Annotated in this window: 86 protein-coding genes and 1 pseudogene (1 of these 87 running past the window's edge); 24 read left to right on the top strand and 63 right to left on the bottom strand. The window is 47.4% G+C overall.

Going from position 1 to position 115,343, the window contains the following annotated elements:
- Both FT643_RS17780 and FT643_RS17775 read left to right on the top strand, forming a co-directional pair.
- A protein-coding gene (locus FT643_RS17780) for an MHYT domain-containing protein (RefSeq protein ID WP_156872771.1) crosses the window boundary here: on the top strand, positions 1-1,901 show its 3' portion. 1,417 nt of this gene lie to the left of the window's left edge; only the last 1,901 of its 3,318 coding nucleotides appear in the window; its start codon lies off the left edge, out of view; its stop codon occupies positions 1,899-1,901.
- A gap of 5 nt (positions 1,902-1,906) precedes the next feature.
- Positions 1,907-2,923, top strand: coding sequence for an HD domain-containing phosphohydrolase (locus FT643_RS17775; RefSeq protein ID WP_317622056.1), 1,017 nt, complete (start codon positions 1,907-1,909; stop codon positions 2,921-2,923).
- A gap of 15 nt (positions 2,924-2,938) precedes the next feature.
- On the opposite strand, the gene FT643_RS17770 is transcribed toward FT643_RS17775, so the two are convergent.
- From FT643_RS17770 to FT643_RS17745, 6 genes are all read right to left on the bottom strand, one after another.
- Positions 2,939-3,292 carry a cupredoxin domain-containing protein gene (locus FT643_RS17770; RefSeq protein WP_156872770.1) on the bottom strand — a complete coding sequence of 118 codons (354 nt, stop codon included), beginning with the start codon at positions 3,290-3,292 and terminating at the stop codon, positions 2,939-2,941.
- A 26-nt stretch (positions 3,293-3,318) separates the two neighbouring features.
- Entirely contained in the window at positions 3,319-5,574 is a 2,256-nt protein-coding gene (locus FT643_RS17765) for a heavy metal translocating P-type ATPase (protein WP_156872769.1), read from the bottom strand.
- Positions 5,575-5,589: 15 nt separating this feature from the next.
- The gene (locus tag FT643_RS17760; RefSeq protein ID WP_156872768.1) at positions 5,590-6,111 is read right to left on the bottom strand and encodes a DUF411 domain-containing protein; all 522 of its coding nucleotides are present in this window, start codon (positions 6,109-6,111) and stop codon (positions 5,590-5,592) included.
- Between the two features lie 32 nt (positions 6,112-6,143).
- Entirely contained in the window at positions 6,144-6,839 is a 696-nt protein-coding gene (locus FT643_RS17755) for a copper resistance protein B (RefSeq protein WP_156872767.1), read from the bottom strand.
- Between the two features lie 12 nt (positions 6,840-6,851).
- Complete coding sequence (locus FT643_RS17750; RefSeq protein WP_232340297.1) at positions 6,852-8,621, bottom strand: copper resistance system multicopper oxidase; 1,770 nt, start codon at positions 8,619-8,621, stop codon at positions 6,852-6,854.
- Positions 8,622-8,713: 92 nt separating this feature from the next.
- Positions 8,714-9,130, bottom strand: coding sequence for a hypothetical protein (locus FT643_RS17745; protein WP_156872766.1), 417 nt, complete (start codon positions 9,128-9,130; stop codon positions 8,714-8,716).
- Positions 9,131-9,342: 212 nt separating this feature from the next.
- Here FT643_RS17745 and FT643_RS17740 point away from each other — a divergent pair, with 212 nt between their 5' ends.
- Positions 9,343-11,064 carry a potassium/proton antiporter gene (locus tag FT643_RS17740; protein WP_156872765.1) on the top strand — a complete coding sequence of 574 codons (1,722 nt, stop codon included), beginning with the start codon at positions 9,343-9,345 and terminating at the stop codon, positions 11,062-11,064.
- A gap of 9 nt (positions 11,065-11,073) precedes the next feature.
- Here the strand turns inward: FT643_RS17740 and FT643_RS17735 are convergent, their stop codons facing one another.
- Complete coding sequence (locus tag FT643_RS17735; RefSeq protein WP_198043655.1) at positions 11,074-13,671, bottom strand: CRTAC1 family protein; 2,598 nt, start codon at positions 13,669-13,671, stop codon at positions 11,074-11,076.
- 404 nt (positions 13,672-14,075) lie between these two features.
- Between FT643_RS17735 and FT643_RS17730 the strand changes: the two genes are divergently transcribed.
- On the top strand, positions 14,076-15,299 hold the full coding sequence (locus FT643_RS17730; RefSeq protein WP_156872763.1) for an outer membrane beta-barrel protein: 1,224 nt from the start codon (positions 14,076-14,078) through the stop codon (positions 15,297-15,299).
- On the opposite strand, the gene FT643_RS17725 is transcribed toward FT643_RS17730, so the two are convergent.
- Together FT643_RS17725 and FT643_RS17720 are read right to left on the bottom strand one after the other, a co-directional pair.
- Positions 15,283-15,846 (bottom strand): hypothetical protein, encoded by a 564-nt coding sequence (locus FT643_RS17725; RefSeq protein WP_156872762.1) that lies wholly within the window; start codon positions 15,844-15,846, stop codon positions 15,283-15,285. The two genes, FT643_RS17730 and FT643_RS17725, sit on opposite strands and share 17 nt — an antisense overlap.
- A 197-nt stretch (positions 15,847-16,043) precedes the next feature.
- Complete coding sequence (locus tag FT643_RS17720; RefSeq protein ID WP_156872761.1) at positions 16,044-19,256, bottom strand: sulfatase-like hydrolase/transferase; 3,213 nt, start codon at positions 19,254-19,256, stop codon at positions 16,044-16,046.
- Between the two features lie 716 nt (positions 19,257-19,972).
- On the opposite strand from FT643_RS17720, the gene FT643_RS17715 reads away from it, so the two are divergent.
- Positions 19,973-23,116 (top strand): CRTAC1 family protein, encoded by a 3,144-nt coding sequence (locus tag FT643_RS17715; RefSeq protein WP_156872760.1) that lies wholly within the window; start codon positions 19,973-19,975, stop codon positions 23,114-23,116.
- Positions 23,117-23,222: 106 nt separating this feature from the next.
- Here FT643_RS17715 and FT643_RS17710 read toward each other — a convergent pair whose 3' ends face one another.
- The 11 genes from FT643_RS17710 to FT643_RS17660 form a co-directional block, all read right to left on the bottom strand.
- Positions 23,223-24,467 carry a glycosyltransferase family 4 protein gene (locus FT643_RS17710; protein ID WP_156872759.1) on the bottom strand — a complete coding sequence of 415 codons (1,245 nt, stop codon included), beginning with the start codon at positions 24,465-24,467 and terminating at the stop codon, positions 23,223-23,225.
- Between the two features lie 17 nt (positions 24,468-24,484).
- Entirely contained in the window at positions 24,485-25,981 is a 1,497-nt protein-coding gene (locus FT643_RS17705) for a hypothetical protein (RefSeq protein ID WP_156872758.1), read from the bottom strand.
- 31 nt (positions 25,982-26,012) lie between these two features.
- Positions 26,013-26,855, bottom strand: a complete 843-nt coding sequence (locus FT643_RS17700; protein ID WP_156872757.1) for a sulfotransferase domain-containing protein — start codon at positions 26,853-26,855, stop codon at positions 26,013-26,015.
- A gap of 91 nt (positions 26,856-26,946) precedes the next feature.
- The gene (locus FT643_RS17695) at positions 26,947-28,089 is read right to left on the bottom strand and encodes a DUF1972 domain-containing protein (RefSeq protein ID WP_156872756.1); all 1,143 of its coding nucleotides are present in this window, start codon (positions 28,087-28,089) and stop codon (positions 26,947-26,949) included.
- A 36-nt stretch (positions 28,090-28,125) separates the two neighbouring features.
- On the bottom strand, positions 28,126-29,118 hold the full coding sequence (locus tag FT643_RS17690) for a sulfotransferase family protein (protein WP_156872755.1): 993 nt from the start codon (positions 29,116-29,118) through the stop codon (positions 28,126-28,128).
- On the bottom strand, positions 29,115-30,395 hold the full coding sequence (locus FT643_RS17685; protein ID WP_156872754.1) for a glycosyltransferase family 4 protein: 1,281 nt from the start codon (positions 30,393-30,395) through the stop codon (positions 29,115-29,117). Before FT643_RS17685 ends, FT643_RS17690 begins: the two co-directional genes overlap by 4 nt.
- Positions 30,388-31,389: a sulfotransferase family protein gene (locus FT643_RS17680; RefSeq protein WP_255473960.1), complete on the bottom strand. Its 1,002-nt coding sequence runs from the start codon at positions 31,387-31,389 to the stop codon at positions 30,388-30,390. Before FT643_RS17680 ends, FT643_RS17685 begins: the two co-directional genes overlap by 8 nt.
- A 132-nt stretch (positions 31,390-31,521) precedes the next feature.
- Positions 31,522-33,096: a hypothetical protein gene (locus tag FT643_RS17675; RefSeq protein WP_156872752.1), complete on the bottom strand. Its 1,575-nt coding sequence runs from the start codon at positions 33,094-33,096 to the stop codon at positions 31,522-31,524.
- 20 nt (positions 33,097-33,116) lie between these two features.
- The gene (locus tag FT643_RS17670) at positions 33,117-34,640 is read right to left on the bottom strand and encodes a lipopolysaccharide biosynthesis protein (RefSeq protein WP_156872751.1); all 1,524 of its coding nucleotides are present in this window, start codon (positions 34,638-34,640) and stop codon (positions 33,117-33,119) included.
- Between the two features lie 96 nt (positions 34,641-34,736).
- The gene (locus tag FT643_RS17665; RefSeq protein WP_156872750.1) at positions 34,737-39,434 is read right to left on the bottom strand and encodes a Calx-beta domain-containing protein; all 4,698 of its coding nucleotides are present in this window, start codon (positions 39,432-39,434) and stop codon (positions 34,737-34,739) included.
- A gap of 498 nt (positions 39,435-39,932) precedes the next feature.
- The gene (locus FT643_RS17660; RefSeq protein ID WP_156872749.1) at positions 39,933-42,206 is read right to left on the bottom strand and encodes an Ig-like domain-containing protein; all 2,274 of its coding nucleotides are present in this window, start codon (positions 42,204-42,206) and stop codon (positions 39,933-39,935) included.
- Positions 42,207-43,020: 814 nt separating this feature from the next.
- On the opposite strand from FT643_RS17660, the gene FT643_RS17655 reads away from it, so the two are divergent.
- Genes FT643_RS17655 through epsG form a run of 3 tightly spaced genes read left to right on the top strand, consistent with a single transcriptional unit; the run spans position 43,021 to position 45,993 of the window.
- Positions 43,021-43,770, top strand: a complete 750-nt coding sequence (locus FT643_RS17655; RefSeq protein WP_198043653.1) for a polysaccharide biosynthesis/export family protein — start codon at positions 43,021-43,023, stop codon at positions 43,768-43,770.
- A gap of 43 nt (positions 43,771-43,813) precedes the next feature.
- A complete protein-coding gene (locus FT643_RS17650; RefSeq protein ID WP_156872747.1) occupies positions 43,814-45,040 on the top strand; it encodes a GNVR domain-containing protein in 1,227 nt (408 codons plus the stop codon).
- A 44-nt stretch (positions 45,041-45,084) separates the two neighbouring features.
- On the top strand, positions 45,085-45,993 hold the full coding sequence (gene epsG, locus FT643_RS17645) for a chain length determinant protein tyrosine kinase EpsG (RefSeq protein WP_156872746.1): 909 nt from the start codon (positions 45,085-45,087) through the stop codon (positions 45,991-45,993).
- Between the two features lie 21 nt (positions 45,994-46,014).
- On the opposite strand, the gene FT643_RS17640 is transcribed toward epsG, so the two are convergent.
- Both FT643_RS17640 and FT643_RS17635 read right to left on the bottom strand, forming a co-directional pair.
- Complete coding sequence (locus tag FT643_RS17640) at positions 46,015-46,977, bottom strand: sulfotransferase family protein (protein WP_156872745.1); 963 nt, start codon at positions 46,975-46,977, stop codon at positions 46,015-46,017.
- Positions 46,978-47,136: 159 nt separating this feature from the next.
- Positions 47,137-49,659 (bottom strand): putative glycoside hydrolase, encoded by a 2,523-nt coding sequence (locus FT643_RS17635; RefSeq protein ID WP_156872744.1) that lies wholly within the window; start codon positions 49,657-49,659, stop codon positions 47,137-47,139.
- Positions 49,660-49,963: 304 nt separating this feature from the next.
- Here FT643_RS17635 and FT643_RS17630 point away from each other — a divergent pair, with 304 nt between their 5' ends.
- Entirely contained in the window at positions 49,964-50,110 is a 147-nt protein-coding gene (locus FT643_RS17630) for a hypothetical protein (protein WP_156872743.1), read from the top strand.
- Positions 50,111-50,450: 340 nt separating this feature from the next.
- On the opposite strand, the gene glmS is transcribed toward FT643_RS17630, so the two are convergent.
- From glmS to mnmG, 15 genes are all read right to left on the bottom strand, one after another.
- On the bottom strand, positions 50,451-52,277 hold the full coding sequence (gene glmS / locus FT643_RS17625; protein WP_156872742.1) for a glutamine--fructose-6-phosphate transaminase (isomerizing): 1,827 nt from the start codon (positions 52,275-52,277) through the stop codon (positions 50,451-50,453).
- Between the two features lie 15 nt (positions 52,278-52,292).
- Positions 52,293-53,675, bottom strand: coding sequence for a bifunctional UDP-N-acetylglucosamine diphosphorylase/glucosamine-1-phosphate N-acetyltransferase GlmU (gene glmU, locus FT643_RS17620; RefSeq protein WP_317622060.1), 1,383 nt, complete (start codon positions 53,673-53,675; stop codon positions 52,293-52,295).
- An 87-nt stretch (positions 53,676-53,762) separates the two neighbouring features.
- The gene (locus tag FT643_RS17615) at positions 53,763-54,188 is read right to left on the bottom strand and encodes a F0F1 ATP synthase subunit epsilon (RefSeq protein WP_156872740.1); all 426 of its coding nucleotides are present in this window, start codon (positions 54,186-54,188) and stop codon (positions 53,763-53,765) included.
- A gap of 24 nt (positions 54,189-54,212) precedes the next feature.
- Entirely contained in the window at positions 54,213-55,610 is a 1,398-nt protein-coding gene (gene atpD, locus FT643_RS17610; RefSeq protein ID WP_156872739.1) for a F0F1 ATP synthase subunit beta, read from the bottom strand.
- Positions 55,611-55,653: 43 nt separating this feature from the next.
- Positions 55,654-56,514: a F0F1 ATP synthase subunit gamma gene (gene atpG, locus FT643_RS17605; RefSeq protein WP_156872738.1), complete on the bottom strand. Its 861-nt coding sequence runs from the start codon at positions 56,512-56,514 to the stop codon at positions 55,654-55,656.
- A 52-nt stretch (positions 56,515-56,566) separates the two neighbouring features.
- Positions 56,567-58,111: a F0F1 ATP synthase subunit alpha gene (gene atpA / locus FT643_RS17600; RefSeq protein WP_156872737.1), complete on the bottom strand. Its 1,545-nt coding sequence runs from the start codon at positions 58,109-58,111 to the stop codon at positions 56,567-56,569.
- A gap of 16 nt (positions 58,112-58,127) precedes the next feature.
- Positions 58,128-58,664: a F0F1 ATP synthase subunit delta gene (locus tag FT643_RS17595; protein WP_156872736.1), complete on the bottom strand. Its 537-nt coding sequence runs from the start codon at positions 58,662-58,664 to the stop codon at positions 58,128-58,130.
- Between the two features lie 12 nt (positions 58,665-58,676).
- Complete coding sequence (locus FT643_RS17590; protein WP_156872735.1) at positions 58,677-59,147, bottom strand: F0F1 ATP synthase subunit B; 471 nt, start codon at positions 59,145-59,147, stop codon at positions 58,677-58,679.
- 60 nt (positions 59,148-59,207) lie between these two features.
- Positions 59,208-59,438 carry a F0F1 ATP synthase subunit C gene (gene atpE, locus FT643_RS17585; protein WP_156872734.1) on the bottom strand — a complete coding sequence of 77 codons (231 nt, stop codon included), beginning with the start codon at positions 59,436-59,438 and terminating at the stop codon, positions 59,208-59,210.
- Positions 59,439-59,497: 59 nt separating this feature from the next.
- Entirely contained in the window at positions 59,498-60,349 is an 852-nt protein-coding gene (gene atpB / locus FT643_RS17580; RefSeq protein ID WP_156872733.1) for a F0F1 ATP synthase subunit A, read from the bottom strand.
- A gap of 55 nt (positions 60,350-60,404) precedes the next feature.
- On the bottom strand, positions 60,405-60,794 hold the full coding sequence (locus tag FT643_RS17575) for an ATP synthase subunit I (protein ID WP_198043652.1): 390 nt from the start codon (positions 60,792-60,794) through the stop codon (positions 60,405-60,407).
- Positions 60,795-60,972: 178 nt separating this feature from the next.
- The gene (locus FT643_RS17570) at positions 60,973-61,869 is read right to left on the bottom strand and encodes a ParB/RepB/Spo0J family partition protein (RefSeq protein WP_156872731.1); all 897 of its coding nucleotides are present in this window, start codon (positions 61,867-61,869) and stop codon (positions 60,973-60,975) included.
- Between the two features lie 62 nt (positions 61,870-61,931).
- Positions 61,932-62,732 carry a ParA family protein gene (locus FT643_RS17565; protein WP_317622055.1) on the bottom strand — a complete coding sequence of 267 codons (801 nt, stop codon included), beginning with the start codon at positions 62,730-62,732 and terminating at the stop codon, positions 61,932-61,934.
- Between the two features lie 21 nt (positions 62,733-62,753).
- Positions 62,754-63,398 carry a 16S rRNA (guanine(527)-N(7))-methyltransferase RsmG gene (rsmG, locus tag FT643_RS17560; protein ID WP_156872729.1) on the bottom strand — a complete coding sequence of 215 codons (645 nt, stop codon included), beginning with the start codon at positions 63,396-63,398 and terminating at the stop codon, positions 62,754-62,756.
- Positions 63,399-63,401: 3 nt separating this feature from the next.
- Positions 63,402-65,372, bottom strand: coding sequence for a tRNA uridine-5-carboxymethylaminomethyl(34) synthesis enzyme MnmG (mnmG, locus tag FT643_RS17555; protein ID WP_156872728.1), 1,971 nt, complete (start codon positions 65,370-65,372; stop codon positions 63,402-63,404).
- A gap of 511 nt (positions 65,373-65,883) precedes the next feature.
- Between mnmG and FT643_RS17550 the strand changes: the two genes are divergently transcribed.
- Positions 65,884-67,284, top strand: a complete 1,401-nt coding sequence (locus tag FT643_RS17550) for an undecaprenyl-phosphate glucose phosphotransferase (RefSeq protein ID WP_156872727.1) — start codon at positions 65,884-65,886, stop codon at positions 67,282-67,284.
- A 212-nt stretch (positions 67,285-67,496) separates the two neighbouring features.
- Positions 67,497-68,786 carry a hypothetical protein gene (locus tag FT643_RS17545; RefSeq protein WP_156872726.1) on the top strand — a complete coding sequence of 430 codons (1,290 nt, stop codon included), beginning with the start codon at positions 67,497-67,499 and terminating at the stop codon, positions 68,784-68,786.
- A 53-nt stretch (positions 68,787-68,839) separates the two neighbouring features.
- On the opposite strand, the gene FT643_RS17540 is transcribed toward FT643_RS17545, so the two are convergent.
- Positions 68,840-69,277 (bottom strand): low molecular weight protein-tyrosine-phosphatase, encoded by a 438-nt coding sequence (locus tag FT643_RS17540; protein ID WP_156872725.1) that lies wholly within the window; start codon positions 69,275-69,277, stop codon positions 68,840-68,842.
- Between the two features lie 161 nt (positions 69,278-69,438).
- On the opposite strand from FT643_RS17540, the gene FT643_RS17535 reads away from it, so the two are divergent.
- A complete protein-coding gene (locus tag FT643_RS17535; RefSeq protein WP_156872724.1) occupies positions 69,439-69,615 on the top strand; it encodes a hypothetical protein in 177 nt (58 codons plus the stop codon).
- 766 nt (positions 69,616-70,381) lie between these two features.
- On the opposite strand, the gene FT643_RS17530 is transcribed toward FT643_RS17535, so the two are convergent.
- The 17 genes from FT643_RS17530 to FT643_RS17450 all read right to left on the bottom strand — a co-directional run bounded on the left by FT643_RS17530 (position 70,382) and on the right by FT643_RS17450 (position 89,768).
- Positions 70,382-71,251 (bottom strand): hypothetical protein, encoded by an 870-nt coding sequence (locus FT643_RS17530; RefSeq protein WP_156872723.1) that lies wholly within the window; start codon positions 71,249-71,251, stop codon positions 70,382-70,384.
- Between the two features lie 21 nt (positions 71,252-71,272).
- Positions 71,273-72,427 (bottom strand): hypothetical protein, encoded by a 1,155-nt coding sequence (locus tag FT643_RS17525; protein ID WP_156872722.1) that lies wholly within the window; start codon positions 72,425-72,427, stop codon positions 71,273-71,275.
- 35 nt (positions 72,428-72,462) lie between these two features.
- Positions 72,463-73,194 carry a hypothetical protein gene (locus tag FT643_RS17520; RefSeq protein WP_156872721.1) on the bottom strand — a complete coding sequence of 244 codons (732 nt, stop codon included), beginning with the start codon at positions 73,192-73,194 and terminating at the stop codon, positions 72,463-72,465.
- On the bottom strand, positions 73,169-74,533 hold the full coding sequence (locus FT643_RS17515) for a hypothetical protein (protein WP_156872720.1): 1,365 nt from the start codon (positions 74,531-74,533) through the stop codon (positions 73,169-73,171). Before FT643_RS17515 ends, FT643_RS17520 begins: the two co-directional genes overlap by 26 nt.
- Positions 74,534-74,559: 26 nt before the next feature.
- The gene (locus FT643_RS17510) at positions 74,560-75,351 is read right to left on the bottom strand and encodes a sulfotransferase domain-containing protein (protein WP_156872719.1); all 792 of its coding nucleotides are present in this window, start codon (positions 75,349-75,351) and stop codon (positions 74,560-74,562) included.
- Between the two features lie 103 nt (positions 75,352-75,454).
- Complete coding sequence (locus FT643_RS17505) at positions 75,455-76,354, bottom strand: ISAs1 family transposase (protein WP_156872718.1); 900 nt, start codon at positions 76,352-76,354, stop codon at positions 75,455-75,457.
- A 65-nt stretch (positions 76,355-76,419) separates the two neighbouring features.
- On the bottom strand, positions 76,420-77,763 hold the full coding sequence (locus FT643_RS17500) for an oligosaccharide flippase family protein (RefSeq protein ID WP_198043651.1): 1,344 nt from the start codon (positions 77,761-77,763) through the stop codon (positions 76,420-76,422).
- Positions 77,764-77,821: 58 nt separating this feature from the next.
- Positions 77,822-77,995, bottom strand: a complete 174-nt coding sequence (locus tag FT643_RS24090; RefSeq protein WP_156872804.1) for an integrase core domain-containing protein — start codon at positions 77,993-77,995, stop codon at positions 77,822-77,824.
- Positions 77,996-78,095: 100 nt separating this feature from the next.
- Complete coding sequence (locus tag FT643_RS17490) at positions 78,096-78,986, bottom strand: ISAs1 family transposase (RefSeq protein ID WP_317622058.1); 891 nt, start codon at positions 78,984-78,986, stop codon at positions 78,096-78,098.
- Between the two features lie 3 nt (positions 78,987-78,989).
- On the bottom strand, positions 78,990-79,241 hold the full coding sequence (locus FT643_RS17485; protein ID WP_156872715.1) for a transposase family protein: 252 nt from the start codon (positions 79,239-79,241) through the stop codon (positions 78,990-78,992).
- Between the two features lie 481 nt (positions 79,242-79,722).
- Positions 79,723-79,902, bottom strand: coding sequence for a transposase family protein (locus FT643_RS24085; RefSeq protein ID WP_156872714.1), 180 nt, complete (start codon positions 79,900-79,902; stop codon positions 79,723-79,725).
- A gap of 83 nt (positions 79,903-79,985) precedes the next feature.
- Positions 79,986-82,220, bottom strand: coding sequence for a polysaccharide biosynthesis tyrosine autokinase (locus FT643_RS17475; RefSeq protein ID WP_156872713.1), 2,235 nt, complete (start codon positions 82,218-82,220; stop codon positions 79,986-79,988).
- A gap of 1,353 nt (positions 82,221-83,573) precedes the next feature.
- Positions 83,574-83,759, bottom strand: coding sequence for a transposase (locus FT643_RS17470; RefSeq protein WP_156872712.1), 186 nt, complete (start codon positions 83,757-83,759; stop codon positions 83,574-83,576).
- Between the two features lie 371 nt (positions 83,760-84,130).
- A complete protein-coding gene (locus FT643_RS17465) occupies positions 84,131-85,291 on the bottom strand; it encodes a polysaccharide export protein (RefSeq protein ID WP_198043649.1) in 1,161 nt (386 codons plus the stop codon).
- Positions 85,292-85,971: 680 nt separating this feature from the next.
- Positions 85,972-87,984 (bottom strand): YjbH domain-containing protein, encoded by a 2,013-nt coding sequence (locus FT643_RS17460; protein ID WP_198043648.1) that lies wholly within the window; start codon positions 87,982-87,984, stop codon positions 85,972-85,974.
- A 45-nt stretch (positions 87,985-88,029) separates the two neighbouring features.
- On the bottom strand, positions 88,030-88,383 hold the full coding sequence (locus FT643_RS17455; RefSeq protein ID WP_156872709.1) for a hypothetical protein: 354 nt from the start codon (positions 88,381-88,383) through the stop codon (positions 88,030-88,032).
- 86 nt (positions 88,384-88,469) lie between these two features.
- Positions 88,470-89,768, bottom strand: a complete 1,299-nt coding sequence (locus FT643_RS17450; protein ID WP_156872708.1) for a WcaI family glycosyltransferase — start codon at positions 89,766-89,768, stop codon at positions 88,470-88,472.
- 1,608 nt (positions 89,769-91,376) lie between these two features.
- Between FT643_RS17450 and gmd the strand changes: the two genes are divergently transcribed.
- Both gmd and fcl read left to right on the top strand, forming a co-directional pair.
- Entirely contained in the window at positions 91,377-92,501 is a 1,125-nt protein-coding gene (gene gmd / locus FT643_RS17445; protein WP_156872707.1) for a GDP-mannose 4,6-dehydratase, read from the top strand.
- Position 92,502: 1 nt separating this feature from the next.
- A complete protein-coding gene (fcl, locus tag FT643_RS17440; RefSeq protein ID WP_156872706.1) occupies positions 92,503-93,462 on the top strand; it encodes a GDP-L-fucose synthase in 960 nt (319 codons plus the stop codon).
- 11 nt (positions 93,463-93,473) lie between these two features.
- On the opposite strand, the gene FT643_RS17435 is transcribed toward fcl, so the two are convergent.
- On the bottom strand, positions 93,474-94,751 hold the full coding sequence (locus tag FT643_RS17435) for a hypothetical protein (protein ID WP_156872705.1): 1,278 nt from the start codon (positions 94,749-94,751) through the stop codon (positions 93,474-93,476).
- A 336-nt stretch (positions 94,752-95,087) separates the two neighbouring features.
- Here FT643_RS17435 and rfbA point away from each other — a divergent pair, with 336 nt between their 5' ends.
- Genes rfbA through rfbB form a run of 4 tightly spaced genes read left to right on the top strand, consistent with a single transcriptional unit; the run spans position 95,088 to position 98,483 of the window.
- A complete protein-coding gene (gene rfbA, locus FT643_RS17430) occupies positions 95,088-95,984 on the top strand; it encodes a glucose-1-phosphate thymidylyltransferase RfbA (RefSeq protein WP_156872704.1) in 897 nt (298 codons plus the stop codon).
- Positions 95,985-96,545: a dTDP-4-dehydrorhamnose 3,5-epimerase gene (gene rfbC, locus FT643_RS17425; RefSeq protein ID WP_156872703.1), complete on the top strand. Its 561-nt coding sequence runs from the start codon at positions 95,985-95,987 to the stop codon at positions 96,543-96,545.
- Positions 96,542-97,423: a dTDP-4-dehydrorhamnose reductase gene (gene rfbD / locus FT643_RS17420; RefSeq protein ID WP_156872702.1), complete on the top strand. Its 882-nt coding sequence runs from the start codon at positions 96,542-96,544 to the stop codon at positions 97,421-97,423. The genes rfbC and rfbD overlap by 4 nt, the downstream gene beginning before the upstream one ends.
- Complete coding sequence (rfbB, locus tag FT643_RS17415; RefSeq protein ID WP_156872701.1) at positions 97,416-98,483, top strand: dTDP-glucose 4,6-dehydratase; 1,068 nt, start codon at positions 97,416-97,418, stop codon at positions 98,481-98,483. The genes rfbD and rfbB overlap by 8 nt, the downstream gene beginning before the upstream one ends.
- Before the next feature lie 3 nt (positions 98,484-98,486).
- Here rfbB and FT643_RS17410 read toward each other — a convergent pair whose 3' ends face one another.
- The 6 genes from FT643_RS17410 to rpmH are packed head-to-tail and all read right to left on the bottom strand — an operon-like array spanning position 98,487 to position 103,796.
- Entirely contained in the window at positions 98,487-99,818 is a 1,332-nt protein-coding gene (locus tag FT643_RS17410; protein ID WP_198043647.1) for an arylsulfotransferase family protein, read from the bottom strand.
- A gap of 50 nt (positions 99,819-99,868) precedes the next feature.
- The gene (gene mnmE / locus FT643_RS17405; protein WP_156872699.1) at positions 99,869-101,254 is read right to left on the bottom strand and encodes a tRNA uridine-5-carboxymethylaminomethyl(34) synthesis GTPase MnmE; all 1,386 of its coding nucleotides are present in this window, start codon (positions 101,252-101,254) and stop codon (positions 99,869-99,871) included.
- Positions 101,255-101,279: 25 nt separating this feature from the next.
- Entirely contained in the window at positions 101,280-102,989 is a 1,710-nt protein-coding gene (gene yidC, locus FT643_RS17400) for a membrane protein insertase YidC (RefSeq protein WP_156872698.1), read from the bottom strand.
- Between the two features lie 2 nt (positions 102,990-102,991).
- Positions 102,992-103,246 (bottom strand): membrane protein insertion efficiency factor YidD, encoded by a 255-nt coding sequence (gene yidD, locus FT643_RS17395; protein WP_156872697.1) that lies wholly within the window; start codon positions 103,244-103,246, stop codon positions 102,992-102,994.
- Positions 103,243-103,647, bottom strand: coding sequence for a ribonuclease P protein component (rnpA, locus tag FT643_RS17390; RefSeq protein WP_198043646.1), 405 nt, complete (start codon positions 103,645-103,647; stop codon positions 103,243-103,245). Before rnpA ends, yidD begins: the two co-directional genes overlap by 4 nt.
- A 14-nt stretch (positions 103,648-103,661) precedes the next feature.
- Positions 103,662-103,796: a 50S ribosomal protein L34 gene (rpmH, locus tag FT643_RS17385; protein WP_156872696.1), complete on the bottom strand. Its 135-nt coding sequence runs from the start codon at positions 103,794-103,796 to the stop codon at positions 103,662-103,664.
- Between the two features lie 601 nt (positions 103,797-104,397).
- Between rpmH and dnaA the strand changes: the two genes are divergently transcribed.
- The 4 genes from dnaA to gyrB are packed head-to-tail and all read left to right on the top strand — an operon-like array spanning position 104,398 to position 110,496.
- Positions 104,398-105,777: a chromosomal replication initiator protein DnaA gene (gene dnaA / locus FT643_RS17380; RefSeq protein ID WP_411267817.1), complete on the top strand. Its 1,380-nt coding sequence runs from the start codon at positions 104,398-104,400 to the stop codon at positions 105,775-105,777.
- Positions 105,778-105,808: 31 nt separating this feature from the next.
- Entirely contained in the window at positions 105,809-106,912 is a 1,104-nt protein-coding gene (gene dnaN, locus FT643_RS17375) for a DNA polymerase III subunit beta (RefSeq protein WP_156872694.1), read from the top strand.
- A gap of 5 nt (positions 106,913-106,917) precedes the next feature.
- On the top strand, positions 106,918-108,027 hold the full coding sequence (gene recF / locus FT643_RS17370; protein WP_156872693.1) for a DNA replication/repair protein RecF: 1,110 nt from the start codon (positions 106,918-106,920) through the stop codon (positions 108,025-108,027).
- 45 nt (positions 108,028-108,072) lie between these two features.
- Positions 108,073-110,496: a DNA topoisomerase (ATP-hydrolyzing) subunit B gene (gene gyrB / locus FT643_RS17365; protein WP_156872692.1), complete on the top strand. Its 2,424-nt coding sequence runs from the start codon at positions 108,073-108,075 to the stop codon at positions 110,494-110,496.
- Between the two features lie 146 nt (positions 110,497-110,642).
- On the opposite strand, the gene FT643_RS17360 is transcribed toward gyrB, so the two are convergent.
- On the bottom strand, positions 110,643-114,293 hold the full coding sequence (locus FT643_RS17360) for a tetratricopeptide repeat protein (protein ID WP_198043645.1): 3,651 nt from the start codon (positions 114,291-114,293) through the stop codon (positions 110,643-110,645).
- 77 nt (positions 114,294-114,370) lie between these two features.
- Here FT643_RS17360 and FT643_RS17355 point away from each other — a divergent pair, with 77 nt between their 5' ends.
- Both FT643_RS17355 and FT643_RS17350 read left to right on the top strand, forming a co-directional pair.
- Positions 114,371-114,871 (top strand): transposase, encoded by a 501-nt coding sequence (locus FT643_RS17355; RefSeq protein WP_156872691.1) that lies wholly within the window; start codon positions 114,371-114,373, stop codon positions 114,869-114,871.
- Positions 114,868-115,343, top strand: a pseudogene (locus tag FT643_RS17350) (helix-turn-helix domain-containing protein); the annotation flags it as partial. The gene FT643_RS17355 and the pseudogene FT643_RS17350, both read left to right, overlap by 4 nt.

Genomic DNA, 115,343 nt, shown 5'->3' with positions numbered 1-115,343 from the left:
TCAATCTGGAATACCGCATTATTCACCGCGATGGCACTGTACGCTGGGTGCAGGACAATGGCGGCAACGTATTAAATGAAGACGGCGGCATTGCCTGGCTGGATGGCTTCATTATGGATATCACCGCAAGGAAAGAACTCGACATAGAGTTGATCAACGCCAAAGTGAAAGCGGAACAGGCTGCCTTGGCTCGCAGTGCATTTCTTGCCAATATGAGCCACGAAATCCGCACACCCATGAATGCAATTATCGGTTTCAGCGATATTTTAATGACCACCAAACTGGACGCCGATCAGAACAAATATCTATCAACCTTGCGCGGTTCAGCCCGCTCGCTACTGCATCTACTGGATGACATTCTGGATAGCGCCAAATTAGAGAAAGGAAAAATGACGCTGGAGTTGCGTGATTTTTCCCTCTCCGGTCTGATCGATTCGGTGGTGTCAACGCTCTGGATTCAGGCCCGCAATAAGGGCCTGACACTGGAAATGCATATTGACGAAACGCTGGATGAATTCTATCAAGGTGCACCGGACCGGATTCGTCAGGTGCTTATGAACCTGATCGGTAATGCCGTTAAATTCACGGAGCAAGGTACAGTCAGTGTCGACGTTACGCCCCTGCGTGATCAGTGGGTTGAATTTCGTGTTACCGATACCGGCATCGGTATTGATGCAGAAAGAATTGAAGCGATCTTTGATCCTTTCACCCAAGCAGATTCCTCCATGGACCGACGCTTCGGTGGCACCGGGCTGGGCACCACAATCAGCAAACAGCTGGTCGAATTGATGGGCGGCAGGATTTCAGCACAAAGTAAACCAGGTGAAGGCAGCTGTTTCAGTTTTACTCTGCCGCTCCAAAAAGGCGAAAACCCGATACCCGAGCATTTTATTCAGCAGACCGAGTTGCCACCGCTGCACATACTGGTGGTGGACGATGTTCCGCAGAATATCACGCTATTAAAACTCATTCTGGAGTCAGCCAAACACCGGGTCACCTGCGCAAGCGATGGCGAACAAGCTTTACAGCAGGTAAAAACCACTGAATTCGATTTGATTCTGATGGACGTACAGATGCCAAAAATGGATGGACTTACGGCCTGTCAGCGTATTCGTAAGCTACCCAGACACAACAACATGCCTATTATTGCCATGACAGCAAGCGTGTTGGATGAAGATAAAAAAGCAGCCCGGGACGCCGGTATGAATGGCTTTTGTAGTAAACCGGTTGACGTTGACTATCTGCAGGTGGAAATCGCACGGGTGATGAATCTCAGTTACGCCAGTCTCCCGGAAACGCAACCGGCCAATGGGTCAACTGCACAGATATTCGATCGCGATAAAGGTATTGCCCTATGGGGTAATTTAAGTACTTATACAAAAGAGCTTTTTGTATTTGTAAATCAGTTCGATGCCGACGTTCACGAATTTCATCAACTGCTTGAACGCGCAGACTATGGCACTTTGAAGCAGCACGCTCACCGGCTCAACGGCCTGAGTGGTAACCTGGCACTGGTCAGCTTTCTGCCGCTGCTGTCGCGCCTCGAAGAAGGCTGTAAGACAGCAAGCTTCAACACAGTAAGTAACAGTATTGCATCGCTGAAAGACCTGATCAAACGGCTCAAACCCGAGCTGGAAAACCTTTGCAAAGAAATTTCACCGGTCACCGAAAATGCAGACGCCGGGGTAGATAAGGGTTCACTGATCGATGCAGTGAACAGACTACTGCAGGCAGCCCGCCTCAATCAGTGCGATGACCAGGCGCTAGCTATCATCACTCACAGTGCGTCCTTGATACCGGGTGAACAGGTAAAAGCACTGGAAGCAGCGCTGAACGATTTTGACTTCGAGGTTGCCATCGACCGATTAAATCAACTCCATATCCAACTCACAGAGGTTTAATAGCTGTGGAAAGTCTACTTAACCATCGCCCCAAGATTCTGGTCGTTGACGACGAACCCACTAATCTTCGGGTATTGAAGTTAATGCTACAGGACTCCTATCAGCTGGCCTTTGCCAAAAGTGGCGAAGAGGCCATTGTGCTGGCGGCCAAAGAAAACCCGAATCTCATCCTGCTGGATGTTATGATGCCGCACCTGAATGGGTTTGAAACCTGCACCCGGTTAAAAGCCAATACTGCAACCAATCGCATTCCGGTTATTTTTGTCACGGCATTAAAAGATGAAGTGGATGAAACCACCGGCTTTGATGCGGGGGGAGTGGACTATATTACCAAACCTTTAAGTCCCGCCATTGTGAAAGCGCGGGTGAAAACTCATTTATCCTTGGTTCATGCCGAAGAGTTGAAGTCGACCCGTTTGCAGATCATACAGAAATTAGGGCGCGCCGCTGAATACAAAGATAATGAGACCGGTCTGCACGTAATGCGCATGAGTCACTACTCTTACGTACTGGCGAAGGCATTCGGTTTTACTCAAGAGCAGGCAGAGAATTTACTGAATGCCGCTCCCATGCATGATATTGGCAAAATCGGTATTTCCGATGCCATTATGCTCAAACCAGGCAAGCTTACTAACCAAGAATTCGAAATCATGAAGCGGCATCCCGTTATTGGTGCGGAGATTCTGGGGGGAAGTGATTTTCCGCTTTTACAAATGGCTCGTACAGTGGCATTGCGTCACCACGAAAAATGGGACGGCAGCGGATACCCCGATGGGCTGTATGGAGAAAACATTCCAATAGAAGCGCGTATAGTCGCTCTGGCGGATGTCTTCGATGCCTTGACCAGTAAACGCCCTTACAAAGAAGCCTGGACCGTGGAAGCGGCTCTGGACTACATACGGGAACAGAGCGGAAAGCACTTTGATCCTGCCCTGGTATTACTATTGGAACAGGAAATAGAATCTATCCTCGATATCAAAACCCGTTGGGCTGAAAACACGCAGGAATCGGCGGGTGGCTAACGACTCAGGCCCCTATCATACGACTTCGAGCCGGCCACGATACATCTGCATCTGACAATGGAAATGGTATTCTCCCTTTTCCATTGCCGGTAACTGTATCGTTTTTTCTTTTCCCACCGGTAACGATGCGCTGAAATCCAGCTCGGGTATAACAATCATTTCCGCACAGGGTGAGGTGTCTTTTCGCAAAAAGGTCAGTGTCACAGGCTGGTTTGATCGCAATTTTAGGTAAGCTGGCGTGTAAATCCCCTTATCAACCACGATAACGGTGCTCTGATCGCTGAGTTTCGCTCCCTTCGGTTTGTATAACCAGAACCACCAGACAATCAAAACAACCAGCAAAATACTCGCTACATTAACCCACCACATCGCTTGCTCCTGTTTTAGAATTCACGTCAATGCGCTGCTGGCTTGAAAAAACGCAAGCGGTTGGCATTGGTCACCACGGTCACGGATGAAAAAGCCATGGCCGCACCAGCGATTACCGGGCTCAACAGCATGCCTGTTAGCGGATACAAAAGCCCCGCTGCTACCGGAATGCCAGCCACATTATAAATAAAAGCGCCAAACAGGTTCTGCTTGATGTTTCTTAACGTGGCTTTACTGACCGCGATCGCATCCGCCAACCCATGCAACGACCCGCGCATTAGCGTAATGTCCGCACTTTCAATGGCCACATCGGTTCCCGTGCCAATCGCAAACCCGACGTTCGCCTGAGCCAATGCCGGCGCATCATTGATACCGTCTCCGGTCATACCGACGATTTCACCTTCATTCTGCAATTCGATGATTTTAGCCGCTTTATCTTCCGGTAAAACTTCTGCAACAAATTCGGTTATACCAACCTGATTAGCCACCGCTTTGGCCGTGGCGCGATTATCTCCAGTCAGCATCAGCACCCGAATTCTATTGCGCTGTAATCGGCGAATAGCCTCAATGGAGTCGGCTTTGACCGGATCAGATACCGCAATAATCGCCGCTAATTTGTCGTCCACCGCAAAGTAAATAGGTGTTTTTGCGGCTGAAGCCAGACGTTGAGCCGGTTCGGTAAAAGAATCGATGTCAATGTTGTGCACGCGCATCAATTTTTCATTTCCGAACAGCAAGCGCCTGTGTTCGCAGATGCCTTCAACGCCCTGCCCGCTAATCGCATTAAACCCGTTCACACTCGACAAATTAATATTCTTTTCTTTGACACTGTCAGCGATGGCGATAGCCAACGGATGTTCCGAGCCGGCCTCCAGGCTACCTACCCATCGTAAGACCTCGCGTTCAGATAGTCTGGCGCGATCTCCATCCACCAATAAAATGTCGGTTATCTTGGGTGCACCCTGGGTGATGGTACCGGTCTTATCTAAAATCATGGCGCTGATTTTGGACGCCGTTTGCAACGCTTCACCGTTGCGAATTAATACACCCGCCTCAGCGGCTTTCCCTACGCCCACCATGACCGACATCGGGGTAGCCAATCCCAAAGCGCAAGGGCACGCAATAATCAAAATGGTGGTCACCGATACAATGGCAAAAGCCACCTGTGGATCGGGTCCGAAATTCAACCAGATCAAACCACTCACAACGGCAATAATCATCACCGTTGGCACAAAATAACCCGCGATCAGATCCGCGATTCGCCCGATCGACGGTTTGGAATTCTGCGCCCGTCTGACCATGCCAATGATCCGTGCCAGTGCGGTATCCTGACCTACCCGCGTCGCGGTGAAGACCATTGAACCGGATCGGTTTAATGTCCCTGCTATGACGGTATCGGCACGGACTTTTTCTACCGGCATCGGTTCACCGGTTAACATCGACTCATCGACCGAGGACTGCCCTTCGATGACTTCCCCGTCAACGGGAATCTTCTCCCCCGGTCGAACCCGCACAGAATCACCGCGTCTCACCTCCACTATGGCAACATCCATTTCGTGGCCATCCCGAATCACCCTTGCAGTGTCCGGTTGCAACCCGATCAGACGCTTAATGGCTTCTGAAGTACGGCCCCTCGCTTTTGATTCAAGCGCCAACCCCAGGTTAATCAAGCCGATAATCATAGCCGTTGCTTCAAAGTAGACATGTCGTGACATTTCCGGCAATGCCTGCGGCAACAATACCACCACAACGGAATACAGCCAGGCGGTTCCCGTGCCCAAAGCAATCAGGGTGTCCATATTGGCAGAATGATTTTTGAAAGAATGCCAGGCACCCACATAAAAATGTCTGCCGGGAAACGCCATTATGGCCAAAGTCAGCAAACCCACAACTGACCAGGCCATACGCTGCGGGCCGGTGGAAACACTCATATCGCCGGTGACTAAGCCATAGATCATTAAAGGCACCCCCAACGACAGTGCCAGAAACACGTTGCGCATCAAGCGGCGGTAATGTGCCTGGTCGGATTCTTCCTTCTCCTGCTGGGCGTCGGCTACGGTGTCCGATTGCATCGGTTTGGCCCCATAGCCCACGCTCTCTACTGCAGAAACCAGACGATCGATAGACACGCTGCCGGACACCGTCACCGTTCGTTGTGCCAGATTCATCTCCGCATAGTCGACCCCGGATACGGATTTCAGCGCGGTTTCGATTTTGTTCACACAACTGCCGCAACTAGCGCCTTCGATAATCAGTTCCTGACTGTCCGTCACATCATTCATTGGCTTACCCTGAGTTTAATACTGGTCTTCCATCGATTCTATTTTGGCGTACGTTGAGTAAGTGCCGTCTTTTTTCATCAACACAATTTCATAGGGCTGGAAGCGATCGTTCATCTCCATACCCGGACTGCCCAAAGGCATTCCCGGTACAGACAACCCCAAGGCATTTGCCGGAGGTTGTGCTAAAAACTGTTGAATGTATTTTGCCGGTATATGCCCTTCAAACACGTAACCTTGCTTTGACACACCCGTATGGCAGGATTCATACAAATTGCCTACACCGAACTGCGCCTTAATTGCAGAAAGATCCTGCGGATGATGAACACTTACCTTAGCGCCATGGGCTTCCAGATGTTCAATCCAGGCACCGCAACATCCACAGGTCTCGGATTTGTACACGTCCAGTTCCAGTGAATTGGCAACCGTGTCCGGAACTTCTTTCTCCGAGCACGCGGCCAGCGCAAACAACACTATCGCAAGCGATATCCATCTTTCAGATAGGGTTTTATATCGCTTTTTCACAATTGAATTTTTCATATTGAGTTTCCTGATCAAAGATCGTCTTTAATTTAATACCAGGCTTTAACACCAATCAACCACTCTGTAGCTGTTGTTTTTTCAGCGCCGTCTCGCCGATAATTTGCAGCGTTGCCAAACCATTTTTTACTGCTAATGCCTAAATAAGGTGCAAATTCACGGCGAATTTCATATCTCAATCGCAACCCGATCTCGGCATCTGAAAGTCCCGATCCAGTTTCCAAAGGCGGGTCATTCTGCCCGTAGAAATTCATTTCCAGTTCCGGGCTCAAAATCCATTGCTGTGTTAACAGTAATTCATATTCTGCATTCATTCTCAAGCCGATCCTGTTTTCATCGCCTACAAACAAGCTCGCCTCCAATTCGAAAAGATACGGCGCCAATCCCTGCAAACCCAGCACGAACCAATCTTGATCCGGTGCGGGTTCAACATCAACGCGATAGCCCATCTGCAAATTCCAATACGGTGAAATAGCGCGACTATAAAGAGCCTGTAGTTCGACGTGTTCCAGCGCTTCATCCGGCTGTTCCAGATCCACTTTAATACCGAATTTATGCAGATCGTAACCGACCCAGACGTCGCCTTCCAAGATCAGTGGGTTTTCATTATCTGCCTCTCTTATTTCAAATTGGGAAACTCTGACCGTGGTAATGAAAGGGTCATCTGATTCATGAGCGCCGACGGTGGCCGACAAAAAAAGTACCATAAACAGGACTGTGTATTTCATTGTCACTCCCCCCTAAACCACGTTTACTTCACGCATCATGCCAGGCATGTGGTAAAGCAAGTGACAGTGATAAGCCCAGCGACCTCTGGCATCCACATTCACCAGGTAACTTATTGTGGACCCAGGCTGCACTAGTAGCGTGTGTTTTTTCGGAATATAGTTTGCGTCTTCAGTCTCCAGCTCACTCCACATACCATGCAAATGAATGGGGTGCGTCATCATGGTGTCGTTGACCAGAATAATCCGGATTCGCTCCCCGTATTTCAGTTGTAAGGGTTCGGCATCGGCAAAGTTAGTCCCGTTAATAGACCACATATAGCGACTCATATTACCGGTCAAATGCAATTGTATTTCCCGCTGCGGATCGCGCTTGTCCTGTGTCGGGTAATAGTTGCAAAGATCGTAATAGGTCAACACCTTGCGGCCGTACCGTTTCATATGGTCACGCAGACCTACGCCTGGATCCCGCAAACCACTGACCGGCATAGACGCTCTCATATCAACATGAGGACCAAACTCGGTGTTACTATGCACGATTGAACTTGAGCTACCGAAACCGGCGCTGGCTATGTTTACATGCTCCATATGATCACCAGAATGGTGGTCCATTTCGCCCATCTCATGTCCGGAATGATGCGCCATGCCCATGTCTTGATGACCGAGAACCGGTGCCTCATCCATAGCGGGGACAGCCGCTTTCATGGTGCTGTCTGCCGATAATGTGCCGCAACTAAATCCACTGCGATCCATACTCTGGGCAAACAGGCTATAGGCATTATCGCCTTCCGGTTCCACTACAACATCATAGGTTTCAGCCACGCCGATGCGAAATTCATCCACCGTTACCGGATCAATATTCTGTCCGTCGCTGGCCACCACTTTCATCTTCAAACCCGGAATACGGAAGTCAAAAATCGTCATCGCCGCAGCGTTGATTATTCTTAACCGAACTTTTTCTCCTTTTTTGTACTGGCCCTGCCAATTTTGCTCTGGAGTCAGGCCGTTCATCAAAAAGGTATAGGTGTATCCGGTGACATCCGATATATCGGTATCACTCATCCGCATCCGATTCCACATAGCCCGCTCATTCCAGGTTTTCGCTACCCCTTTTTCCTTGATATCCCGCCATACATCCGCTGCTGTACGTTCACGGAAGTTGTAGTAGTGGCTCATTTTTTTCAGTGTTCTATAGATACGATGCGGCGAAGTGTCAGACCAGTCGGAAATCACAATCACATGCTCGCGATCGTAACTCACCGGATCAGCCTGTTTCGGGTCGATCACAATGGCACCGTATAAACCGGTTTGCTCTTGAAAACCGGAATGACTGTGATACCAATAGGTACCGCTTTGCTTTACATCGAATTGATATTCAAACGTCGCTCCCGGTTTTATTCCGTCAAAACTCATACCGGGAACTCCGTCCATATTGGAAGGCAGAATCATGCCATGCCAGTGAATGGAGCTGTCATGGGCTAACTGGTTGGTTACCCGTAAGGTAACACGCTCACCTTCCTGCCAACGCAATATGGGTGCAGGCAAAGCTCCGTTTACGGTAGTTGCAATGCCCTCGGTTCCGGTAAAGTTCACGCTTTGGTAACCGATGTTCAGATCAAAATGGTTGCCGCGCAAAAGCGGAGTCGCCTTGGCCGCAGTGGCCATGAGTGGATTAAAACCCAGCCCCAATGCGGCCGCTCCGGCGCTAACGCCCGTGACAAATTGACGCCGCGACAGCCCTTTCCCATTTCTTAACCATTCCGACGATGGTAAATTCATATTCATATTGAATTCCTCGAAAGCACACTTATGAAAACTCAGTCGTTTTGACGCCAAGTGACGACGCCAGCCGAATTTCAGACGGATTGATGCTGTGCTTAAAGAAGAGAGGGTGGGCGATCCAGCCGCGGGGGAACGTTACCTGAATAGAGGGTGAGGTAATCCTGAATGCATGTGTTCAGCACGCTTGCAACAACCGGCATTGCTGACCCATGCACTGCCACATAACAGCCTAATACACCACAACACTGGCAATCGTCGCAATGCTCGCCATGATCCATTTCCTCGTGAGATTGAGGTGAAGATAATGTGGCCTCAGTTCCATGATGCTGGCGGGTTGTAGAAGCAGCGCCGTGTTCCATCACATGGGCATGTGTGGTTTCATCCCCTTGCAGGGTAATGGGTTGCGGAAAGTCGGCCATCGGAAACCCCGGGGAAACCGCTGCCAACACCGCACCGGCTTGCTGCAGGAGCAAACACAAGAGCGTTAGAATAGCTGCGCGCTTCAGTTTCATTGATCCGTTCATTCCCATGTTTTGACGGGGTCCGTGGTAGGACAGAGTCCTGCTTTCTATTCTAACCTGAGAACTAACGGCTTGTATAAAGTTCCTTGCCAACTATCAGACCGTCCCCATAGGATGGCACAATATAGGTGGTAACTAACTAATATTGAAAAAGAAGTCGGAATACACAGCGACTTTTCGGAAATCCAATTTCATAGGACATCATGACCATAGAACACACCAGCGAGTTTATTTTTGGCGGATCCATTCTGGCCCTGCTGTGCGTATTTGCCAGCATTCTGTCACGACGGCTGGGGGCACCTATTCTGCTCGTATTCCTGGTACTCGGCATGCTTGCCGGGGAGAACGGGCCGGGTGGCATTCAGTTCGACGATTTTAATCTGGCGTTCTTGTTGGGCAGCCTGGCCCTCGCCATAATTATTTTCGACGGAGGTTTGGGCGCGCGCAAAGAAACCTTTCGGGTCAGTCTGGGCCCTGCACTGTCGCTGGCCACCGTCGGGGTTGTCATTACTGCGGGTCTAACCGGCATTGCCATCCACTGGATTCTTGACTTGCACTGGTATGAAGCGTTGCTGATCGGGGCCATCGTGGGATCGACCGATGCGGCTGCGGTATTCGGCCTGCTCCGCTTTGCCGGACTCGAACTCAAGGCACGCACCAGTGCCACCCTGGAAATTGAATCCGGCACCAACGACCCGATGGCGATTTTTTTGACCGTCACCCTGGTGGAAATCCTGGAATCCAGCCAATCCAATTTCGGCTTCTCCATTCTGAGCGCATTGCTCCAGCAGATGGGGCTGGGGCTGCTGTTAGGCGCTGCGGGGGGCTGGCTGGTGGCGAAGCTTCTCAAGGGCTTGAACCTGCCCGCCTCCCTTTACCCGCTGTTTGCCCTGGCGGGTGGCTTAAGCGTATTTGGTTTAACCAATGTCATCGGCGGTAGTGGCTTTCTCGCCATTTATATTGTTGGAGTCATAGTCGGGAATTCGCCACTGCCACACAGTAATGATATTCACCGCTTTCACGATGGTATGGCTTGGCTAAGCCAGATCGGCATGTTTCTGATGCTGGGGCTCCTCATTACCCCCAGCCACCTTCCACCAATCATCCTGCCCGCTATCGCCATCGCGCTGGTGATGATTTTTGTTGCGCGGCCCCTTGCCGTCGTGGTGTCTTTGTTGCCGTTTCATTTTCCATGGCGGGAACAGGTGTTTATCAGCTGGTGCGGATTACGTGGTGCGGTGCCCATTATATTGGCTTTATTCCCCTCTCTGGCTGGCATGGAACACACCAAAATTTTCTTTGAACTGGTTTTTTTCGTGGTGTTGATCTCGCTGATATTGCAAGGCTGGACCATTGCCCCGATCGCCCGATGGCTGCGCATTGAAGTGCCTCCTCTGGCCGTTGAACCGGAGCACCTGCAAGTGGCGATCCCAACCGAGCAGGAACAAACTCTGCACATTTATGACGTGATACCGGAGTGCCAGGCAGAAGGCATGCAAACACTTCGCTTGCCACTTTCAGAAGGCGCTCAGTTGATCGGGGTTATTCGCCGGGGGGTGGTTATCAAATCGAAGAAATCCCTGGAACTGTCCATCGGCGACCGGGTCATGCTGCTTGCCAGCGATTCAACAAAGGACTTCGGTGCCCTGTTTTCCCCATCACTGAAAACGAATACAACCGGCTCCATGGCGTTCTTTGGGGAATTTGTTATCTCGCCTGAAGCCGCTTTGTTTGATCTTGCACAGGTGTACGGGTTTTCACTGCCCGCCGCTCACGAACAAAAAACAGCGGAAGAATACATCAATAGCAAATTCCACGCGAAACCGGTGATCGGGGACCGGGTCACGCTTGAGAAAGTGGAACTGGTAGTCCGGGAAACCAAAGACGGCCGTATTACCTCTGTCGGTCTCAAACTCATCATGTAATAGAAATAACTACTCCACTGTCAATTCCGTCACGACCACCGCCCCACTGGCACTGGTCACCAGCACGCTATCAGGGGCCGGTGAAATACCGCCGAATTGCTGCTGATAATATCCCAACAGGGGTTTCCAGCCGATCTGGCCGAGTGGAACCTCGGTGCTGCCATAAACCAACGTTGCCTCAATTATTGCAGCGCCCTCGGCCACGGCATCTGAATCAGCCCGTATCCAGACCCGTTCGTCGTTTTGAAAATAGTAGGCTTTTTCAACGGTCAGCGTTTCTGGCGGCGTTGGCGGGGGATCGTATTCAGCGCAACCGTATGTGCCTTCCACCGGCAGATAATCGGAGCCGTGGCCGGAGCTGGACACGGTGACGCAATCCGGCGGATTCAGCACGTCGATGAATTTGTTTTGGTACGCGCTATGGTCGCTATTCCAGTTTAATGTACCAAGTTCCCTATCACTACCGGCGGTGGTGGCGGTCACCGTGAGTATGGCACTGGAAACCGGATGCAGGTCAGACGTCGCCCGTACCCACAATGCCTGTTCATCCGGCAAATAGATCGCGCGTAACAGATCAACAGAATCCGTAACCCCCTTTTCCCCCGGATCGAATGCCACCGGGCCTGGCGGGGTGGCCGTCAGCGCTCCGTTTTCCAGCGCCCGATACAGTTGATCGGTCGCTACATCGGTATGGTAATCAATCACTCCACTGGGCCATTCAACGCGCAAATCGACCGCGCGGTTCGTGCCCAGACCAAAATGCAGTCGTTGATGATGCTGGGCCCAGCGGTGATGCCCCCCATTCTGCTCCCGTAGCTGGGTTACACCGCCCGCGGTTGCATACACTTTAGCGCCGATACCATCGGTATTGGATCGAGTGCCCACCAAGTCCAGCTCGATCCAGTGATGGTTATTTTGCGTGGTATTGCGATACAGATGATCCGCAGAAGCGAAACGCACGGGGAATAGTTGCACGCCATTGGTCACGAACATATCCAGCCTGCCGTCGCCATCGAAATCAGCCACCGTCACATTATCAACAAGACCGTGACCGTCGGTTACCGATGACCCTAAGGGTCCGGCAGCGCCACCGGCATCGGCAACCAGATCAAAACGGCCATCTCCTCGATTTTCGTAGAGCAAATTGGCGAGATTTTCAACACCACCGGAACACACCAGATACACATCCTGATCCATGTCGTTATCGAAATCACCGGCAGCCGCCCCACTGCAACTCACCGCGTTATTGAGATCACCGATCTGGCTGGCGGGCGTCAGCGGACTGCCATAACCGTCGAATCCGCTACCGGTATTCAACAGCACAAGCGGTTCGATAGGGAAGTCGATATTGTTCAGGCCTTCAATCTCCAAATCGGACACCGGTGCGGAGCTTTTTATAACAAAATACGCGGTGGTATATTTGCCTCCATTGGCCAGATCGATTTCCCAAACCTGAGTCAACGGGTTGTAGCCGATGTAAATTCCGAGATCATCCGGAAGGGTGGAGCTGTGTGGCTTGATTCCGTAATTGAGAGGATTGGACGCCTCCAGATTAAAGCGGTAAGCCGTGGTGTCGAGGCGGGCTTCTGCTTCTGGATGGTAGCCGCCAGCCCCGAAATGATAGCGGACCAAGCCCAGGAAGCTGTGCATATCAATTTGCAGGTTTCCTCCGGGTGATTTGAAGCGAATGGTTTTGTCGTCGCTACCGGCGCTGGCGGTGAACCAGGTTTCCACTAGTGCGGGCCCAAACTGCTTCGACTGGGAACGTCGAATGCGACCCCGTACCAGCAGGATATCGTTGAGCTGATCGCCGTTAAAGTCCGCTATCGCCGTATCGACCACCAACGGTACGGGCGGAATGTTAGCGGTGATGTTACGAAAGGGCAGGGTCGACATATCGTACGCCACCTGTGGAAAGATACCTTCGGGAACACCTATGTATTCCAGGCTGGTATCACCGTTCAGATCGATTAATATGCCGAAATCCTGTGCATCACCAATATCGAATCCCGTAGCAATACTGCTATCAAAAAAGTGTTTACTCAGGGGGTTCTGCTGCATCGACCAACTGCGGGTGCGACTTTGAACAAACAGATCAAGCACGCGATCATTATCGTAATCGAGCCACATCGGCATTCTGCCCTCGCGGTCGTCCTGTAACCAGGCCGCTGCGGTTCGGTTGCGCAAGACACCCCCTTCATTCATCAGCAATTCGCTGTCCCAAAGGGAGCCGGTGGTAACATACAGATCCTGATCACCATCCGAATCGATATCAGCCCAGGCCGCTCCGTGTTGGTCAGCAAACCGATTGCCTTCCAACCAGGCAAGATCGACGTCCGCTTTCTTAGTAACGTCCGTAAAGGTACCGTCGCAGTTGTTTTTATAAAGAGCCGCCTCGTCCCGGTGATGATTTACAAACAGGTCGGGGCAACGGTCATTGTTAAAATCGCCCCAGGATGCCCCCCAGGCTTCAGCCTCTGCAAAGGGCCCGTCTACCTGCTGAAAACGAATATCAGCAGTAGCCTGCGGCACCCAAATAGCCAGACTGATTGCGGTTGAAGATATGAAACAGATACGATAAAGCCGTTTGCCCCAAGTGCTACCCATGATTTGGTTCCCTCCAAACATGAACACAAAAAATTGTGACAAGAATCACAACAAAATTACCCAATGACCTATATGCTATAGCAGAACTATTTCTATTTGCATATTTTTAGCGAATTAATTTCGTGCTGCTGCAATTAATTTGCGCCTTCCTATCAAAACGCCCCTCCCCCAACGCTTAGCCCCTGTTCTACTGTGCTTTGACCTGTGTGAAGGTTAAGGGGCGCTTTGGCCTGAACGCAGAATCCGGATCAGCAGCGGGTTTCACGTATTCTTTTTGTACAGGGTTTGCTATTTTATGCCGCAGATTTCGCTTCGGGGATATAATGCAGGCGAGCGACCAGAGGCGGTGGCATTACGGTGAATCATCGGCTGCATTGAAGTAGTGGGAGTAATAGGCTTAAATCATGGGATTCGACATTAACGTAGGCGCAGTGATCAATTCAGGTAAATGGTTAGGCATATCCACTCTCACGATTGCTTGCATGCAACAGGGTCTGGCCGCTGGTTTGGGTAACCTCGACCTCACCCCGTCGGTTGCCGTCGAACACGCCTATATTGATAACCTGTACTATCAGCCGCAAAGCCAGGTCGATAGCTGGAAGACGACCGTTGCCCCCGCGCTGGAAGTGAGCGGTGACCTGAGGTCTTTTTCGGCGTCGGTAACCGTATCCGGCGAGAAAGGCGTTTATTCCGATAGTTCAGATGATGACTATCTCGACACCTCCCTGCTGTTTAAAAGCAACTATGAGCTGAATCACAGCAATACCATTCAGCTTCAGGTGTCCCGTGACGCCGGACACGAAGATCGGGGAGCCGGTTTGAGTGATGGACCAGTCGCTTTTCTGGTGGATAGCCCAATAGAGTACGACGAGTCAGCGTTGGTCGCTAAATACATTATTGGTTCTGAGTCCTCACGGGGCAAACTGGTATTCAGGGGTTCCTTTCTCGAAAAGGAATACACCAACTTCGAACGTTTAACTGATAAGCACAGTTACGAGACCGTCTTCGGCGGTACTAGCTTTTATCTTAGAGTGGGTAAAGGCATCCGCTTGCTGATCGATGGGCAAGCGGGTTCAACCGATTATATAAATGATCCGGATGCAGTCGAAGGCCTAGAAGATTCGTTTGACCGGCAGTTTAAAAAATTGCAACTCGGGGCTACCTGGGACCTGACGTCAAAAACCCAGGGCACGATTAAAGCAGGCTACCGATCTATCGATTTTAAGGATCATGATCGAAAGGATTTCAATGGTCCGAGCTGGGAGCTGAACGCGATATGGAAGCCATACACCTACACCCGTTTTCAATTAACCAGTTTGCAAGAAGACAGGGAATCCACCGGCGAGGGCAGCTTTGTTAATTTTCGGGAAACCCGGGCAGAATGGAGCATGGACTGGACTGTCAGAATGACCTCCCGGCTTTTTATCGGCCTGGGACATAAAAGTTTCGAGGACAGTGTTCCCAATCGGGAAGATGACCTTACCGGTGCAGGCATGAGCATCGAATATGAATTACGTCGCTGGCTTGACCTGGGCTTCAGAGCTGAGCACAGTGCCGTTGACTCCACAATTGACGTGTATAATTTTGAGCGTAACCAATTTACCGTCTACGTTAACGCTTCCATCTAACCATCGCCTCGGCAGCATATCGTCTAATCTCGCTTGCGTCCCATTCGAGCACTCCGTTGGAATCAAATTCCTTGGTGGTGCTGTACTTGACTTCAAACGTGCCAGTGGGCGTGGATTGTAAATTAGTGAGCAGGTTTTCAGTCAGAGGCACGTCGGACACGAAACCACTTTCAGGCACCAGATGATATAGCACATAGGCGTCCCCCTCGTAGTCACAGACTTCTTTAATAACTTGTAACTCGCCTTTAAAAAGCGTCTCACCGACATTGATATTCAGACTAGCCACGGTTTCAGGAATACGAAAATTCAAATTCTCGGTTGCAACGCCAAGGGCGTAATCAAGCGGGTTTTTCAGGGCCAGGAATTCATCACAATACGCCATTTTACCGAGGCCTATTTTCATTGTCGCAGCGTCCTTATTCAACGCTTCCAAGCTGGGAAACGACAATGTTATAGGCAAATGATGGTAACTGATCTGGAACACCACCTGGTCATAATGGGTAAGGTTTTCTACGTGGAGCGAGTCGGCTTGACTACTCGTTACCATGCTTAGAAAAATCGTCGCTAGACAGAATTGATTGAATTTAGTGCGGCCAGTCATAGGATGATGTTCTCTTGAATTGACGACTTGATGTGTGTCCTGCCGAGTTTACCCACAAATACATGATCTCAGCATCGAAGGAAAAAAGCCTGACGCAAACGCGTCAGGCTAGCAAGTTATTGCTTGTTTCTACGATGTCCAGGCTAGGGATCAATGACAATAGTAAAGTCTTCCACGTGACGCTGAATCGTTCCGCTCTGTGTTGCCGTAGCCTGGCTTACTACTTTCAGTTTAAACGTTTTCGAACCCGCTTCAGTGGGGATACCACTTATGACGCCCGACTGACTTAAAGACAGACCTGCCGGCAGCCTCCCATTATATATCGACCATTTATAAGGGGGTGTTCCGCCCCAGGCACTGAGAGTAAAGGAATAGCGCTCGCCGACTTTGCCGCCCGGCGCATCAAATACCGTGGTAGAAACACCACGATTTTCAGCAAGCATCTGGGCAAGTGAATTTTTAATCGCGCTATGAGCGCTGTTTTTAATTTGGTTTTCCTCTTCGAACGGATCATTTTGCAGATCGTATAGCTCATCGGTAACGCCATTGGGGTTATCTATGAACTTCCAGCGACCATTCGATATGGCTGACCACACGCCGTATGCGCCCGGATGCCGGCCCCAACTCTGATGCACGAGGACATCACGCCAATCCACATTCCCTTGACCGAACAGCGGGGTCAGACTGAGACCATCTGCCTGAGGCCTGTCAATACCAGCCATATCGATTACCGTCGCGGCCACATCAAGATCGGGAGAGACCAAATGCTCAGAGTCCGTCGTCACGGGTATTCCCGGACCCGCCATCACCAGCGGCACCAGCAGAGACTCTTCGTAAGCGTTGCCTTTCTCAGTAATGCTGTGTTCGCCCCAGAGAAAACCATTATCCGAAGTAAAAATAATGACGGTGTTATCCAGCTTCCCTAACTGAGCCAGCATGTCATGGATATCGCCTATGGAGCGGTCGACGGATTGCAACGACCTCAACATATCCCGGTGGAATTCATCGTCCGGGTTTTTCAACACGGAAAAGGCGTTAGGATTCGCAACCCAATAGGGCTTATCACTGAGGTCGGACTCGTGATAACTGCGGCCACGGTAAACATAGTCACTGAAAAGTGCCGTGTCCGGGGCATCCGGGGTGGCCGGGGCATGCGGCGCATAAGGCGCCAAAACAATAAAGAACGGGTCTTGCCCAACCTGCCCGAGAAACGACAACACTTCGTCCCGGTGGAAATTCGTCACATATTGTTCAATGTGAACACTCTGTCCGACTGAGGACGAACTGCCACTGGAACCACGCGTAACGTCGAAGCTATTCCAGTCATCCCCCGCAGGCCCTCTGTTATTCGCGGTCCAGCTAGACCAGCCCGGTGGCACGTACTTGGGCGCATAACCATTGAGGTATTTGCCGACAAACTGGGTGCGATAGCCCCCCTCCTGCATGGCAACCGCCAGCGTATTGCCATCCTGGAATAACGCAGCCCCCCCATTATCACCCGGGTTACCAAGCACCCCGGTATTGTAGGGGTAAAACCCGGTAAAAAACGCTCCCCGTGAGGGGCAGCAAAGCGGCGTCGATACATAAGCGCGCTCAAATGTGGTGCCTTTGGATTGCACTTTTTCCTGCAGGATGGGCATCGCCCACAAGGTATCGAAACGCTGGTCGTCCGTCAGAATCACGATAAAATTGGGCTTGTTAACGTCCCCGTTAGACTGGCACTTGCCCAGTGTGTTCAGGTCAAACGGCGTGGTTACCGGATACTGTGCCGCCCCGAGATAGACCGTGGCACCAGCGCCGGAAGAGGACGCAAGGGAAGAGAAACAGGCGCTGGCACGGTGGTCCACTTCAAAAGAAAAGCCATCCAGCGCTTTGTTCCAGACCTTTAACTGATATTGAAGGCGGGTCGCCGCGGCGTTGAGTTCCAGCGTATCAGAGCTTTCAAAAGAATACTCAGACAGGTTGGTCAACTGTTGATCTGTCTCGACCCACCCCAGATAAGTGGCACCCTTGCTGTTACCGCCGCCGGTGACCTGCATGCTCCACTCTCCGCTATCACAGTCCTGCCATACAAACAGAGCCTCCGTCGTGGCGGAATCGAAACTGGGTTTGCCGCAAGCTGAAATCTCGTCGTCATTGATGGTGCCTATGGCGGTGGCGTCCGACAGTGCAACACCCACTGGATTGGAGAGCACCACTGAAAACGTTTCCGAGCCCTCTGCCTCACTGTCTTGTATCAAGGGCACCTCAATCAAACGGCTAAGCTCACCCGCCTGAAAAACCAGTGTGCCGCTGGTCTGAACGAAATCGGCGCCTGGCGTCGCCGTGTCTCCGGCGGTCTTATAATCAACGGTAACGGTGTCTGACGCTGCTGCGGACAAAGAGACCGTGAAGATCGCCACATCATCGCCTTCGCTGATCGTCACGTTATCGATCATCGCCTGAACCGCCCCGCAGCTGGCCAGGGTGTTTAGCTCCAGCGGGTATTCCACCGCCGTTTTATAAGCGCCTATGAATAATGGCGCCCCAGCAGGGGAAGCGATATCAAAACAGGTGCTGTCCGCAGCATCAACCGAGAATGTAAAGCCATCATACCAGGGGGAGACCGTTTTCATACGGAAGCTGACCAGCTGTGGATTACTGGTGTCGAGAATATCGCCGTTTTCAAGGCTGCTGCCTGACACATCGTCAAGTGAGCCGGTAGTGGTCAGAGACCCGGTGTAGGTGGCCGGACCCCCTGATTCGGGGGCTAACGCGGTCACATTCCATTTGCCACTTCCGCCACACGCCTGCCACAGGAAAATGCCCTGATCGCTTATATCGGTGTCCGGCTTCCCGCAGGCGGAAAGCGCAGGCGCGCATGGCTCCAGAGACACGGTATCGAACGGGGCGGTAACCGGCGTTCTATCCGGCCCAACCAATACAGTGCTGCCTGAGGGGGTACCCGGCTCGAGTTCGAAACACGCACCTGCGCCATTCGCCGTATTAAAAATGAATCCGTCGTACCAAGGACTACCTACGCGTAAGGCGAAATCCAGCGTAGCGCCGGAAGGCGCTGTAAACACGTCGTTAGATTCGATACTGATCGGTACCAGATTGCTAAATGGCTGTACAGCGCGCACCCGGCCCGCGTAGGTTTGCGCACCGGTCTGCCCGGCAGCGACCATCCGCACCTGCCACTCCCCGGTATCACAGGTGCGCCACAGAAAAGTGCCTGAATCGGAATTCCGGTCCCAATTCGGCTCACCACAAACGATGTCCGCATAGGATGAACCAGAAAAAAAGGCTAAAACCAATAAGGAATAAACGAGGTTCCTGCCCACTGCCATTCGTGCCAACCCAACGATATGATTCACTACCTGTGCCCCTGTCAGCTTTACCCAAAATGCGGTTTCAGAATTCCTTATTTTCCAATCAAGTTATAGACGCCATATGGAGAAAAGGAAAAGCGGGAAATCTATCTATATTCGGCCCGGAGCGCTCAAATTACTGAAGTTGTTAAATTAAACGCTTCGGATTTAATTCAGTAAGGAATTGCCAGGCCGTTACTTGCGCATGATTACATCGGAATCAACGCAGTATTGGCTGCATATTACCTATCTCGCATCCGAACTGTCTAATAAAAAACCTAATTGCGGCGCAAAATGTTAACCAGTTACGTTTTTAATACAATAACCTGTCATCTATTGTTGCTTATTCGGTTATACAATGGGCACTTTCCGACGTGAATTAAAAGAACTAGTTTTGGGGTTTTAAAAAGGGGGGATACACCACATGCAAACACCAATCGAACTTGGGTTCGCTGCTGCGTTTTTTGCTTATCCGGCAAAGGCTTTGCCCATCTCATCTCTGTCAAACATCACGACACTCAAATACACCGAAACCTGGCGAACAACGGACTAACCCCCCAACGCAAAATTTAGGGGTCGCAGATTTCGATCGTGTAAGGGATACAGCTTGATTTGCTGCGCTGTGTGCCGGGCGTGAGTTACACCCACTGAGCCAATCATAAAGATGGCTTGCAGGCTGTGCTCCATGCAATTTTAACTTTAAGGGATTAAGAGAGAATTCTATGTTTACTCGTTCTGTATTCTTATTGGGGCTTTGCTGTTCCAGCACACTGGTTGCGGCCGCACCCATCTCATTTCAGGATCAATCCAAAGCAGCCGGATTAGACGGTTATGTTGAATCTTGGGGTTTAACCTGGACCGACATAAACGCTGATCGCAGACCGGATCTATTTATTCAGGGCCACCGAGACTATCCCCAGGTTTACCGAAACACAGGTAGAGGGACCTTCGAAGATGTCGCTAATGAGTATGATCCAAACCAGATTTGGATGAAAAAGACCTACGAGGATAAGCACGCTGCCACCAGCGCCGATGTTGATAATGATGGTGACCAGGATATGCTGATCGCGGTCAGCGGCTCAGGTCCGGCGCAATTACTGATGAATCGGCAAGAGTCCGGTGGTAAGTATGTGGAACAGGCCAGCTCAGCGAATCTGGATTACGACGAGACGGCGCGTATGGCAATCTGGTTCGATTATAACAACGACGGCTTGCTTGATGTTCACCAAATAAGCAGCGGGGGATCCACATTAATGAAGCGCAGCTCATGGCGCTTTCGCTATTCCCTGGACGACTTAAACCGCTGCTCCGGACACGGTGATTACGGGCAGCTGACAGACGTTAACAATGACGGCCACCTCGACTATATCTGCGGTCGCCAGGGTGTTTTTCCTCAACAGATCTACGATTATTCCCGAGGTTATTTCTCGAGTTTTTATCGACTCAATAACCGGGTACCGGAAGTCGGCAACGTCATCGACTCGGTGACCGGCGATTTCAATAACGACCTGAAATCCGACTTCATTCTGATGCGGGGGGCTCTGCGGGGTTCGGGCGCAGCCAGGGTGAGTGACCACGGCATTGATGGCTGGATGCGAGGGGGATCTTCTACCGGATTCAGTTTTACCGCCGAAGGACAGGTCACGTTCACTGTCGACCATGACCCGATGGGCGTTGAAACCGAGTCGAAGGTGGTAGTGCTCGACACCAACGGACCCACCAGCGCATCGCCAGGGGGGGTCAGAATTTCCTATTCATCGCGTACCGGCAAATGGACAGTGACCCGAGGTTCTCCGGATCAGGCCTATGTGCAGGCGCGTAGCGAGAGCCTGATTAGTGAGCCTGAACTGATCGATATAAAAAGCGGAGAAATGCCCACCCCGGTGTTCCACCTGGTTAACGGGGATTCCGGCTTTTCTATTGATCACACCACCGGTATCAGTCGCGCAAAAAGCTGTGTCAGCGGTGTGGCGGCGGATTTCGATAACGATATGGATCTGGATGTTTACATGGCCTGCCGACAGGGGGTGAACAACCTTGCTAACCGCTACTTCGATAACCAAGGTGACGGTACCTTTGTCGAAGTGTTGTCTCACGGTGGAGAAGGGCCTGTGGGTGCGGGTCTGGAATATGGCGTTGCGGAAAGTGTCGCGGTCGCAGACTACGACGTCGATGGGTTTATGGATGTGGCGGCAACCAACGGCCTTCTTTATTACCCAGTGGGTAGCGGCGGACCTTATAGTCTTTTGAGAAATAAGGGTAACAGCAACAAATGGATTGAAATTGATTTAGAGGGTGTCTCCTCTAACCGGGACGGTGTCGGGGCTATGGTTTATGCTACCGCCGGCGGGGTCACACAACTGCGTGAACAGAACGGTGGCTATCATCGCTGGTCGCAAAATTCACAACGAATCCATTTCGGATTGGCTTCCAATAACACGGTCGATATCACCATCAAATGGCCATCAGGTGAAGTAGATACCCATTCCAATGTACCCGCAAATGCACTCTATCAAGCCACTGAGGGCGGCAACATTTCACCTGTAACACTCGGGCCCGAGGAACAAACAGTGGTAAATCCAGGCGACGAGTGCGGTGAACCTGTCTATACCAAAACCTATGGACCCGCCATCACAATGTGGAAAGACTGTGGCCGCAGCAATGAGTGGCGATTACGTTTTTACAGTGGCAATCACAGTGCATACCCACTCGCCTCCACCGGTGCCATCTACGGTGATGATGCTTTCCAATACGCCAATGGTGTATCGCTCGCTGGCGACGACATTTTGTTTATCAATTCCGGAAATGCGCTTAGTTTTGATATCGCAGTTCAGAATAAAGTCAAAAGTGAAAAAGGGATAAACCTGTATACGGGCAGCCAAACCACATCCTGTCTTGATTTCACCAACCAGGATATCCCCAACATCATTGTCGGTGACAGCCATAAACGCATAAAAGCGCCTTTCGATTTAATTAAGCTTTCAACCTGCGAGCCGGATTCCAGTGGCGGTGGGAACAATGGTGGCGGCAATGGCGGCGGCGGTTCTATTTCCGATTCCTGCTACGAGCCGGACTATGACAGTAAAACGGAACAAGGCGTCTTTATTTGGAACTCCTGTGATGGCAGTGACGAATGGCACTTGCGTGTCACCGGTGGCGGCGATTCCTCGGGCGTCAGCTATACCGGCCACATACAATCGGATGGCGGGATTAATTATTCCGGCTACAGCATCGAACCCAGCGATGTGATCGATACAAGTGATCCTGACGCCTTGGAGTATCTGCTCAAAGTATGGAATAACGCACAGGATGGTATTGACTTCGTAGCAACCGAAAATGCCTGTTTCAGCTCAACCACTAACGGCTTACCGGTTTATTTGGGGCGGTCACGCAAGGCGTTAACCAACCCGGTTAATCTTACTACCCTGGAACAGTGCGTCGGGCAGGTTATTCCGCCCCAATGTGGCGAACCGTCCTATGATAATAAATCGGAACCCGGCTTATACGTGTGGCAGGATTGTTCTGCAGACGATGCAAATGAAAGCTGGTATATCCGTGCGGTCGCTGGCGGACTCAACTGGGCACCGTATAGCGGATTACTAAGCGCCAGTGAGTTTGTGGTGGCATCAGGAAATCAGCTTGAAACCAACGATATCGTGGATTCGGTGCCCAATGATAACGAGGTCGATTTCACCCTGTATGTGGGTAATGGCGGCGTTGACGGAGTTGATGTCCAATTCCCCGCAACAAGCGATACCTGTCTCGACATTCTGGACTTGCCCTTTGGTTCACAAGTTTATGTGGGTGAAAACAAGCAACCTGTCGAAGGCCCGTTCAATTTAAGCGATCTGGGAGCGTGTCAGTAAAAACCGGAAATCACCAATCCGGTTTCTCATAAAAAAAGCGCCCTTGCGGCGCTTTTTTTATATTGCAATCGTAGTGAGCAACCACTGCCAACCTAGACTGGCACGACTACTGGCATAGGCCCCTGTAGACTTCGTCAAGCTGTTCAGCAATCGAGTGGTAAGCGCGATTTTTCTCAACGTAGCGTCGCCCTCTTTCTCCCATCTTCCCGGCCTCTTCTGGATTGTTCAGAATGGCAATGATGGCGTCTGCAAATTCTTTTTCATCCCAGGAGACACAATAGCCCGCCTGACTGTTTTCTATAACTTGAATTTGGTCCGGGTGATTATTTGCCACAACCGGCTTTCCGAACGCCATATACTCCACCAGCTTGGTCGGCGAAGTTGAGTTCAGAATAGGGGTCGGATAAAAAGGCGACACGCAGACATTCGCCCGGCTGAGGAATTGCCAAGCCTGCTCCATCGGCAAAAACCCTGTAAATACAATCGAATCCAGAATGCCAAGCCTGGTTGCTTCGTCCAACAACAGTTGCTCATCTTCTTTGCACTGCCCTCCACCAACAAGATACAACTTGGCGTTGGGAACCTGTTCCATTACATAACCATGAACCCGGATTAAAAAATCCAGCTTACGATCCCGTACCAACGTTCCTAAATAAAGCACTACCGGGCTGTCTTCTTTCACCGGCTCCAGTTGTAACTTGGACCATTCTGTCAGTTTGGCCAGGGAGATTCCCATAGGGACCGGCAATATCTTGTTGGCGTCAACACCGTTGGCGACCACGTCTTTTTTCATCTGGTCACTTTGCACGAAAACAAAATCAGCAGAGGGCATAATTATTTTATAAAGAATCACTTTCAACGCGACACTGCGAAAGCGGTCAAGCACCGGAAAATCGGATTCACCATCTTCAATACGATAGGCATACATTTCAGGAAAAGGAAATGACAACCAAAAGTAAAACTTACAACCAGACAGCCTGGCCGCGACCAGCCCCGTGAGCGCACCAAAAAATCGATCCCTCACCTGAATGAAATCGTATTTTCGCGTTTTTGCCCTGGTAATAATCGTAAGATCCATCCACAAACCAAGCAGATGTTTTTGAATTTTCCCGAACATGCCTGAGCGCCTGTCGGTGGCGGTAACCCAGGCTTTTCCGCCATCCCAGGTGGTATGATAGGAGGCCGGAATAGGTTCTTTAGACTGAAACATCCAATCAATATGGTGACCCCTGCGTTTCAGTTCATCGGCAAATAGAATGACAGTATCGGGGCGGAACGGAGGGAAAGGCTCTCTAAGAAGAAACAGGTAATTCAGATCATGCCCCTTCTCATCTATCTTTTTTTCTACCACTTCTAAACTTCCTTTAACTATTTAGACTCTGCCACCGGCATTCCACGCTTGTACCAATAAATAAGAAATCCAAAAATGGTTACTAAGATATTTTGATACCCAATGTGAAACACAAAAAAGTTCTTATGCCACATACTGATATAGAGAATGACTATGGCTCCCTGAATACCAAGAAAGATACCCGATAGCCAGCTGTCATGAGAAAATCTATGTTCTAACCGGCCAGCATGAGTAAACGCAACCACAAAGATGGCATTTAGGATTAAAAATCCAATCACGCCCGATTCCCACAACACAGCCATTGCTGCCAGATTACCTACACCGTAGCTCCGAGGGTCTTTTATCCCCAATTTAATAGCCAGATTATTACGCGAATCCACACGCGTCGCCCCGACACCATACCCAAAAGCGGTGTTGGCAATGGAGCCGTGGTCTTCCGCCCACAGTTCGATACCGGCACCGCGGGTTAATTTGCCGTCCGTCGCTTCATCCTTCGAAATATTATACTCTACCGTGTAGACAATCAGTTCGGACCAGGATGACACCTTGCCCTCGGGTGCATGTTGTACGTAGGTATAAAACAGGCCCGCCACAGTGATAAAAACCAGCACCGTGACACCGAGAAAACGGGCAGAATTGGTCAATATGCCTTTCCGGAACACCACGAAAAAAACCACAAGTGCATAGATGATCGAAACCTTGGCCTCATTGATCATAACCGGTAACAAGACAATTACAGTGATCAGTATGGTGGCCGCCGTTGAGATTCCTCTTTTCTTCCACAACGCCAGCAAACAGGACCAGACTGAAAACATAAAGACGGCCAAAACCGCATTGGCGCCACCACCGTCAATCGAACCACCAAAAGTGCCGGATACAATATCAACAGGCACAATCCCCTTCGCAATGGAATGTCTTAGAGGAGCAACAAAAAAATACTGATGCAATGCGAAAGGAACCTGGATTAATGCCAGGTAAAAGATGGACATGGGCAGCCAGCGTCGCATCAATCGCTCATCCCAATTCATAAATGCGATAGCAAACATCAAGCCCCATAGTTGAAAGTAGCCTTTCATACCAATCGCAATATTAAGCAATGAAGTTCGATTGATCACAGCCGCAAAGACGTTAATTAGCAGAAACGCAATCAACAGGAAGCCGAGCGTGTCGTAACTCTTTTTACGATCAACACCCGCAGGTTGGTTTGACGACTCAATTAATATGTACAACAGGAAAATAAATGAAAGGGGTATTACCGCCCAGCGGATTAACTCCAATGATGGAAAATAGAGCTGCGCCAAACCCGCTAGTACATACGCGATCAACATCGTGATGCCGAATAGTGCAACCGGATACAATGCGAAGATGAGGCCAATCGGCGCTGCTGCAAACAGCAGTATCAGCTTCAAGTCTGCTTTTGAGGTAACGACCCCGGCTACTATTGCGCCCAGCGTGGCCAGCACAAATAGCAAAACGGGTTTTAGTTTTTCAGTCTGTTGTTCACTGAGTACCATGACTAAAACACCCCATTTTTAAACGGCGGATTTAGCGCCACATGCTGAGCTCCCGGGATAAAATCGATTCAAGCTGCGTAATTTCAGTGTCGAACTCGACCGCGAGATTCTGGATCGTAGCCTCTTTCGGGGGCGGCACTGCCTTAGCAGCAGAAACTTTATTAACACCACTGTACAGCTTGCTCAGACCCATCTTGGCCAGATACCTCCAGAGAAAATCCAGGCCTAAAGATTTGACTGTTTTGCGCAAACCTTTCCTCAGTTTTTCCAACCCCTTATAGCGATTTACATAGCTTGGATTAGAGCGGGTGTCCAGAGCCACCGAACGGTGCTGATCATCCAAAGCCAGAAATTGATAAATCTTTTTCGCCGCGGCTTCGCGGTTAGCAATAACGTCTTCGAATAACAGGATCAATATATTCTCGCGCGGAAATACACTCATCCAGCGCTCTAAATGGGTCGCATAGAGTCCCTGCTCAATATAAGTAGGATTGTTGGCCAATCCATTTTCAAAGCTGATATCTTCACCGCTAAGATGCCCGATACGCACTTCATGCATGTGATTCGACACCGCCCGTTTTATAGGGTCTCTCAGGGAAACAATCAGCTTTATATCCGGGTAATGGCGATAAACCCGGGCAGGAACGGCGGGCTCATGAAAATAGGATGGAGAGATTTCACCAATAACGGACTGCGTGCCGGCTTCAGAAAAATTGTTCTCATACCATTGCAGGCCATGATCGTACTTGTATGAAAAAAAATCCACCTCTTTCAGTTCACTTAAGGCAACATCGGGGTGGTCCTTCAGAATGTCATAGATCCAGGTAGAGGCGCATTTTTGCGCCCCGATACCGATAAAAGTTGGCTTTGGCATAATATGTACGAATCAATTATGAATTAGTTGCAGCTGCGCTTTACAACGTGGGTTCTGAAAGCCGAAAAGGATCAAAATCTCAATCCCGCGCTTATTCTGAAAACTGAACAACCTCCTCCTCGGATTTCTCATGCCAATAGGTTAACAGCTCATCATAAGAGGACAGGACATCGTTGAATAAGAACTCTTGCCCATGCCTCTGATAGCTGTTACTGCGCATTTTTTCTATATAAGCGTCATCAGTATCGACGCGTTTGATCACCGCTTTGCACTCATCTTCGTCTTTAAAAAACTCTGCTTTTTGGCCTGCAACCCAACGATTAAAACGATTATCGTGCGCAAGCACCGGTGACCCGGCGCCCAACGTTTCCACCAAAGACGGATTGGTACCACCTACCTGGTGACCGTGAATATAAAGTCGTGTAAAAAAGCGGAACGCATTCACAATCGCTTCATCATAAATGGCGCCGACAAACTGCACGTCGTCGCTTGCAATATCCATGACCTTTTTATGATAGGCATTGCTTTTAGGATCAAAATTTCCAAGCACGACTAGCGGATTGGCTCGCGGTTCGGAAGAATACGCTTTAACGATCTCGAATATGGAATTTTCAGGTTCGGGGCGTGCAACTAACAGGCAGAATCCATACTTCTTTAGATTAAATTTCTCAAGAATGCGCTCATCCGCATCGTTGATGCGGTCCGAGCAATAGGGAATAACGGTAATCTTTTTTTCGCTGACTCTGGATTGCAGATGCTTGCTTATTTCCGGGTGATCAGCAATAAGGTGATTCCCCAACCAACTCCCCAAGCACTCGTTGATAAAGAACCAGACTCGGCTCAGCAAAGACCATTTTTGGCGTTTCCATTCCACCCCATCCATATTGAAGAGGTTAATTTTCCCCTTCAACCGGAACAGGATTGAAAAAATGGCGGTGTTATAACCAAGCGTCAAATTCATACCCTGTTTTTTTAACGCATCTTTGATCGTGAGCCAGTCAAAAATGATCGAGCCAAACGCTCCGTCGCGGGACACAGGCACGTGAATGAGTTTAACCCCATTCCACTCGTCCGAATACCACTTGCCCTTGCCCAATTCCTGACAATAAACAGTCACGTCCCAATCCCGATCAACCAAGTAAGGCGCGAGCTTCTCAGTAAAGGATTCGAAACCACCGTGACACGCTGGAATACCCCTGATTCCATGTATGAACAAACGTTTTTTCTTCGACATTATTCTGTCCCAAATAACAATTAAGTGTTTCGACTATCAGTAACCCAACATGCTCATTGTTTCATCGAAAAGTGTAGAGATGGTCTCCTCCAACTCCGGCTTGGCTTTTCTTTCCCTTACTTTTAAGGCCTTCTGGGAATAAGCAAGAACGTCATCCGACGGCGCTAATTCGCAAGCACGCAACAACTTTTCCAATTCAATGGCAGGCTCTCTGACAAGATCTTCATACTTGATGTGATAAACGTCGTTCGGCCAGGAATTTAATGTTTCGATTCCCTGACGCATTGTTACAATCCATTCCAACGCCGCTCTATTGACATGATCCAGCTTGTTTAGATCAAGCTTTGCAACATCGCTATATTCCGGCAACACTGTGAAAATCTGATCACACAAATAGGTCCATTTAATATCCCCACGGCCCCACCAGTCATCAGTTCTTTCACCGACTACCACACCCTTGTCTTGCGACCAATGCGCAACAGAAGCTACGGCATCGTTACCATTACGTGATATGAATACAATCTTTGAGGTCGGTAATATACTTTTGAGATAACCAACCCTGAAAATAAATTCCGGATACTTATCAAGCGGTCTTTTTATACCGGTTAAAAAAGCATACCTGGATAGAACTCTTCCGATCTTTAACTTTGTTTCGGCATGAGCATCATCCGGATTCAGCATGAAGCGTCCGCTTGAGTCAACATAATCGCCGCATACATCCGTTTGTGGATCAGCAAGTGACCACATCAACTTAGGTTCGTTAAGAAAACCCACGTCTTTGTGCAGCGAAAGTATTTTCCCCAAGACAGTTGTGCCAGATCGTCCCAGCCCGGTGATATAAATAGGCCGATCCGGAGATGGACTACCAGGCAACTCGGCCAACAGGTTTAAAAAAGTTTTCACAAAAGGGTTTAAAAACTGACCCCGAGTAGTATGCGGTCTTCCCTCGAAGAAAAAATAACTCACTAAACGGTGGAACGCATTACGCTTACCAAACGTGAGGTAGATTTTATCAAGTTGACCAATCATGTTGACTGAGTTCCGGATCTAACTGCACTTTGTGACGTAATTGCCACACCCAGCGCAGAGTATAACGACTCCATTGCTTGGGAATATTGTTCAATTGTAAACTTTGTAGCCACATGTATCCTTGCAGCCCTTCCCATCTCAGACAAACTGCTGTTGCTCATTGCACCCACTTTGAGTAGAACCTCAGTCAGCTGATATTGATTACCACTCTCAAAGAGAAACCCGGTGACCTCACTTTCAATGAGTTCCGGTATGCCTCCAATGTCAGCGCCAATGACAATTTTTCCGAGGGCATTGGCCTCCAACACACTCATCGGCGCATTTTCATACCACTCTGAGGGCAACACCACCGCTCGCGAGTTTTTTACAATCGGCCACAACGTTTGCTTATCACAGAAACCGAGAAACTCTACATCGCCTCCGACTTCTTCCGCATAACGTCTAATTGACTGTTCGTCCGGCCCGGTGCCCACGATTTTCAATTGGCTACCCGCCTTCGCATTCGCAGCAAGCAGAGTTTTTAATCCTTTTTCGGGCGCTAAACGGCCAAAATAGAGTAGGTACTCGCCGGGATCATAAACCGGATCAAACACGCCTGCGTCGACATAATTGGGAATGTATACCAGCTGCTCTTTGTCCCACCCCCACTCCTGTAACTTGTTCGCGAAAAAGTGGCTGGGAACCACCACGCGATCCAAGTTGCGTTTATAGAGACCCAATGATTTGTGCACAGATGACTCAAGCATAACGAGAGAGCTTACCGCCAGAGAATCGTGAAGACAACGATTCAAGGCCACGTGGATCAGGTTTCCGTTTTTGCACTTTTCACATATGCCGCCTTTATTTAGCATTTTATAAGCCGGGCACGCAAGTTTAAGATCGTGCGCTGTCATTACTGTGGGAATGTCATAGGACTTGAGCACTGAAAGTACAGATGGAGATAGATGATGATAAATACAGTGGGCATGGGCAATATCCGGTTTCCAGTCGCGGATAAGTTGATCGATTTTCCAGGCGGCTTCTCGTGAATAGATGATTTTTCCAGCCATTTTGATTTTATCGATGGCTGAATATTCAGAGCCGAACTCTATTTCATCAGCGAAGTATTTATCCCAGGGTGTGGATTCATTATTAGGGTGATGCATTGAAAAGAAGCCGGTATCCCAGCCTTTGGAGCGAAATAGTGCATCGTGCTCGAAATAGACCGCATCTGCACCACCCCTTTTATAATGATAACTGTTGAGTGATAACAGCTTCGGCTTACTGCGACTAGTCATTTTTTTTACCCAAAATTGCTTGTATTTGTATCCACGCGCGACGTGGATTTGATAACAGCACACCCACGATGTGCAATGGATACTTTGCGATTTGCTTCGCAACAGAAAAACTCGGCAACGAATTGTCCTTATTAACAGGGAAAGAAAAAGCCTGCATTTCAGTCGCGGCAACCCGCTCACAAATGGCCACTTCTCCTGGAGTTAGTGTCCTTTTCCAATTGTTTACTGCTTTTTTTACAACACCTCGTTGTTGATCCGTATTCTGCCGGTGCGACGAACCAATCTGCTCAATATCCAGCATTTCGCTTTCGTAGGGCACATCCAAAAACGCGCACAGATTTCTGATTTGCTGTTCGGGGTCGGACATGATGTCTTCGAAACGAAGGATAAATACCCGCTCATGTTGTTTCAGTTGCAATGCGAGGTTAGTTGCTTTCACCCAAAGTTTGGTGATGGTATAGGCGTGGTAATTGAACCAGACTCTGATTATTTCCGAGTAGGGAATGTTGTCTCCCCCGTAACGCTTGCGCTTCCAGCGGTTTTTCTGTGATGCAAGAACGTCTCTTGGATCGCGCACTATATGAACTATTTTAAGATGGCGATAGTACTCCAATAAAGCACCGGCATAAAAAATATTGCGTGGCGTCTGTTCACAGGCCATTTCCTTGCCGTGACTCTTTGCAATATGATCAAGAGCCAAGGCAACCACATCTCCGGCCCCAATCGGTTCATTGCCAATTTGCTGCAAAAGCTGCTCCGCTTCCTTGGCATCTTCATCGTTTGCCTGCCCCCAGATATCGCGTTTGCTTCTTGCTAATAACTGAGTGCACAAATCAATCGCGTGCGGTTTGTCCATGTGCTTTTGCAGCTTGTTGGGATCGACCAGCTCCCCGAAGCAATGCAGTTCCTTGAGCCCATTGATTAAGCTGTGTTGGCCCAGCATTCGGCTGAGCATAGTGGTTCCGGATCGAGAAGCACCGGTCACGAAAATCATCTTGTTATCTGCTAACACTGTGTAGAGTCCATCAATGTGAGTTACGGTAGGGTTACACCGCCTATTTATCTGTACCCGCAGCCAAATATTGTTCGAAATAGAACAGGTTTCGAAATTACTCCTATTGGCGAATCATTCTTTCGTCGTGGACATACCAGACTTGGTTTTCTGTGGTTGTATCACATAACTGGATACGGAAGCGGGGGGAATTACGATCTCGACAGTTCCGTCTTTAGAGTGGGTTGCGCTGGTTTTGTCAGTTATGACATTCTCATTCAATTCTAGATTCAGATCATCGGCGTCTTTTCCTTCCTGACCTGCTATATAAAAACGTTCCACTACCACGTCTTTGGAGGCAAATGGCTGGTAACGCACCATCGCTTTTTGTGGTCGCGAGGAGTGGTTCACCACCCACAGACCTAACTGATCAGCCTGTTTATCCCTGAACGCCACGGCACGAACATCGTATCCTGACGGATACCCGCTCACATTGGTGCTGGAGGTGTGCGTTGTCATTACGATAGGCAGATCCATCTCACGTAAAGCCCGAAGCCCATAATAAATCGGTCGCGGCCTAAGATCCTTATAGCGCACGCTATAGTCGAACAACTGCCAGGGACCCGCGTTCAAACCATGCCAGACGGCGCCTTTTATTTGCGGAATCTGAGCAATTGCAATCATGTAATCCGCCGTACTTAATGCACCGCCGAGATTACTTACAAACTGCGAAGTCAGATCTTTGGTCGGTTTATCGCTGCTCATTTGCCGGGCGTGTTCAGTAATCCAAATGTTGGGATCCTGGCCGCGGATCGCCCGATAATCCTGTATGCTCTCCTCAAGTAATTTGAGCCAGAACGCCAGGCTGCGCGATCTGCCATCGGTGCGCTTGCCATTGTAATAGTGATGCAATGAGTAGTCCGTAACCTCCGGCAACCCCTTCATTACCGTTTTCATATACGCGTCCGGCGCGCTCTTGCCTCGGGCTTTATCCTTCTTATATTTCCAGATAAAGTCTCTAAGAAAAGCGATGTACCGGGCATCCTTATCAACTGAGTGTATTGCATCAATGGTTTTGCGTGACCGGGCTACGTATTTATCCGCATCCCACTCGTATTTACTTCTGTCCAGCTCATTGCCCAATTGATAGTAGCGTGGTTGACCCTTCACTTTTTCGGCTAAGTAGCGGGCAAGCTCTTTATTTTTATCCGCAACCTCTTGTTCAGCGGATTCCTGTAATGGCTGTAACGGGTTATTACCGACAAGGTTAAGGACATACAGAAACCGGCCGTCAACCTGATCCAGAAATTGGACGTATTCATCTAAACCAAAAAGGGCTTCCTGGGGAGGAGACTTAAAGATGGTATTTTGCTTGGGTCGACGTGCGGCCAACCCGACGGATTGTTCCCAGGAAAAAGAATTCGCCACCAGCCCACCCGGATACCGGTATATCGCCGACGGGAAGTATTTCAAATGATCAACAATGGCCGGGTAAACCTGATTCTTTTTTTTGTCCCAGAGTTGATTCTGAAACGACATATAATTGATATTAAAGCCGAACAATTCACTGGGTAGTTGTTCACGAACGATGGATTTGGAATCGATCTCTATTTGTATTGATCGGGCGGGCGTTACTTTGATATCACCCTCAGGTTGACCAAAGAGTTGCCCGGATAACATCATCAGAAAGAGCACTGAAATTCTTTTCATTTACTTCACCTTGATCTGATTCAGGTTTTGCCCAACCGGCCACGAGCTAATGATGTAAGCATCTCTTTCTCTTTTTTCAGTAACGGTGGCTTTACTGCCATGCAGGCAATATATACCAGAACGGATACGACCGCAGCCAACAGATACGAACTCGTCACAGTCAAACACCAATAGCCCAGTGCGCCGGACAAAAGAGAATAAAAAGCCACCAACAATGCCAAGCCGTAGTCAAAATGAACAACATAACCATGCTTGCGCAACAAAAGTACAACAACGATATTAGCGGACATCGTGCCCAATATATTGACCACGATCAAAGACCACAAACCTAAATAGGGGAAAAGCGGAATCGCTACCAGCAGCGAACCCGACTGTATTAAGTTTGAGAGCAGAATTTGATTTTTCTCGACCGTCTGTACCAGCAGCTCTAACGTCGTACGTAACCCTTCCGTTAACATCAACGCCAAAAAGCCGGCCAGCAGGTAGGCGGCTGCGCCATATTTGTCTGCGGTCAGCCAGTTCAGAAACGGCTCGCCGACCACCACTAGCAACGTCATCGGTAATGCCAACAGACTGAGGTTCAATCGGTAGACAAGATTGGACAACCCGACCAACTGGCTGAAATCCTGCTTTTCGGAATAATGCGCGATGAACACCGGCCGAATCATGCTCATCATCATGTTGGTGGGCATCAACCGTCCGGCAATATTATTCAAATTATCAGCAAAGCCGAACAGCGCTAACTCAGCACTCCCCATAAAATGAGCGGCCACTAAGCGATTTGGTGCGCTGCCGTACAGGGTTCGGGTTTGGTTAAGCAGTCCACTCCATAAACCGAATTTAATTACCCGCTTCCGGTTTTCTTGCCACCAATTGTGATTTCCCTCAGCTCTTTGAGCATCTGCTGAGCGCTTGAAATACCAGCCCGTCGACATCACCACAAGCGATAAAAGTTCGGAAAACAGCTCAATAAGAACGACGGCCCAAAGATCCAAAACGCCCCATTTCATAACCGCAATGACGCCCACCAGACGAGCGAACCCGCCTATGGCCATGCCGTACTGAGCCTGCTTCTGCCAGAGCAGCGCCTCTAACGACTGCGAAAGCGAAAATGCACTCAGCCGCAGAACACCGACCCCGGCATACCAGGGCAGTACCCATAACCAGGTTTCCAGCCCCAGCTCATCGCCGAACATAAAGGCAAAGGGAAGCCCCAGGAGCAAAACGACGATGACCATAGAAGCTCTGGCCAGCATGCCCCGGGACAAGAGCCAATACATGGTATGGTTATTGCCGCTGGACCTCAGCTCCGGAATATATCTCAACATCGACTGCTGAATACCGACGGATGAAACCATTCCGACAATAGTGATCAACGCCTGCAATGAGATATAAACAGCGTACTCGGTTTTCTCCAGGTATCGCGCCAGCAGAACCGTGACGGCTACAGTAACAAACAGCCGCATGCCTTTGCCTAATAACAGCGGCCTGAGACTACGACGGATGGCTGAAAACCCATAGTTTTTGGTGTAGGAGGTATTCATTGATGAATACCTCCTCTATTGAAAAGCACTAGCAACACCTAATATTCACACCATCACAAGAAACGGACAACACGTCGCCGTTCCCTCTCAGTTACTCTATTGGCAAGCTGCCAAAGTCGCTAGATCTATCGGCGTTGTCAGCAAGGTTTGCGCAGCACCCACCACCACACTGCCCGCCCCCGGCGATGAAGGATCAACAGTTAAACACGTTGTCGAACCGGGCGCTGTTGTAAAATCAAATCCATCGTACCCGGTGGTCTTCATTTTCAGTAAAAAGTTGAGTATGGCCGGATCAGCATCACCGTCAACGGTGTCATTTACTTCGATACTGTTTTCAACCACACCGGTAATCGCCGCGCTTGACATAAATTCGCCGAAATAAATAAGTTGCGAGGCAGAACCACCCGCGGTGGCAGATAAGTGCCAGTTATCCGTTCCGCAATCCTTCCACAAATATATGTTCTGGTCGTTTGCTGAATCGAATGACGGCATACCACAAGGACTGATTTCATTGTCCAGAATAGTCGCCCTACCACTGGGCTTATCCAGGGTAGCATTGTTCGCATTACTCAATACGACGTCAAAGGTTTCTTCACTTTCCGATAAATTATCTTCCAGAATCGGTATCGATATCTGCTGACTGGTCACACCCGGGTTAAACGTAATAGTAGTGGGTGTTGTTACTGCGGTGAAATCTTCATCGGCAGTAGCACTACCTGACTGGGTTACGTAATCCACCGTTACCACCGCTCCACTCGCAGCGGACAGGCTCACTGTGAATTCGGCGCTGGCATCCGCCTCGTTCACTTCAATATCGTTAATCGAGACATCGACCGCGATGTTGGTGCACGTGGCCAGGCTGCCCAAATCGAATGGTGAACTAATCGGTTCTTTCTCGGATCCTGCTAGAATCGGAATGCCAGAAGGCGATTCCAGATTCATGCAACTGCCCGCTTCAGTAACCGGTTTGAACTGGAATCCGTCGTCGCCGTTGTTCCATATTTTTAACACGTATTCAATGACGGTCGGATCCGTGGTGTTATCCAAAGTATCACTGGGTTCCAGACTGTAGCCGGAGAGACCGGTAAAACCATCGTCCGAGGTAAATTGCCCCTCATAAAAGACGCCGGCAGGATCTCCACCTGCTGATGCCCGCACATACCACTCACCCGTATCACAATCCCTCCATACAAACAGGGCTTTTTCAACAGATGGATCGTACACAGGCGCACCGCACGCATTGAGTTCGTCATCGATTATCGTCGCTGTGGCCGATAATGTCGCCAAGGTGGCACTGACCGGATTGTTTAAATTAAGCGTAAACGACTCATCACCCTCGCCCAAGCTGTCTTGCGTGATAACCACATCCACCGTTTTCGAAATTTCACCGGGGTTAAACGTCAGGGTTTGCGCTACACTGATTTCTTCGTAGTCCACCCCTGCGGTGGCTGTTCCCGCCTGGGTGGAAACGTCTACGGTCACAACGTCGGTGCTCGCTTCAGACAACTCAACCGTAAACGTCGCAACGCCCGCTGCCTCGCTCACGGTCACATTGGTTACCGACAATTCAAGGCAGGAACCAAACGTGTTGAGATTAAATGCGCCGAATTTGGCGGTTTTGGATTGTCCGACCAGCACCGGAATGCCTGCTGGTTGAGTCGGGCTGAAACAGGTTATGGCCGTCTCATCCGGAGTAAACACAAAGCCGTCTTCACCGTTGTTATAAATCTTAAGAACATAATCGATGTTGTCCGGGCTGGTTGTGTAATCGAGCGTATCACTGGGCTCAATTCCGTCTTCCAGCACCTGAACAAAGGGCCGAGTCGATCCTACCGACCCGCCATAAATAACACCAGCGGGATCACCCCCTGCAGTGGCTTTAATATGCCAGGAACCGGTATCAAAATCTTTCCACAGAAGAATGGCTTTCTCGGTCGTTTTATCGTAAGTCGGTGCACCACATTCGATACAGGAATCATCGTCTTCGATGGTTATCTGCGCCTGGTCATCGAGAATAAAACCACCGCTGGCGTTGGACAGTGTCAGCAGAAAATGTTCGGTCTGCTCGAACTCCGCATCTTGAACCAAGGTGAAGGTTAGCGTTTTACTCAGCTCACCGGGATTAAACGTCAGGGAGCCGGCCGACGCTTCAGCCGTGTAATCACTACCCAGAAAGGCCGTGTCATCCACAAAGGCATAATCCACTGTGATCGTTGAAGCAGCAGCACGGGAAAGCCCGACGGTGAGCGAAACGGTACCATCATCTTCATTGACGGTAGTGTCTTCAGCCGTGATATTGGCGCAAGATTCAAACGTGTTTAGATTGAAAGGTGTCGATACCGGGATATGCCCGCCCCCTAAGAACACCTGAGCGCCTTCAGGCAATGTAAACATGTCCAGGCACGCGCCAGCACTGCCCGTTAGGGTGAAATCAAACCCATCGATACCGGAATTGGACATTTTCATAAAGAAATCGATTGTGCCCGCCGCCGTGTGGTTAAGCGTATCGTTGCCTTCTAGTCCATAGCCGACCACATTAGTGAAGTCACTATTAGTGATGACCTGTCCCAGATACTCCATACCGTTGCCACCACCGCCCGTGGCCCGAACATACCACTCACCGGTGCCGGAGCAATCCTTCCAGATAAACAATCCTCTATCCTGTGCAGAGTCGAAAGCGAAAGGGAAATTTTCTGGTTGCTCATCCGGCGGAACACCGCACTCGTCACCCGCTTCAGGAGCTGGAAAATCAGTCGCACCGTCAGTGACGGTCACATCGCTGATAGTACCGGTTTGATTACCCATGACACCCTGGGTAATTTTATAGAGATTATTTGCAGACACATCGGTGAAAACATCGATTTCTCCGTTTGGCCAGCGCACCTCGATATTGGCCAGATCATTTTGTCCCAAGCCAATGTGCAGACGGCTATGGTTCTGCGACCAGCGATGGAAATGCCCGCCTTGCTCACGCAACTGGGATACCCCACCGGCGGTAACAATCACTTTGGATCCTATTGCATCCCTATTTGAGATGGTCCCCTGAAGATCAAGCTCAATCCAGCGATTGGTACTGGTATTAAACGAGGTGTTGCGGAACAGCTGGTCCGGACCACCGACCCGAATCGGGTTCATAAGCAAACCGTTCAGTACATAAAGGTCGAGCCAGCCATCAACATCGTAATCCGCGGCAATCACGTTTTCACCGACACCGGCGCCACTGGGTAAGCCCGCCCCGATCGCACCTTCCGCACCGTATCCGCTCACGTCTACAAACGAGCCGTCACCCAGATTCATATAAAATTTGTTGCTGATATTCTCGATTCCGTTGCGACAAACCATATAGATATCAAGATCCATATCGTTATCGAAATCCCCTACCGTTGTCGCAACACAGGAAACTGGGGTGCTAAGGCCAATGCCACTGGTATCCGTGAATCCGCCACCGCCAACGTTCAAAAACAGTTTGGGGGCAATATCGTAATCACCGGTAGTCAGGTTCATGGCGACCGGATCGGTCATGTCCACGCCTTCGATGATGATATAGGCACGGGTGCTTGACGACGCGGGAGAAAGCCAAAGTTTCCAGCTACCGGAGGCCGTGTCGTAGCCCATGTAAAAACCCTGATCAAGGTTTTCATCGTGAAACGATATACCCTGGTCTGCAGCGACAGCAGGATCAAGCGTAAAGGTCTTCGCTGTTGGGCGATAGCCGCCCGAGCCGATAAAGAATTTGGGTAATCCAAGTTGCGTGTCGACCGTCACGGTAATCGGACCAGAAGCCTGGAACTCGAGGCCTCTTTCGCCACTGATTTCTCCGCCTGCAAGCCAGGCTTCGATGATATCAGGCTCACCAACATCACCATCCACCACCTTCAGGGTTTGGTTTGGTCTGAGGTTACCTCTTACCAGCAAGATGTCGGGCATTAGATCGTTATTAAAATCGGCAATCGCGGCGTCGACCACCAATCCGCTGAAAGGCAGGCTTTCTGTAATATCAAAAAAGGGAACGGTATCGGTCTTATAAACTTTTTCTGGAAAGTCGCCGTCGCCGATCGCGAACAGTTCCATACTGTCGTCCTGGTCCAGATCAGAAAGAATGCCATAGTTAGTTCGGAAGCTTTGCAAGCCGACTGACGGAGTGATATCGCTAAAACTGCCCGCCGATTGACGCAAAAATAGGTTGGGTGCGCGATTATTGATAACCACATCGAGCAGGCCATCGTTGTCGTAGTCAAACCAGGTCGCGGTGCGGCCTTCTTTATCATCGGGGAAGCTGCGCGCTGCAGTTTCATCCGTGGTGACACCGGCACCGTCATTAACAAACAGCGCGGCCGGGAAATTCACCCCGGTCAGTACCAGCAGATCCTGAGTACCGTTGTTGTCGAAATCGCCCCAAGCGCCGCCATGCGTATCGGTAAAAGGAAAATCGAGCCAGGTGCGGGATTTATCGAACTGGATAACGATGTCAGTAAAGGTACCATCGCCGTTGTTACGCCAGATACTGGGGCGAGCCCGATGGTTACTTGAATAAATATCCGGATAGCCGTCCCCGTTGAAATCTCCCCAGGAGGCACCCCAGCTTTCACCAACGTAGTTCAAACCAGACACCGAGGGGCTGATTTCGGTAAATTCCACAGCCCGAACTGCGGTTGTCCATGAAAAGATTAGTGCAACGCACGCTACTACTGAGAATATCCTTGGCATACTAAGTTCACCATCACTCGTGAGTTTCTTCGCTACATTCCAGCCCGATAACGTATCGACCCGGTAAAAATAAGTTTGGACTTTCATGAAAACAACACCGGTCTGGATTACCTCTTTCCGCCTGTGAGCACACACCACAACGGCTACCGTTCAGTAGACGCGAAGTGCTGTGAGCAGCAATGCTGGCACTTAGAAACAGATCTCACCCAATGCGAAGAACCGCAGATCAATGTTTTAGAGGTGCCTGTCACCCAATAAAAGATTACCACTCTCCAGGCACCGGATGAGCAAATGAGAAGTAATCTAAATCACAATCAAAGGTTGTTCCGGGGAATCAACCCTAAGGCCGATAGATTATCGTAAAGATGGGTCAAAAAAAATAGCTGGCGGAGTTTTATAACAAACATTAAACAAAAGATACACGAACCTGCGCAGGTACGGCCGGCTACACTTTAAATTGGCCACTTACCTAATCAAGTTCCCTTTTTTATTAACCGGATGCTCTGGTATATCAGCGGAGAACCGGACCCGAAACGAAAAACGGGCGACTAAAAATAGCCGCCCGCTTGTTTGCTCTGGGTACCGTTATTCGAAAACGATGTTCCATACTTTGCCAGCAGTGAGGAGACCTGTTGAGTCCAGCTGACTGGCGAACTGGCCTTTGCTTTTGATCACATTATCGTTGATCGTCAGGTTGGAAAAGACAAACTTCTTGATGATACCGCCCGCGTTTCCATACAGCGTACTCTGTTTGTAAGGAATTCCGCTAAGAGCAATATTATTAAAGTTTAGATTGTAAATAAGCTTGCTTGCTTCGGTGTCCGGGTCGCCCCAAACACTGGCCTTTCCGCTTGGGAAGACATGGGTTGTTACCATGCGCAGGCTCATCAGGCGCAGCAGATGCTTTTCTTCAATGCGAATGTCGTCAAACGTAGTGTTCTGAAAGGCAGCACCGCTCCGAAATCCCATGGCACTGAAGATGGCGCTGGTTCCCTGCATGTCCGGGCGATCCGGCTCCCAGGCCGGGGTATCACTGAACACGTCACTGTGGATAATATCAATATCACTGATGTGGTTATTTTGCGCCACGCCACTCAGGTTCCAGGCAAATTTGAACACCGCCCCGCTGGTCTGCTGCCAGATCACATTGCGGCTGATGGTTTGGTTGCTGTAATACAACTTAATATTGTCATCCATCACCTTTATAAAGTTGTCTTCTATGCGCGAATTATTCCCGGTCACGATTCCGTCGTTGCGGTGGTTCCAGCTAAAGAGTTTTACATTCAGAATGTCAGCGCTGCTGTAACTAACGATACAGCTACGTAAAGGACTGGTAATGGTGATCCCTTCTATTAATAGTCCTGACCCTTTGGAGCCCTTTGAAAAGTCGATTGCATGGTTCCCCCAAGCTGCATGTTCCGCGGCCGTTTCAGTTAAGCTGTGACCAGACAGGATTCCGCGCCCGCGAATCACGATATTCTTGGGGTTCTTTTCAGCAGAGATCATAGTACCAATAACATACGCACCCCCTGCCAGATACACCTCGGTGCCGTTCGGTATTTTGTATTCCTTGCCGATGTTATGTATGCCCGGTCCGAAATAAACCACACCCGGATCTGACGCCTTGGGCGGATCAACTTCCAACGGGTTGGCGAAAATGAAAAGCGGGTGCTTGATGATATGCTTTGTAAGCGTTCCGCTGTCGACGAAATTTCGGGTTATCTCATTGTCTTCATCTATTTCTACTGAAATCTGAGCCGGTTTTGGCAGCTTGAAGTTACATTTGTTCGCGACCACCTTTGTTTCGATTCCCAGAGAGAGTGGGCGAACGACACAAGTCTCGATGTTCTTGCCGTCAAGCCGCTGGGCTTGGATAAACACACTGCCCTCAAGCGAGAAACTGGTCCAATGGTTAGCTGTTTGCATGTAATCCAACGTTCCGGACCAGCCTGGATCGGCGGAGTTCATTTCTTCATAAACGAGGGGCTTGCTGGTCGAGCCATTCTGGGTAAGGTAAACCGCGAAACGGGAAGACATGAACGCGTCCTTAACATCACGAGCGACCGGATAGGTGACCAGACTGTCGCTATTGGCCTTAAGGATAGTGGTGTTATGGACCCCGGAAGTTGTGGAAAGATTGTCATTATCAATGGCAACGGCGTATAAATCGTAATTGCCTTTGGTGCCTGCCCAGTTAAAAGTGTAAGGGGCTGATTTGTCGCTACCTAACAGGATTCCGTTACTGTAAAAGTCAACTCTGGCGATGCTTCCATCTCGATCAGAGGCGGATGCTTTAATGGCGATATTCGAACCTTCCTTAAAGCTGGAGCCATAAGCGGGGGCTGTTAACGTCACTGCAGGAGCCGACCGGAGTGCCGCCGCGGTCGCAGGTGTAACGGTAACGCTGTGTGCATCAGACAGCTCGGTAAGGTTGTCACTGTCGACTGCAACGGCGTAGATTTCATGAATGCCGGTGGAACCGGTCCAGCTCAGGGTATAGGGGGCTGACTTATCACTCCCTAACAACACTCCGTTGCTATAAAAGTCGACTCTGCGAATGCTACCGTCACTATCTGTAGCAGCAGCTTCAATGGTCACATCCGCGCCATTAACAAAGCGGGTGCCGTTTGCCGGGGATGTCAGCGCAACAGTGGGTGCAATCGGCTCCAGCACCGGGGCAAGCGCGTTCGGGGTTACGTTGCTAGCGGTCACATTGGCTTGAACGGCACTACTTTCACTGATGTCCGCATCAGCCGCGGCCTCGCTGCCGCCTCCGTTACATGCGGATAACAAGCCAACGCATATGGCCAACATAAATTTGACTGCAAATAAACAGTACTTCGATTCATAATACTTCATAAATCACTATCTCTGAGTGTATTGATTAACTGGTGTCTATAGATACTTACGGCTAGACTGGCAGGCCGCCTTTGGGTAGTATTAATTTTGAGCTTAGTGGTCGGCCCAACCGCTCGCTGACAGCGAATTCCTTATCTGTGATCCGCGTCCCTAGTCGGATGTGATAAGGTGGCCAAGCTCAAAAATTAACCAGATTTGGATAAACGAATTAGGCCGCTGCAACGCTGTTGCAGGGGTGGTGGACAGCGAAATACTGTGAATTCAGATCAAAAGATCTTAGGTAAAGCCGGCTTTACCTAAGGGAATACGCTAAGGGGAATCGAGGCAAATTGGGTAGAAACAGGCATGACTATAGGACAATTAAACGTTGTGATTAGGACTTTGACGCCTCTCCGCGTTGCCTAATAGAAACAGCCAGGATAAGCCCAGATTTCGCCTAAGCTACGATTGTGAACAGAGACACTTTAATCTCCGCAAGTGGGATTTAAACTGCCGCATCGCCTTCAAGAGCCTCCCGACCTGATTGCAATACTCACCTTCACCATTCAGTGCGATGTTTCTTCGATGGCAGGCGTCTTTACTCATGTCGTCGAGGCTGGTGAACGAAAAGCGGCGGTTGTTTCATTTGTAACTTAGAAACCATTTACTTTTTTATTCCAGAACTTCAATCTACTGTATGTCGCAGGTAAAGTACCTGCTAAGTACATGAGGCCCAAACACCGAAATGACTCACTCACCATCACGCATCAAAATCTTGCTTGTTCCGTTTTTCATGTTTTTCGTGACCCTACTCACCTCATTCCAGGCATCAGCCGTGGATGCAAGATCGTTAAGTGTCGGTGACGTCGTCAAGATTTCAGTGTACGGGCAATCAGACTTGACCACCGTGACCCGCATATCCGAAAACAACAGCATCAATTTCCCTCTGATCGGTGAAGTCGTGATTGGTGGCTTGTCAGTCGGCACAGCGGAAGATCTGATTGAACACCAGCTTTCCAGCAAAGGATTCGTGAAGAACCCTCAAGTCAATTTGTTTGTAGAACAACTATTTCAAACGTTAAACAATACTGTCACCATTCTGGGACATGTAGAAAAGCCCGGAAACTACGTATTACAGGGTGCCTCTGTTGAAGGCGTGCGCACGCTGGTCCATTTGATCGCTGCTGCCGGGGGATTAAGGCCGGAAGCCTCCAATAAAGGTATCCTGACCCGGGTGGACGGTAAAAACCGCGAAAGATTCAACTTCGATCTCTACGAAATGGTCAACAAGGGCACCCTGGAATCAGCGGAATATAAACTCCAGGGAGGGGATGTCGTCTATATTCCCGAAATGGATGTATTCTATATTTATGGACAAGTGCAACAGCCAGGCCGTTACCGGCTCGAACAAGGCATGCGAGTTATGCAGGCATTGCCCGTCGCCGGCGGCATAACGGATCACGGTAGCGAAAAAGGCATTCAAATACAGAGAAATGTGAATGGAAAAATCAAGACTCTGGATGTGAATCCGACCGATGAAGTTCTTAAAGATGATGTTGTTTACGTAAAAGAAAGCTTCTTTTAATCAGGCATATGTAGGTTTCTCGAGTTATAGGGTTCTAGCTGTAATGAACATCAATATTTTGTGGACTGTTTTTAAAGCACGTTTCGTGCTGATTTTATTTACCTTGGTTCTGACGGTTTCGGTCACGGTGGTGTTGACGAAATTACAACCCAATCGCTTCGATGCCAATACCTCATTGATATTGAATTTCGATGGTTCAACGCCGTTTGAACAAAGCACGATGCCGGCTCAATTTGTTTCCAGCTACATTGCAACCCAACTCGACATTATCTCCAGCCAGAGTGTCGCCCTAAAAGTCGTTGACAAATTAAAGCCCGTAGAAGACCAAATTATCAAATTGATGACCTTGGATGTGGATAAATCACCCTGGCAGCCGGGTGATACGGTGACTGTCGTAGACGATCTGAAGCCCGCAGAAAGTCAGATTCTGCAGTTGAATACCCCGGGTGACGACAATACCAGTGGCTCGACCCGGCACCTTCTGGCAAATAAATTGATTGAAGGGCTGAATGTACAACCATCCAGGGATAGCCGAGTCGTGAATATCAACTTCAGTTTCAAAGACCCTGTGCTCGCCGCAAGGATAGCGAACGCCTTTGTGGATGCGTACATTGAGACTAATCTTGAGTTGAGTATTGAGCCCGCAGCACGCAGCGCACACTGGTTCGACGACCAGACCAAAGTGTTTCGTCAACGGCGCGAAGAAGCCCAGAAAAGATTAACCGATTATCAGCAGGATAAAGGGATAATCATGATCGACGAGCGACTGGATACAGAAGCGAACAGGCTCAACGAGCTGTCGAAGAATTATCTGGAGGCGCAGGCTACAGTCTATGACGTTAAATCCCGTCAGTTAGGTGAAAATCACCCGGAATACATCGGTGCCATCAAACGGGAACAATCACTGCATGACTCACTAGAAGAACAAAAACTCAAATTCCTACAGATAAAGCAGCAACGAGACCAACTTGACGTGCTTGCCAGAGAAGTGGAAACGGAACGCCAAGCCTATGAGGAAATGCAAAAGAGATATTACGTAACCAAACTGGAAAGCCAGTTCAATCAGACTAATATTGCGATTTTGAATCGTGCGATTACGCCGACCAAGCCATCGAGTCCGAATCTGCTACTGAATGTAATAAGTGCAATCGTCCTGGGCAGCGTCATTAGTTTTGTACTTGCCTTTCTGGCTGAGCTTTTCGATCGCAGAATCCGCACTGAAGATGATTTAGACGGGCTTTTAGGCACCAAAGTGTTGGCACAAATCTAGTGCCAGCATCGGTGTGAACGTTGTTGATAGGGTAGTATAGCAGCATGGAATTTTCCAAATTCGAACGAAAACTGACGGTTAATGATAGTCAAACCCTACAAGCAAGGCGGGAAGATACTCTGGACATCAAAGCTCTCGGTCTGACTCTGGTAGAACAAGGCAAAATTAAGCCTTCCAGCATCAGTGAAATTCTTACCTATTCTCAATTACACGATCTACGCTTTGGTGAAGCTGCGCTCCAACTCGGCTTGGTGACCCAGGACGAGCTGGATGAGTCGCTCGCCGCGCAATTCAATTACCCTTATATAAATAAAAATTCCGCTGAGATTTCTGATGAGCTGGTGGCGGCACATTCCCCCTTTTCCAAAAAGGGAGAAGCACTAAGGGCTTTGCGCTCCCAACTGATCCTGAGATGGTTTTCTGAAGGCAGAAAAACGCTGGCGATCGTGAGCCCCCACGCCGGTTGTGGCAGCAGCTATCTCGCGGCAAACCTGGCTGTGATCTGGTCTCAAATGGGAGAGCGCACACTGCTGGTTGATGCCGATCTGCAGCACGGGCGTCAACACGAATTATTCAACGTTAAAAACAAAATCGGTCTCTCCAGCGTTCTGGCTGGCCGAGGCTCTGTCGAATCCGTCATCAAACCTGTGCCGCTATTCCGCGGGTTATCACTGCTTCCTGCGGGAGCACCTCCACCCAATCCGGGCGAACTACTGGAAAGAAGAGTACTCGCCGACATCGTAGAGCAGGTTCAGGAGGATTACAGCGTTGTCCTGTTCGATACCTCGCCCATGAACAATATCAGTGGCTGGGAATTTGTGGCGGCGCAATGTTCTGATGCGCTACTTGTGATGCGTAAAAACAAAACACCGCTTTCCGCTGCTACCAAGATGATCAAAAAGCTTCAATCATTAAATGCAGAGGTGGTTGGATCCGTTCTTGCGGATTTCTGAGCGGATCCACGTTTTCTTATTCTATTGATAACCAAGTTGATGGTTTAGCTGACCGGCAACCGCGTCAAAGCGGGCGATGTGGTCAGCAGTCAAACGTGAACGCCACTGGTCATCGGTAGGGCGAATCCCTTCTTCAGCAAGCTTAAAGCGAGTTGGATTACCCCCAGCGGAGTGATACACACTGTCGTTACTGAACTGCAACATATTCGGATCGTATTCGATATTCAGCCATTCGCAGAGCTGGCTGGTCCACTTTTCTGGCTCACTGGTGAACGCTTCATACTGCATGGAAAAACGATGGGCCGGGTCAACCCATTTGCCCAACAATTGAGTGGTTAACTGGTGATAGTGATGCCAACGCTCCGCGGCGCGCTCAAAGGGCATATGGCCCATCCTCGACGCGCTAACCCCTCTTCCATCCCGGGTCAGGTGCAATATACGAACCTCATCGGGGAAAGCTCGATACAAATGAACCGCTTTACGGGGGAGTTTTGACGCGTCAACAACCAAATCACTATTCCACTCTTCAGCCGCAGCGGTGTATAGCTTCATCGTATTATTAACGCCATCCTTAATAGAAGGCGGCGTGACCCAGGAACCACCCAGAAATGGGGGCAGCGCCAATCCTACGCTATCGGCGGCAACTCTCCAGCGCGCAATAGCAACACGAGCTTTAGTTTGACGTTGGTGGTCTATTTTTCCACTACCGTCTTTCCACTTCATAGCATCGTCAAGATGCAAACCGTAAGGCTTGGCTCTCATATCAACACCGGACGCCGCGGCAAGCCGGGTGAAAACCTTCGCCCACTCACCGCATTGATTCAGTTGCTGTCCACAGGTGCACATCTCATCCAGAGAGAGTAATTTCGGTATAAAGCAGACCTCACCCAGGTTCACAGTTTTAGCATGCTGCCCAAGCACGAGGCTGACTAATGTGGAGCCTCCACGGGGGGAAGACATGATGTATAAGGCTTTAACCGTCATTATATAAATCCTGTGAAATTGGCGCTGGGCACTCAGTTCGACATTCGATCAGATATTTCGACGGCTAGAATACCCAAACGGGCAAGCAATTTCCATGGCTTGGATGTTAACGAAAAACGGCCCAATTAAGGGCCGTTTTTTGTTTCTTTTGGAACTATATCAGTTGCATTGCTTCAGGGTATTCAGATTAATGGGCGATGATACTTCCACTTTATCAGGCCCGATGTATGCGCGGCCGGAGGAAGCATTCAACCTAAAGCAAGTGTTGGAACCGCCAGGTAATGCCATGTCGATTCCGTCAGTGCCTTTATTCCAAACCTTCAGTTTGAAATCGACCTTCGAGGAAGCCATATCCAAAACATCGTGCTTTTCGAAGTCAACCGGATCAATGAAGTTGAAGCCTCCGCTGGAAGATACGGTACCCGTGAAGCTGTTTCCGCTGCTATCCCCGCCTGCCGACGCAACAAAGTGCCAGGTGCCTGCGTTACAATCTTTCCAGAGGAAGAGCCCCTGATCAGAACCAGAGTTGATTGCGGGAGAACCACAAGCGTCGGTGTCTAAAGAAGTGGCTGGAGACGTGCTGGCTGTTGAACCACCCTTCTTCGGTCGAATCAGAATTCCGGCATCCCAGGCATTTAATGACAGGTTTTTCAGGCTTTTCCCATTATTGGTACCAGGGTCCTGTGTGCCTTTTATACGCTGGAAGGTGCCGCCCAGATCGACCGTCGTTGAGGAATTCGACCCATTGACGACCACAATACCGTTTTCGAAATCACGTCTAAAGACGTTCGCATTGCCCTTAAAGAGGTAAACGGTATCCAACCACACATTGGTATTTTCATCCCCCACTGTAAAGGATATCCGGCTAGAGCCATTCGCTGGCGCCTGAAAGGACATAACGTAACGCCGCCAGGTGTTTCCTACCAGGAAACGCTCGCCGTAGCCGCCGACATTGGCCTTAATTTCACGGGGCGCATTAGAGGTAGCGGAAAATACCAGGGTATACCAGGTGTTTTTCGTTAGATTGGCAGCAGGCCCTTTAACCTTGGCGCCATAAAGTTCTTTTTGATAGCTGGTGTGTTTTCCCACCATAAGAGAAGCTGATCCATCTCTTGCATTCGCCGTGTTTCGGCTCAGTTTCACATTGACGCCGGACCAACCGTTAATATTGCTATCGAACGTGCCAGGTTTTATTAATGAAGCCGAGGGCGAAAATGCGGCGTTATTATAGATTCGTTTATAACTCCCCAGGGGTTTGCCTAACCAACCTGTGTTTTTGCGAATAGACGCCTGGTTGGACGTTACAGCTTTGCCGTAGCTCGCGGAGCTTTTATCGGTGATGACAGAAAACTCATCGTACCAAACGTCCGGGTGAGTGGGAGAGTTCTGGCTACCAAAATAACCGTCTTCCAACAGCCCCATTCCCAGAGCGAAGCGGAACGGCTTGTTCGTGGAGGCGCTAGTAGAATCACGATAAGTAGCGGTGGGCGTCTTCGTCAGTACATGACTGGCAGCGGGCCCACGATTGATATGGTGCATGTAGTAACGATAGTTGGCGAACTCGGAGCTTAGAGTTTTGTACTGGGGAACGACGCTGTGGTAGCCGTTGGATTGCGGCCACCCTTCCATTTGCGTTCCGTTCGTCGCACTGAAAGAGCGCGCTAACTGATGGCCGGTGATGATGTATTTGTTAGGGAATGCATTGCGCATGCCCTTATAGAAATTCTCCAGCCCGATTCCCCACCAATTTGTACCACTTGAATCTCTGCCATCGTCCGTTCGTAGATCGTTATTGACGTCGGCTTTCTTATTATCAAACAGAGTGTAAAAGTCGGAATCGAACAGAAAACCCGAGACCTTAGCAGACGTCTTGTTTCCTGTAGCGTCTTTCGAGTAGTTGTTTTTGACAAACGCGAGCGCGGCCTGGGCGTAGGTTCTGCCATTACTGTCTTTCGGAGATTTGGTGCTGATATTGTAAGACCAGTTGAGTTTACTGCCACTCTGTCCGGTTACGTGCTGGGCAACAATACTACCCGCTCCGTGTTTTACTTTTGAAGATTTGAAACCACGCTGCACAGTCAGCGTATTATTGGAAGTGTTACGCCCGGTAATCTTGGCGTGCTCCGCGTTCCTAAACGAACCGGCGGGCGCATTATAGATCACAATATACTCACCTACTTGGAAACGCTTGGCGTCGGCAACCGGAATCGAGGTCGCTGAATTAGTTATCGCCTTGCGTAGGGTGGTACCCGCCTGATAAAGCCAGTGACCTGCATAAACATTACACCCTGCGGTGGCTGACGCTGTGTTCTCAAAGGCAAGGCTATGACTGTGTGAGCAATAAGAATGATTGTATCCCAGGAACTCCGTGGGCATCATGGCACGAAAATAAAGCAGACTGGGGTTCATGCGCTGCACGGCTGCTATCTTGTTAAGCACGCCGCCACCGGTGGCAATAACCTGGTATTTAGCAAACTTTTCGAGGTTACCGGCCATTGACTGGGTTTCAGCCATAATCACCCGGGGAAATTTGTGTCCCTCAATACTGGGGAAGTTTGCAGTGGATGAAGGCCGCCTGGTATCGGCGTCGTTCATATAGGCAGGAGCTGCCTGTGAATTCTGTATGTTTAATACGAGAGTCGAAAACACCATGCAGATGCCGACTGCTAAGCGTATAGACATAAGATGTACCTCTAAATATAGCGATTAATTTTCTTTCAGGTGGACTCGATACGTTGCCTCTGATCATTCGGGCATCGTGAACTTCAATATCCGAAGCGTCCCCCAGCGAAGCTAAATTTCAAAGCTGCCCGCCTAGGCGTTGTTCTTAAAAATTCAACTACTCAAATTACTGCTCTTGAAAGTTTTGACAGACTACACCGTGTAGAAAATGCAAACCGTGAATGAGCGCAGATATTCAGTAAAACCCAAACCTGAAAACCCAAATCACTCACCATAATCGTCCATCAAAAGGAAAAAGCCATTGATGGCGGTGACGAAATCTCCCACAGCAAATCCGTTTTTCATCCATATTCCCGAAACATTCAATATCGAGAATAGCGAAGTCAGAAAATACCCGAGTATCGTTAAGGCCGAAGTGCATGACACACTCTTGGTGTCACCCTTCCATTGAAATCACAACTGACGTCGCACTCGGGCAAATTCAAAAATACCCGAAGCTATCACTGAAAATAATAGATGTCGGGGAAACGATGAATCAATAGATGCCCCCTTTAAAAACGACTTTAGTATCGACGTTGTGAACCAGGTCTCATGTAAGATGAAGCTCTTAAAAAATAGTGGTTGAAAATTGTACTAAACTTGCGTACCCAATTTGACATGGACAGGGCACTCAAGTTGCAAAAGTGGTATAGAACGGCCAGAAAGCCGACCCATTACCAGACTTTGCCCCGCGACAAAGTACAAATAGTAAGCTAAATCTGGCCGTGGAGTTATTTCATTCCAGGCTCGTTCTATTCCACCGTAACACTCTTAGCCAGATTGCGCGGCTGATCCACATCGGTGCCTTTGATAATCGCCACATGGTAGCTGAGCAGCTGCAAGGGAATGGTGTACACAATTGGCGCTAACTCCGCTGCAACTTTGGGTACATCCAGCACATGCACATCATCCTGCTTGATCAAAGCTGCATCGGTATCCTGAAACACAAACAACTCCCCGCCTCTGGCGCGAACTTCCTGCAAATTCGATTTCAGTTTTTCCAGCAGCGCGTCGGATGGGGCAACCGTTACCACCGGCATTTGGTTGTCCACCAATGCCAGGGGGCCGTGCTTTAGCTCCCCCGCCGGATAAGCTTCGGCGTGTATATAGGAAATTTCCTTCAACTTTAAAGCTCCTTCCAGCGCGATCGGGTACTGTAAGCCGCGCCCAAGAAACAAGGCATGATTTTTCTCGGCAAATCGTTCCGCCATCGCCTCTATGGGCTGATTGAGCTTAAGCGTTGATTGAATGACATCGGGTAGCTGCTGTAACCCCTGCAGTAAACGTTTCTCCTCAGTCGCGTCAATGCCATGAAATTTACCGATTGCCAATGTCATCAAATACAACCCCACCAACTGCGTGGTAAACGCTTTCGTTGATGCCACGCCGATTTCAGGCCCCGCCTTGGTCAAAAATGACATAGCCGACTCACGCACCAATGAGCTGCTTGAAACATTGCAAATGGCTAGGCTGGATAGATAGCCTTGCGCCGCACGCAACGCAGCCAGGGTGTCCGCGGTTTCCCCGGACTGCGAAATGGTGACAAACAATGTGCCCGGTTGAACCACCGTTTTCCGATAGCGGAATTCGCTGGCTACTTCAATATTGCAGGGAATACCGGCTAATCCTTCCAGCCAGTACTTAGCAACCAACCCTGCGTGATACGAAGTTCCGCAGGCAATGATTTGAACCACTTTAACCCGTTCAAATATCGCTTGCGCATCCGCGCCGAAAATCGAAGGATCAATGCCACTCAAATTACTGCGTCCTTCCAATGTGGCACGAATGGCGTTGGGTTGCTCAAATATTTCCTTAAGCATGAAGTGACGGTACTCGCCTTTATCTGTCGTACCATCGCTACCAGTAAACGTCTTTATAGGATGCTCAACCCGTTGACCATCGCTATTCAGAATCCCGATTGATTCCCGGTGTACTTCAGCAATATCCCCTTCTTCCAAAAATATAAAACGAGTAGTCACCGGCAGTAATGCAAGCTGGTCCGACGCAATAAAGTTTTCACCCAGACCAACCCCAATGACGAGTGGACTGCCCTGACGCGCTGCTACTATACAGTCCGGGTCGTCTTTACTGACCACACCCAATGCATAAGCGCCTTCCAGTTCTTGGGTAGCCGTGTTTACTGCCGCCAACAAACCACCCCCGCTTTTCAGGTGATAGTGAACCAAATGGGCAACGACTTCGGTGTCCGTTTGAGAGAGGAATTGATACCCCTGTTTCTGCAATTTAGCGCGCAGATGCTCATGGTTTTCAATGATGCCGTTATGCACCACCGCAATTTTCCCTGAGGACATATGAGGGTGAGCATTTATTTCGGAGGGCATACCATGGGTCGCCCATCGGGTGTGCGCTATACCGATGGTGCCACTCCCCGGCAATGCACCGACTGCATCAACCAGCTCATTGACCTTCCCGACACGACGGACCTGTTCAATGTCAGCGCCTGAACTGAAACGCGCAATACCCGCAGAATCGTAGCCCCGGTATTCAAGGCGCTTTAAGCCTTCTATTAATATCGGTGTCACATCGCGAGTTGATACCGCTCCCACTATTCCACACATATCTTTGCCTTCACCTTATTGTGAATTCTTCTCTGGCCGTTTCCAGGATTCAATCGTTAGCTGCTTGGCCCGGGTAAGGGTCAACGCATTTTCCTTCGCGCTCTTGGTAATCGTCGAACCGGCACCGATGGTTGCACCGGCGCCTATATCAACCGGTGCAACCAATGCTGAGTTTGAACCGATAAACGCACCTTCGCCAATAATCGTTTTATGTTTATTGACCCCGTCATAATTACAGGTAATAGTGCCTGCACCTATATTCACATCGCGGCCGATTTCACTGTCACCCAAATAGGTCAGATGACTCGCTTTCGCACCTTCTTCCATTATTGTGTTCTTGGTTTCCACAAAATTGCCGATACGGGCGCCGCGTTTCATTTCGGTGCCGGGTCTGAGGCGGGCAAACGGACCCACATCACAGCCCTCACCCACCTGCGCGTTTTCAAGCACACAATTGGCTTTGATAATACTGCCAGCGCCGATGACACTGTCAATAATCACACAATTCGGACCGATTTGAACGCCTGTGCCCAATTCCACTTGCCCTTCAAATACGACATTCACATCAATAAAACAATCCTGTGAAATGTTCACTTGCCCGCGGATATCTATTCGTGCCGGGTCGGCCAAGGTGGCACCGGCTATCATCAATTCTTCTGCTAATTTCCGTTGATATAGCCGTTCAAGACGCGCCAGCTGACGTTTATCATTCACGCCCTCGACTTCAATCGGGTCTTTTACACGGCAGCCGATGACTGGCACATCATGCTGGTTTGCAATTTTGACCAGATCCGTCAAATAATATTCACCCTGAGCATTATTACTGTCGATCGACGGTAACCACTGTTGAAGATCTTTCGAATCGGCCAGCATAATGCCGGTGTTGACTTCTACTATTTTGCGAATTTCATTGCCGGCGTCTTTCTCTTCTACAATCTCCCGCACCACTCCAGCGTGGTCCCGAACGATACGCCCGTAACCGGTGGGATCCGGTAATTTGACAGTTAGCACTCCGGTGTCTCCCGGCGATACCTCATTCAAAAAGCGGGTCAGGGTGTTTTCACTAATGAGCGGGACATCACCGTAGAGGATCAGAGTCCGGCTACCTTCGTTCAAATGCGGCAGTGCCTGCAACACCGCATGCCCGGTTCCTAACTGCTCAGACTGTTCAACCCATTCCACTTCAGCGGCCGAAAAACCTGTGCCAATATCGGATTTGACCTGCTCGCCCCCGTGTCCGTATACAACGATCACCTTCGCCGCATTCAAAGACAAGCTGGTCTTCAGCACATGCGCCAGTAAGGATTGTTTTGCCAGTGGCTGCAGTACTTTAGGTAGTTTCGATTTCATTCGGGTGCCTTTACCGGCAGCCAGGATGACAACATTCAGATCCATAATATGATGTCCTGTTTTCACAATAAAAAAGGGTAGCCTAAGCTACCCTTCTTAATATGCTTTGTTGATCGCTTCACGACAAGCAGTGATTTATTTACCCATTTTTTTCTTCAGCGCCTGAATCGTACGCAATTGGGCAGCTGCTTCCGCCAGCATTGCAGCGGCTGCAGAGTAGTTGATTTCAGAGGACTGGTTAGCCAGAGCACGACGCGCTTCATCAATTGCGTGTTGCGCTGCAGCTTCATCTACGTCACCGGCACGCTCAGCGGTGTCAGCCAGAATCGTTACCAATTTGGGCTGAACTTCGAGCATTCCACCTGAAACGTAATAAACTTCTTCATCACCATTTTGCTTGATGACCCGAACCGGACCGGGGTTCAGTTGAGTCAGCAAGGGAGCGTGACCGGGAGCAATACCCAGGTCACCCAATTTGCCGTGAGCAACAACCAGCTCGACTAAGCCGGAGAAGATAGACTTCTCAGCGCTTACGATATCACAGTGCACGGTTATCGCCATGGTTTAGAACTCCCTCAGGAACAGTTAGGATTTTGCACCTTTCTCGATGGCTTCTTCGATTGAACCAACCATATAGAACGCTTGTTCCGGCAGGTGATCCAGCTCGCCATCCAAAATCATTTTGAAGCCACGAATCGTGTCTTTCAAAGAAACGTACTTACCGGGAGAACCTGTGAACACTTCCGCTACGTGGAACGGTTGTGACAGGAATCGCTCGATTTTACGTGCGCGTGATACCACCAGCTTATCTTCTTCGGATAATTCGTCCATACCCAGAATAGCGATGATGTCTTTCAGCTCTTTGTAGCTTTGCAGGTTGGTCTGAACACCGCGAGCCACTTCATAGTGCTCCTGTCCAATAACCAGAGGATCCAATTGGCGTGAAGTGGAATCCAGAGGATCAACCGCAGGATAGATACCTTTCGCGGCAATATCACGACTCAATACAACGGTGGAGTCCAAATGCGAGAACGTGGTTGCCGGAGAGGGGTCAGTCAAGTCATCCGCAGGTACATATACGGCCTGGATGGAAGTGATAGAACCGGTCTTGGTAGAGGTGATACGTTCCTGAAGAACACCCATTTCCTCTGCCAGAGTCGGCTGATAACCTACCGCGGAAGGCATACGGCCCAGCAGTGCTGATACCTCGGTACCCGCCAGTGTGTATCGATAGATGTTATCAACGAAAAGCAGTACGTCACGACCATCATCACGGAATTTTTCCGCCATGGTCAAGCCGGTCAGTGCCACTCGCAGACGGTTACCCGGTGGCTCGTTCATCTGACCATAAACCATGGCCACTTTTGATTTATCAAATTGCTCAACGTTAACAACGCCGGCTTCCTGCATTTCGTGATAGAAGTCGTTACCTTCACGAGTCCGCTCACCCACACCGGCAAACACGGACAGACCGGAGTGCTCGGTTGCGATGTTGTTAATCAACTCCATCATGTTAACGGTTTTACCCACACCCGCACCACCGAACAGACCCACTTTACCACCCTTAGCAAAAGGACAGATCAGGTCGATTACCTTGATGCCGGTTTCCAGCAAATCGGTAGAAGAAGATTGCTCTGCATAGGTCGGTGGCTTACGGTGAATGGAAGAACGTTGTTGCTCTCCAATCGGTCCGCATTCATCGATCGGGTTACCCAGAACGTCCATGATACGGCCCAATGTTTCTATACCGACCGGTACGTTGATGGGAGCGCCGGTACCGGTTACGTTCAACCCGCGCTTCAAACCTTCTACAGACCCCATGGCGATAGTACGCACGACACCGTCACCCAACTGTTGCTGTACTTCCAGCACTGTAGGAGCGTTCTCCACATTCAGTGCGTCGTACACATTAGGTACGGAATCACGTGGAAATTCCACGTCGATAACCGCGCCGATGATTTGTACGATACGTCCGCTACTCATGTTTGTATCCTCTTAAATCGAAATTTGTTAAAAACCTGAATCTTTATACGGCCGCCGCGCCGCCCACGATTTCTGAAATCTCTTGGGTAATCGCTGCCTGACGCGCTTTGTTGTATACCAATTGCAAGTCGTTGATCATGTTACCTGCGTTATCGGTGGCTGATTTCATCGCAACCATTCGCGCAGCCTGCTCACAGGCATTGTTTTCAACGACGCCCTGGTATACCTGGGACTCGATGAAACGGATCAAAAGATTATCGAGAATCTCTTTTGCATCCGGTTCATAGATATAATCCCAATGGTGTTTGTATTCCTCTCCTTCGTCGGCTTCCAAAGGAAGCAACTGCAGAGGCTTCGGCGTTTGCGTCATCGTGTTAACGAATTCGTTGTACATCAGGTACAACTGGTCAATACCGCCATTTTCAAAGGAATCGAGCATCACCTTGACCGATCCGATCAAATCCTCAATGGTTGGCTGATCGCCTAAACCGGTCCGGGTAGCCACTACATTGCCCCCAACAGAGCGGAAGAAGCTAACCGCTTTGCCACCGATCAACGCCATATCCACTTCGCAACCTTTTGCAGTCCACTCTTTGGAAAGCGCAATGGTTTTCTTGAACAGGTTAATGTTCAGACCACCACATAAGCCTCGGTCTGAGGACACTACAATCACACCAACACGCTTCACTTTACGTTCAACCATGAAGATGTGTTTATATTCCGGATTGGAGCTGGCCAAGTGACGAACGACCTGACGAATCTTTTCCGCATAGGGTTTAGAAGCCGTCATACGATCTTGCGCTTTACGCATTTTACTTGCCGCAACGAGTTCCATTGCAGAGGTGATTTTCTGCGTGTTCTTAACGCTGGCTATTTTGCCACGTATCTCTTTTGCGCCTGACATAGGTTTACCGTATTCAGATTACGGGGCAGCACAATGCTACCCCGGTGAATGATTACCAAGTCTGGGTGGACTTGAACTTCTCAACGAGTGCTTTGAACTCGCCTTCGATGTCGCCGTTCCAATCGCCTTTCTCGTTCACTTTCGCCATCAGTGCAGATGCTTCTGAGTTGGCATAGGACAATAACGCGGCTTCGAAATCCAGAATCTTGTTGATTTCGATACCTTCCAGATAGCCTTCGTTAGCAACAAACAGTACCAAGCCCATTTCCGCAACGGACTGGGGTGAATACTGTTTCTGTTTCATCAGTTCGGTAACACGCTGACCGTGCTCCAACTGCTTACGAGTTGCTTCATCCAGGTCCGATGCAAACTGAGCAAATGCCGCCAATTCACGATACTGCGCCAGTGCCAATCGAATACCACCACCCAACTTCTTGATGATTTTGGTCTGCGCAGCACCACCAACACGAGATACCGAAATACCTGCGTTCATCGCCGGACGAATACCGGAGTTAAACAGGTTGGTTTCTACGAAGATCTGACCATCTGTGATGGAGATTACGTTAGTCGGTACGAAAGCGGATACGTCACCGGCCTGGGTTTCAATGATCGGCAATGCGGTCAATGAACCGGTTTGGCCTTTCACTTCGCCGTTGGTGAATTTCTCAACGTAGTCAGCATTAACACGAGCAGAGCGCTCAAGCAGACGCGAGTGAAGATAGAAAACATCACCAGGATAGGCTTCACGGCCCGGCGGACGACGCAGCAGCAACGAAATTTGACGATAGGCCCAAGCCTGTTTGGTCAAATCATCGTACACAATCAGGGCATCTTCGCCGCGATCGCGGAAATACTCACCCATGGTACAACCGGTGAATGGTGCCAGGAACAACATGGCTGCAGGATCGGCGGCTGCCGCTGCGACCACAATGGTGTTTTCCATTGCGCCATGTTCTTCCAGTTTGCGTACCACGTTAGCAATCGACGATTGCTTCTGTCCGATGGCCACGTAGATACACTTAATGCCGGAATCTTTCTGGTTGATAATGGTGTCGATTGCGATCGCTGTTTTACCGATCTGACGGTCGCCGATGATAAGCTCACGTTGGCCACGGCCAACCGGCGTCATGGAATCTATTGATTTCAGTCCGGTTTGAACCGGCTGGTCAACGGATTGACGAGCGATAACACCCGGTGCAACCTTTTCCACAACGTCAGTCTGAGTGGTGTTCAATGGACCTTTGCCATCGATGGGGTTACCCAGACCATCTACTACACGGCCCAACAGTTCAGTGCCGACCGGTACTTCCAATACTTTACCGGTACATTTAACTTTCTGGCCTTCAGCCAATCCCAGGTAATCACCCAGAACGACGGAACCTACAGAATCTTGCTCAAGGTTAAGAGCCATTCCATAAGTGCCGTTTTCAAATTCGATCATCTCGCCGTACATTACGTCGGCCAGACCATGAATACGCACAATACCGTCAGAAACACTGACGATGGTTCCTTCGGTGCGCGCTTCGGAAGTTGTATCCAGATTCGCGATGCGCTGTTTGATCAGCTCGCTAATTTCTGAAGGGTTGAGTTGCTGCATGCTTATGTCCTCAAACTCAAGAATTCAATTTTTCGGCCAGTTTCGCGAGCTTGCCGCGTACCGATGCGTCGATCACCATATCTCCCGCGTGAACGAGAACACCGCCTAGCAGTGACTTATCTACTGATGTGGTGAAGTTAACGTCACGACCCAGTTTATGCTTCAGAGAGCCAGCAAGTTTGTTTGCCTGTTCATCGGTCAAAGGAAATGCGGAAGTAATTTCCACATCGACACTTTGCTCTTTTTGCGATTTCAGCTGCTCGTACAACTCAGCGATTTCCGATAAAGCGGCTAACCGTTTGTTCTGAACCAACATGGAAACAAAATTCTTTCCCGGTTGGTTCAGTTTGTCCGCGCACACTTTCTCAAAGGCTTCTGCTTTCTGTTCAGCAGACACTTTTGTGTTTTGCAGGAAACGATCCATTGCTTCGTCTTTAGAGACCGCAGCAGCGAAAGCCAGCATTTCTGACCATTCAGCTAACGCGTCATTCTCACTGGCATACTGAAAAGCAGCTTTCGCGTAAGGTCGGGCAACTGTAATTAATTCTGCCATATTCCGTTACCGTTACAGTTCAGAAGCCAGCTGCTCGAGCATCGCGTCGTGAGCGCTTTGATCAACCGCTGAGCCAAGAATTTTCTCTGCTCCGGCAATAGACAACGCGGAAACCTGGGCCCGTAGTGTTTCTTTTGCACGGTTCAGTTCCTGATCGATCTCTGCTTGGGCTGCTGTCTTCAAACGCTCTCCTTCGGAACGCGCCTGATCTTTAGCTTCCTCGACCAATTGATTGGCACGCTTGTTAGCTTGCTCAATCAACGCAGCAGCTTGCTGCTTGGCTTCACGCAAAGTCTCGACTGCTTTGTCTTTTGCCAGTTCCAGATCTCTTTCTGCCTTATCGGCAGCTTGCAAACCTGTTGCTATCTTGTCGGATCGTTCCTGCATGGCCGTGATTAAAGGCGGCCAAACAAATTTCATACAGAACCATACGAAGATGGCAAAGGCGATAACCTGTCCTAGGATGGTGGCATTAATATCCATACCAAATCCCCTCGCTCGTTAAAGTAAATGTGTGACTGTACTTTCTACAGAGCGACGGACTTAAGCCAGAACGAAGATCAGGTACATGCCGATACCAACACCGATCATCGGTACAGCATCAAGCAGACCCGCCACGATGAACATTTTGGTTTGCAACATAGGCGCCATCTCTGGTTGCCGCGCAGCACCTTCCAAGAACTTACCACCCAATAAAGCGAAGCCAATAGCAGTACCCAATGCGCCAAGACCGATTAGCAGAGCAGCGGCGATGAGAATAATTGCAGATTCCATGTTATCTCCTGGATTGTTGATTTTTAGGTTGAGGTTAAAAAGTTGCGTTAAAAAATAATCTAGTGTTCCACATCGTGATCTTCATAGGCAGCGCTCAGATATACGATGGTAAGAACCATAAATACGAAAGCCTGCAGAGTGATGACCAGAATATGAAATATTGCCCACGGCACTGCCAGAGTCCACTGAATGAACCAGGGTAACAGAGCAATCAAAATAAAGATCATTTCACCTGCGTACATGTTTCCGAACAGCCGCAGCCCCAGTGAGATGGGCTTAGCCACCAAGTTGATTGTTTCCAGAATCAGGTTCACCGGAATCAACAACATTTTTACCAGGATATTACTGTGATTAAACGGGTGCAGTGCCAAATCACCAATGATGAATCCACCCAAGCCCTTGACCCGGATACTGCAAATGATGATGAGTGCGAATACGCTGAACGACATGCCCAGGGTTATATTGGGATCTGTGGAAGGTACAATTTTCATATACTCCACACCCGACAGATAAAACAAATGGGGAATCCAGTCGACTGGAATCAAATCCATCAGGTTCATCAGGAAGATCCAGCAAAAAACTGTCAGGGAAAGGGGCGCGATCATTTTGCTGCGACCGTGAAAACCTTCTTTCACCGAGGTATCAACAAACTCGACTATAATTTCGATAAAGTTCTGGAACCCGCTAGGAATACCGGAGCTGGCCCGTTTGGCAGCCAGGCCGAACATACCGATGAAGAGTAAACCCAACCCGATTGACCAGCCCAGAGAATCCACATGCAACTTCCAGAAGCCCATTTCAGCGGCTTCTGCGGCTGTATGTGCAAAACCCCAGGTACCATCAGGGTGCTGACCATAGACCAGGTTGGTTAAATGGTGCTTTATATAGTCTGAAGAACTTCCGGCTGCCATAGAATCCCAAAACCTTAAATTCGAAGTCTAAATGAACTTTCTTTGCCGATTTGCACTAGTCGCGCATAAAGAGAGGCGCAATCACTGCGACTCCATAAACCAGAAAGAAAGCTGAAAACAAAAACGCTGCGTTATCACGCGCACCCGGGAGCAATTTAAACGATGCAAGAAACAACATCATGACAATGACAAATTTTCCGGCTTCGCCCCGATAAAACGTCCGCATTACCTGCTCGGACGATCGTGCTCCTGTATAGCGGAATGCTTGGATGGCAAAGTAGAGATTAGCCAGCGTGGCTATCCACCCCCCCACAAGCGCTGCCGACGCAGCGTCTTTACCTATCGCTATCAACACACATACAGGAATAATTATTGAGGCGAGGGCCTGTGAACCGACCACGCAAACAGTCAGATATCGTTTGTTTAGCGCACTTGGTTTTGTCACAGTCTTTTCCGTATTGCCCTCAATCAGCGGTTCTTACCTTTTGGGTCAGCTCGACGCGGATTGCAGGTGCCTGTGTAAGGCGGTGCCGATTATAGAGACTTTCCCCATGGCAGGCAACCAATGACAACCATTGATTAGGCGCAAACCATCACCCCCAAACGCCTGCATTTCGGTCAATTTACTTGATGTGGTCGAGTATGCCGTCCAGCTCATCCAGGCTAGAATAGCGGATTACAAGCCTACCCTTGCCTTTTGCACCATGCTGGATCATCACCGGCGCACCGATCTTATCAGACAAATTATCTTGTAACAGTTTGATATCAGGATCGACTCTTTGGTCCCCGGTTGCCAATTTCATCTGTTGCATCCGACGTACCAGGGCTTCGGTCTGTCGCACAGAAAGGCCCTTGGCAACGACAACCCGGGCCGCCTCCGTTTGGCTGGCAGCATCCAGCGGCAGGATCGCCCTGGCATGCCCCATTTCCAGATCGCCATGCTCAACCAGCTTGCGCGCATCCGGAGTCAAATTCATCAGACGCAAAAGATTGGTCACCGTGGTGCGGGATTTGCCCACGGCATCGGCCACCTGCTGATGGGTTAACTCAAACTCATCCTGGAAGCGCTGCAGCGCGGAAGCTTCCTCGATCGGATTCAGATCTTCACGCTGAATATTCTCGATCAGCGCCATCGCAATGGCGGCTTCGTCGGTAACCGATCGCACCACACAAGGCACTTTTTCCAAGCCCGCCAACTGACTGGCGCGCCAACGGCGCTCACCGGCAATGATCTCGTACTGATTGCTGCCCATCGGGCGCACCACAATCGGCTGCATCACCCCCTGCGCCTTGATCGAGTTCGCCAACTCTTCCAGAGCTTGCGGGTCCATATCCCGGCGCGGCTGATAGCGGCCACGTTGCAGAAACTCGATGGGAATGTGCTTCAGCTCACCGTCAATATCTTCGCGCGGAATCGTCACCGGCTGGCTTGCATCTGTGGGGACTTCTTTTTGCGGAATGCTGGCGCTGCCTAACAGCGCATCCAGTCCGCGACCTAATCCTTTCTTCTTGGCTGCCATGAATCGCCTTTGTTTTGGTCAGTGAGAGGTGCAATCTTCCACATTATAAGTGGGTAGCGCAATCAGGCATGAGCTGTTTCTACGGGACCCTTGGGAACTTTTTGTTCAGCCCGGCGTATTAGCTCACCCGCCAGAGCCAGATAGGAAACCGCACCACGAGAGCGGCTATCGTACTCCAGCGCGGGTAATCCGTGACTGGGCGCTTCCGCTAGCCGGACGTTACGGGGAATAATCGTGCGGTACACTTTGTCGCCGAAATGTTCGGTTAACTGGCTTGATACCTGGTTCGCCAGAGCAATACGCGGGTCATACATGGTTCGCAACAAGCCATCGATTTCCAGTTTCGGATTAAGCACGTTTTTAATTTTTTCGATGGTGTTGAGCAGTGCAGTGAGCCCTTCCAAGGCATAATACTCACACTGCATCGGAATAATGACGGAGTCCGACGCCACCAGCGCATTGACCGTCAACATATTCAAGGAGGGAGGACAATCAATCAAAATATAATCATACAGTGAACGCAAACCCTCCAGTGACTTATTCAGGCGTTGCTCTTTGTGATCCTGCTCCAACAGTTCCACTTCCGCTGCGGTCAAATCGGCATTGGCCCCGATCAGGTCATAACCGGCCGGTGACTTCACTTTGGCTTCTGCGATGGACATCTCATCAACCAAAACATCGTAGACGGAGGTTTCCAGCTCATGCTTGTCCACACCGCTGCCCATAGTCGCGTTTCCCTGCGGGTCAAGATCGATCAGCAGAACTTTGCGTTTCGTCGCAACCAGTGACGCCGCCAGATTCACTGACGTGGTGGTCTTGCCTACTCCACCTTTTTGATTGGTCACTGAAATTATTTTGCCCACGATGGATCTCCTCAGGGGTATTTAGCGGCTGTGCTTTTGTTTTACCACAATCAGATGCCGCTCTTCATGCAGGAATGGGACATTTAGAGCGATAACGTCGATTTTGAGCTGCGTTTGGTCAAGTTGCCCGATTTCTTCTGTGGGCACCACGCCTTTCATGGCCAGCAGAGATCCCCCGGGTTTGAGCAGCGGAAGACACACGTCAACAAAATCCGGCAGCGACGAGAACGCCCGGCTGGTAATGGCATCGAAAAGTGTCGTATCCGGTAAAGTTTCGATACGCCCCTTAACTACGTCCAGATTCTGTAACATCAGTTCGGCTTTCATCTGAATCAGAAAGCGGGTTTTCTTGCCATTGCTGTCTAGCAGGGTCCAGTGTCGGTCTGGGTCGCAAATGGACATGGGAATACCGGGCAAACCCGGACCGGTACCCACATCCAGAATGGCGTCACCGGTGAGATGATGATGAATCGCCAGGCTGTCCAGCAGATGTTTAACCACCATATCACCCGGATCACGGATAGCGGTCAGGTTATACGCCTTGTTCCACTTCAGTAAATTACCGAGGTAATCGCGGATTTTTTCTAACTGTGAGGGCGATAACGACAAGCCCAGCTGATCACAACCCGATGCAAGTCGCTGATAATGTTGTTCGGCTATTTGCAAAACTTACAGTCCGACCGACTTTTTATCACGACCGGACCGCTTTTTCAGATGCACCAACAGTAACGATATTGCTGCCGGCGTTACTCCCGGCACTCGGGAAGCCTGGCCCAGGGTCTGCGGCTGAATCTGTTTCAGCTTGGATTTGATCTCGTTGGACAACCCGGAGATGACCTCGTAATCAAAATCCGCCGGCAGTGCGGTGTTTTCACTACGGCGTACCCGTTCAATTTCATCTTGTTGCCGCGTGATGTAGCCTTCGTATTTTGCCACCACCTCAATTTGCTCGGCAACCGCCGCATCCACCACCAGCTCCGGTGTTAACGCCGCGATGTCCTTATAGGTCAGCTCTGGCCGGCGTAGCAAATCCTTCAGGCTGTATTCATGAGACAACGCTCTTTCCAGCTTGGGGTTCAACTGCTTGGCCATGGCACTGTCGGGCAATACCCAGGTACCACTAATACGCTGCTCTTCACGCTCTATGGCTTCCAGCTTTTCACTAAACGCTTGCCAGCGCTCATCGCTGATCAAACCTAACTCGCGGCCTTTTTCAGTTAACCGCCGATCCGCATTATCCTCGCGTAGCAACAACCGGTGCTCGGCACGGCTGGTGAACATACGATACGGTTCCGTAGTCCCCATGCTAATCAAATCGTCGACTAACACACCGATGTAAGCCTCATCCCGGCGCGGGTACCACGCCTCTTTATCCTGCGCACGTCGCGCCGCATTCAACCCGGCCAACAGCCCCTGGGCACCGGCTTCTTCGTATCCGGTGGTGCCATTGATTTGTCCGGCAAAGAACAAACCCTGGATAAATTTGGTTTCTAAAGAATGACGCAAATCCCGGGGATCAAAATAATCGTATTCAATAGCGTAACCTGGCCGCAGGATATGGGCCTGCTCCATACCACGAATGGAATGCACCAAATCCAGCTGGACATCAAATGGCAAACTGGTGGAGATACCGTTGGGATAAAGCTCGTGCGTGGTCAGCCCTTCCGGCTCAATAAATATCTGATGGGAATTTTTCTCAGCGAAGCGGTGAATCTTATCTTCGATTGACGGGCAATAACGGGGGCCAATACCTTCAATGACCCCGGTATACATGGGGGAGCGATCCAAGCCGCCGCGAATAATATCGTGGGTACGCTCATTGGTATGGGTAATGTAACAACTGATTTGGCGCGGATGTTCTTCCACCTTGCCCATATAGGACATCACCGGTAACGGCGCATCACCGGGTTGTTCCGTCATCACCGAAAAGTCCACGGTTTTGGCATCGATACGAGGCGGAGTTCCGGTTTTAAGACGGTCGACGTTAAAGGGTAACTCGCGCAACCGGTCGGCCAGGGCGATCGACGGCGGATCACCCGCCCTGCCTCCGGAGTGGTTATCGAGCCCGATATGGATCTTACCGCCCAGGAAAGTCCCGGCTGTTAACACCACGGACTGAGAGTAGAAGCGCACCCCCATGTTAGTGAGCACTCCCTTCACTTGCTCGCCCACTATGAGCAAGTCATCCGCTGACTGTTGGAAAATGTCCAGATTTGGTTGGTTTTCCAGAATAGCGCGGACCGCGGCCTTATAAAGTATCCGGTCTGCCTGCGCGCGGGTGGCGCGCACTGCCGGCCCCTTACGGGAGTTGAGTATCCGGAATTGAATACCGCCTTTATCTGTTGCCCGCGCCATGGCGCCGTCCAGGGCATCAATTTCTTTTACCAGGTGGCTTTTCCCAATACCGCCAATGGCAGGATTACACGACATCTGCCCCAGAGTTTCGATATTGTGGGTCAACAATAGAGTCGCGACGCCCATGCGCGCGCTGGCCAAGGCCGCTTCCGTACCGGCGTGACCTCCGCCGATGACAATGACTCCGTACTGTTTCGGGTAATCCACAAGGGAATCCTCTGAGGGTAAAAAAGGCGGAATAGTATATTCCAGATCGGAGGAAAAGAAAAAAGCTTTACAGTTCATAAAGCGATCAAGGCAAGTAAATGTTAGCCTGCTTCTCGAATGAACAGACCTGCACCAAGAGTTATCACCGCTTTCAATAAGAGCACCAATGAGATATCGTTCAAAAAAAAGGACAACTATTTGACTTAGAATAGGAAAATGATAGCCAACCGTGCTATTTAGTAACTACCCTTACCCTTATATAGCGGTTTAACGTCACGAAACGCGACTGTCACACTCCCGACTTATAGTTCATTTTAGGTTTACACCTTAATTTATAACGTCATCAAAATCAGTCGCAAAATTGGCTTGAATATTGAACACAACATTCTGTTTCGGGTCTTTGGGGCCACACAGCAGTGTCGATTGCGCAACGAAAGTTCGCAACCGTCATAAAACAATAAATTACAGCGCCGCTTTCCCTCATAGAATGACGATCAATTAGTCCAAACCGAATCTGTACTACAGTTCGACTAGCTGCAAGCGTACTACCCCTAACCAGGTTGTTAGAATTTTATAAACAAGGAATATCATGGGGAACAAAGGTTTCATCAGGAATAACGTCAATCAGTTCGCGTTTATGTATAGATTGGCTGATCTGGGCTTGATTCAATTCAGCCTTTACGCCGCAACCCAACTTTACGGCACCGCCTATGACTTCCAGTTTTTCCTGCTAGCACTGATCGCCAATGTCTCTTATTCCTTTACCGCGGAAATGTTCTGGCTTTATCGATCCTGGCGCGCCAGTGCGCTAAAAGAAATTCTATTTTATACCCTCCTCAGCTGGGCAATCGCTTTACTGCCGGTGTTGATGTTTGTGTTCTTCGCCAAAATGGCACAAGAGTACTCACGTCTGGTACTGGGTTATTGGATTATTAGCAGCCTTTTCTTGTTGTGTGGTTGGCGTGTTTTGTATCGCTATCTGCTTTTCCATCTGCGCAAGCAAGGCCGCAATAGCCGCTCCGTTGGAATTATCGGGCTTTCGGATTCAGGATGCATGCTGGCGGAAGAGTTACTGGGCCACCCGGAAACCGGATACCAGCTCAACGCCGTGTTTGATGACCGAACACCCGACCGGCTGGACTGCCAATACGTCCATCTGATGGAAGGATCTGTAGCCGATGGCGTGAAACGGGCGCAAAACGGCGAGTTTGATGTTTTGTTTATTGGGCTCCCGTTCTCCGCTAAAGCACGCATTGAGAGCATACTGCGATTACTTGGTGACACGACCGTGGATGTGCACCTGATACCCGACTTCTTTATTTACAACTTGCTCCATGCCCGCATTGGCCAGGTTGGAGATATACAAACGGTAAGTGTCTATGACACGCCCATGCGCGGCGGCTGGTCGTTGTTGAAACGGGTAGAAGACGTGGTGTTATCCGCCGTTATTCTTTCCGTGATGGCCATTCCCATGCTACTGATTGGCTTATGCATAAAAATGACCTCGCCCGGCCCTGTTTTTTTCTTACAGGATCGCTACGGCTTAGATGGACGCAGAATCAAAGTGTTTAAATTTCGGTCGATGCACGTGACAGAAAATGGCGGAGAGGTAGTGCAGGCCAAGCGCCATGACAAACGAGTAACACCGATCGGGGGTTTCTTGCGCAGAACATCACTGGATGAGCTTCCCCAATTCATCAATGTAATGCAAGGTAACATGTCCATCGTTGGGCCCCGCCCCCATGCTGTTGCGCACAACGAGGAATACCGAAAGCAAGTGGACTTCTATATGTTACGACATAAGATGAAACCGGGGATAACAGGACTGGCACAGATCAATGGCTGCCGCGGTGAAACCGATACCTTGGATAAGATGAAAATGCGCATACACTTTGACCTGGAATATATTCGGCATTGGTCGCTGTGGATCGATTTTAAAATTATTCTGGCCACGTTTTCGAAGGGGTTTGTCGGGAAGGATGTTTATTAGATTTGTAGTGGGGATCTCAAAAAAATACGCCAATAGCTGGCTATTTAAATAGCAACGGTAGCTCAAAACTACATATCACAAGTGCTTGAAAGAAATTTTATATTTTCATGCTTTCGCCCTGCACTTAATATACTCACCTACTGACTTGAATGTCGTATCGAAATAGCAAGTTGAGTATTATGCGAATAATTAATATAAAAAGTATAAACCAAATGTCACTCGCTCTTATCGTGAGCATTCTGTTTATTGCCGGATGCGATAATATAAGCGTAATCGGTGACAAGGATAACGATGGGGATACCGTTCCCCGCACCGTTGATAACCCCCCCCCAGAAGAACCCGCTCCGCCTGAAGAGCCTACCGACCCTAATGGACCGGTTGATCCTGGGCTGCCAGATGAGTCGGACCCGGAGGGACCCATACTGCTTTCACTGCGCGATGTTAATGGTGACGGCATTCAGGATATTGCGGTAATAATTGAGGATCCCACCAACGAAAAGCTTACTGCCACAGTAAAAGACGCTAATAACAATTTAATCAATACCATTTCTTTTACAGGGGATTGTCGACTCCTTTCCGCAGTGCCCTTACCTGATATGAACGGTGACTTAGGAATGGAACTAGCGGTTATCTGCCGGGATCGCTCCACGGGAGAACCAGCAATAGAAATTCGTAACCCGAGCAATGGTGGCCTGATTCGCAACATGAGGTTCAGCAGTGATTTACAGCTAATGTTCACCTCTACAGTCGAAGACGTCAGCGGCGATGGCTATCCGGAGTTGGCAGCCTTGTTCAAAGAAACAGCACCCACAGGCTTGCTATTCGCGCAAATAATAAACCCTCTCGACGGCGTGTCGATGAATAATGTCTATTTCGATAACCGATTTATAGCTAGGGATTTACTATCGATACCGGATATGGATCGTTCAGGAATTCCTGAAATCGTTTTTTTGGGTGAGACCAGCAAAGGCGAATTCAGAACCGTCATACGGGACGCACAGAGCAATGCAATCGTAAGCACCAAAAGCCTGGGAAGCCAGTTTACGGTGAAACAACTGTCCGTTGCTCCCAATCGAAATGGTGACTCTATCGAAGAAATAGCGGCATTACGCCAGGACAGATCCCTCACTGTACTGCTCTACCAGGCGTTCGATGGTGCTCTATCCAATGTGGTCAATTTCAACCCAGAATTTAATTCTGAGAAGATGCTTATTTTAGCCGACATTAACGGCAATGGTGCTCTGGAGCTGGCAGTATTGGGACTCAACCCGAAAACCGACTCTATTAAAACGGAAGTGCGTGATGCGCGAACAGGGGACTTATTAAGCAATGTACTGTGGCCAACACTCTATTTGCCTGTGGACACGGTAACGATGACCGATATCAATTTTAATGGTAGCCAGGAACTGGTATATCTGGGGCGAAGGGATAGCGACGGCAAGTTAATGGTTTATATAAAAGATTCCATCACCAACGAGTTGCTGGGAACCATTGATTTTTAGCTACTTTTTCCCGTTTTAAATACTTCTACTTCATTCGAATATAAAAGCTGATTTCACAAATATTTCAGCCAATCATTCGTAAAAGAATCTATCTTTTTATACACGTGTTCAAATGCTTCCCGGCTCTTCCGGTAGGGGTCACCGATCGCAGCCCCACTTGACCACTTACTCAACAAAAATATTTTTCCGCTCACTTGGGGTGCCAGACTATTGATGCTCTTTATCAGCGAACTATCCATAGTCAAAATGAGATCCGCATCCACCAACATCTGAGTGCTGAGCTGTCGGGCCTTATGGTCGCCAGCATCAATCCCATTTTCCAACAGTAGCTGGCCCGCCGTTTCGTCGATTGGGTGGTCTACCAAAGCACCGACCCCAGCCGAATGCACTTTCACATTCGGTTTATTAGTCAGTTTTTGCTTGAAAAGGTACTCACCAGTGGGACTTCGGCAAATGTTGCCGATACACACAATCAGGATTTCATTAAACATGCTATTGACTTCAATAATGAAGAAAGGGATTTATTCGAGGTAATCTCTTGCATTGAGCATCCGCGATGTTATAGTTTTTTCTGGGACTTCGCTACTCTCTGGTCGAATAGCTGAAGATTGATTATTGACCGTTATCAATGCAGCACACAGAGGAAAACCACATGAAATCTTTATTTGTAAATCTATCTAAAATCGGTCTTCTTTTACTGGCCTTTTCTTCAGCAGCCTTTGCTGCCGATTCAGTTGATACGACTTTGGATACTGGCAGCGCCGGCACAATTACTGGCACTGGTACTACTACAACCACCACAACTACAACAACGACGGGCACTGATTAGCTTCTACTAATTTGTATCGATGTGTGGATCCAGCTAATCACCTATTCGTTTACTGGCTTTAGCTTTAGCCTCTGTATCTGTACTCGCTCTCCGAAAACCACACAGAAGTTAGAGCGAAAGCATGAAAAACTCGATACCCTTCAAGCACTTGTGACATATATTCTGGGTTCATTACAGCCATTTTTTGCTTTCGCTGCTAACTAGCCTTTTTAGAAGTCTCCCGCTTGAGCAAATTTAACGCGATGCGCCGAGCCCCTGATAGGTTTTCCGCCGCATTGTCCCGATACACCTGACAGGCATCTTCGTTCATTCCCGCACCCAGCATCCAATGCAATTAGTTCTTTATGCCCCAGTGCGAACGAACCGCGTCTCCAAATTCCGCTACTTTTAATTTCGCTGGTGTACTGTAATACCGAATGCTCAGGTTTGCATACTCTTCCGACTTGTTACCTCGCGTTGAAATAACCACTCCAACTTTCTTTATACCAGGCTATTCAAATTCCAAATCAACGAACTCTTCAAAAGGATCAAAAAGAAGTACTGTCTTACTGCCATGATCTTTCCCTACTTTCTAAAGTGAAAACACATTTAAGGCGGACATAACGAGTAAGCAAAAGATAGCGGCACGCAATGATGGCTACCTCTCTGAAGCCCTTGCGAAGAAACAACTTTCATGCCTCTTTCTCTGATTTAAAATTTGGAATTTTTTTAAGCTTGGTCATAGGTCACCTTCTCTGCGGCATACAAGCCATCGTTAAGGCGATATTTAGAACTTAAAGCCTAGGTCTCTAGCTTTTCCTTTGATCCAATCAAAACCGCCGCCCCCAAATATAAGCAATAACAAAAGCTTTATAAATGTACTCCTACTATGTTCATTTCCAGTTCCCGTAATAAGCTGTGGATTAATATATATTTTATAACCACTAGCAGTGATTTTTGAGTGCAACGCAACATGCTCGCATAGGTCCTCCCCTTGTTCCGTTACCCCTTCATAGCTTGCATTCATTAAAGTGTGGGGTTTATACAAAGCAAATCCACTAAAAGCTGACTCAACTTGAATCCATTCACTCTCTTTACTAATTTTTGTCATCTTCGAGGCAATCGCCAAATAATAGGCCTTGTAAGGCCTATAGCCAATTTTTTGGAGGGATTTAAACTGCTCATGACAATCCATTGGCGACCAGGCAGGATGGCGTAGCGCCCAAATATCATAGTAGCGATTGCTTTGGTTTGCCGTACAAACATCCCAATCACTTCGATTTTCACAACTTGTAATCGCTGCTTTTGTTATCCTATTATTTATTCCGTCGAAATCGGCTATGACTATGTATTTAAAGTTATAGTCCTGGTAATCGCCACTACGTATCAAGTCCAGATAATGATTCCTGCAGCGAGCAATTCGTTGCGTCCGCGACGAGATGTCACCCCTAAGATTCCCTAAAGAATAGAAAATGAAGTTCTGGTAATAATTTTTTAGTCGCTCTAATTCCTCAATTGTGTTGTCGCTGCTATCAGATTCAATGAATAGCCAATGCAGGGTATCTTCTGGCGAGAATGCATTTGATAGTAAATCAATATCGTTAGAAATATGACGTTCACAATCTCTCACGACTCCGCAAATTAGAATATTCGCCACGGTTTCTCCAAACTAATTAAATCAATTCATTTTACGGTTACTTCGAATTAAATCCGGATATTTTTTTATTAGGTATGAATCCAGCTGTTTGAGTTGATCGTACTGCTTTGACTCGAGTTCAGAATACTTAAACTCAGGCTTCCTCAATGCAACAGCTAAAGTGATTCCACCACCTGAAGTAATAACACGTTCAGTCCAATCAATAAGCTGTTTTTGAGGAAATCCTGCGTCGCCAGCTCGCCAACCCGCTTGAATCGGGAGGAATATGTGGGGAATTAGCCCGTCAATGTACTTGGAGCGCTCTATTTGCTCAATGATCACTTCATTTCCATCCCACCAAGGGAGTTTTAATCTTGTAGGAGTAATGTGACCGTTAGTGTAGGACTCGTATTGATTTGATCGACCCAATTTCCATCCAAAAAGCGCGCGTTTGCCTTGAAAACCTGCAACTCTACTACTTCGATTATCGCTATCGTTCCAGGCAAATAGAGCCGCCGAATTTCCTTTTTCAATCGCCTCATGAAATAAATATGGATTAGCCCAATTTCCATGATCAAACCACCAGCCATCAATCTTATTCGCATATCTCATTGCGTATGGCTCAATCGCATATAAAGCAACGGCTTGATCATGGCTAAGATCTTCTTTTAGAAGTAACGCTTGCCAAGAAACACGTATTGCATCGATTTTATTCACTTTAAGGCGGTGCATGTCACTTTTCGGCCGAATATTTTCGTCTCTTTTTGATCCGGGTCCCTGTGCTGCGAAATAGACCAATATGCGAAATCCACGATCGCGCAAAAGTTCAACTGCTTCACCAAAGAGATCTCGCTCAGGCACCATAAGCTCTGAAATAGACTTAAGATGTTTGTTTGGAGATGTAAAGAATGACCCCATGGCTCCTTCTGTTATATTAAGCATGACCCATGAAGCAGTTTTCAGGGAACTAAGTTGATCGGTTAATAACTTTACATCGAAATCCTGTACGTTTTTGGTCGATGCAGATGGAATGACTACCCTTACACCCCAACCACTACGTAACCACTCTTTGTTGGAAGAGAGCGTCGAACTCAAATCTATATTATCTTTCGACTTTCTATCTTCTTGTATAGCTGGGTAAGCATTAGCATACGCCAACGCGACGATGATTACGGCAAAAACCTGTTTAATTTTCAAGCACCCCCCCCCCAACAACATTAATAAATAAGAACTTAAATGTCCTTAATTCGGTATAAATCTTGATATATGCTTTCCGCCCGATCTAAAAGGCGTTTATTGTGATTTTTGGTGATCTCTGCCCTGAGTTCCTGTTTAGCTAACTGTCTTTCTCTTTTTTCAGCCGTGGATCGCTTGATGCTGTAAGGCTCTCCTTTGAATGAAGCTGTCCCCCTCTCCGAACTTAATGAATCTAGGAGGGAGAAGGCTTCTTCGGAATCAGTTTTCTCAAATTCCTCAAAGTCACTGCCATACTTAATATTGACCTTTCTAACTACCTCGCCAAAATCTTCTATTACCATCTCGAAACTAGCGACCACACACCAATCGTGTACCCTCATTATTGCTTCATGAAAAGTAATATACTCTTTCAAAGCGTTTTTAGCTGTGAATAATTCTGGCTCATGCATGATTAGTGATGAACATGCATCGAGCGGATTGCGGATAATAACCAACGCGGGAATTCGCCACCTCTTTGCAGCCATCAATTGCGCTGCGGAATGACAATGATGAGCTATTTTTAGATCTGATTTTTGGGAGAACCTGAATGCTGCTTCTGCATATGAATTACCTGACCTGGGAAATCCTTCTATAACGATCTTGGTGTCTTTAGAAACTAACCAACCGCCTTTTTTAACTCTAGAGATAGGGAGATAAATACTAGGGTATACTGAGATAAATGTTCTAATCGTGCGTAGAAATCTATTCTTTGATTGTACAAGATTCATTATCCAATCCCCATCCTCGGCAATTCCTCTTCGTTTTTGATATCAAGAATGCTAACCATTTATACACTACCGCCGCGAATAACGCAGGCCAAACCAGTTGCCCGAATTGAGTTATCCCCGACCGATGATAAATTACAGTCCCCACTAGCAAACTAAAAATAGTTATAAGCGGGATAATACCTCTATTATTCGCATTTATTAGCGTAAGACGTGAATATGCAATTCCAGTCAAGAAAATGAAGACCATTCCCAAAACAACTCCCATCTCTAATAAAGTGACACCAAAAACGCCCAATGTAGCTTGACTTTTCGCGCTCACCCAAGCAATAGGATTAATTACCTCCGAGTAAACTGAACTTGCCGATTCCCCTTTCAATGGGAAAATACTTCGCGGTATCGGCAAAGTAAGTGCGACCCATACCTCCTCTCCCGGGTAGCGAGTGATCCTCTTACTCAAATCGAAAGTAATTATAGACGTTAGCGTTTGGTAATAGTGAAGTTCCAATGGATTGAGAAATATCTCCGACCAACCACCTTCATTCTGAATCAATTCAGACATACTATTCATATGAGTGTGTGCCCTCATAAAGAATCTAAGGAACATAGATAGAGTACCAACTAAAGGGAACGCTAACATGAGTAATAGATAGTGGAATTTTCTACCGCGATAAGTGAGTATTAATCCAATAGCTATCAATACTGCAAATAGATTTAGCCTCACCCCGGTCATTATCATCAGAAATATCATTAGAAAGAGAGCAATGTAGAATTTAGGCGCATAGAATTTCTGGTGATAACAATATAATAAGAAAAATACCCGCAATACCATCGTCAAGTATACAAAAAAGATTGCACTCCCTAGTATATTGAATCGATCTGACGTAATCTTTTGGATTAAATTTACGCTCAATATGCCAAACTGACTATATACGTATAGAAGCGCAACGATACATGTACCAAAGAAAAGTAAAGTAGCGGCGCTCGCTTCAGATCTGAGGCATGGCTCTTTCATTTCCACTGGTTTGCAGCAGTTTTTTCTTTTCAAAAAATAGTCAAATGCGACACCCGCTGTTAACGCAACGTTATAAGCGGTAAAAATCGAGAACGCTGCTGCTCTATCACTAAGATTGGTGTAAAACGTTATCCTGGGGTGTTGTACCCAATCAATATCAAAATTCGCATAAAATAGTATGGCATTAATCATACTGAAAGTGGCAAGCACAAACACTGGATTCAGCGCAGACTTAGCGAGATAACCATACACCGAGGACCGGATTATCAGCACAATCGCCAAATAGCACAGGACATTTCCCATAATCAGTATATGGTGAATAACCATCTAACCATCCTTTCTTGGACTAGCCATTAGCTTGTTGTGTTTATCCTTCCTGCTCTTAGGGTAGCAGTCTTTTTGTCCTGGCTTGATACATGAACTTTCTGTATCAGAGCCATATCACTCCGAATATTCAAGAAAGTCATAATACGGTCAATCGCATCTAATCGGGACCGTTGATCCCCTCCACCCTTTTCTCCAACCAGCTCCTCAAAAGTCAGGTTCAACACCTCCGTCCGACCTTTCCAGTTTTTAAATGCATCCAAGATATAGTCAAAGGACTCAGTACCAGGACCCAATCTAGAAGGTGGAAAACCAGCTCTCAACGCATTTACGCGTGCCTCAAAATCTGGATATTGCCCTTTAAGCTGGTGATGCAAATGATGCCGCTTCAGCTCCATTATATAATGCAAGCGTGATAATAGGATCGCTTCACTATTTCTATCTAAGTTTAAAATTTTAAAGTTTCTTTCCTTAAGCATTCGCTCAAGATCTTCGCTCCAAGGTAAATGAGCAGTAATAAATTGCCCTCCATTAACTCTATCCAATATTGAAGCTAGCTTCCTTTTACTTAAAGTGAAATTCGTCAAGGCTAGTTCAGAATGTTTATACTCGCTGACATCCTCCACGTTCAAGTGAATTCGAGAATTCATCATCCCTGGCATTTCTTCAATAATCGAGGTTAGGAGGTGGGTACCGGCTTTTGGTATAGAATTTATAAAAACACGCTCCCCTGTACGCCAAATTAGAATTCTTGAGTAAAACTTCAGAAAAGCGATTGCGGAGTTTCTATAAAGCTTATTTTGTATGAAATTTGATGACATCTTAAATCTCTTTTTTAGCTATTGAGTGCAGCTTAACGTATATTTTTGGTTAATTTGCCCCGCAATAAACTGGCAACTAACTCAGGGCAAAAGCATGAAAAACTCAATACCCTTCAAGCACTTGTGACATATATTCTGGGTTCATTGCAGCCATTTTTTGATTTCGCTGTAAACTCACCTTCTTAGAAGTCTCCCGCTTGAGCAAATTTAACGCGATTCGCCGAGCCCCTGATTGGTTTTCCGCCGCATTGTCCCGATACACCTGACAGGCATCTTCGTTCATTCCCGCACCCAGCATCCAATGCAATTGGTTCTTTATGCCCCAGTGCGAACGAACCGCGTCTCCAAATTCCGCTACTTTTAATTTCGCTGGTGTACTGTAATACCGAATGCTCAGGTTTGCATGCTCTTCCGACTTGTTACCTCGCGTCGAAATAACGACTCCAAGTTTCTTTAAACCTGGCCATTCAAATTCTAAATCAACGAACTCTTCAAAAGGATCAAACAATAAGTACTGTCTTACTTCCTTTCTTCCATGACCCACCTGGGTAGTCTCATAGAAATCCAATTCATCCGTGTTCATTTTTTGAATCTCTCGTAAACTCAGACGGCTCTCGAAGGCATTGTGTAGCCGACCTTGGTTGCCTTTAACTGCTAATATGTAGTCCGCTTCTTTTTCCAAAACCTTTGCAGCAATTTTCGTTCGGCAGCCCATGGCATCAATCGTAACCAAGCAACCACTCAGATCCAAAATGTCCAAAAGCTCAGCGATCGCAGTAATCTCGTTAGATTTTTCTGATGTTTGTCTCAGCGCAAGCACCACACTACTTTCAACGCAAAAGGCGCTGACCATTTGTATTTCACATTTACGTTTCGATTTATTGTACGAACCTCGCACCGCCTTTCCATCGATTGGAATAACCTTACCGTCGATAGGTTGATAACATCCTATCCATGCTGCGAAACATACATGAACCTTTTTGGACTTAAACGACCCGTCCAACTATTGTGTCCCATTCTGTGGCCGCCTGATCTTGTGAGGAAGATCGGTTTAAAACGACTAACTGCCTAGCTGCGTGCTATTTTATAGGATTTGATCAACCGGAATGCCAAATACGATTGAAACATTAGAATGGTTGAATTAGACAAAATAGACGATATTGCTGCTCCAGACCCTGCCATGGAAGGGATCAAGCTAAAGTTCAATGTAATATTCAACACCAACCCGATAAAACCAACGACTCCGTAAGAATTTGAACGACCAGCTGTCATTAATAGACAGCTCAGAGGTATTGATAACGCGCCTATCACTTGGGCGATAGCTAATAATGCAAGAGTTTCTTTGGCGAGAATATATTTTTCACCATATACAAAGTTAAGAATCTCAACGTCGTAACCAATCAATAAAGCAGCGCATGGGATCGCCGTGATAATTGAGAAGAGAAAGCTCATATAAAAATACTTTATACCCTCAGCATTTTTTTTGTTTGAGAAGCACTCACTCATCAACGGAGTCACTACAGATAACAAAACTGCCTGAGGAAATGTCATTAAATAGGTAAGTCGAAATGCGGCCCCAAATAAACCTGTTTCTCCAAAAGTTGATAACGGAGCTAACATGAGAACATCCATACGAGCCATTATTAACTTTGAGGAAGTTCCTATAAAAAGTGGTAATCCGCTCAGAATCCATCCTTTATAGTCGGTTACCATTTTTTCATTTGAAATCCACTCTCGAAATATTTGTCTTACTACGCGAATCACCAATGCGGCACATAAGATCGTTGCGATAGATAAAACTGCGATTGCTTCATCAAAATTTTTATATCCTACAAAAAGGGCATAGAAAAGAGTCATTCCTGGTATCAGGGTTTCTGCGAAAAAAATGCCAAGAGCTGCCTTTTTAAATCCAATCAACTGGTGCTTTTTCATTAGCAGCGCACTCATCGGCACTGCTAACACAGATGCGATAATAAAAGGTATTCTTAAATTCTCTGAAATTATATCCAAGATAGAGACAAGAATTGCTATAATAACGAACGTTAACGCGCTAATTGCAGTGACCCAATTCGAGGCAAAGAGAAAACCCGCTAACGCTCCATGATTCCGCTTAACACGTAGTTCCGGTATTTTTATGGTTGAAAGTGGATGCCATCCCAACGAGGTGACTTGGGCCAGCAGAAGAGCTGTACCCATGCAGTATATATAGGTTCCATATCCTTCGGGATCAATTTGACGAGCAATTACAGCTGCAGCAAGAAACTGAGCTATTCTCGCCATTACGCCACTCAACAATACTCTAATTATTACCTGGAGAAGTCCGGTGCCTTTCAACATTGTTGTCGCATAAAAGTACTCAGCTCTTTCACAATTTCCTGCCTTTTCCGGACGCAGTGACACTGATTCCGGCAAGCTAAAGTTTCGAATATCACCCGACCATCCTTCCGGGTGCTAAGATTTAAACGCCCTATCACAGCTTTGTGATCCGCCAGAACATCAATTGTCTGTCGGTTGTGCGCTGTTCCAGCGCCACATAGTTTATGCCACTATGGCGATGCTCTTTGTTGTACCAGTCAACGAACTGTTGCTTCCATTCCCTAGCCTGTTCAAAAGTTTTGAATCCGTTGACAGGACAACCGGGCAGAGCTTCAATGGCATGAACAGCTACTCAGAGTAGGCATTGTCACTGCTCACTACCGGTTCGCTATTCGACTATGCATGCCCAGGGCGAAAGCATGAAAAACTCAATACCCTTCAAGTAGTTGTGACATATATTCTGGGATCATTGCAGCCATTTTTTGATTTCGCTGTAAACTCACCTTCTTAGAAGTCTCCCGCTTGAGCAAATTTAACGCGATTCGCCGAGCCCCTGATTGGTTTTCCGCCGCATTGTCCCGATACACCTGACAGGCATCTTCGTTCATTCCCGCACCCAGCATCCAATGCAATTGGTTCTTTATGCCCCAGTGCGAACGAACCGCGTCTCCAAATTCCGCTACTTTTAATTTCGCTGGTGTACTGTAATACCGAATGCTCAGGTTTGTATGCTCTTCCGACTTGTTACCTCGCGTCGAAATAACGACTCCAAGTTTCTTTAAACCTGGCCATTCAAATTGTAAATCAACGAACTCTTCAAAAGGATCAAACAATAAGTACTGTCTTACTTCCTTTCTTCCATGACCCACCTGGGTCGTCTCATAGAAATCCAATTCATCCGTGTTCATTTTTTGAATCTCTCGTAAACTCAGACGGCTCTCGAAGGCATCGTGTAGCCGATCTTGGTTGCCTTTAACTGCTAATATGTAGTCCGCTTCTTTTTCCAAAACCTTTGCAGCAATTTTCGTTTGGCAGCCCATGGCATCAATCGTAACCAAGCAACCACTCAGATCCAAAATGTCCAAAAGCTCAGGAATTGCAGTGATTTCGATGGATTTATCAGGTGTTTTTATTTGACCAAGAACCTGATTGTTCTTGCTACAAAAAGCACTGACCATGTGAATGGCTTTCCGGTCATTTCGCTTTCCGTAGGACCCTTTCACTGTCTTCCCATCAACTGAGATTACTCTTCCATTCGTTAACGATTCAAAGCTTTTCGTCCAGGAAACAAAGCTCAGTTGAAATTGGTCGGGATCAATTCTTCAGATCACTCGCGCGATTGTAAATTGAGTCGGTACCCCATTGGTGAAATTACCGTATTGTTTCAACCATTCGAGTCGGAGTTCTCCGAAATCCTGAATCTCTTCCCAGGTCTCCGCACCTCCGATAACAGCACTCACTGTTAATAAAATTATATCAAATAATGGGTGTTCAATTTTCCAAGCTCGCCGGGGGTCTTCCACCGTTTTGAAATGCTCCAACATGGATGAGTGAGACATCTTACTCTTTGTCATTTAAATTTCCGATGACAAGAATCCACGAATCCAGGCTCTTTTTCTATCAATTTATGGGTTTAAATCGACTGACTGCTTTTTAATCTTAAACTTAACATTTCTTGCTTAATTAGTGAGCTTTTCATATTTTCGCCCTGACCATAGCATCGATCATTAATAGGTACCCTTTGATTTCAAGTAAATCCAACAACTCTGGGACCGTAGTAATCTCATTGAATTTTTAAGATGTTTGTCTTTTAGCAAGCACGACACGGTTACCTACACAGAAGGCGCTTACTATGTGTACGCCTCTTTCTTGCTTGGATTTATTGTACAACCCTAGCAAAGCTCTTCCATCAATGGCTATGACTTGTCCGCCGGTCTGATCGTGACAACTATACATCCACACCGAGACGCATTTCTGAGCTTTTCACGGACTCAAACGATCCATAACTCTAGCAATGGTATCATCACCGGGAATACCATTTTCGAAGTCACCGTATCATATTAGGCTCTCTAATCTACCCCGTTCAAAGTCTGATATATCCCCCCAGTCTGCGGTTCCACAGATCACGGCATATACGACTAACAGGACTATGCCGGTTAACTTCGGATCAACTTTGCCGGATTGTCGGTAATCTCGAATAATAGAAAAATACTCTATCAATTTTTTGTAACTCATGGAAACTTGCCTGATCTTGGTAGGAAGATCGGCTTTCAAAAGCCACAGTTTTGCTCTTGATGCCAGCAAAATCACAAAATTATTTACGCTTTATTCTTATATTCATAATCGTAGTATCCGTAACTATAACCATACTTTGAGCTAGATTTTCTAATACCGTTCAAAACAGAGCCCTTAATGGGGGTGCCGCTCAGTTCGAAACGTTTTTTGGCTAAATACACCTCTTTGAGTGTACTTAATTCGTGCCTAACGACCAACAAACAAACACCACATTGGCGACTGATAATAGACGCATCAGTTACTGCGAGAATGGGAGGAGTATCGATGATGACATAATCAAATTGCTTACGCACGACGTCCATTAATTCAGTGAAACGCTTGTCCATTAATAGCTCAGAGGGGTTAGGCGGTATTTCACCTCGCGATAGAAACATTAAATTGGGGATACCGGTTTGTTTAATTGTCTTGTCCAGATCCATTCTGTCTATCAACAAGTCTGACAAACCACCTTTAGCCTCATGACCAAACATAGTATGTAAATATCCACGTCTCATATCAGCATCAATTAGCAGCAATTTCTGACCTGATTGAGCAATAACGGCAGCTAAGTTAGCAGAAACGAACGACTTCCCAACCATTGGTGTAGCACCACCAATCATAATTATATTATTTTTCGAATCCAACATCGCAAAGTGAAGGCTAGTCCGTAAGCTTCTCAAGCATTCGATCGAAGTATCAGTCGGATCATCCTCTGCAAGCAACGTAGTTCGTCGCGCAGTTTTTCTGGAATCTTTACCTTTAGACCCACGGCTAAGTTTTACGTTTTTCATCTTGTCCTGTGCAAGAGACAGTGGTATCGACGCATATATGGGTAACCCAATACTTTCGAGTTCTTCGGGGTTTTTAATGCCTGGATTGATGAATTTTCGGACCAGTATAGCAATCACCGAAAATGAAAAACCCAGAAGAATGGCTCCTAGAACGATGAGTTTTTTCTGTGGGCGAACGGGATTATCGATATCCGCAGCAGCATCGTCAATTACTCGAACATTTCCGACAGATCCTGCTCTGACAATATCTAACTCCTGAATGTTGGCGAGCATCTGAGTATAGATCTCAGTGCTTACCGCTACATCACGTTTTAAACCGATTATTTCTTGCTGGGTACGAGGTAATGATTTTACACGCTCGTGTAATTCATTTTTACGCGTTACCAATGCAGTAAGCTGTTCCAACCATGATTTATAAACCGGGTGATCCGTCGTGTACTTTCTATCGAGCTCCGCCTTTTCTAGTTTTAGCGATGAAATATTTGATTCTATATCTACGACCTGATTGAGGAGCGATTCAGCTTCAACAGTAATATCTACGGACCCGGCTTTAACTTGATATTTGTTGAAAGCACTTTCTGCATTTTCAAGGTCTTCTTTAACTGCAGGTAGCTGCTGATCGAGGAACTGCAGACTCTTGGCTGCTTCAGCAGATTGGCGCTCCACATTTTGGTTGACATACGCTCGAGTAATGAGATCAAGAATCCTTTCAGCTCTGTCGGGAAGCTCATCTTCTATGGAAAGAACAATTATCCCGGTATCTATTCCTTTTTCTCTAATCGCTAAAGCATCCTGATAATTCTTTATACTGTTAAAACGTCGAAATTTTTCTAGAAAAAATACCCGACCAGGTAGAGCATTAATCTCACCAATTTCAATTTCGAGTCCAGATTTCTCATATCGCTTGTTGTTCTCGCCGGTCAGAATTAGATTGCCATCTGGAGAATATAACTTAAACTGATTTTTATTAAATATGTGAACCTCATACGGTTCTTCGTAGTTGTTATCTGGTATGGAAAATTTCTCGATAGTGATAAATTCGCCGAGTCTAACATATTGGGTTAAATCTAATTGATTTAATAATGGGATTGAGTCCAAGTTAATTTTTTTTCGCTGCAGGATATCGCCAATCAATGGGAAGTAGTTTGGTTCAATAACTAAATCCAGCATTTCCTTATCTACAGCGACACCGATTACTTTACGACTTTTTAATAGTTCAATCTCAGTTGAGGCGTTTGATTCAACACCGAATACCTCGCTAATTTCACTCATTCCCGGTAATCCACCGGTTTTTTCTTCCACCTGAAGAACCGCACTAGCTTGATATATTGGTTGCGATGCCAACGCAAAGAAAAGTCCAAGAATCGCAAACAACGAGGTTATTATCACGATGAAATATTTATGTTCAAGCAACGTAGATATGATGCTTAAAAAATTATGCATTTCGTTACTGTTATTTTCACTTACCATACGTGAGTCTAAATTCATAATTAGCCATAAAGTGTTTTTGTTAAATGGTATATCAGCGCTAATTTTAGGAGTTAGCTAATAAGCCTGCCTGGAATCATTTATCCGATCACTCGCTAATTAGGTCGATAGAAGCTGACTGATAAATCGATTCCATAGGGTAATTGAGGTCCGTGATACATAAACTACATCTCGCGGCTTAGATTGAAATCTGTCTGCTATTACGGAGCGTAACCGTTATTCAAGGGCTAAAGCATTAAAACTCAATATGCTTCAAGCACTTTTGACACGAAGTCTGGATTCATTGCTGGCATTTTTTGCTTCCTCTGCAGACTCGCCTTTTTCGTTGTCTCGCGCTTTAGTAAATTAAATGCGATTCTGAGCGAGCCCGAAAGGTTTTCTGCTGCGTTATCTTGGCACACTTAACAAGTGACTTCTCTCATCCCCACTTCAGACATCCAGTACAGCTTATTTTCATCGGCCTGCGCGAGCACACCGCTTCTCCAGATTCCTGTACCGCTAAATTCACGGACGTTATGTAAAAGGGAATGCTTTAATTCGTCGACTCTTCTGCTCACTTACCTCGTGATAATATCACCACTCCCTGCTTCTTAAGTTTCGGCCACTCAAAACTTAAATCAACAAATTCTTCGAACGGTTCAAACAGCAAATATTGTCGTGTTTCCTTTGGGCCTCGTCCAGTTTCCACCGTCTCATAGAATTCTAGTTTGTCAGAGTCCATTTTCTGAATCTCAGTGAAACTGAGCCTTTCTTTAAACGTAATTTATAACTGCCCTGATTGCCTTTGACCGTCACAAGTGATCCGCCACCATCGTTAGACAGCCCATTACGTCCAAGGTAACTAAATACCCCGATAAGTCTAATAGTGACAAAAGTTCAGTTGGAACTGCACTGGATCAATACGCCCAATTACCCGAGCAATGGTAAATTGGAATGAAACTCCATTTGAAGAATTCCTGTATTGCCTTAACCAGTCCAACCTTAATACAATGGAATCCTGTATCGCTTACCGTAAGTAAAATAATGTCGAACAGTTGGTGTACTACTTTCCATTTTTAGCTAGGATCTTCCAATGTTCTTAAGTGCTCCATGCACGACTTCTTGTTCATCGAATTTCCTTGTTTCTGTCAAAAGGAAGCTAATGAAACACTGCTATCACGTTAAGAAAATCGGTTAATTCTTGAGATGTTGCCTCTTTTCAAAATGGATAATATTCACTCAACGGATTGGATGAATGTTGTGCTTTTCATGCTTTGGCCCTGACCGCCATCTTTTGCCGATGAGGGTACACGGGATATGGTTGCATTCACTATGGTGCCTTCTCTCTGCATGAGTCCTTTGCTTCCAAGATACTTATTCGCCTCCTTCAAAAGGTTTTTGACGTCCATGCCTTTCAAGCGAATGACTAAATTTAAAAATGATGGTTTCTTCCGGAATCGGTCTGGTAATACCCAGTCCGGCAAAACGACGCATGGATTCAAATTCATAGAGTGAATCTTCCATTGCCCGATCGCTCAAATTTAGAATAGGTGCACACATTAAAGAGAAGTATTATGGAAAACTCGTAGGGAAGGCAACCGTTATCTGGCTTGTGATAGTATTTCTTGATCTTGCTTTCCAGTCGTTTCCAAGGAATCAATTCTTCCATCTGTTCCAGAAATTTTCCCCGACGGAACTTCCGCTTTTTGTTACTGTATTCTGCTTTTAAGCACCTTAATTGGCCCAAGCGATTCACCATTCGTGCTCTTGGCTGTATTATGCCATACCATTCCACTCAATTAGAGGTTCCCTAATTCATCACCTTCATATGGACTGCGTAATTTATCGTTTGATGAATTCATACTTAGCTTGATTGGTAAAAGAAAATTTGCCTGTTTATGGAAACTAATCATTTATAAAATCGCTGTAGCTCAATTTTCTTGTAGGTCATTAATTCCGTCAGCTGCAATAATAGTCGGCAATAATTGACTAATAAATCGATTCCATAACGTTATCGGCGCTGGGGATACATATACCACATCGCGAGGCTTCAGGCGAAATTTATCTGCTAGTACAAATCCAATAGCAGAGGAGGCGTCAAGGTGAAATACTTTAGCTTTATATACTGGATTCCCATCTTTATCATATTCAACATTCACATTTCTTAACACATAAACACCGTGTCCATCCGCTTTGGCTTCGTTGATTCCGTTTGCTTCTGACAACGCTTCAGCAAGGGTGGTGCCTGAACGGGACAAAAAAACGGACCGTGGGCGATTTACTTCCCCTAAAACAAATATCTTCATTCGATCATTTCTGGGAATATGAATGACATCTCCGTCTCTCAAGAGTATATTTTGACGTGACTCACCTTCTTCATATATGGACCGTAAAGATATATGTTTTGTTATGTTGTTTCTGGTAAATGAAACCGTTTCCCAGTCGGCATCTTCTGTTAAGCCTCCATGCTGCTCAATAGCTTCAATAAGTGTTATCGGTATATTAGTGATTGCTTCTGTTCCTGGTTGGAGAACAGCCCCAGACACGAGCGCCTTTTTACTATTGAAGCCCGCAACTCGCACATCTATCTGTGGATTCTTCACAACCGATGCTAATCTGCTAGCAATAAGATCACTAATCTTGGCTGTCGTCAGGCCTTCTACGTATAACTCTCCTGCATAAGGGTAAAATATTGTTCCATCAGCTTTAACCACCGTTCCAGACTCTTCCGCAGATCGAAATGCGCCAGCAGGTATTGTCAGTTCTGGGTGCTCCCAGACCACTATCGTCAATACATCCCCTGTTCCGATTTGATATTGATAGTTAGATTTTATTCGTTGGAGGGCCGTAGTTGAGATCGTTGGTTTATTCCAGCCCGAGCTTGCTTGCTTCGGATCTTTCCTCGTAACAGGTGGGCTCAAATAGGTGGAGTTAATATCTATATATTCTATTTCGGTACTCGCTTTTACATACTCTGGTGGCGCTTCGTTAAACCACAAAAGGCTCCTGTTCAAGCGGCTACCAGGTACTACTGTGCAAGCTGATATCGTTGAAATAACGAATAATAGTATGCAGTATTTTGTAAAACGCACATTTTGCTCCTGGCACATAATTTAAGCTCGCATGCTAATAAGACCGCTGTAAAACTAAGTTACTTTTCTAATTAATTGGGAAAGGTTTGTCACCCAATACCATGTATCTCATAGCAATGGTTAGCTTCAAGACTTTCTCAATTCGATGGAGTGCTCTTCTCCCAATAGAAAAAACTCCATATATTTGACTCGATCTTGGTCGTCTAAAAGAATTGTGTTTTGAGTGATTGTGTTATTCTCTGTTTTACAGGTTTGTTGAAAAATTTTATCGTTAGACTGAGTTAGTTCTTTATTCAGACTACCTGCATCCAACCAATTGCCACATTTAAAAGTCCCGATATATTGCCCCTGCTTGTACAACGAGTTCCAGTCTCGCCCAGAAATTATTTGCCAAAAATGCCGGAAAAGACCGAGTCTATGGGTTTCCCTGAGCGTAAAATTTTCAAGTACCACTGCATCGCCCAAATGATTAGAGAATATAATCGTCTCACCACTTTCGCTAGCGTAAACCGTGCCTTGATAGCCTCCAAATTGAAGAGTCCAGGTATACGGTAGTAACGCTTGCGTATTCTGGCTGCTTATATTTCTAACAGTCTTTAGCTGTTGCGATTTTACTGCACACCCCACGGACAAAAGACTCGAACATAATACAAGGAGGCAGGTAATGCGTCTTGTCTTTCCTACCATGACTTCATACGCTCTTTGTTTTCAGACAAAGAATCGAACCTGGCAGCCTGTTGGTCGTACCAAATAGTGCCACTAAATCCTTCCAACCGTTGTCCACCATCCCTTTGCACAGGCCGCACTCGTGCCATAAAGCTGCTACGCGTGTTTTTGCGAAACATCCCGTCCAAGGGGATCCTAAAATAGAAGCCCTTATCGAAACTGCCTTCGCCGAAGTCCTCTGATGAGACATCTGTGAAAGTGCTCCATATCCCGACGGACCAGCCATTTGCAAAGGTTCGGTGAAGCTCGATTGTGGTGCCTACGTCTTTAGCAAGATATCGACCAACATGGACTGCTACGTCATAGTTGTAAAACGGAGTGGCCCAATATGCGCTTAGGAACCCCGTTACGGTTTCGTACCCAGTGCTCCCAAAATCACTGTCGTAGTCTCTTTGCTCTACCCACGCCAATGAAGCGCCGAATCCCAGTCGCGATCGATAATTATGGTGAAGCACTTCTCCACCTACACCGGAGTACATGTCCTCCAATACGCCGCCAAAGTACCTGTAAGAAACTGTTGAACGCAAACTACCCCGCTTTTCCAGGTACAAGGCTTGTAACCGATCTTCATCTTCCAGATATTCGACGATATCCGTACGAACATGCGGTAAGACGGAGTTAGACGGGCGAGTGCTTTGATCGAAATTTTGATAGAAATTGAAGCGATAGGCCCCGCGTATCAAATGTTCGTTCGGGAGCGGAATGACTGAGCCTAAAGATACCCCTAAGCTGTAGCGAAGAGGATCGTCAGGATCAAACAGCTGGACTTGCGTTCCGAGCCCCACATCTAATGCGATTTTCTTTTTAACGAAGTTGGTCTCGAAATCCGTTTTCTCGGGAGCCTGATACTCCTCCAATTGCGGATAAAGCGCTAAAGGGTCATATTCATATTGTTGTAGCTCAGATGACGGGCGAATCACTCGCATGTTCAGAATCGTATAACCATTTTCTTCCGCTGTGAAAACAATGGTCTTCACAGAAGGTGGAAGATAAAGGTCTGCTAACGCTGTTGCCTTACTGACAGCGTCTGCCCAAAGAGGGTAATCCATGTTACCAATGCGAAGATAGGCGGTAGCTCCGTCGTCAGCTATTCCACCGTTCAGTAGAAAGACGCCTGAACTTTCCATCGCATGCAGCAGATTTTGATACCAAGTATTGTGATTTTGCTCGTGCATTGATTCGAAAAAGGCGTCGTCAAGCTTGTTCAGTCTTTTTGGCGTTTTACGAGAGGTATCGGTTTTCATTGCAATGCGAAGACCCCACTCTTCTTCAAATTGATGAGACAGTGTTAGCTGTAAATTGGGTGTCGGGCTCCATTCCAAACCATAGGAGAATTCACTATCAGGTGGCGTGGCTCCGAATGTATTAACATCAAATTGGCTGAGCTCAGTGTTTCTTTCAACCATGAAACGCAACGGCCAATTAGTAAATTGGTAGGACACGCCACCGAATATACCAATATGATCACCTCTAAAGAATGTATCCAAAGGAACTTCACCGGGCTTTTCAAAATTGCTACCTCGATTGCTAAATCGGTCATCTATGTAGGTCAGGGGATTTTTTCCGTCTTGAGTACTGGACATATCGCCCCAACCCATACCCAATGAAAAATCAAACCCTCCTACTTGTTTCGATGCCACAATATATTCAGATCTTAATCGGCCAGTACCCACTATATCTCTAAAGCCTACAGCAAACTGAGGCGCCCAATAGGTTTCTTCAATTAGGCGAAATTTAACTTCGAAATTTCTATCGTATTCCCCCAATTCCGGATCTCTATATCTGAATGTCGTTTCTAACCAGGGCAAAGCCTGATAAGTTAAGGCTATGGAACTGTCACTGTCCTGTGTTGCTACTGTTGTTGTAAATACCGCATCTTTTGACATTCTGGCCGTGGGCGTATCTATCAAGCCTGTTGTTCCATAATCTGAGCTATAGGCAACGTTTAAATTCAATAGAATTAACAAGGTTAGTAAACGCCGTATATTGAATTGCACTCTCATTAAAACAAACTAGCGCTTACGGTTTTCTATTAAGCGTTCATCGTGTTTCGTAGGCTTTGCCTTATCAGTGAATGAATCGGGTGCATCCGGATGTATCATCACCCCTAAGGGGATGCCAAGCTTTACTGCTTGGGAAAAGCTCAGAGTTGAAATTTTTGCGTTCGTTAACGGTGATACTTTGGTGCTCAACTGATCGAGGGAATCCGCGGCGTTGCTGCTTGTCACACCTTGCTCTTGAGCTGACGCAATTGCGTACACAGGTGAAAATAAAGCAAAGGCTACGATACAAATAACCAAAATATGGGTGGATGGTAAACTTCTTGAGTCGGTAATAGCTCGCCACAAACTTACTTTATTTTTCACAGTGCAGAATTCTCTTTCGGGCAACAACAAAGTAAGGTTAAGGATCTTGTTGCCTTACCAATTTCCAAAATAGTTTCAAATTTAACTCAACTATTCAACTCGAGTTTCACGACATTGACGCCCAGCTGGTGCTGCACACGATTTATAAACTCATTCAGAATTGAATCTTTGTTCAGAAACCGAATTGCGTACTCCCTTGCGGCATCATTTACCGGTTGATTTTCACTTAATGACAGGGATTCTTCAATCGCATTAGTAAACAACTCTGGGTTTTCAGGACTAATGCACGTATACACACCGGGATATTTACCCACAATTTTGAATAGCTCTGTGTTTTCATCCGCTGTTACAATTGCGTGGCCCCCTGCGGATAAAATATTAGTTAATTTAGAAGGTAGAACAGCATCAGCTACCCCCCTTCTCTGCACCACTAAATGTACATCCGCCATCGCCAGCATTTTTGGTACATTGTCCCAATTTTGCAACGGTTTAAATTCAAGATTGGATAATCCCGTTTCCTCAGCCAGTTTCCGTAGCCGCTCACTATGAGCACCTTCACCCACTATAAAGAATCTGACGTTCTCTAAACCACGTTGCTGGAATGTATACGCGGCATCAAGGACCGTTTCCAAACCTTGCTTTGCACCAATATTCCCCGCGTAAAGAACTATCTTTTCGTGGGCTTCCACTCCCCAGGATTTTCTGAGCTCGCGGCCATCTACGCTCGGATTAATGAATTCTGTGTCAGACCAATTCGGGAAATAAAGGAGCCTATTTTCTGCAACCCCCTTCACCCTCGCTTTGGCGAGCATGCTGTAGGATATACTCGAAACAATGTCGAACTTGGTTAATAAATAGGTTTCCATGCGGCTAACAAATCGTAGGCGCCGATTCCGCTTGGAAGATTTTGTGAGTTCCAAACCGAACATTGCGTCTATTTCGAAGTCCTGAATATGTAAAATCGATTTGGCACCGACCAGTTTACAGAACAAGAGCGCTAATGGTACGCAAAATAAGGTCGGCTGAACCACAAAAACCACGTCGGGCTTTCTGAATATTTTGCCGAACAAGGCAATACTGGAGGAGATCGCAAAAGACAACAGATGGATCAACCGCCGGACCACATTGGGATGCCTGGGTATAAAGGTAGGGCAGCGGGTCACATTTACGCCGTTTACCCGCTTACGACTGTAAGAGAATCTGGAAAACCCCTTATGTACCTTCCACTCCGGATAATGGGGTGGAGCGGTTATGACGTCGACCTCGCATCCGGATTTGGCTAACCACTCCGCCATTTCTCCATTGTATTTACCAATTCCCGTAAGTTCTGGTGAATAGTTGATTGAATAAAGTAGGAAACGAAATCCAGACACGTCTTCTTTCATAGCTGTCTACTCTTGGTGATCGGCATTGGTACGTTGGTTTGATTGCCGGGGATGTCCGTGATTGTACTGAAGAGTACTTGTAAATGGTCCTTACTACTCAAAAGTCAAGCCAAGGCTACCGCATGACATTGCAAGCTAAGTAGCGCTCCGCAAAATCTCAGGCGACAATCTCTACAAACACGCCGAATGCTACACCAATAGCGTTGTATTCTAGAGTTTTAACATATGGGTTGTTTTGATCTACATTGGAAAGGGAGAGGGTAAAAAACAGACTGATCTGAACGCAATTAACTCTGTGCCAGGAACGATCTTTAACTCTTTCCCCAAAAAATCAAACAACGCTGATACTGCTACTCAATTTTCGTTCGTTACAGGAGTACGACTACAAGGTTAGGCTTTCTAATTCTGTTGCAACACAGGCGTACAATATTCAAGCCAATTTAACTGCATAGACATTTCGAAAATCGAATACCCAGTTAAAATCGTAATAAAAGGTAAAGAGTTTAATCGCAACATGTGTAAAAACTATTTCAACACAAAGAAATGTGTAAGTTCTACCAATAAAACTGCGTGCGAAAGCGTATCTTTACGATGTCAGTATTCCGGTATTAAGATCGTGAAAGAGGTTACCACACCCACTCCTAAAAAAAAGCCCATTGGAATAATATTGCTTCTTTCTATGTGGAAATATCCATCAGCATCGTGGCTCTAAATCGTTTCTTTTGGTTTAAAAATAGCCGGTGGCTTAAATATTTCGCACTCTATCTGTACTTTTATTCTCAGATCCGCACCAACGAGGAGCCTTACCAGGTGGGCTAAAAAAGCATCAGGGCTGTTCGGAGTTACCAATCGAATGCCTTCAGAGCTTGATTTTCCCTTTGCGAAAATTGGAGAACAGTCACTAGCCAACATAACTCATAGCATCAACATTTGATCTGCAAGCGGACTCAATAGTAAAACTGAACGAGCGTATCAAACGCGCGCTCAACAAATCATTTTACTAATAACCATTGTAATTTTTTATTCCCGTTTTGCAGAATTAGCGGGTAACTGATTCACAATAAAGGCGCCCACAGTTTCAAATGGGTGCCTTTTGAAAAGGCTTTTTTGTTCCGATTACAGATTAGTTTGTTTAACATTCGTGGTATATAGTCTACGCGAATCAACTGTAGTGGATACCTGATGAGTTTCAAGCATCGCTGTGGGAATCGGATTAAAATACAACGTACAATTAACCATCTCTCGTTTATGCCTTAATAGCAATCCACGTTTAACTTAAAAAATAGGAGTACTGAATTGCTCGTGTAGTACTTCTCCAAAATTGGAATGGAACTAGACAATATCAGGCTCAATTCAATGCGTAGCAGTTTTTTTGCTTCCCTCATGATATTAGAGGACTAGAATACACAAGCATCATTTCTTAAATTTCATGCGGGGTATCGGCCCATCTTTTTCTGGCACTTCAATGGATAAAATTAAAACGGGTGAAGTTTTCTGATTTGAAGCTCGCTGTAAAAAACAGGAACCATCGTACAAAAATCTCCAATCAATACACGTAGGTCTGCAGTAAATATTTCAATTTGTTGTATTAGTCATAGGAAACTTAAAATGGCCAAGAAAGTAGCATTAATCACAGGCATCACCGGGCAGGATGGTTCTTATCTCGCGGAGTTCCTTTTGGATAAGGGCTATGAAGTCCACGGTGTTAAACGTCGTTCTTCCTTGTTCAATACCCAGCGGGTGGATCATATTTACCAGGATCCTCACGAAGATAACGTCAGCTTTTTTATGCATTACGGCGATTTGACTGATACCTCCAATCTGACCCGCATATTGAAAGAAGTTCAGCCGGACGAGTTTTATAACCTGGGAGCGCAATCCCATGTGGCTGTGTCCTTCGAGGCGCCTGAATACACAGCGGATGTTGATGCTATAGGCACTTTGAGAATCCTGGAAGCCATTCGTTTTCTTGGCTTGGATAAAAAGACCCGTTTTTATCAGGCATCCACTTCTGAATTATATGGTCTGGTGCAGGAAGTGCCGCAAACGGAAACCACGCCCTTTCATCCACGCTCCCCCTATGGCGTTGCCAAACTGTATGCCTATTGGATAACCGTTAACTACCGGGAATCCTATGGCTTGTATGCGTGTAACGGTATTCTTTTTAATCACGAATCCCCCCGACGCGGTGAAACGTTCGTGACACGCAAAATTACTCGCGCACTGGCTAATATCTCCCAAGGGCTCGAGAAATGCTTGTATTTGGGCAACCTGGATTCGTTACGCGATTGGGGACACGCCAAAGATTATGTGCGGATGCAGTGGCTGATGCTGCAACAGGAGCAGGCAGAAGACTTTGTTATTGCTACCGGCAAACAGATTTCCGTGCGCGAGTTCGTCACACTCGCAGCAAAAGAACTCGGCATCGGGCTGCGATTTGAAGGCGAAGGTGTGGACGAGGTGGGCGTGATTGAGAGTATCAATGGACATATTTGCCACAATCTCACCGTGGGCGATGTCATTGTTAAGGTTGATCCTGCTTATTTCCGTCCTGCTGAGGTTGAAACCTTGCTCGGAAACCCGGCCAAGGCCAAAGAGAAGTTGGACTGGGAGCCTGAAATCACAGTGGAAGAAATGTGTGCGGAAATGATTGAGTGTGACCTTAAGCAAGCTCGGCAACTGGCCTTATTGAAAGCGAACGGTTACGACATCAATGTTGCAATGGAAGGCTGATATGAAACGGGTATTTGTCGCCGGTCATAACGGTATGGTGGGCTCCGCTATTGTCCGACAGCTAAGCAACGAGCCAGAGATTGAACTCGTACTTCGCAGCCGTAGCGAATTGAATTTATTGTGCCAGGCCGATGTGCGTCAATTTTTTCTAGAAGAGAACATCGACGCCGTGTATCTGGCCGCAGCCAAAGTCGGTGGTATCGCAGCCAATAACAATTTTCCTGCGGATTTCATCTATGAAAATCTGATGATTGAATGCAATATTATTCACTCCGCGCACAGCGTCGATATTAACGACTTGTTGTTTCTGGGCTCTTCCTGCATCTATCCCAAGCTAGCAGAGCAGCCTATGAAAGAGTCCGCGTTGCTTACGGCTAAACTGGAGCCTACCAATGAGCCCTATGCCGTTGCCAAAATAGCCGGGATTAAATTATGTGAGTCCTTCAATCGTCAGTACGGCCGTAATTATCGGAGCGTTATGCCAACCAATTTATACGGGCAATACGATAATTTTCATCCTGAAAATTCTCACGTGATTCCGGCGTTAATGCGGCGCTTCCATGAAGCAAAACAAGCCGACGACGAATCCGTTGTCGTTTGGGGTTCCGGTAAACCCATGCGTGAATTTTTGCATGTGGACGATATGGCAGCCGGTTCTATTTTTGTAATGAATGTTGATAAACACATCTACGACCGCTGTACCGAGCCGATGCAATCGCATTTAAACGTCGGTACCGGCGAAGACTGCACCATCGCTGAACTCGCTCACACTATGGCGGAAGTGGTCGGCTTTAAAGGCCAGGTAAGCTTTGACTCCAGCAAGCCCGATGGCGCCCCGCGAAAGCTGATGAACGTGGATGCGTTAAAGCAGTTGGGCTGGCGCTATTCCATTGAACTTAAAGAAGGCTTAGCTATGACCTATGACTGGTTTCTTGAGAATCAGGATAACTATCGAGCCTGACAGCGACTTACTTAATCTACTTTAAGAACGTACCGCCCTATGTTCACATAGGGCTGAAATAGAGAAACAACGTTCGCCCGGGTTAAGTCCGATATAATCGGCATTGGCGTACAACAGTGAGGAATGTACCAGAACTGGGTGTAAAGAATGAAACCGATAGCGGTTATCAGCTTGGTTGACTGCTTGTGTTTCGACAACAGACCAGAGGGGTTGGTTGTATATTCCGCTTTGTCTGTGCTTTTTAGTAGTGATATAAGAAACAACAAAATTAAGTGAGCGTAGATAAATCGCCCCCAATCGATGGCCACGGCGAAGAGTGCTAATGAGCCAATACCGATAGCCAATAACATCAGCGTGATCCTATTATTCCGGGTCAAATACCCTAGGTTTTTGCGAATGGGTAAGTAAGCGACCGCTGCCAATACTACGGCTAAACCATAGTATGATAAGTACGCTCCCTCCGTGATGAATTTTTCAACTGCGCCCAATCCGAGCTCGGTAGAAAACGCCAGCCAATCCAGTGACCCCCCTACCAAGGCATAATCAGCGTCAATCAACGATTGCTTGATCGCATTAACCTGCTCAAGGGAACCGGAATAGTTGAGGCTAATTAGAAAGCTGACGATTGACATAGCCACCAACGCAAAAAGTTTGGCTATATTGCTTTTGTTCATGTCTGCTTTATAAAAATAGACAATTAAAAAATAGGGTAAAAAGATTGCCAGCATTTCGTGTGTCAGTATTAATGCCGGGTACACCAGCAATATTAAATGGAACGTTTTCCTGAACTTCATTACGTTAGAATTATTCGCCGCATACACTGCGTAAGCCAACAATGCGAATACGATGATTTCCTTCCGAGATCCACCTTGAAGGTCATTTATCTGAAACGTGAAAATAAACGGAGAAAATATTAACAGCAGATAAGCGGTAATATTGTTCGACTGTTTGAGTAAAAGATAGGAAAAGCCGAAATAGGTTGCATACAAAAATAGCTGCCAGCAAAGCACAACCAGCCCGGCAGAAAGATCAGTGAACTCTGAGAATCGAAAAACCCCTTCCCCGAACAGACCCCGCCTAATCATCCCCCCTTGATAATTTATCAGCCAGTCACCCATCATCCAGTCATTGTGAGTCAAGTACCCATTGAGCGCAGCAAGGGCGGTCGTGATAAATATAAAGAGAAGGTAATAAGGTAAAATACGGCGAAGCAATATCTCCACTGACGAACGGGATAGAGACTGGTTTCCGCTTTTAGTGTTGTTTCGGTCTGCTGTGGTTAACTGCATTCCCTGCAATCCTGTTGCCTGAAGTGGCGGTCACTTATATAACAGGCAATTGGATGCCCTGCCAAGATCAAAGTTCAGACCCTCAATTACAGAGCTATCTCCCGGCTCGACTTTTTCGGCCTAAATCAACCTGTGGATAACTATGCCGGCATTCTTGCGATGGGTTCTACTACAGCTTGCCATTAGATTGGTTATAATGGCCGGGAAAATCAGAAGCTGATTGCAGGCAATCTGAGCCCTATACATAATTAGGTATTCTGTTTCTTACCAAATGAGTTTAAGTACGACCTTAACCATTTCACTTCAACGCACATTAGCGCGAAAAGAATATTGCCCATGAAATATAAAGGAATAATTTTAGCGGGAGGCAGCGGCACCAGGTTGCACCCACTGACCCACAGCGTGAGCAAGCAGCTTATGCCGGTTTATGATAAGCCGATGATCTATTACCCCCTTTCTACACTGATGCTGGCGGGTATTAGGGACATACTCATCATCACAACCCCGCGTGATTTACCTTCATTTCAAAACCTGTTAGGTGACGGATCCCAATGGGGTATTAACCTCAGTTATGCGGAACAACCCTCCCCCGACGGATTGGCCCAAGCGTTTCTGATTGGCGAGGAATTCATAGGCAATGATAATGTTTGTCTGGTTCTGGGAGACAACATTTATTATAGCCAGGGCTTTTCTGCCCGCTTGCGTAACGTTGCGAGTCGGGACAAAGGCGCAACCGTATTTGGCTATTATGTCAATGATCCCAATCGCTACGGTGTGGTCAACTTTGATAGCTCAGGAAATGTAATTGATATCGAAGAAAAACCCGCTAAACCTAAATCTTCTTATGCCGTTACCGGACTGTATTTTTATGATAACGATGTCGTTGATATCGCAAAATCCATAAAACCCTCTCCGCGCGGTGAGCTGGAAATTACGGACGTCAACAAAGCCTATCTGAAACGGGGCGATTTGAAGGTTGAATTATTGGGCCGCGGCACTGCCTGGCTGGATACCGGCACACACGATTCCCTGTTCGATGCGGGTAACTTTATTAAGTTAATTGAGGAACGACAAAATCTGAAAGTGTGCTGCCCCGAGGAAATTGCCTTTCGACTTGGATTCATTAACGATACTCAGCTGGAGACTCTTATTCAGCCTTTGATAAAGAACGGTTATGGGCAATACCTGCAAAAAATTCTGAATGACAATACGCCAACTAAGGACCCGCTCTAAATGAAGTTTGTGAAGACACAGATACCCGAAGTAATTCTGATTGAACCCCAGGTGTTCGGTGATGAACGCGGTTTTTTTATGGAAACTTGGCGTAACAGTTGGCTGGAAGAGCTTGGCATCGACGTCGAGTTCATACAGGATAATCACAGTATGTCTCGAAAAGGGATATTACGAGGTTTGCACTACCAGATTCAGCAGCCGCAAGGCAAGTTAGTGAGAGTGGTACGGGGCGAAGTTTTTGACGTCGCTGTGGATTTAAGACGCGAATCCCCCACTTTCGGCAAATGGGTTGGTGAAATACTTTCGGAACAGAACAAGCGCATGCTATGGGTTCCACCCGGTTTTGCCCACGGATTTCTGGTGACCTCGGACGAAGCCGAGTTTGTGTATAAGTGCACCAGTTACTACGCGCCGGAGCATGATCGTACCCTGCTGTGGAATGATTCTAAAGTCGGAATTGACTGGCCACTGGATGGCATCAGTGAGGTTCTTCTATCAGAGAAAGATAAAGTCGGTAAGCCCTTTGACGAAGCAGATGTATTTGAGATGGATATAAAATGAAAATTTTAATCACCGGTTCAAACGGTCAGCTGGGACAAGCATTAATAAAAGCCTTGTCTGATCATATTGTTTATCCTCACGACATTGATACTCTTGATATTACTCAAGCGGATGCTGTTGAGACCTGTGTCGCTGAGTTACAACCTGATTTCGTTATCAACGCCGCTGCTTACACCGCCGTGGATAAAGCAGAGTCCGATGTTGAGACAGCGGACGCAATCAATCATAAGGCTGTCGCCAATCTTGCAGAGGCTTGTGCGAACCACAACGTTCGCATGATTCATGTTTCAACCGATTTTGTTTTCGATGGTCGAAACAGCACACCCTATACCCCTGAAGATACGTGTAATCCCGTTAGCGTTTACGGGGAGACCAAACGTGACGGTGAGATTGCTCTGTTAACCAAATTATTTGAACGGGCAACCGTCGTACGCACAGCCTGGTTGTATTCTGAAACCGGCGCAAATTTTGTGAAAACCATGTTGCGGTTGATGCAAGAGCGGGATCAACTGAGTGTTGTATGCGATCAGGTTGGAACACCCACCAGTGCTTCCGGTCTGGCCAGAGTGATTGCACGCATGGTTGATAGCAATCAGTCGAATGGCATTTATCACTGGACCGATGCCGGTGCCGCCAGTTGGTATGATTTTGCTGTAGCTATTTATGAAGAAGCCAGGGCAATCAACTTGTTAAATAAAGAAGTGAACATTCTCCCGATACCGGCGCAAAACTACCCGACCCCGGCTGAACGTCCGCATTATAGTGTTCTGGATAAATCCCGCTGTTATACCGAGTTTGACCTGCCGGCAATCCATTGGCGGGTTGAATTACGAAATGTTTTAGTCGCTCTTTCACAACAGGAGAAGACCGTTGGCTAGATTATTAATAACCGGCGGCGCGGGTTTTATCGGTGTTAACTTCGTCTATTACTGGGCAGAAAAATATCCGGAAGATTTGATCGTGGTATTGGATGCCCTCACCTATGCCGGCAATCTTCCCAGTCTGGAACCGCTGATCAGCAAGGGTAAAATCGAATTTATCAAAGGTGACATCGGTGATCAGAATGTGGTTGAGACGCTGCTACGCGACCACCAGATCGATACCCTCGTCAATTTTGCCGCTGAAAGCCATGTAGATCGTTCGATAACCGGTCCGGATGCCTTTATCGAAACCAATATCATGGGCACTCATTCGCTGTTGAAAGCCGCACGTCAGGTTTGGCTGGTTGAGCAGAAAAGAGAAGATCACCGCTTTCATCATATTTCTACCGATGAGGTGTTCGGCTCACTGGAATCCGATGATCCCGCCTTTTCTGAATCCCATCAGTACCAACCGAATTCACCCTATTCCGCATCCAAAGCCGCTTCGGATCACTTGGTTAGAGCGTATCATCATACGTTCGGCCTGAAGGTGACTACCAGTAATTGTTCAAATAATTACGGCCCTTATCACTTCCCTGAAAAACTCATTCCTTTGTGCATTACCAATTTGCTGCACGGTAAGAAGCTACCTATTTATGGCGATGGACAGAACATACGAGATTGGTTATACGTTGAAGATCATTGCATCGGTATCGATTTGATTTTACAAAACGGTAAAATCGGAGAAACGTACAATATTGGTGGCGTGAATGAGTGGGACAATCTTTCACTGGTAAAATTACTATGCAAAAAAATGGACGAGTTTTTTGCCAATGATGCGTCTTTGAAAGCGCAGTATCCCGATTCATTTCCAGCACTGGGTCAATCCTGTGAATCTGCTCTTGAATTCGTTACTGACCGGGCCGGGCATGATCGACGTTATGCTATCGATGCCGATAAAATTGTCGATGAGTTGGGCTATTCACCATCCGTTACCTTTGATGAAGGCTTGGTGAAAACCATCGATTGGTTTTTGAATAATGAAGAATGGTGGACCCCTTTACTTATCAAACGGTAGAAATCAGGGCTTTCCACATTCCTTTTTTATATTTTTGAAATATTCTTCGTTAAATTGCTGAGGTAAGCGCTCCGCTTCCTCAGTTAAACCCAGTTTTCCGGGACTGACGATTGTATTGTATTCCCAGGCCAATTCACCGCCCGGTGTTACTTCAATAGCCCGGCCCATCCATTCGTTGATCAGCAGATTGCCGTTTGTTAGCCACTGGTGTTTGCCCATTATATTGGAATAAAAGGGCACCTCCCGGTTGCCTTTAAACAGTACTCTGGTTTCGCCACTTATTGCGTTTTTACCCAGTATTCTGCTATGCGATTTTTTAGCATCGGAATCGACATTATTGTTATCAAATAACGTAATCGTATTTCCGTCAAAAAAATCCGGATCATGCTGTCGCACGAACTCATAAGACATTTGGTATTTTATTTCCCAATCCGAATTGAACACAAAGACCGTATTTATATTACGTAGGGAAATCATCACGTCGCCTTTTTTAAAAAAGCCTTCTTTTTTGTCGCCGGTAAACACTTCCACATCGTTAAGATGAAACATATCTCCTTTTACATAGGGGAAGTCATTTTCAATCGAATTGGCGTATAAGGCGCCCTGAAGACGGTTATCGATCAACAGATCAAATACCGATTTTTCCAAAAGAATTTCTCCTTGGGGAGACACCTTTAATAGAACAGGCTCGATAAACCCAGGTTGAATCAGCGGTAACTCCGGGATAGGAGCCTCATGATCTCGTTGTGCAGATACCCAGATATTTTCATCGTCATCGATAAAAACCGAATGATGCGTTCTGTAAGGCAGCTTCCAATTTAGATTTCCACAGGAATCCAGGCTAACTAATGATAGGTGTTCAAAGTTAAATACCAAATCACCATTAGCCAGGATTTGAGCGCCATGGATATGCGTTCCCGGCCGCTCCTTTGGTATTTCCCGTTCTTTCAGATAATCGGGAGATTGAGGCCAGATATCCTGCCATTCAATTTTCCAGCGGTGCAACACCTCACCTCCGGAATTAATGACTTTGACTGCCAGACTGCGATCCGCTTCGACATTAACAATTTTCGTCAATCCCGGTGCCATAAGATCTGCTTTAGCGACAGTAACAAGCTCAGTTTTATCCGTTTCTGTTATGGTCCAATCACTGTCTGGATTGCTGATTTGATGAAATGCGAATACAGCGTTGTTAATAACCGATGCAGGAAACCAATTATACCGATTGGCAAAAAAGCCGTAGACCATACTGAAAAGCATGAGGCTTACAATGAACATCACTAGCGGGGGTTGTATTGAACCGTTGGCGTTTTTCCATCGAGCGTCTACTTCCATTTCCGAATACATCCCTGAAATTTGAATCGATTAAACCGCTAAGCAGTGGACTACTTGCCGATACAAAAACTGGAGAAGATTTTTCCGAGCAGATCATCTGGTGTAAACCGTCCGGTAATTTCTCCCAGATATTCCTGAGTAAGACGCAGATCTTCTGCAAGTAGTTCCCCCGCGCCTGCGAATTGCAACTGGTCTTTCCCTTGCTGAAGCGCCGTTTTTGCTTTGCTTAGTGCATCCAGGTGTCGTTGTCGTGCAGTGAAACTGCCGTGTCCTTCACCAGCGTAATCCATTACCGATTTTAAGTGTTGCCGTAACTGATCAACACCCTCACCTGTTTTAGCTGAAAGTTTTATAACAACGGCTTCGCTTGGTTTTTTAATGTGGATATCGGCTAGATCGGTTTTATTGATAATCAACGTAAGCGGTGTTGCCGGCGGGAGTTGTGCTTCAAACTCGGGCCAAACAGTGGATAACCCAATGTTGCCGGGATCTGGAAGCGAAGCCAGCTGAGTGGCATCCATCAAAACCAATACCCGATCCGCTTGTTGTATCTCCTGCCAGGCCCTGCGGATACCCTCTTGTTCAACTTCATCCGGGCTTTCTCTCAATCCGGCGGTATCGGTGATGTGCAGTGGCATTCCGTCGATATGAATATGTTCACGCAACACATCCCTGGTGGTTCCGGCGACGGACGTTACGATGGCTGTCTCCCGGCCGGATAGCGCGTTCAACAAGCTGGATTTTCCCGCATTGGGTTTACCGGCAAGCACAACCTTCATCCCTTCCTTCATTAATACGCCGCGGTTCGCTTCTTTAAATACGGCATTTATTTGGTCAAGAATGGCATTAAGGTCGTTCATTACTTTGCCATCAGCCAAAAAATCGATTTCCTCCTCCGGGAAATCAATGGCGGCTTCAACGTACAATCGTAATTCTATAAGCTGTTCAACGAGCTGATTTATACGATCTGAAAAGGCACCCTGTAACGAACGCAGCGCACTGCGTGCCGCTTGTTGGGACGATGCATCAATCAGATCGGCCACCGCTTCCGCCTGGGCCAAATCCATTTTATCGTTCAGGAATGCCCGTTCTGAAAATTCTCCGGGGCGGGCCACACGAGCGCCCAGCGATACCACCTGATTTAGTAGACTGCCCATGACGACGGGCCCGCCATGGCCTTGCAGTTCAACCACATCTTCTCCGGTAAAGGAATTCGGACCTGGAAAAAACAGCGCTAAGCCCTCGTCCAGAACATGGCCTTGTTCATCGTGAAAGCGACAGAAATGGGCGTGACGTGGGCGGAAGGAATTTTGTTTTTTACACAGGATACGGGCAATGCTTTCAGCTTGGGGGCCGGACAGACGAATAATTCCGACACCGCCCCGGCCGGGCGGTGTCGCTTGTGCCGCTATGGTCTCATTAGGATAGGCGCTCATTGGCTATCGAATCCTGACCAAAAAGTTACGTACTGCCTTCCGCTTCTATACGCTTGGTAATGACGTATTGCTGAGTAATCGACAGGACGTTGTTTGTTACCCAATACAATACCAGACCTGCCGGGAACCAAAGGAACATCACAGTGAAGATGATCGGCATTAGTTTCATTACCTTGGCTTGCATCGGATCGGGCGGAGCCGGGTTGAGCATTTGCTGCACCCACATGCTGCCCCCCATGATTAATGGCAATACAAAATAGGGATCCATTACCGATAGATCATTTATCCACAGCATGAACGGAGCCTGGCGCAATTCCACACTTTCCAGCAAGGCCCAATACAAAGCCAGAAATACCGGCATTTGAATCAGAATGGGTAAACAACCGCCCAATGGATTAATTTTTTCTTTTTTATACAGGCCCATCATTTCTTGCGACAGCTTTTGCCGGTCATCAGCGTATTGCTCACGCAAACGGGTCATTTCCGGCGCGACCTTCCGCATCTTGGCCATAGAACGGTAACTCAATGCGGAGGGGTAGAAGAAAAACCCTTTTACCATCATCGTTAGCATAATAATGGCGAAGCCCCAATTGCCCGTCCAGCTATGGAAAAGCTGAAGGAACCAGAACAGAATTTCGGATATGAAGAATAGCGGACCGAAGTCCACCACCAGATCCAGCCCTTTATCCGGTAACAATTCTTTCAACACTTTTTGGATTTTGGGACCCGCATAAAATTGCGCTGATAAGGTTTCACTGGTACCAGGCGCTACGGACACTTTCGGTGTGGTGAAGCCAATTATATTGAATCCCTTGGCAACCCGGGTGGTGTAGTGGTGTGTCTGTTCCTGATTCGGAATCCAGGCGCTCATAAAATAATGCTGAACCATCGCCAGCCAGCCGCCGGGTATCCGTTTATTCAATGGCGATTCAGCCATCTCATCGAATTTAATTTTGTTATACCGTTTTTCCTGATCCCAATAGGCTCCGCCAAGAAAGGTCGGCAAACCAAATCCAATGTTGCTGTCTACGCCCGGGTCCGGCGTGCCGTCACGTTTGATCTGACCGTACATTAGCCCTTGCCAGGCTGCATTGCTCTGGTTATCGATGGTGAAATCAACGTTTACCGCGTAACTGCCTTTGCTGAACGTAAAGGTCTTTTTGATCTGAGTGCCATTTTTCTGATTAAACAGCAGATCAACTTTGAGAGTTTCCCCTTGCGCCGCATCAGCACTCATCGAGTAGGAGGTTTTGGCACTCGAGTATTGCGGTCTTCCAGCTTGGCTGCTATCCGGACCATCGGGTCCTATCAATCCGCTCTGTGCAATGTAGGTATGCGCAGAAGTTGAATCCAGCAGAGTAAAAGGAACGTCCGGCCGTTCCAGTGAAACCGGATAATCCTTGAGACCAACGTGCACAATATCGCCGCCGACCGGATTAATGGTCACCTTCAGCACATCAGTTTCGACCAGGATCATACCTTTGGCGGGGGTTAACGCGTCAACTACTGGGGCTTCGGTGGCGACTGCCGGATCCACGGGAACATCTTCGGTTGCGACACTGGCTTCGGAAGGTACGTCTCCAGCTTCGTCGTCTGAAGGCTGTGGATAACTTTGTGTATTAGTATCTGCTTGCTTCGCTTGGGGGGAGCCTACGTAATCTTCCTGCCATTGCAGAATCATCAGGTAGGAGACAATCGCCAAAGCGCCAATCAATATTGTTCGTTGCCAGTCCATCGTTACTTACTGTCTTTTGGATGAGTGTGGGTTGGATGGGTATCTGTTCCGGGCACCGGATCATAGCCGCCTTCATGCCAAGGATGACATTTAGACAGCCGCCGCAAGGTTAACAGGCTGCCGCGTGCAATGCCATAGTGTTGAATAGCTTCCTCTGCATAACAGGAGCAGGTGGGATGAAAACGGCAATGGGGCGGCATCAGCGGACTGATCGCGTTGCGGTAAAAGGTGACTAGAATCAGAGCGATTTGTTTCATTTCGGAGATTCTGCCCGCGGCGTAGGTTTCTGTGCTGGGGGATTATGACAGCGTTGCACCAGTTTCGGCCAATATTTATTGATTTGGGCTGCCAGGTCTTTCTGTGGGATCTGGGCACTGCCTGGACGGGCTAATATCACGATATCCAAGCCAGCCAATTGGGATTGGGACAGTCTGAATTCGTTTCTTATGATACGTTTGAAGGCGTTGCGGTCTACTGCTCGTTTGAGATGCTTCTTGGCAACGACAAGACCTAGTCTGGCGGGTTGTTCGGGATCGCTACGGCGGGCAAGAATCAGGAAAAAGGTATGACTGATACGACCTTCAACCCCGTCGAAAACTCGTTTGAATTCGCTAGGGTTGAGAAGTCTTTGGTGGCGTTGAAACGAAAATGGGCTCACGCCACCGAATCATCTTACGCAGACAGACGCTTACGGCCTTTCGCGCGACGGCGAGCCAGAATCTGACGTCCGCTTTTGGTTGCCATGCGAGCACGGAAGCCGTGATTTCTTTTGCGCTTCAGGTTGCTGGGCTGGAATGTTCTTTTCATGTCGAAACCACTTTAACTTGAGTTAAATGACGTTTATTTGTCCGGATGGACAGAACATCATCACTGAAAAATGAGGCGCAATTCTATGGCGCCGGGATGCGGATGTCAATGGGGAAAATCATCTGGGTTTTCAACAGTCCACAGGTCGTAATAATAATATTAATATATATAAAGATATTTTTATGATTGTTGTTATTAGTGTTGATAGTTTCTGTGGATAACCTATTAAAATATAATTAAAACAGATAGTTAGACGAATGATAACTGTGTGGCAAAAAACGGTATTAGCTGACCGAAAGCTGCGGATGGAATTGTGGATAACCTTACCATGTGGGTAAAACCCGATTTAACCCACTTTTCGCACCCAGGATTCAACGTACTTTGTTCAGGACTTATCCACAAACGAAATTTTTCAACCAAAAATGAATATTCTGCGTCAAAAAATCTTTTCCTCAGCTGTGGATAAGTCGAGATTCGGGGTATATCATTCCTCTTCAATTTACCTTTTCTGATTTTTACCGGGGGCTGCCAAGTGGGAAGTTCGCTCTGGGGGCAATGCCTTGACCGTTTACAGGAAGAATTGCCTTCGCAACAGTTTAATATGTGGATTCGCCCACTTCAGGCGGAGGAAGACGGTCCTCAATTAAGGCTGCTGGCGCCGAATCGTTTTGTACTGGACTGGGTCAACGAAAAATTTCTCAACCGTATTTCGGAATTGATGAGAGAGATTGCTATAGATGAAGAGCCGTTGACGGTGGTGTTGGCGATCGGTTCCCGTCAAAGCAGGCCCACGGCGTCCGTGGTGGATACCTCTACCGGCCCGTCCGGTCGCAGTGTGACCGTGGTAGCTCATGATGTGTCGCGGCGGTCAGATAACAGCGGTCAAAGTGAACTGGATTTACCGGACACCAGACCTAAGCCGCCCAAACGTGAAGTGGATGTTGGCGGCACGATTAAACATAAAACCAATCTTAATCCTTCCTTTATATTCAGTAGCTTTGTCGAAGGTAAATCGAACCAGTTGGCCAGGGCTGCCGCTACCCAGGTTGCAGAGAATCCGGGACAGGCCTATAACCCTCTTTTTCTTTATGGTGGTGTCGGCTTAGGTAAGACCCACTTGATGCACGCTGTGGGTAATTTCATGATGACGCAGAACCCGAATGCCAAGGTGGTGTATCTGCATTCAGAGCGCTTTGTTGCTGATATGGTGAAAGCGCTACAGATTAATGCGATCAATGAATTCAAACGCTTTTACCGTTCGGTCGATGCGCTATTGATTGATGATATCCAGTTCTTTGCGGGTAAAGAGCGTTCCCAGGAAGAGTTTTTCCATACCTTTAATGCCTTGCTGGAAGGCGGTCAGCAAATGATCTTGACCAGTGACCGTTATCCGAAAGAGATCATGGGGGTTGAGGAACGTTTGAAATCGCGTTTCGGGTGGGGATTGACGGTTGCAGTCGAGCCCCCGGAGCTAGAAACCCGGGTGGCCATATTAATGAAGAAGGCAGAACAGGCTAAAATTAATTTGCCGGACGAAGCTGCTTTTTTTGTCGCCCAGCGGGTACGTTCAAATGTACGGGAATTAGAAGGCGCGCTGAAGCGTGTGATAGCGAATGCACACTTCACGGGCAAGCCGATCTCTCTGGAATTTGTGAAAGAATCGTTAAAAGATCTTCTGGCACTGCAGGAAAAACAAGTTAGCATAGATAACATACAGCGTACCGTAGCCGAGTATTTTAAAATCAAGATGGCTGATATTTTGTCAAAGCGACGCAGTCGTTCTGTTGCGCGGCCGCGCCAGATTGCAATGGCGCTGGCAAAGGAGTTAACCAACCACAGTTTGCCTGAAATCGGTGATGCCTTTGGCGGCCGGGATCACACTACCGTGTTGCATGCGTGTCGCAAGATAAAGGAGCTAAGAGAAGAGAGCTCCGATGTAAGAGAAGACTATACTAATCTTTTAAGGTCGTTAACATCATAGAGTTAGTGATTACTAACTTATGGGGTAGGTTATGAATTTTACCATTGAAAGGGAAAAATTATTAAAACCTCTGCAACAGGTTGCCGGGGTTGTGGAGCGTCGGCAAACATTGCCGGTGCTTTCCAACGTGTTGATGGTGATTGATGGTGATCAATTATTGCTCACTGGCACTGATCTGGAAGTGGAATTGGTCGCTCGTGTCACCCTCGACTCACAGTTTGAAAATGCAGAAATTACAGTTCCAGCGAAAAAGTTATTGGATATCTGTAAATCATTGCCCGAAGAAAGCAGCGTCCAATTTATTCTTGAGGACCAAAAGTTATTGGTGAAGGCCGGTCGTAGCCGGTTTAGCCTGGCTACCCTGCCCTCAAACGAGTTTCCAAATCTGGAAGATGCCAGTGGTACTACCCGTTTTTCCATTAACCAGGGTTATTTGAAATCGGTTATTGACCGCACCGGTTTCGCGATGGCGCAACAGGACGTTCGTTTTTATCTGAACGGGATGCTATTTGAGGTTTCAGCCAATTTACTCCGGGCTGTGGCCACTGACGGGCATCGCCTAGCGCTTTGTAATGCAGAAATCCAATGCGAAGTGGACCAAGCTGTGCAGGCTATAGTTCCACGAAAAGGCGTGCTTGAGCTGTCCAAGTTGTTCACTGATATGGACGCGGATGTTTCGGTATCCTTGAGTAGTAATCATATTCGAGTAGAAGATACGGATTTACGCTTCACCTCCAAGCTAATTGATGGGAAATTCCCTGATTATGAGCGTGTTTTACCTAAAAATAGTGATAAAACTGTTATCAGCGATAAAGACGAGATGAAGCAGTGTTTTTCGAGGGTTTCCATTTTATCCAATGAAAAATATCGCGGCGTCCGAATTAGGTTGTTGGATGGCAGTCTCACAACGGTCGCCAATAACCCGGAGCAAGAAGAAGCAGAGGAAACGATTAACGTTGATTATCACGGTGCGGAGTTGGAGATTGGATTCAATGTGAATTATCTGCTTGATGTAATGAATGTCATCCGTAGCGAGAACGTTAAAATTCTGATGGCTGACTCCAATAGTAGTGCTCTTATTACCGACGCTAACGATGAGACCGCGTCTTATGTAGTTATGCCAATGCGTCTATAGCCTGAATGTTTCTGGAATCTCTGGAGGTTACTCATTTACGTAATCTCCAGCATCTCAAAATCTCCCCTCACCCCAAAACCAACTTTATTGTGGGCCGCAATGGCTGCGGTAAAACTAGCATTCTTGAAGCAATTTCCTTGTTATCCAACGGCCGTTCTTTTCGGTCTGTCGATCCCAAAAAAGTGATATCCCACACAGCTTCCGAGTTAGTAGTTTTCGGTGGTGTTAATCCTGGCAACGGAAGCGGACCCGAGAAACTCGGTATTTCGAAAGGGATGAATGGCTCTACTCTCGCCCGTATTGATGGAGAAACACAGAAGCGCATCTCATCGTTGGCGATAAAGCTCCCTATTGTCAGTATTGATACAGGTTCGATTGAACTTATTGACGGTGGCCCTGGTTTGCGGCGTTCTATTTTGGATTGGGGTATGTTTCACGTGGAACATACTTATCTTGATATTTGGCATCGATATAGAAGAGTCTACAAGCAAAAAAATGCGCTGTTAAAGTCAACGAAAGTCATATCCGAAAACGATCTGAGCTACTGGAACCAACAGTTAGTCAACGAAGGTCAACTTATCGACGATATGCGTGGAAAGTACATAGCCGAGCTTAACGCTCAATTTCAGAATATAGCCTCGAACTATTTTAATATTGCTGAACCCGTATCGCTCCGGTACAAGTCCGGTTGGAATAAACAGAAATATTCAGATTTATACCAATGCCTGGAATTAAATGCGAGAACCGAGATCGAACGGAAAACCTGCCTGTACGGGCCCCATAGAGCCGATATGGTGATCAGTTGGTCAGACGGCATGGCTAAAGATATATGCTCCAGAGGGCAGAAAAAGCTGGTATTATACGGGGTTAGACTCGCACAGGTAGCTGTGATGAGGGCCTTGCGGTCCATTTCACCGGTTCTGTTGCTGGACGATTTACCCGCGGAACTAGACAAGAATAACATTGAGTATGTGACTCGCTTTCTTATGGATTTTCCCTGCCAGGCTTTTATAACAGCCATTAGTGAGCAAAGTATTAATGAAACGCTACTATCGCAGCTCACGGAACACCATATGTTTCACGTGGAACATGGGAAGCTGGTTTCTGCCGAGTAACCCCCTATTGAATATGAATTCACCGCCCGAGAGAGACTAAATTATATGTCCGACGACAATAAAACTTATGATTCTTCTAATATAAAGGTACTCAAAGGATTAGACGCAGTTAGAAAGCGACCGGGGATGTATATAGGGGACACAGACGACGGCACCGGCTTGCATCACATGGTATTTGAGGTCGTCGATAATTCAATTGACGAAGCGTTAGCAGGGCATTGCACCGAAGTAAGAGTTGTTATTCACCCGGATGAGTCCGTTAGCGTATCGGATAACGGGCGCGGCATTCCGGTTGATATGCACCCGGAAGAAGGGCGATCTGCTGCTGAAGTGATTATGACCGTCCTCCATGCGGGCGGCAAATTCGATGATAACTCCTATAAGGTATCAGGTGGTCTTCATGGCGTGGGTGTTTCGGTAGTTAACGCCCTATCTACGAAGTTGAAACTAACGGTTCGCCGTGAAGGTAAAATTTGGGAGCAGGTTTACCAAGACGGTGTCCCGGTTGCTCCGCTGGCAGCGGTAGGTGACACCGAATCAACCGGGACAGAACTGCATTTTTGGGCATCGCCGGAAACGTTCACCAACATCAAGTTCTCCCACGACATTCTGGCAAAACGCTTGCGGGAGCTGTCATTCCTTAACTCAGGGGTTCGTATCGTGTTATTTGATGAGCGAACCGGCACAGAGGATGTATTTGAGTACGAAGGGGGCCTAAGTGCCTTCGTTGAATACTTAAATCAGAATAAGACGCCGTTGAACCAGGTGTTTTACTTCGATGGGCACCGAGAAGATGAGGGGATTTCCGTTGAGGTTGCATTGCAGTGGAATGATTCATATCAGGAAAATATTTACTGTTACACCAATAATATCCCTCAAAGAGACGGCGGTTCCCATTTGGCGGGCTTCCGCTCTGCCCTCACCCGATGTTTGAACACCTACATTGAGAAAGAAGGCCTGCAGAAGAAGCACAAAGTAAATACAAGCGGTGACGACGCCCGTGAAGGTTTGACTGCAATTGTGTCGGTGAAGGTCCCTGATCCCAAGTTTTCTTCTCAAACCAAAGATAAGTTGGTGTCCTCCGAAGTCAAACCCGTTGTAGAGCAGCATATGACGGAAAAGCTGAACGAATACTTGTTGGAAAGCCCCAATGACGCGAAGAACATCTGTAATAAAATCATAGATGCAGCCAGGGCGCGGGATGCAGCCCGACGAGCCCGTGAAATGACCCGGCGTAAGGGTGTGCTGGACATTGCTGGGTTGCCCGGGAAACTAGCGGATTGTCGTGAAAAGGACCCTGCCCTTTCTGAACTTTACCTGGTGGAGGGTGATTCTGCGGGTGGCTCGGCGAAACAGGGTCGAGACCGCAGAACCCAGGCAATACTGCCTCTCAAAGGTAAAATCCTGAACGTTGAGAAAGCCCGATTTGATAAAATGTTATCTTCTGCTGAAGTGGGCACCTTAATTACGGCGATGGGCTGCGGCATAGGTAAAGACGAATATAACCCGGATAAATGCCGCTACCATTCCATTATCATCATGACGGATGCGGACGTGGATGGTAGCCACATCCGGACTTTGCTGCTGACGTTTTTCTTTCGCCAAATGCCGGAGGTGATCGAACGTGGGTATATCTATATTGCGCAGCCCCCGCTCTATAAAATAAAGAAAGGTAAACAAGAGCAATATTTGAAAGATGACGCAGCCCTTGAAAATTACTTAACGCAAGCCGCCTTGGATGATGCCAGCTTACACGTTAATGCAGACGCACCGGGCATATCCGGTTCCGGCCTGGAAGCACTGGTTAAGGAATACCGCAATGTGTTCAAGCGTATAGACAGGTTATCCCGTGTTTATCCGGCCTTTGTACTCCAGCAACTGGTGTATGCGAAAAAACTGGAAGAGTCGGACTTTAATGATGCGTCGGCTATCGAAGCATGGGCTCAGGATTTATCCGCTCATCTGGTTGCAAATGCGAGTCAGACTGAGCGTTATGAAGTCTCCGTTCTGGAAGACAAGGAACGTCATCTGTTTATGCCCCAGGTGGTGCAAATAGCTCATGGGATTCCGACCGAATATACGTTTTCAAAAGAGTTTGTAATTTCGGAAGACTATATAGCGATCAAGGCATTGGGGGATAAGCTGCAGAGCTTGCTTGAGGAAGGCGCGTACGTAAAACGGGGTGAGAAAACGTTGGCGGTGGATAACTTTGCACAAGCCTTAGAATGGTTAATGACAGAATCGAAAAAAGGTCATGGAATTCAACGATATAAAGGGTTGGGCGAAATGAACCCGGATCAGCTATGGGAGACCACTATGGATCCGGAAACTCGCCGTATGCTGCAAGTGAAAATCGAGGATGCGATTGCTGCCGATCAGATCTTCACGACTCTGATGGGTGATCACGTGGAACCGCGTCGCGACTTTATCGAAACCAACGCGCTGAATGTGTCGAATCTGGATATATAGCATAAGTAAGTTGTGGGATCTCATAATTCGTGAACTGAGGTCTCACAATCGTGAACTAGTGTCTCGTAATTCATGAACTCATTAAGAAAGGAAGTAGCGGCTTATTGAGGACAAAGGTATCACTCAACTAAATTCAAAAATAACACCTACCAACGACATCTTTTTTGGACAGAGTTAGTTGTGGGCTCGTAAGAGCCCTTTCCATAGCTCCTGGTAACGATATTCACGCGTGCGGCCTCACCGATAACTTCTCGAATTTGTTCAACAGCTTCATGTGACGCAACAACAAGCCAACCATTTGAACAAATATCGTCCATTTTAGGTGGTAGTCTGGAAATTGGGCCATCTTTCCAATAGACGCTTTCAACCATAATATCCCCCTTCTCATTAACCCATTGGAATAGGCCTTTCTGTGATAATGACCACCCAAGTGAATATCCAACGGAAGGGTTCAGCGCTAGCCATTCGAGACCACCGTGATCAATATAAGAACCAGAGCCGTAAATAACTAATGAGGGATCGTTAGTGGAAGAAATATCTGGATAATCGTTTGCAGACCAATTCATCATGCTTGGAAATAAAGCAAAGGGCGTCTCAATATCTGCATTATTATTCCACTGTGGATGACAGACTGTAGACATGCGAGTTTCGGTTGGCATGTCCCAATCCATCCAAACCCAGGTTGTGAGTTCACCTAAAATTTCTTGTCCAGTGTTGAGACTGATAACAAAGTGTGAAAAGGCTTGTTCGATATCTCCGAGCCATTCATCGTGATTGTGAGATATCTCTCGATTTCTAGCTTGTGGGACAACAATGCATTCTGGCCGAATAGTTGGATTAAGGGCTAACAGAAATTCGTCACTTCGTTTAAAAATAGCATCCAATAAATAGAGTTCTTGTTTTTGGAGAGGTATTCGCCCACCATCTATTAATTCTGATACAACATAAGATAGCGCTAGCTTTGCAACTTTTGGACGTAGCCTATGGTAGGTGAGTTTGAGTCCAAATCCTTCCATCCATTTTCTATAAGCTTCTTCTGCCTGTTTATTCCATTCACCTTCTGGAATTAGAGTTTTCATAAGCTCAGACGCTCTAAAAGCCAGATTCTCAAACGGCAGGTTTGCCATTTTAGCCACGAGCTTAGCTTCGGATGTTAAAGGCCTAAGCAGCTCAATTGGATCATTGATATCAGGTAATGTTTCACCTGGCCGCATAGCGGAAAAAGGAATAGCTTCTTTTCTATTCTCAAATTTTGGTAATTCCAGCTCGTATACCAAGGGCAGTTTTGATCGCTCATTTGGAGGCAAGCTGCCTTCAACTTCTAACTTATTAGATAAATTCAAGGCAAGCATCCGCACACTAAAGTTTTCCGATGCACAGAGAGAAGATATTTCAGTTATAAACTGAGAAACAAAGCCCTCGCAATCATTTGCTAAGCTATTTAGCAAAGACATTACTTTTATCTGTGTCAATCCAACTTTGTTGATTCTTTTTGCAATTTGCTGATGAATTTCAGGCCAATTTTCCTCAACTATAGAAAACTCAACTATTGCTTGGTGAGCCATGTGTGCTAATTCAGGAATACCTACATCGAACATATCGAAGGAAAACTGAATCAGTAGGCTAGAGTCACTCGGATCTTCATGACTATCCTGAAGTGCGGGTGGAGTACTACTCTGGTCAAAATCGTCTAGCTGATATACATGATCTACAATCTCTCTCCAGACAGGCAGTACGTCTTTATCTTCGAAGAGGATATCGACAATCTCTTCCAGGTTCCAAATCAAACTGCTTGGATACCGGTATTCACTTATGTAATCATCAACTAAGCTAGAAAGTGCTTTAGGTCGCCACTCTTTACTATCAATTTCAACAAGCGTTTTGAATATGGCCTGCCTAGAGCCTCCGTCCCAATGTAAATCCCAACCTTTAGCATCTGAATTCTCAATTAAATCTTCGAGCAACTTGATAGCTCTATCTACTTCACCCCTCTTAGACAATTCGCCGGTAATAGAAGAAACAACGTTGTTATCTGGGTTAAAAGGTTGCAGAAGTTTATGAAGTTCATCTAATTGAATAGCATCCATTGTTTTTAAAAATGGTTGAACTAGATTAACCCATCGAAAATATTCGACAGACTCTACAGATCGCACAAGTTTAAATAGGCTTTCCACTGAGTTTACTTTCAGTTGAGCTTCTTCATCCGTAAGCTTTTCCCCCGTTTTTAACTTCAGAGAGGGTTCACTGGTGACATGCTTTTCCTGCGGTGTAGAAATAGCTATAGATGCATACTCACTATTGTCTATACCCGCTTCGCGCGCGCCAAGTGCAATGCCTTCCAACCAGGAATATCGATTTGAGGGTAGTGAATGCGTTTTCACTGCGGTGATCAGTTTTTCAATCTCTTCGTTTTCACCCCTACAAGGTAACATACCGTAAAGCGATACAAACTGTTTAGACAAATTGGAGGGATTGTACTCTTCGAAGGGAATAAGTAATTTTCTTATTGTCGTGGATATTTCTCTAAACGATGGGTTAGAGCGAGCAAGCATTCCAGACAAGAGCCCTGTTAACCCTGGGGCATAGTGAAGACCTTTTTGATTGAACAGCCAACTTAAAAGCTTCAAACCGTATTGAAGGTTCCAACAGGTGACTACCGCGAGCAGATCACGTCCCGCCTCTTGAGTACCACGACCATTACCAGATTGTTCCAAACTAACTAGAGCCGAGGAAAATCGGCATATGTCATCGTAGGCCAAATCAGGATGTTGGGTGGTGAACTTAGCTAGCCATGACACCCAGTGAGAGAATTGTCTATCTTTTCTATGGTATATTCCAAAAGATCCCATAAAAATTTTTGGCACTAAGCGGGCGGCTCTATCTGGCTCACCAATCTTTGACCAAACTATGGCAAGCTCATAGTATTCGGATATCTTGGAGTGAATTTCATCGAAATCGGGTATCTCTTTTTCGATTTGATCCAGAACACTAACTAAGCCATTTCGACTATACCCTTCTTTGTATAAGGTGAAGGCGATTTCTCTTCGCCAACCAGTTGGCCAATATCGTCTATCCCAATCTTCTATAAAAGCTCCAGCTAAAGCCTGGATACAATCATGTCCATGCTGTGAAGTAGCCCTTATAGCAAAGTTAAAGTAATCTACGGCTGCTGCTTCAAATTCATACCACCCAGTCCAATCTCTTGTCTGACTGTATGGTTTTCGCATTAATTCGAATGATGGCTTTATCTCTTGAACGATAAAACTGGGCGATAGTTGCTCTCCAGCCCAAGCTCTCCCCCAAATACTCGAAAACCTAGTCACGCCGCGTTCAAACAGGACGTTTCCTGTGTACTTCTGATCACTTTCGTTGGGTACAACTTTAAGCGGGTCTTGGTTTTGACCTTGTGCTGCTAATAACCTGTTGAATCGAATTCTATCTATGAACGGACTTAAGTTTTTCCATTGACCATACAGGCCATGTTTATACAGTTTTGGCTGTTCTAATTTTTTAAACCACTTTTCAGTTTTCTCTATACTGCTGTTGGTTCTGAAGTCCAGCTCAGTAACTAACAACCTGTCTGAAAAATCTAAGTTATCGCCTTCATTTTCTGCCCAATCAATAACAGTCTTGAAAGCGGCTCTTACTAAATCCGATGGGTATTGGTCAATACATATGGAAAAACACAGATCCAAAAGGCTATCAAAGCACTTGGGTTTTCCTGATAAGAAAGAAAAAAGCTCATTTATTTTGTCTTGGTCTTTTGTTTGGTAAATACCATTGACCAACCGTCTCATTAGGCGGAGATGTAGCTCTTCATTCTCTTTCCCTATCTGTCAGCCTTGTTGTCACCTGAACTTTTCAGAGGACGACAATGCAAAGATACTCCCCAGAGCGTAAAGAAGCGATACTCAGGCGGATGGCCCCGCCCCACAGCACGACCGTTGCCGAAGTAGCCCGAGAGGAAGGCATCAGCAAAGCAACCCTGTATAATTGGCGAAAAGCCGCAAGAGAACGAGGTATTGTTTTGCCATCCAATTCCGCCAAACCGGACAAGTGGTCCAGTGAAGAGAAATTCCGCATGGTGCTGGAAACCGCATCAATGACGGAGGCTGAGCTGAGTGCCTATTGTCGAAAGCATGGCATTTATCCAGAACAAATTGAAGCTTGGAAACAGGCGTGTATGGGCGCCAATGCAGAATCGGACGCACAGACAAAGCAGTCTCGTCAAGCCGCTCAAATGGACAAGCGTCGGATTAAGAAACTGGAGCGAGAGCTACACCGCAAGGAAAAAGCGCTGGCTGAAACGGCTGCCTTGTTGACCTTGTCAAAAAAAGCCGAGGCGATCTGGGGCACCCAAGACGAGGACGATTGACCAGCCTCCCGGATCGCCAGCAAACCGTTGCCCTGATTCAAGAAGCGCAGAGTAACGGTGCCCGGCTGGTAAATGCGTGCGACTTGCTGAACCTCAGTGTGCGCACTTATCAACGGTGGACAAGTGAGGGTCAGGTGCAGGCGGATCGACGCCCCCTGGCCGACAGACCGACACCAAATAACAAACTAAGCCCGGAGGAACGTCTGGCCATCATGGAGCTCTGTAATCAGACCCAATACAAAAGCTGCTCACCAGCGTTTATTGTTGCAGACCAGATGGATCAAGGCCGTTACTGGGCTTCGGAATCCACATTCTATCGGGTACTGCACGAATACGATCAGGTACATCATAGGGGCCGCCAGAAGACGCCGCAGCGAAAACGGATCGCTACAACGCACACAGCCAACGCGCCCAATCAGGTTTGGACCTGGGACGTTTCATGGCTGCCTGGCCCGGTGAAAGGCCAATGGTA

Source organism: Ketobacter sp. MCCC 1A13808, assembly GCF_009746715.1.
Classification (GTDB): Bacteria; Pseudomonadota; Gammaproteobacteria; order Pseudomonadales; family Ketobacteraceae; genus Ketobacter.
The sequence above is the reverse complement of the archived record's forward strand: the minus strand, read 5'-3'. Positions and strand labels throughout refer to the sequence as shown.

Bases quoted from the DNA above. Each gene is read 5' to 3' on its own strand.
- gyrB (WP_156872692.1), top strand. From the start codon at position 108,073: ATGTCCGACGACAATAAAACTTATGATTCTTCTAATATAAAGGTACTC.
- FT643_RS17570 (WP_156872731.1), bottom strand. From the start codon at position 61,869: ATGGCAGCCAAGAAGAAAGGATTAGGTCGCGGACTGGATGCGCTGTTA.
- FT643_RS17665 (WP_156872750.1), bottom strand. From the start codon at position 39,434: ATGAAAGTCCAAACTTATTTTTACCGGGTCGATACGTTATCGGGCTGG.
- FT643_RS17545 (WP_156872726.1), top strand. From the start codon at position 67,497: ATGTCACTCGCTCTTATCGTGAGCATTCTGTTTATTGCCGGATGCGAT.
- rfbD (WP_156872702.1), top strand. From the start codon at position 96,542: ATGAAAATTTTAATCACCGGTTCAAACGGTCAGCTGGGACAAGCATTA.
- FT643_RS17615 (WP_156872740.1), bottom strand. From the start codon at position 54,188: ATGGCGATAACCGTGCACTGTGATATCGTAAGCGCTGAGAAGTCTATC.
- FT643_RS17675 (WP_156872752.1), bottom strand. From the start codon at position 33,096: ATGAAAAGAATTTCAGTGCTCTTTCTGATGATGTTATCCGGGCAACTC.
- atpB (WP_156872733.1), bottom strand. From the start codon at position 60,349: ATGGCAGCCGGAAGTTCTTCAGACTATATAAAGCACCATTTAACCAAC.
- FT643_RS17635 (WP_156872744.1), bottom strand. From the start codon at position 49,659: ATGTCTATACGCTTAGCAGTCGGCATCTGCATGGTGTTTTCGACTCTC.
- FT643_RS17700 (WP_156872757.1), bottom strand. From the start codon at position 26,855: ATGCCAAAGCCAACTTTTATCGGTATCGGGGCGCAAAAATGCGCCTCT.
- FT643_RS17750 (WP_232340297.1), bottom strand. From the start codon at position 8,621: ATGAATATGAATTTACCATCGTCGGAATGGTTAAGAAATGGGAAAGGG.
- FT643_RS17660 (WP_156872749.1), bottom strand. From the start codon at position 42,206: ATGAAGTATTATGAATCGAAGTACTGTTTATTTGCAGTCAAATTTATG.
- epsG (WP_156872746.1), top strand. From the start codon at position 45,085: ATGGAATTTTCCAAATTCGAACGAAAACTGACGGTTAATGATAGTCAA.
- FT643_RS17470 (WP_156872712.1), bottom strand. From the start codon at position 83,759: ATGTGTGCACCTATTCTAAATTTGAGCGATCGGGCAATGGAAGATTCA.
- glmS (WP_156872742.1), bottom strand. From the start codon at position 52,277: ATGTGTGGAATAGTGGGAGCGGTATCAACTCGCGATGTGACACCGATA.
- FT643_RS17650 (WP_156872747.1), top strand. From the start codon at position 43,814: ATGAACATCAATATTTTGTGGACTGTTTTTAAAGCACGTTTCGTGCTG.
- FT643_RS17535 (WP_156872724.1), top strand. From the start codon at position 69,439: ATGAAATCTTTATTTGTAAATCTATCTAAAATCGGTCTTCTTTTACTG.
- FT643_RS17435 (WP_156872705.1), bottom strand. From the start codon at position 94,751: ATGCAGTTAACCACAGCAGACCGAAACAACACTAAAAGCGGAAACCAG.
- FT643_RS17685 (WP_156872754.1), bottom strand. From the start codon at position 30,395: ATGACTAGTCGCAGTAAGCCGAAGCTGTTATCACTCAACAGTTATCAT.
- atpE (WP_156872734.1), bottom strand. From the start codon at position 59,438: ATGGAATCTGCAATTATTCTCATCGCCGCTGCTCTGCTAATCGGTCTT.
- FT643_RS17760 (WP_156872768.1), bottom strand. From the start codon at position 6,111: ATGAAAAATTCAATTGTGAAAAAGCGATATAAAACCCTATCTGAAAGA.
- FT643_RS17550 (WP_156872727.1), top strand. From the start codon at position 65,884: ATGGGGAACAAAGGTTTCATCAGGAATAACGTCAATCAGTTCGCGTTT.
- FT643_RS24085 (WP_156872714.1), bottom strand. From the start codon at position 79,902: ATGAGTTACAAAAAATTGATAGAGTATTTTTCTATTATTCGAGATTAC.
- FT643_RS17770 (WP_156872770.1), bottom strand. From the start codon at position 3,292: ATGTGGTGGGTTAATGTAGCGAGTATTTTGCTGGTTGTTTTGATTGTC.
- FT643_RS17510 (WP_156872719.1), bottom strand. From the start codon at position 75,351: ATGTCATCAAATTTCATACAAAATAAGCTTTATAGAAACTCCGCAATC.
- FT643_RS17515 (WP_156872720.1), bottom strand. From the start codon at position 74,533: ATGGTTATTCACCATATACTGATTATGGGAAATGTCCTGTGCTATTTG.
- FT643_RS17725 (WP_156872762.1), bottom strand. From the start codon at position 15,846: ATGGTAACGAGTAGTCAAGCCGACTCGCTCCACGTAGAAAACCTTACC.
- FT643_RS17690 (WP_156872755.1), bottom strand. From the start codon at position 29,118: ATGATTGGTCAACTTGATAAAATCTACCTCACGTTTGGTAAGCGTAAT.
- FT643_RS17540 (WP_156872725.1), bottom strand. From the start codon at position 69,277: ATGTTTAATGAAATCCTGATTGTGTGTATCGGCAACATTTGCCGAAGT.
- FT643_RS17520 (WP_156872721.1), bottom strand. From the start codon at position 73,194: ATGAATCTTGTACAATCAAAGAATAGATTTCTACGCACGATTAGAACA.
- FT643_RS17740 (WP_156872765.1), top strand. From the start codon at position 9,343: ATGACCATAGAACACACCAGCGAGTTTATTTTTGGCGGATCCATTCTG.
- rfbC (WP_156872703.1), top strand. From the start codon at position 95,985: ATGAAGTTTGTGAAGACACAGATACCCGAAGTAATTCTGATTGAACCC.
- FT643_RS17640 (WP_156872745.1), bottom strand. From the start codon at position 46,977: ATGACGGTTAAAGCCTTATACATCATGTCTTCCCCCCGTGGAGGCTCC.
- FT643_RS17735 (WP_198043655.1), bottom strand. From the start codon at position 13,671: ATGGGTAGCACTTGGGGCAAACGGCTTTATCGTATCTGTTTCATATCT.
- FT643_RS17680 (WP_255473960.1), bottom strand. From the start codon at position 31,389: ATGATTTTCGTGACCGGTGCTTCTCGATCCGGAACCACTATGCTCAGC.
- FT643_RS17475 (WP_156872713.1), bottom strand. From the start codon at position 82,220: ATGAATTTAGACTCACGTATGGTAAGTGAAAATAACAGTAACGAAATG.
- FT643_RS17730 (WP_156872763.1), top strand. From the start codon at position 14,076: ATGGGATTCGACATTAACGTAGGCGCAGTGATCAATTCAGGTAAATGG.
- FT643_RS17670 (WP_156872751.1), bottom strand. From the start codon at position 34,640: ATGAATACCTCCTACACCAAAAACTATGGGTTTTCAGCCATCCGTCGT.
- FT643_RS17355 (WP_156872691.1), top strand. From the start codon at position 114,371: ATGCAAAGATACTCCCCAGAGCGTAAAGAAGCGATACTCAGGCGGATG.
- FT643_RS17745 (WP_156872766.1), bottom strand. From the start codon at position 9,130: ATGAAACTGAAGCGCGCAGCTATTCTAACGCTCTTGTGTTTGCTCCTG.
- mnmG (WP_156872728.1), bottom strand. From the start codon at position 65,372: ATGAACTGTAAAGCTTTTTTCTTTTCCTCCGATCTGGAATATACTATT.
- rpmH (WP_156872696.1), bottom strand. From the start codon at position 103,796: ATGAAAAGAACATTCCAGCCCAGCAACCTGAAGCGCAAAAGAAATCAC.
- FT643_RS17695 (WP_156872756.1), bottom strand. From the start codon at position 28,089: ATGTCGAAGAAAAAACGTTTGTTCATACATGGAATCAGGGGTATTCCA.
- FT643_RS17410 (WP_198043647.1), bottom strand. From the start codon at position 99,818: ATGGAAGTAGACGCTCGATGGAAAAACGCCAACGGTTCAATACAACCC.
- FT643_RS17450 (WP_156872708.1), bottom strand. From the start codon at position 89,768: ATGAAAGAAGACGTGTCTGGATTTCGTTTCCTACTTTATTCAATCAAC.
- FT643_RS17705 (WP_156872758.1), bottom strand. From the start codon at position 25,981: ATGGTACTCAGTGAACAACAGACTGAAAAACTAAAACCCGTTTTGCTA.
- mnmE (WP_156872699.1), bottom strand. From the start codon at position 101,254: ATGAGCGCCTATCCTAATGAGACCATAGCGGCACAAGCGACACCGCCC.
- atpA (WP_156872737.1), bottom strand. From the start codon at position 58,111: ATGCAGCAACTCAACCCTTCAGAAATTAGCGAGCTGATCAAACAGCGC.
- FT643_RS17715 (WP_156872760.1), top strand. From the start codon at position 19,973: ATGTTTACTCGTTCTGTATTCTTATTGGGGCTTTGCTGTTCCAGCACA.
- FT643_RS17755 (WP_156872767.1), bottom strand. From the start codon at position 6,839: ATGAAATACACAGTCCTGTTTATGGTACTTTTTTTGTCGGCCACCGTC.
- FT643_RS17630 (WP_156872743.1), top strand. From the start codon at position 49,964: ATGGCGGTGACGAAATCTCCCACAGCAAATCCGTTTTTCATCCATATT.
- fcl (WP_156872706.1), top strand. From the start codon at position 92,503: ATGAAACGGGTATTTGTCGCCGGTCATAACGGTATGGTGGGCTCCGCT.
- atpD (WP_156872739.1), bottom strand. From the start codon at position 55,610: ATGAGTAGCGGACGTATCGTACAAATCATCGGCGCGGTTATCGACGTG.
- rfbA (WP_156872704.1), top strand. From the start codon at position 95,088: ATGAAATATAAAGGAATAATTTTAGCGGGAGGCAGCGGCACCAGGTTG.
- FT643_RS17360 (WP_198043645.1), bottom strand. From the start codon at position 114,293: ATGAGACGGTTGGTCAATGGTATTTACCAAACAAAAGACCAAGACAAA.
- atpG (WP_156872738.1), bottom strand. From the start codon at position 56,514: ATGTCAGGCGCAAAAGAGATACGTGGCAAAATAGCCAGCGTTAAGAAC.
- gmd (WP_156872707.1), top strand. From the start codon at position 91,377: ATGGCCAAGAAAGTAGCATTAATCACAGGCATCACCGGGCAGGATGGT.
- FT643_RS17595 (WP_156872736.1), bottom strand. From the start codon at position 58,664: ATGGCAGAATTAATTACAGTTGCCCGACCTTACGCGAAAGCTGCTTTT.
- FT643_RS17485 (WP_156872715.1), bottom strand. From the start codon at position 79,241: ATGACAAAGAGTAAGATGTCTCACTCATCCATGTTGGAGCATTTCAAA.
- FT643_RS17590 (WP_156872735.1), bottom strand. From the start codon at position 59,147: ATGGATATTAATGCCACCATCCTAGGACAGGTTATCGCCTTTGCCATC.
- FT643_RS17765 (WP_156872769.1), bottom strand. From the start codon at position 5,574: ATGAATGATGTGACGGACAGTCAGGAACTGATTATCGAAGGCGCTAGT.
- recF (WP_156872693.1), top strand. From the start codon at position 106,918: ATGTTTCTGGAATCTCTGGAGGTTACTCATTTACGTAATCTCCAGCAT.
- yidC (WP_156872698.1), bottom strand. From the start codon at position 102,989: ATGGACTGGCAACGAACAATATTGATTGGCGCTTTGGCGATTGTCTCC.
- dnaN (WP_156872694.1), top strand. From the start codon at position 105,809: ATGAATTTTACCATTGAAAGGGAAAAATTATTAAAACCTCTGCAACAG.
- yidD (WP_156872697.1), bottom strand. From the start codon at position 103,246: ATGAAACAAATCGCTCTGATTCTAGTCACCTTTTACCGCAACGCGATC.
- dnaA (WP_411267817.1), top strand. From the start codon at position 104,398: ATGTGGATTCGCCCACTTCAGGCGGAGGAAGACGGTCCTCAATTAAGG.